The organism is Coprococcus sp. HPP0074, assembly GCF_964238105.1.
In the GTDB taxonomy this organism is placed as follows: domain Bacteria; phylum Bacillota; class Clostridia; order Lachnospirales; family Lachnospiraceae; genus Faecalimonas; species Faecalimonas umbilicata.
This window is the reverse complement of sequence record NZ_CAXSKS010000004.1, coordinates 170,716-257,776: the sequence shown is the minus strand read 5'-3', so window position 1 is coordinate 257,776 and position 87,061 is coordinate 170,716. Positions and strand designations below refer to the sequence as shown.

Genomic DNA, 87,061 nt, shown 5'->3' with positions numbered 1-87,061 from the left:
ACCGCCGTATACGGAACCGTATGTACGGTGGTGTGGGAGGACGGTAAATAAAATAATTATTTACCTCCTACCCGATTAAAAATTAACTTGCGATGAAAATTTATAATAAATATATGATGAAAAAAGCCCTTGACATTGACGTTGCGTTAACTGTTATGCTGAGTGTAATGAAAGGAGTGGGAAGATGGAATACAGCATCAGAGAACTGGCTGATTTGGCAGGAATCAGTACAAGAACATTACGGTATTACGATGAAATTGATTTGTTAAAGCCTTGCAAGGTAAATGAGAATGGCATGCGTTTTTATGGAAAACAAGAAGTTGATCTACTTCAGCAGATTATGTTTTATAGAGAACATGATGTGAAATTAGATGTGATACAGCAAATCATTCATCAGCCCGATTTTGATGTGGAAGAAGCTTTGAAAGAACATCTGTCAGTTCTTTTAAAGAAGAAAGAACGGATTCTTGCTCTGATCAGAACAGTAGAACTTACATTGGATGATTGGAAAGGAGCATATCATATGAGCGATCAGATGAAATTTGAAGCATTTAAGGAGAGTTTGGTAGAAAAACATGAACAGAAATATGGAAAAGAAGCACGAGAAAAATATGGAGATGAATCTGTGGATGCATCTCACAAAAAAATTTTTAATATGACGGAGCAGGATTATGAACGTTTTCAAAATCTTGAAAAGGAAGTACTTCGCCAGTTAGAAGAAGCGGTAAAAGAAGGAGCAAAACCTGATAGCGAAACAGGTAAAAGAATCGTGATGCTTCATAAGGAGTGGTTAGGTTTTACCTGGAAGGAATATACAGCGCAGGCGCATAATGGATTAGTGCAGATGTATTTGGCAGATGATCGATTTTTGCAATATTATAATCGAAATGTGAATGGCTGTGCAGAATTTTTAGTTGCTGCAGTACAGTGTTGGGCTAAATAAAAATTAAAGTGACGTATAATTCTTACCTTTTAAATTAATCAAAACGCATAAGAATTCCAGTTTTGGTGTGAGTTTCTTATTACAGAAAGGCTCATCATAAAGCTTCAATTTTTGTAATGGATATCAGTATAATCTCGGTATCATCAATGCGAATATACCGGTGCAGTGGGTCAATGTATTCTACTGTACCGGTTCGAGTAACAAGCTCTGTGTTAAAAGAAGCTATGCGAAAGTATCTTCAGAATCAGGAAAAGCACAAAGTAAAGAAAGTAGCAAAAAAGCAGAAAAAAGTGTTCCTCGTGGAAAACAGACGGTTGGGAAACTGATGAATCAGAGGCAAGGTCTGACCAACATTGAAATTACCAATCGGAATATCAAATCCTTCGAGCGTGTTGCCAACAAATATAAAATTGATTTCGCTCTTAAGAAGGACAAATCTGTCGATCCGCCTAGATATCTGGTGTTTTTCAAAGCAAAGGATATGGATGTTATGACAGCGGCCTTTAAGGAATTTTCTGCCAAGGAGCTGACGAAAATGAATAAGCCATCCATTCGTAAACGATTACTGAAATACCAGAGTCAGGCTAGAGAAAAAAATAAGCAGCGTGAAAGAACCAAACAGAAAGATTGAGGGCAGGAACGTTGAGAGAAGAAGTGATGTAACAGAGATTATTGCTGCAACAGATGCCGGAAGAGAAGAACCTTTTTTTAGTATCGGTAGCTTCTTGCAAAGCCAATTTCATTGCAATCCATGTTTTCCTGTTCCAACTTCCTTTGATATAAAACTGTCGCATATTACTCAAAAAGTAAATGTAACTATCCTGTACACGGTTTATTACTTGTAATTGAGTATCTTTATATTTAGCCAAAGCTCCCGCAGCCGCTGATATGGCAATTTTCTTCTTAACTAATTCAAGTAAGGATTTGCTCTATTTCTTACGTTAAGAGCGTATCAAGTAGAATGAGACAAAAAAGGGACATTTTATTGACTATGATAATTGCTTTGCTCCTTTTTACAACCAATAGATATTATGTCTATGTTTTGTTTTACTCTTCATCATACACATATTCCTCATCTTCGTCTAAATACAGATCATCATACTCTTAACAAATCGTGAAGCGGCAGCTTCCCTTTTGATGTTTTGGGCTATATATCTATCTTTTTTCTAGTGAAAAAGATTAGAGAATACAAAAAAGCCGTACTTTAATACAGCTCTAAAACAGTTTTATAAAAATATTTAGAGTTTTAAAATTTACGCACTCTTCAACGGAAATAAATGTCTTCCTGTTTTCTCGTTTTGGATTTTGTTATGAAGTTTGTTCACGTTTTTTGCCATTGCAAGCAATACACTTTCCGCAAGAACATTTGATGTACCACGACTTAAATATCTACGAAACTGCATATCCTGTTTCAGTTCACCAAAAGATCTTTCTGATTGGATCCTTCTGTTTAGTCTTAGGAGAATCCCTTCGTCAGAAAGAATCCGTTCCAAATCTTCTTTTCGATATTTCAGAAATCAAGTTTATAGAGGAGATCAGACATTTCAGCGAGAATTGTTTAATACTACATTTGCAGAGTGGTCATCAGATTATACATTCATTTAGAGTATCAATTTTGGACACTTCAATCGAAAAATATAAAAACATCTAAATTCAGTACATAAAAGTGTGCAGATGTACATAAAATAGTAATGGTTATTGAAATTCAACTTGCTTTGTGATAGAATATCATTACTAAAAAATGTGCAAATACACAGAAATGGGGAGCGTAATAATGGAAATTAAAAGAGACGCTTATCTACAGCAGCTGATTGAGCGAAAAGATAATGGAATGATAAAGGTGATTACCGGCATTCGTAGATGTGGTAAATCCTTCTTGCTGTTTACTATCTTCAAGAGATATTTACTGGAGAACGGAATTGATACTGACCATATTATTGAGATTGCATTGGATGGTATCGAAAATGAGGAATTAAGAGATCCCAAGGTGTGCTTCAAGTACATCAAAGATACTATGAAAGACGATGGGAAGTATTATCTCCTTCTGGATGAAGTACAGTTCATGCCAAGATTTGAGGAAGTGCTGAATAGCCTGCTTCGCATGAGCAATATTGATGTGTATGTTACCGGAAGTAACTCTAAGTTCCTGTCCAGCGACATTGTGACCGAGTTCCGTGGCAGAGGTGATGAGATCAGAATCTATCCCCTCTCCTTTGCAGAGTTTTATTCTGTCTATGACGGTGATTACGACGATGCTTGGGATGACTACATGATCTATGGAGGATTGCCGCAGGTTGTAGGCTTCCAGAGCGAGCGACAGAAAGCAGATTATCTGAAGAACATCTTTGCCAATGTCTATCTGAAAGATGTAATTGAAAGAAACAAGATTCAGAGCATAGATGAGATTGGCATTCTGGTTGATATACTTGCATCTGCAATCGGCGCACCGACCAATCCATCGAAGATTGCCAACACCTTCGCCAGTGAGCGCCAGATGACTTATGCCAATAAAACTATCTCCAACCATATTGACCATTTAGCGGATGCCTTTTTGATTTCCAAGGCAAGTCGTTACGATATTAAGGGAAGAAAGTATATTGGTGCGAATCTGAAATACTACTTTACTGATCTGGGACTGAGAAATGCCCGTCTAAATTTCAGACAGCAGGAGCCTACTCATATTATGGAGAACATTGTTTATAACGAGCTGCTGATCCGTGGCTACAATGTTGATGTGGGTGTTGTGGAGATCTTTGATAAGAATAAAGAAGGTAAGCGTGTCCGCAAGCAGCTGGAGGTTGACTTTGTGGTAAACCAAGGCAACCAGAGATATTACATCCAGGTTGCTTATGACATGACTTCAGAAGAAAAGCAGACTCAGGAGTTCAATTCTCTGCGTAATATCCCAGATTCTTTCAAGAAGATTGTCATTGTGAATGGTAGCAAGAAACCTTGGAGAAATGATGAGGGTTTTGTTATTATGGGTATGAAGTATTTCCTTTTGAATGCAGATAGTTTGGAATTTTAATTTTTTTACACTTTCATTCTGGATTAAAAATGAGTCATTTAGACTACGCAACACTCTTTTTGAAGATGTGTCAACGTCTACTGTAACAAACTAGGAATCATGCTTGCCGGTGGCTGAAAGTTTTTTCCACAAAGCATGAGAAATGGTGTATAATGATACCAATACGAGATTCTCGTGTTACTGAAATTTACAATTGAATATATTATCAATTCCGCAGCGAAAATGTGGAATTGATAGCCTGAATATAGTTGTTGGCTACAAGACGTTGCAAAAAGCTGCAATTCAGTACTATCACCTCGATTAGAAAAATCTAATTTTTTTCTAATAAATCATCCTCAACTTAAGGTGGCAGAGGTCGATTTTAGGCTAACAACGATAGCATTCCCATAGCTAATAAAGCTAGGAAATGCAGAGGATTTCGAACCACAAGCTGACAAAAGCGTGTATCAAAAAAACAAGGGTGACTGTCACTCCTAAGCACTAGTTGTGGGTTTGATTCCCGCAGGGAATATTAGAGAAAGAGTGAAAATGATGAAGAAAATAGACATCATTTTTGCTCTTTTTTATTATATTTTAGAAGGCAAACGAATTGGGGAACCTGACAAAAATATGGGAAGTAATATAAGAAAAAGAAATGACTTTAGCAAGCATCAGCAGATCCTAGATTTAGATCATAGGGAAGTGAAGTTTCATTTTTATATAAAATAGTTAAATATATAGAAAAAGACTATAATAACTACACTTATATAGAACGTATCAATTATACTTCTTAAAAAAATAATGCTATACTTTTAATAGGATGAGAAGAAAAAAAGGAGAAAATAAAACAATGAGAGAAAAAAGAGAAGTAAAGTATCAGATGAAAGTGTTAAGCTCCTTGGTGAAGGTATTTCCGGATGAAGAACCGGTATATCGGCCAGAATGTGTAAAATTAAGTGGACTTTGGGACGAGACCGTATCCTATCAGGTTGCATATACCGGAAATCATTTTCTGAGAGAACGCGTAGATGTAAAAGTCGTTTCACCAATCGCTGAGTATGTACGTGTTCGGACGGTAGAACAGGTTCCAGTGGGACGTGCTACAAATGGAATTGTAGATGACAATTATTTAAAAACGACATCAGGACTCTATCCCGATTTGTTGAAGGACATCAAAGATGGAAAAGTAATTATCCGCTCTCATCAGTGGAGTAGTTTGTGGATCGATGTGAAACTGACGGATGAAATTCCGGCAGGAGACTATGAGATTGAAATTCAGCTTGTGAAAGATGATGCTGTAATATGTTCTGCAAAAAGAAAAATTACAGTGATCGGCGTTCATCTTCCAAAACAGAAAATTATGCATACGGAATGGTTCCACGCAGATTGCCTTGCAGACTATTATCATGTGGATGTTTTTTCAGAAAAGCATTGGGAGATACTGGAAAATTACTTCCACGAGTATGTAGATCGAGGCTGTAATATGATGATGGTTCCATTGTTTACCTATCCGTTAGATATGGAAGTGGGCAATGATCGTACAACGACTCAGCTCATCGAGGTGGAAGTGAAGAATGGCGAATATCATTTTGGGTTTGATAAAATGAAACGCTGGGTAGACCTTTGTAAAAAGTGTGGGATCGAATACTATGAAATGTCTCATCTATTCTCACAATGGGGAGCAAAGTATGCGCCAAAAGTTATGGCTCTCGTAGATGGAAAAGAAGAGCGGATTTTTGGATGGCATACACCGGCAGTTGGGGAATATACAAGATTTTTACAGGCATTTCTTCCGAGACTGGTTGAGAAGTTAAAAGAGTGGGGAATTGCAGAAGTGACATACTTCCATATTTCAGATGAACCAAGAGAAGAACACTTGGAGACTTTTAAAGCTGCAAAAGAATCTCTTGGCAATATGTTAGATGGATTCCATACATTTGATGCACTTTCCAGCTATGAATTTTATAAGCACGGTTTGATCAGCAAACCAATTCCGGGAAATAACGAGATTGAAGAATTTTTAGAACATGGTCTTACAGACATGTGGACATATTATTGTACAGGACAGTTTTACGAAGTAAGTAACCGGTTTATGTCAATGCCATCTGCCAGAAACCGCATTTATGGAATTCAGCTGTATAAATATGACATTATTGGCATTTTACATTGGGGGTATAATTTCTACAATAGTCAGCATTCTTATGAACACATTAATCCATATCAGGTGACAGATGCATCTAATGGATTCCCGGCAGGTGATCCATTCCTTGTATATCCGGGAGCAGACGGGCATCCGGAAGAATCCATTCGCATGATGGTTCATTACGAAGCATTAACAGATTTGCGAGCATTGGAATTGTTAGAAAGCCTGACAAGTAAAGAATATGTAATGGAATTAATCGAAGAAGATTTGGATGAACCACTTACATTTAAGCGATATCCAAAATCAGATATGTATTTGATTGCATTACGAAATAAAGTAAATAAAGAAATAGCAAGATTAAGTTCTGCTTCCTAAAAAATTAAAAGAGGATGTGAAAAAACTCGATTGAGTTTTTCGCATCCCTCTTTTTGCTTTTATTGTGCATAAATTGCTGGAATCCTACGCTGAAAAGGCGTACTTCCCCTACCCCATAGAGATTCTCTTTTTGAATCTATGCGGCAGTTCTATTTCTCATCTTTTTGTTCTGATATTTGTATAGATTATGTCCTATTGCCACAAGTAAAACTTCTAGTTTAACCGAATTAATACCTCTTCGGACAATTCTCTTGTACCAACGGTCATTTTTCATGATTCCGAAAGTGCCTTCTGCTTGTATCGAACGGTTCATTCGTAACAGCGCACCATGAATACTTTCTAAGTTTTCGATTACTTCCTGATGCATTGCAGTGAGTTCCTGATTGATCCGAACAGTTCGATTTTTAGCTGTTTTCTTACATTTCTCTGCATATGGACATCCACTGCAATCTTCACATTCATACAGTTCTTCCTTGCGTCCGTATTGATTTCCCCTCACACTTCTTCTGTATAAAAGATGAAATGCTTTATCGTTAGGACATCTCATGACACCTTGTTCATCAATTCTAAAATTAACTGCACGAAATGGATCTTCATGATACTTTCGATCCTTGGTTTCCTTTTTAAACATTGGAAACTTCATATACTTTTCAATTCCGTTCTGTTCGCAAAAAATATAGTTGTTATATGATCCGTAGCCAGCATCTGCCACAGGATACTTGGGATAGAAGCCATACGTTTGTTTGAAGTGCTTCATCAAAGGAATGAAACAGTCCATATCTGAACGATAATGGTTCACGTCAACAACTGCGATATATTCATCTGCTACACCAATCTGTACATTGTATGCCGGCAGAAGCTGATCATTGCCCATGTAATCCGTTTTGATGCGCATAAAGGTAGCTGATTTATCTGTTTTAGAATAGCTGTTACGATCAGGACCACAAATGTCAATTTTTTCTATATATTCCTGAAGTTTCTGACAGAAACCAGTCAAATGTTCATAATGACGCTGCTCTTTGGATTTTCTCTTTCCGCTTCCGTAAACAAATGTACTGATATCTAGATCCCATAAAAGCATTAGCTGATCAATGATTTCATTCAGATAATCTGGTACATACTCAGAATTCGTTGAAATCTGTACTTCACTCCATGCGATTTCTTTGTTGATTTCCTCAATCTCCGCAGTGATTTTTTCATAAAGCTTGTAACGGAACTTTTCGGTAGCCTTCTTCCAAACCCAGGTATATTTGTTGGCGTTTGCTTCAAACTTGGAACCATCGATGTAGATATGTTGCAAATCCACATGCTCCTCGTTGAAGATAGCTTGATTGATGTCGTTAAAAATGTTTTCAATCTTATCCTGAAGTACTTCGTTGATGAAATATCCAAAGGTTCGGTATGATGGAGTCTGGTGATCCATGAGATACATGAATCTGATATTGACTTTGCAGTTGTCTTCCAGTTCTCTCAGGGAGCAGTAGCCGCTGGTCATAAATCCGAAAAGTACTGTTTTTAACATGTTGACCGGATTATATCTGAGTCGTCCAGTTGTGTACTCCGGAATATCTGTCAGATACTTATTTAAATCGATTCCTCCCATCAATCTGTCAAATGTTAAAACAGGATCCAGCAGATCCAAACAATCTGAAAGAAACAGTGGTAAATATCCTTGTTTTGGATTATTATAATTTATAGTTGAAATTTTCATCGCAAGTTAATTTTAACATAAAAGAGGACCTTTCGTTCATTTTGAACGAAAAGTCCTCTTTTTCCGTAGAGAGTGTTATTTCACAGCCCCTTTTTTTATCCTTTGAGTCCACTCATGGACATTCCTTCTTCAAATTTGGAGTGTAAGAACAAATAGAAAATAAATGGAGGAAGGAACGTACAGGTTGCACAAGCCATTGTAAGTCCGATATCCGTATCGTATTGTGTCTGCATTGCTTTTAAAGCAAGCGGAAGTGTACGATAAGCATCATCAGTAGTGATAATGAGTGGCCATGTAAAGTTATTCCAGGCGCCAATAAATGTGAAAATTGCGACTGTCAGCATAGAAGATTTTACCAAAGGCAAAATGACAGTCCGTAAAATTTTACTGGTAGTGGCTCCATCTATTTTGGCAGATTCAATGAGTTCTTCTGGAATAGCCATAATAGCATTTCTCATAACAAATACACCAAAAGCAGTTGGCAGAGGTAAAATAAGAGCGCGGAACGTATTGACCCAGCCAAGACCACGTACGACTAAGTAAAGTGGAACAAGTATGGCACCCGATGGAACTAACATCGATAAAATCAGCAGAAAGAAAAGTTTATCATTTCCACGGAATTTTAATTTCGCAAATGCAAAACCAGCAGTACAGCTTGTAAATAATGTAAGAAGCACACCGGATATTGCAACAAATACACTATTGAAAAAATAGCGTAGGAATGTTGAGTTTGTAAAAATATTTTTATAATGTTTTAAGGTGAGTTTTGATAAAGCAAAATCAAAATCATATGCATTCACAGTACTTTTTAATGACATGAGAATCATGTATAAAAAAGGAAGAATGCACAGTAAGATTGTGATGATTAGAAAAATATCAACTAGTAAACGAGATGTCTTTTTCATTTCATGTTCTCCTTTTTATATTTCTGAATTCTCGTGTTTAATAAAGCGTTGTTGGAATAATACGATGATTAAAACAATCAACATCAGTACATTGGAAACGGCCATAGCATATCCGGCTTTGTTTCCTTTGAAAGTGAGTTGATATGCGTACATACTTAATGTTGTAGTAGACATCGATGGACCGCCGCCGGTCATAGTATAGACCATATCAAACACTTGCATAGCACTTATCGTTGATAAAAAAATGTTCATGATAATAGTAGGTTTCAAAAGTGGTAATGTAATTTTGGTTAAACAATCCCATTTTGTAGCGCCGTCTACTTTGGCTGCCTCGTAAAAAGTATCCGAAATAGAGGTAAGAGAAGCAAGCGTGATTACCATATAATAGCCCATACCTTTCCATACAATGATAAAGGCGACGGCAATAAAAGCAGTTTTACTGCTGCCAAGAAGAAGTGTGGGATCAATTCCAAATACACCAAAGATCGCTTTTACTGCCGGATGTCCACCATTTAAAATTGTGTTCCAAACAGTACCGATAACAGCGCTGGAAGAAAGCACAGGAACGAAAAGGGCTGCCTTTGCAATTTTTCCAAGCACGGTATCTTTACGAGAAGAAATTAGTATTGCAAAAAGAGTAGAACTTACGATTTCAAATGGCACGATGATTGCAGCAATCTTTAAAGTATTGATAATGCAAAGATGTAATTTGGAGTCACGAAATAGTCTTTGATAATTAAATAATCCGTTAAATTGCGCCGGTGTGATGATATTATATTTTGTAAAACTAAAATATATTGTAAGAATCAATGACCCCGCTACAAAAGTAAGCAGGATCATTGCAATTGGTGCGATATAAAGATAAGGCGCAAGGACGGATAGTCCTTTCTTTTTTTTCATAAGTGCCTCGATTCTTTTTATTCGTTTTCCGCGTAGTACTCTTTTAACAAGTCGTTTGCATAGGATGCAGATTCATCTAATGCTGCCTTTACATCTTGTTTTCCTTCCATGACAGCCTGAATGTGAGCTGCGTAGTTTTCAAGAATTTCGCTTCCGCAAGGACCAGCCTGTAATGGACGCCATTTATCACGATCTTCTGTAACGATACGTTCCATTTTAGGATCTCCTACATATTCTTCGCTTGCTGTAAGAGGGGCACCTGGAGCTACTTTGTGATATTCTGTCATAAACTCAGGACCTGTAATGTATTTGATCAAATCAAGTGCAAGCTCAGGCTGTTTGGATGTAGACATTACAGAGAGACAGTCAGCAGCACCGAATGTACCATACTCTTTATGTTTCAAAGAAGTTACGTAGTCCCAGTTTTTAAGATTTGGGTAATCTTTTGCAAAGGTTGTTTCATTAGAAGCAGAGGAGCGAGTTACACCAAAAGCGGCTTTGCCTTCTGCAAATACTGTAGAGAATGCATCTTGACCAGAAAGTGACATTGCATTTTCTGGCATATATGGCTGTAAACTCTTGAAAAATTCTAAGGCTTCTACACCAGCTTTTCCATTGAAAGCTACTTCTTTCAGATCATCTGTGTAGATATCTCCGCCAGCCTGCCATAATAAGCTATACATATAAGAATTTAAAACATAAAGGTTACTCATACTTCCACTATTAAGACCTACAGCATATCCGTACTGATCAATCTTACCATCGCCATCTGTGTCTTTTGTAGCTTTTTCACAGATACGAGCAAAGTCTTCCCATGTCTCAGGAGCTTTTTCCCCGATAGAATCTAAAATATCCTGATTATAATAAAGGACGAATGGTACACCGGTTACGATAGGAACACCGTATAATCCACCCATCATTTCACCACGATCCAGGAAGAGATATTCTTTGTAATCTTCTTCTTCAACCATGTCGGATAAGTCTGTTACAAGTCCGGAAGAGATATAAGTAGGATACATTTCCACATACATATAACCGATATCAGGTGTTTCTCCACCTGCAACTCCTGTAGACCATCTTTCTTCATAAGAACCCCATGGAATGATTTCCATTTCTACAGTACAATTATTTTCTTTCTCCCATCCGGCAAGAAGCTTCTTAAAGTTTCCTTCTGTGTCTTCATCGAGAGGAGGCAGCCACATAGTAAGTGTAGTAGGCTCTCCTTCTTTTGGTTTGTCTGCTTCCTTGGCTTTGCTTCCACAGCCAGCTGCAAGTGTTGCAAGCATGGAAGTACAAAGCAACAAGCTTAAAAGTTTCTTTTTCATTAGTTTTTCCTCCTATAGAAATAAGTTTCATACTTTCTATTGTAGAAGTATTTTTAGACAAAGTAAAATTGATAAAAGCAATAAGAAGTTACTACATATAGAAAAAATCTATAAATGAAAATAGGAAACGATTGATACTGTTTGAAAATCATGATAATCTTTAAGAGAAAGGCAGGGGGTAATTATGAGATTGGAAAAACATAATGCGGATGAAATGACTCCATTGGAACGTATCTATGCATACGAGCATGGATTATCCTATGACAGAATACCGAGTGTACCATTTATAGGCAATGTCAGATGTAAAGTAGGGGGAATGACACCGGAAGAATATTGGGATTCTGCAGAAAATATGGTAAAAGCAGAACTGATGTCTTATCAGAGATTCGGCTTTGACAGATTAGGAATCGGACCGAATACAAGAGGGATATCAGATGCGTTAGCAGATCAGGTTCCGGATAAGAAACAAGGAAGTCTTGTTTTGGATGATTACAGTAAATTAGAATACTTAGAACCTGTAAATGCAAGAAATGATTTGGTAATTCAAAGATTTTTACAGGCAGCAGAGATGCTCCAAGAATCTGCAGGAGAGATTGTTCCTGTTGAGATAAGCATTGGAGGTCCCCTTACAATTGCATCATTTTTGCGAGAGATTGAGCTGCTTTTACGCGATTGTAGAAGAAATGGCGATAAAGTACAGAAATTACTTCGCATTATTGTGGATTCCCAAAAGAGCTGTATTGATGCATTTGCACAATATGGTGTAGGAATTGCGATGGCAGATCCTGTGGCAAATCCGGCGCTGATCGGACCAAAATTATATGAGAAATTCGTTTTTCCTTATACAAAAGAATTGACAGACTATGCACTGGAGAGAACTGGAAAGAAAGTATCTCTTCATATGTGTGGGGCTACCTATAGTATTTGGAAGTATATCGAACAATATCAGTTAAATGAAATTAGCTTAGACAATATTGTGGATTTGGACAGGGCTGCGCGAGAATTAGGAAAAAAAGTACCAATTGCCGGCAATGTAGATCCTGTACAGAGTATGCTGAATGGTACAAAAGAAGAGATTTTTGCAGATGTTCAAAAATGCATAGAACTTGGAAGTTCTGCTGAGAAGGGATTTCATCTTACGACCGGTTGTGATATTCCGGACGGAACTTCACCTGAAAAAGTAGATTGGTTTATGGAAGCAGCTAGATTATACGGGAAGAAAAGATAAGCTTATATTTTATGAAAAGGGAATGGAATTTGGAGGAAATGAAAATGGCAAAGTCAAAAGAAGAATTATTAGAAAAACTGTCGGAATGTGTATTGGAGATGGAAGAGGAAGAGGTAGTCGACGTTGCTGAAGAATATATTGCAGCAGGTTATCCGGCATTTGACGGGATTATGGATGGTCTTGTAGATGGCATGAATAAAGCTTCGGATCTTTATGATGAAGAAGAGTATTTTGTAACAGATATTCTTCTTTGTTCGGATGCTATGTATGCTGGGTTGGAAGTGCTGCGTCCACACCTTCCTGAAAGTGCACAAAGCGGAGAAAAACCGAAGGCGATAATTGGAGTTGTAGAGGGAGATACTCATGATATTGGGAAAAATCTGGTGAAGATCATGATGGATACAGCTGGATTTGAGATGTATGACTTAGGACGAGATGTTCCACCGGAAGCATTTGTAAAAAAAGCAATAGAAATCCAAGCACCGTTAATCTGTATTTCTACGCTAATGACAACTACAATGATTGGAATGAAAACGGTGATTGAGCAATTAAAGGAACAAGGGATTCGTGATCAAGTAAAAGTCATGGTTGGTGGAAGTCCGGTTTCACAGAAGTTTGCGAATGAAATAGGAGCGGACGGATATTCCGTGAATGCAGTGGAAGCTGTAAAACTGGCAAAAAGATTATTAGATCTTGCGTAAGTAATGGGAGGAAAATGTATGTTTACGGAAAAAGAACGTTTGGAACGCGCTTTGAGACAGGAAGAAGTGGATCGTCCGCCATGTATCTGTCCTGGGGGAATGATGAATATGATCACGACAGATCTCATGGATGCTTGTGGAGTTACATGGCCGGAAGCGCATACAGATGCACAGATGATGGCAGATTTGGCATTGGCAAGTTATCAACATGGTTGCTTTGAAAACGTAGGAGTTCCTTTTTGTATGACAATAGAAGCAGAAGAACTGGGTGCAAAAGTAACGTTAGGATCTAAGATTTTTGAACCACATGTAACGGAATATGCGGGAACATCTGTAACAGAATGGAAAAAATCATCTCCGATCAATTTGGAATGCGGGAGAGCAAAAGTAGTATTGGATGCAATCCGTATTTTAAAAGAAAAGAATTTAGATGTTCCGATCATTGGAAACTTAGTAGGACCGGTAAGTGTGGCAAGTTCTGTGATCGATCCAGTGGGGTTTTATAAAGATTTGAGAAGACACAAAGAAGAAGCACATCAGTTTATGACTTTTGTGACAGAACAATTGATTGCCTTTGCAAATGCGATGATTGAAAACGGCGCAGATGTGATCGCAATTTCTGATCCAAGCGGAACGGGAGAGATTCTCGGACCAAAATTTTTTGAGGAGTATGCGGTAAAATATCTGAATATGCTTTTGGATGGAATCAAAGATCAAGAAAAAGGTACGATTGTACATATTTGTGGGCAGATGAGAAGTGTATATGAGCAGATTGATAAAGTGCATTCAGATGCGTTGAGCTTTGATGCGATCGTTCCATTGAAAGAAGCCAGAAAGAATCTCCAAGATCGAGTATTGATGGGAAATGTAAGTACATTCGCATTAGAGTTTGGAGATGAAGAAAGAGTTCAAAAGCTGACAAAATTTTGTGTGCAAAGCGGTTCTGATATCATTTCTCCAGCATGTGGACTGGGGACAAAGTCACCTCTTGCAAATATTCAGGCGATTTTAAAAACGTTAAAGATGGACGAAGAAGCAGTTGAAAAAATGGAAACGATGGAAGAGTGGAAAGAAGAGGAGATGAAAAATGCCTAATATCAAAGTACAGCCTTCTGGTAACGTATATGAATATGAAGTAGGAAAAACTCTTTTAGAAGTTCTCTTAGAAGAAGGTATATTCGTAGATAATCCTTGTAATGGAAAAGGACTTTGTGGGAAGTGTAAAGTGCGAATTCTGGCAGGAGAATTATCAGAACCGGAAGATACCGAACGGAAGTTATTAAAGCAAGAGGAGATGGAAAATGGAGTCAGACTTTCCTGCCTTGTAAAACCGGAAACAGATTTGGAGATAGAGCTTATGCAGAAGGAAAGGAAGCATCAAGTGCTGACCGGAGGCTATATCCCTTCTTTTGCGTTCGATCAGGATATCCAAAAAATTGTGGTGAAAATTCAAAAACCAACTTTGGAAGATCAAACATCTTTTGAGGATCAGATTCTGAGTCAGATCCCGAAAGCAAGTCTAGAGATGGGATGCCTCCAGATGAGGGAGTTTGTTCCGGGACAGGTGACGGTTGTACTCCATGGAAATCAAGTGATTCAAATAGAAGAGGGCAATACGACGGAAAAAATGTATGGGGTTGCGGTTGATATTGGAACAACGACAGTTGTCTGCACGTTGATTGATATGCTTACCGGTAAGGAACTTGCACATGCATCCATGATCAACGCACAGAAGCATTTTGGACTGGATGTGTTGACCCGTATTACTTATGAGTTAGAACATCCTGAAGATGGCGTAGAAAAATTGCAAAAGGCATTGGTAAATTCTATTAATGAGATGATAGAGGATATTTGTTGCCAGTCAGAAGTATCCAAAGAGTGGATTTATGAAATTGCTGTTGGAGCAAACTGTACAATGATGCATATGTTACTCGGGGTTCCTGCAACATCACTTGGAAGATCTCCGTATGCGCCTGTATTTGTACGTGGAAAAGACATCAAGGCAAAAGAAATTGGATTATGTGCAGCAGAAGGTGCGCGACTGTATTGTTTGCCGTCGGTATCCGCTTATATTGGAGCCGACATTGTAGCAGGAGCTTATGTATGTCAGCTTCAAAAAGAATCTGGGAATGTGCTGTTTATAGATATAGGAACGAATGGGGAAATTGTATTATCCAGTCATGGCAGATTGCTTTGCTGTTCTTGTGCAGCAGGTCCGGCATTGGAAGGCATGAATATCAGTTCAGGGATGCGGGCAGCAGAAGGTGCTATTGAAGATGTGACGATCACAGAATCCGGAATAGAATGGAAAGTAATTGGAAATGAAAAGCCAATCGGCATTTGTGGAAGTGGGATTTTAGCAGTTGTAAAGGAATTGCTGAGAGTCGGTCTTGTTAGAAAAGAAGGAGCATTTATCAAGCGAAATAAATTAGAAGAATCGGATTATCGTTTTCACATGCTGCAGGAAAATGGGAAAAAAAGAGAATTTATTTTATCGGAAGAACAAAAACTCTTGATTACGCAAGGAGATATTCGGCAGGTACAACTTGCAAAAGGAGCCATTCTATCAGGATTTTTAGCGCTTCTTAAGAAAGCTGGAATCCAAATGGAAGATTTGGATAAAGTTATGATTGCGGGACAGTTTGGAGCACATCTTCCTGCGGATAGTTTGGTGGGAACCGGAATCATTCCAAAAGAAGTACAAGAAAAGCTTGTTTATGTAGGAAACTCTTCAAAGACAGGGGCTTATATGGCTCTGATGTCCGCAAAAGTAAAACGAGAAATGGAAGAACTGGCCGGACAGATGGATTATATGGAGCTAGGGGCAACAGAAAACTATGAACGCTTGTTTTCTGAATGTTTGATTTTCCCTAATGTGAAATAGAGTAGGAGTAAGAACTATGAGCAGCATTAAAGATTTTAAATGTACCTACGATAATGGTGTATTAGAGCATTCCAAAATCGTGGAAGAACTGGGGTTTACATTTCCTGATGTATATTTACATGCCGACAAGATGGCTGCGCTTTCCAAAAGGCAAAAAGAAAAACAAGGAAATTCGATCTGTGTTCTGCCTTTTTGCCATACCGTAGAAGGAGAAGCTATGGGAGGAATCATCACACTCGGCAATGAAGTTGCAGGACCCCGGGCAAAGGAATATCTTTATACAGATTATAAGGAGCTTGGGGAAATCAATGAAATTGATTTTACAAAAGGAAGAATTCAGGAAGTTCTTCAGGCCTGTCAGATTCTGCACGAACAAGGAGAACATGTGATGCTTGAAGTTTCAGGCCCCATTACAATTCTCAATGTGTTGATTGATATTAAACAAATTTTTAAAGGAATGCGTAAAGATTTCGAATTTATGAAATCTGTATTCCAAAAAGTTGGTACGCAAATTTTGAGATATATAAAAGAAGCAAAAAAATATGGGGTAGATTTCATCAGTTATGCAGACTCAGCTGGAGGAGTGAATATACTTGGCCCGAAGATGGCAGAGCAGATGGTAGAAGGCTTTACCTATGATTTTTTGAAAGAAGCACAGGAGTACTCAGATGAACATACACTTTTGATGCTTTGTCCGAAAACAACATTTGCGCTTCTTGGGACAGAGAAAGCAGAACTTGCAGATATAGATATACCAGCTGGAAGTACTTATGGGGAAGGGTGTATAGAAGTACTTGGAAAAGCGAAAATGGTTGGAATACAATGTGCAAAAAATATGGGATTTTTGCTGAAATCAGGGATAATGAAAGAAGTTGTATTGAAATAGTGAAAAGGGAGCATCAGAAATGAGATATGCTCCCTTAGAAAGTTTTTATTCAAACTGGCTAAAATACAGATTTGCATATTTCCCCTGTTTTTTTATTAATTCTTCATGAGTACCGACCTCTTTGATATCACCGTCCTCCATATAAAGGATCATATCTGCATCGCGGATAGTAGAAAGACGATGTGCAATTACAAAACTTGTTCTTCCTTTCATCAATTCTGCCATTGCTCGTTGAATTAACAGTTCCGTATGTGTATCAACATTACTTGTCGCCTCATCTAAAATCATAATTTCAGGATCAGAAGCCAGGGCTCTTGCAATCGTAAGCAATTGTCTCTCGCCCTGAGAAAGATTTTCTGCGCCTTTGCTTAGCATCATTTCATATCCGCTAGGCAATGTCTTGATAAAATTATGGGCACAGGCTGATTTTGCTGATGCAACAATCCTTTCCATAGGCATATCATCCTCGGCATATCCAATATTATCACGAATCGTGCCTTCGAAAAGCCAGGTGTCCTGTAATACCATTCCAAAACGATTTCTCAGTTCCTCGCGAGTCATGTCAGATGTTTTGACACCATCAACTAGGATGGAACCGGAATTTACCTCATAAAATCGCATTAACAGATTGATCAAGGTTGTTTTCCCTGCACCGGTTGGACCGACAATGGCAACTTTCTGTCCAGGAAGTACATTTAAATGAATACGCTTCATCAAAAGGTGATCTGGGGAATACCCAAAACTAACATTTTCAAAAGATACAGATCCTTTGTTGGATTTCGGAAAGATACAGTTTTCTTTATCTGCTATATCCTCCTCTGCATCTAATAATGCGAATATTCTATTTCCCGCAGCATTTGCAGCGCTAAAGCTACCAACCATTCCTGCAATAGTAGAAAATGGTTCTGCAAAACGCCAAGTATATTCTAACATTGCCTGAACGTTACCAACGGTAATTTTCCCTATAATTGCCCAAAGACAGCCGATTGCTGCACACAGTACATATCCTAAATCGTTGACCAATGTTGTGATTGGTGAGATCGCACCTGCAGTTGTTTCTGCTTTTTGGGAACTAATCTTTAATTTTTCATTTAATTTTGAGAAGTGATTTTTTGCTCGTTCTTGATAATTAAAAGTTTGTACGACATCTTGTCCATTATATATTTCTTCGATATATCCATTTAGTTCTCCTAATAGTCCTTGCTGTTGCTGATAATACTTTTCGCTTGCTTTCATAACTCCGGCTGCACTGAAAAGCGAAAGGGGAACCATTACAATCGGAATGATCGATAACGTAGGACTGATGGCAATCATCATTAGTAAAACACCGATGGCAGTAGTGACCTGAGTAACAATAGAAGTTAAATTCTGACTAAGTGTGTTGTTGATGGTATCTACGTCATTGGTAATGATGCTCAGAATATCACCATGGGTATGAGTATCGTAATAATTCAATTTGATTCTGTGCATTTTTTCGTCGATCTCCCGGCGAAGTGTTTGCATCACTTTAGCCGTAATTTTAGACATTATGAAACCTTGTAAAAAAGTAAATAGTTGTGATATGAAATATAAAGCAACTAAACTTACTAATAGGGAGAGAATGGTGTTCCAGTAAAATACACCATCTGTAACACTTGCAAATAAGGTGGTTGTCACTTTTCCGATCAAAAATGGAGCAAGAACCATAAATCCTGTGCTGATGATAGCTGATAGGATTACGAAAAGAAGTTTCAGGCGGTGCTCTTTTAGATAAGAGAATAATCTTTGAAAAGTTTTAAAGTTCCCCATATTATAAATTCTCCTTTCCTAATTGGATTTCGGCAATTTCTCTATATAAAGAACAGCTTTCTAATAATTCTTTGTGTGTGCCATTGCCTATAATCCTTCCATCATCAATCACTAGAATACGATCTGCGTTCAAGATCGAACTGATGCGTTGCGCTACAATAATCATAGAGGCATCGCCAATACTTTCTTTCAGGTTTTGACGTAATTGACGATCTGTTTTCATATCTAAAGCTGAAAAACTATCATCAAAAACATAAATTTCCGGTTTCTTCATAATTGCACGAGCGATCGCCATTCGCTGGCGCTGACCACCGGACAAATTCGTTCCGCCCTGAGCGATTGGATCGAAAAATCCGGATTGGCTACTAAAGAACCGACTTCCATGGCACCTAGTTCAACATAATAGGATCCGACTCCGAGCACTGCAGCAGTTGTGACACCGAAAATAACACTGATTGCCGGCATTAATATGCTTGTAATTCTTCCGGCGGTCATTGCGGTCATAGCATAATCTTCGTTAGAATTTTCAAATCGTTCGCATTCTGTTTTTTGTTTGTTAAAAGCTCTGATGACACGCACGCCTTCTAAAGTTTCTAAAAATAAATGATTGATATGGTCGAGCTTGCGGCGCAGGCGTATCGAATAACGAGATGCAAAGATCATAATGATCGTCAGTACAATCAATAAAACAGGAATCGCAAATAGAAGTACGAAACTAACTTTTCCTCCTGTAGATGCTGAGAAAATCAATCCTGCAATTGCCATCATAGGAGCGAGAAGTCCTACGCGGAGCAACAATGTCAAAAAGTTTTGAACATTTGTGATGTCGGATGTGCTTCGGGTGATTAAGCTGGCTGTGCCAAACTGATCCAAGTCAGCTGCGGAAAAGCTTTGAACAGTAGAAAAAACTTTGTCTCGCAGCTGTGCGGCAAAACTGGTGGAAATACCGGAGGCAATTTTTACGGATCCAAAGCTGATAAGACAAGAAAAGACGGCAACCCCGGCCATAATTGCAGCGAACATCCAAATGGTTCTGTTTTCTCTCGTGACCACTCCTAAGCTAATCATTTTTGATAGTAATGCGGGTAATAGCATTTGACCAAAAGCGGATAGTAGTATCAGAAAAAACAGCGCTACCAGTTGTTTGCTTTTGAATTTTACATGTTTTAAAATCGTTTTCATCTCAATTTCATTCTCCTTTCATAGTTCGATATTTTTTAAATCTGTATTTTTACTTTGTATCACACGAGGTAATATTCAACAGAATCTTTGTTGAATGGATTCTATGATCAACATGGCACATTGTAAAATGTACAGTAACTGTACAGTCAAGAGGGGAATTGTAAAAAATTAAAAATAGAAGTAGAATCAAAATAGTGTCTTGTATCAGGCAGGGAATAATGGCATAATACTAGCATAAATACGATATATAAACTGGATGACAAGGTTGTCTGTTTCTATACTGCGAGCGCAGTCAGAATTAATGAAAGGAAAAAGGATGAGCAGAGTAAGGATTATTAAGAAAAACGATGAATATACTTCGGAATATCAAGTTGGAGACATTTTTCAGATCACCGGGACATGGTATGGCGGGGTTCACATTGTAGGAAAATCAGGAATCCCGGTTTCGCTGGATCGGGAAGAATATATGGAACTCGATACAGAACCGGAGCCGGAAGAGGAGGAAACTGTGCGGAGGGATATCAGAGAGGGGGACCTTGTACAGCACTTTAAGCGGGAATGGGTATCAGAGCACACAGCAGAATATCTGTATAAGGTACTTGCGTTTGCCCAGCACACAGAGACGGGAGAGAAGCTGGTGATCTATCAGGCGATGTATCCGCCTTTTAAGATCTGCGCAAGACCCTATGGGATGTTTATGAGTGAGGTGGATCGGGAAAAATATCCCGAGGTGAAACAGAAGTATCGATTCGAAAAGGTAGAATTTAAGTAAAAAACAATGCAATAGAATGCGATATAAAAGGTTTTAATGATGGTAGGCATACAAGTCTTGCCTGAAACGATAAAATTGCTTATATCGCAAAATACGGCGTTTGACAGCGTGGTGAAAATATACTTGACAAAAAACATAGAAAATACGCCTTGGCAGAAAGAAACTCTTTGAAAAGAAAGTGGGAAAACTTTTTTGAAAGAAGAGAGAGTCTCTGCCGGGCGTTTTTTTGCGAAAATTTCGCACAGACATTATACAGGCATTATACAGATATTATTTTAAAGGCGCAGGCACTATCTGAAAGTCGATTTAAAAACCTGCCTGATCTGAAAGAAAACTCGTATTGCCGCTTTGCAAAATGGTCTGAAATTTGTTGTACAATGTTGCTGCTGAATTTGAAACGTCTATGAAGGTATAAAAGTAATCTGCTAAAAAGTATGTATGATACAAATAGCATGTGACAGGTTTCTTTAGCCTTAGACAGATGAGGTGAAGTGTGGTATGATAAGTGCGTAAGATGAGGTGCTTTTTTGCTTTCTTAAAAAGTTAATGAAAGTAATAGGTTAGATTTTCTCACCATTGAAAAGAAGTGGAAAAGATGGAAATACCAATAATTACAGCGGTTTACATAGATGAATGAAAAGTGTTTGAAACAAAATACAGGAATACGATACCTGCTATTTTTTGTGCTAAATCAACTTAAAACATGCAAGATAAATAGAAACAATAAGTAACATTACATCTATGTTTATGAGAAAAATCAGAATTAGAGAAACAGAAAAAGCGCATATTATATTACAAAAAGAAAACTTAAAAACATGTAAGATAATGTGTAAGAAAAGATGTAAGATAAAGGAGAGATTTTATGGGAAATTACAATCCGCCATATGAAATTACAGATAAAATAGTAATGCTGGTGGCATCGATTGCGGAGAAGTCCGGAAGGATTATGGAATATTATAAAGTAGGGATGTCGGGAACAAACCGGGAAAGAAGAATTCGTGCAATCCACGCTTCTTTAAGGATGGAAGGGAATCAGCTTTCGGTTCCGGAGATCAAGGAGATTGTAGAGGGTCGGCCGGTATCGGTGAGTGAAAGAGTGATCCGGGAAGTTCAGAACATGTACGCGGTTTATGAATACATGCAGGAAGTGGAGACTTATAGTATTGCGGACTTTAAGAAGGCTCACGGAATTCTGACGAAGGATATTGCAAGCGAATCCGGAGAATTTCGCCAGACGGAAAAAGGTGTGTTTAATCACAATCAGTTTTTTATGGCACCGCCGGCGAGGTTTATTGAGGGGCAGATGCAGGAGCTTTTTGCATGGATGGAAAGTCAGAGGAAAAAAATCCATCCGCTGATTCTGTCTTCCATCTTCCATTATGAAGTCCTGTTTCTTCACCCATTTACGGACGGTAACAGCAGACTGGCACAGTTGTGGCAGACAGCGATTTTGGCAAAGTGGAGACCTTTCTTTTCCTATCTTCCGTTGGAAACCCAGATGGAGAGGGTGCAGGGAGGATATTATGAGGCGATTTCTATCTGCCAGATGGAGAGAACCATTACGGGTTTTATTGAGTTTATGTTGGAACAGATTGAGATTGCACTGGATGAGATTAAAAAGGAACCGAAGGAACCGGTGGAAAGTCTTTCAAAATATGTAAAGAAACTCCTGGAAGCGATGGAAGAAGATATTCCTTATACAGCGAATGAAATTTTAGAGTTGCTTCACTTGAAATCCAAAGATGCTCTGAGAAAAAATTATCTGAATCCGGCGCTTGAGAGTGGGCAGATCCAAATGACGATCCCGAATGCGCCGAAGAGTAAAAATCAAAGATATGTAAAAAGTAGTTGTGAAAAGAAATAACCGTTGTCTGCCAACGGTTGAGGGTGAAATAAGGATATGCTATAATTTACGCAGAAGCATGCAAAAAACAGCAAAATAGATAGAAAAGGAAGAAAACATGGACAAGCAAGAATTGAAAAAATTGATTGATACAGCAGCAGGAAGGATTCCGGCGGATCTTGTGATCAAAAACTGTAAAGTGGTAAATGTATTTTCGGGAGAAATTATCAGCGGAGACATTGCAGTCAGTGGGTCTAAGATTGCGGGAATTGGAGAATATGAAGGGCGAGAGGTTGTGGATGCAAAAGGCTCTTATGCGGTTCCGGGTCTGATTGACAGTCATATTCACATTGAATCTTCTTATGTTACACCGGAGGAGATCGGGCGGCTTTTAGTACCTCATGGAACGACAACAATCATTGCGGACCCACATGAGATTGTAAACGTCTGTGGGATCCGAGGGCTGGATTATATGATGGAGGCAGCGGAGAGGACTGCATTGGATATTCAGTATGTGGTTCCGTCCTGTGTTCCGGCGACGCCATTTGAGCATGCAGGTGCTGTGATCGGTGCAGCTGAGATGGAAGAGCCAATTCAGAGAGAGGGGATCCTGGGGCTTGGAGAATTTATGAATTTTCCGGGAGTCATTGGGGCAGACGATAGTGTCCTTGAGAAACTGCTTGTAGCAAAGCGGGCCGGAAAGGTGATCGATGGACATGGACCAGGAATCAGTGGCAAGGAGCTGAATGCTTATGCGGCGGCAAGGATTCTTGCAGATCATGAATGCTCTACGGTGGAAGAGATGAATGACAGACTGGCAAGAGGGATGTACATTTTACTCAGACAGGGCTCTGCGTGTCATAATCTGAGGACGCTTCTTCGCGGGGTAACGGGACAGAACAGCAGACGATGTCTGCTATGCTCGGATGACCGCCAGCCAAAGACAATTCTGCAGGAGGGACATCTGGACAATCATTTGCGGATCTGTCGCGAAGAGGGAATAGATGCGATTACGGCAATCCGTATGGCAACATTAAATGCCGCAGAATGCTTTGGACTGCGTGAAAGGGGAGCGATTGCACCTGGATATCAGGCGGATATTGTTCTGATGAAGGATCTAGAACAATTTGAGACAGAAAAAGTGTGGATTGGCGGGAAACTGACCGCAGAAGATGGCAGATATCTTCCGGAAACATCGTATGCAGATATTGCGCCAGTCAGAGGAAGTGTGATCGTCAAAGATTTTTCGAAAGAGAAATTAAAAATGCACTTGAAGTCGAACCGGGTAAATGTCATTGAGATACAGCCAGGCGGTGTTGTCACAAAGAAGACAGTTGAGGAGATCAAAGTAGATGAAAACGGAGAATTTATCCGGGATCCTCAAAAAGATCTCGTGAAGATTGCGGTTGTGGAGAGACATCAGGGAACCGGAAACGTCGCATGTGGGTTCTTAAAAGGATACGGCATCAAAGAAGGAGCGGTGGCGCTTTCCGTGGCCCACGATTCCCATAACATTATTGCAGTCGGTGTCAGTGATGAGGAGATTACGTTTGCGGTAGAAAGTCTGATCAAACAGGAAGGCGGCATTGTCCTTGTAAAAGAAGGGAAAATCATCGAAGAAATGCCTATGCCGATCGCAGGTCTGATGAGTGACAGAAGTGGGGAATGGGTGGACCAGAAACTGACAGAGATTCATGAGAAAGCTTATACAGAACTTGGAATCTGTGGGGAAGTGGAGCCGGTCATGACACTTTGCTTTATGTCGCTTGCAGTGATCCCGGAGCTCAAACTGACAGATATGGGATTGTTTGATGTGACAACATTCCAGTTTATTTCGGTAGAGGCAGAATAGAGAAGTCTGAGAGTTTAAGACCGAAAAGAAGACCATTTTTTTGGAAAAATGAAAGGCAGGTACAAGGTCTGAGCTTTTTGGAAAGAATTTGAAGTTTACTATAGTTTATGCTATACTTGTTTGGATATGGGGTTAGATAGAAGTCCTCATAGGATAGCAATAGATTACATGATATTAGATATTTTAGAAGAAAACAGAGTGATGATGAAAAAAGGAAATTTGGAAGAAAGGATGGATTATGGGAAAGAGAGAAATGCCCGCAAAAGAGCATAGAACACAAAGAAGGCCTCAGGACAGCAGGAAATCTCAAGATAATAGAAGACCTCGGGACAGCAGGCGGACGCAAGATAGTAGAAAACCACAGGGAAATAGAAGACCGGAAAAAAGCCGGAGGGAGCTGGAGGAAGTTTACTATAATCCGGCAAAATCCATGGCAGGAGATAGAAGAGGATCAGGAACTAACAAAAAATCATCGGAAAACCGAAAAGAAACTGTAAGAAAAGGTAAGAAAAAGGATGTGCTTGGCTTGATTCTGGCAGGACTGCAGGGACTGGTCTCAGTAGTATTTATGGTCATGTTATTTATTCTAGATATGCTGCCGATAGAATATCTCGGAATCATTGCTGTGATATTACTGCTTCTTTTTGGAATTACGCTGGCAACCCAGCTCCGGAAGAAAGGAAGGCATATCGGAGGAAAGATCTTTAGCTTTTTCATTATGATTCTACTGTTATTTGCGACATATTATATAGGAAAGGCAAATGGAGCACTGGGTAAAATCTCAGGTGGTTCTTATAAAGTAGATAATATGGTAGTTGCAGTGCTGGCAGACGACGGAGCAGAGAAGATTGAAGATGCGGCATCGTATACCTTTGGTGTTCAGTATGCGATGAGTGGAGACGATGTCCGGTCAGCAGTTGCAGATATCAATGAAAAGCTGGGAACAGAGATCCAGACCGTGGAGTATGGAAGTTTAAGTGAGCAGGCGCAGGCACTGCACGATGGACAGGTACAGGCGATTATTTATAATGAAGGATATACCGGAATTCTGGAAGAAGCATTTGAAAATTATTCAAAGAACGTGAAGGTCATTTATCAGCACAGTATCAAAAAAGAACTGGACAATACAGCAGCTCAGGTAGAGGTGAAGAAAGATACTTTCAGTGTATTTATCAGTGGAATTGATGTGTTTGGACCAATTGAGACAAACAGTCGAAGCGATGTGAATATTGTTGCGACAATCAATCCGACGACACATCAGATCCTTTTGACGACAACACCGCGTGATTACTATGTGGAGATACCGGGAATCAGTGGTGGACAGAAAGATAAGCTTACACATGCAGGAATCTACGGAGTAGATGCTTCTATGAGAACGTTATCACAGCTTTATGATACAGAGATTCCGTTCTATGCGCGTGTAAACTTTACGTCCCTGATCGAGATCGTAGATCAGCTTGGCGGGGTTGACGTAGAGTCCGAGTTTGCATTTACAACCAGTGAAGATTCTGGACTTGTCATGGATGTTGCTCAGGGAACAAACCATTTTAACGGGCAGCAGGCGCTGGCATTTTCGCGGGAAAGACAGAATATCGAAGGCGGAGACAATCAGAGGGGAAAAAATCAGCAGGCAGTGATCACAGGTCTGATCAAAAAGATGATCTCACCGGCGATGCTGGTCAATGCCAACGGTATTATCAACAGTGTCAGTGGAAATGTAGAGACGAATATGTCTCAGGATCAGATTCAGGATTTGATCAAAGATCAGCTCGCCCAGGGAAAAGCATGGAATATTTATTCTGTGGCTGCTGCAGGAACAGGAGATGAGCAGGTCTGCTTCTCTTATGGCGGAGGAGCACTTTATGTGATGCAGCCGGATCAGGCATCGGTTGATACGATTCGATTACTGATCGACCGTGTAGAAAATGGGGAGACATTGGAAGGCTCCGAGATTGCACAATAGAGAAAAGAGTGAGATAAGGGCAAATGAGAGAGTTTTTAAAAAAATGGGATTTATCGGCAATCTACCAGATTGCATTAGTGATTTTAGATGTATGTTTTATTAACCTGTGTTCCGTTGCGGCATTGCTTGTCCGCTTCGAACTGTCAGCAGTTCCGGTGGAATATTGGGAGTCGGTTCGAAGTATGATGATTCCCAATACGATCGTGACAATCGGGATTTTTACCGTATGCAGGCTTTATCGAAGTCTTTGGAGATTTGCAAGTGCGAAAGAGCTCCTCTATATTGGAGAGGCATGTATAGGTTCCTTTCTTTTTAATGCGGCAGCCTATTTTCTGACTTACAGAGAAATCTACAGAAGTTACTTTGTGATTTACACTATTGGTCTGTTCTTATGCACTTGTATTGGCAGATTTTCCTATCGATTTGTCAGAATGATCTATCGAAGCAGTGTTCATAGTGAGAACGTGCGGCGCACGATGATCGTCGGTGCGGGAGAGGCGTGCAATGTTGTGATGAAGGAACTTGAAATGAGTAAACAGCTCGATGCAAAGATTTGCTGTATCATCGATGACGATCCGAGAAAAGCCGGAACTTATATCCACGGTGTAAAAGTAGTGGGTGGCAGAGATAAAATTCTGGAAAATGTAGAAAAATATAAGATTAATGAGATTATTTTGGCAATGCCAAGTGCCAAAAAGAAAGAGATCCAGGCGATCCTTGGAATTTGTAAGAATACCGATGCAGATCTGAAGATTCTTCCTGGGGTATATCAGCTTGTGAATGGGGATGTCAGCGTTCAGAAGCTTCGCAATGTGGAGATTGAAGACTTACTTGGCAGAGAACCGATCGATATCAAGACAGAGACCATAGGAAGATATGTGTATGATAAAGTTGTCCTTGTCACTGGAGGAGGCGGAAGCATCGGAAGTGAGCTGTGCCGTCAGATTGCAGCAAATAGAGTAAAGAGACTGATCATTTTTGATATCTATGAAAATAATGCATACGATATCCAACAGGAACTGAAGCATAAATATCCGGATCTGGATCTGGTTGTTCTGATTGGTTCTGTGCGAAACAGTAGAAAAATCAACAGTGTTTTTGCAAAATACAGACCGGATATTGTCTATCATGCAGCTGCGCATAAGCATGTACCGCTGATGGAAGACAGTCCGAACGAGGCGATTAAAAACAATGTATTTGGAACATATAAGACTGCACTTGCGGCAGATAGGTACGGAGTTGAGAAGTTTGTTCTGATCTCCACAGATAAGGCAGTCAATCCGACCAACATCATGGGAGCTTCCAAAAGGATGTGTGAGATGATCATACAGACCTTCAGCCACAGATGCAAGACGGAATATGTGGCAGTACGTTTTGGAAACGTGCTTGGAAGCAATGGAAGTGTCATCCCGCTTTTCAAAAAGCAGATTGCAGCAGGCGGACCGGTAACGATTACGCATCCGGATATTATCAGATATTTTATGACAATTCCGGAGGCGGTATCTCTTGTGCTCCAGGCTGGAGCAAGTGCAAAGGGAGGAGAGATCTTTGTACTGGATATGGGAGAGCCGGTGAAAATTCTGGATCTGGCCAAAAATCTGATTCGTTTATCCGGATACACGGTAGGAGAAGATATTGAGATTAAATTTACAGGACTTAGACCTGGAGAAAAGCTTTATGAAGAATTATTGATGAGCGAGGAAGGTCTGCAAAGTACTGCGAATGAGTTGATTCATATTGGAAAACCGATTGATTTTGATGAAGATCAATTTCTGAAAGACCTGGAAGACTTGTACCGGGCAGCTTACGCAGAAGAAGAGGGAATGAAAGAGATTGTCCACAAAATCGTTCCGACCTATCATATCAGACAGGAAGATGTGGAGAGAGACAGGAAGATTGCGAGTGAATTGATGAAAGATTTTTCAGATACGCGCTCAACACTTCCGAGTGAATTTTTAAACAGAGAACATGGAGAGAGGTAAGTATGAGAGTAGAATTTTCGCCCCCGGATATTACAGAGGAAGAAATTGCAGAGGTGATCGATACTTTAAAAAGTGGATGGATTACAACAGGACCGAAGACAAAAAAGTTTGAGCAGGAAATCGCACAATTTTGTGGAACGACTAAAGCGGCATGTTTAAGTTCTGCAACAACCTGTATGGAGATGACATTGCGGGCGATGGGAATCGGACCGGGAGATGAGGTAATCACCTCGGCATATACATTTACAGCGACGTGCAGCGTCATCTGCCATGTGGGGGCAACCCCTGTGCTGGTAGATACGATGCCGGATTCTATTGACATGGATCCGGAGAAAGTACGGGAAGCTATCACAGAGAAGACGAAGGCAATTCTTACGATTGATCTTGCAGGGATTATTTATCCGTATTATGACAGACTGTTTGAAATTGTAGAAGAGAAGAAAGGATTGTTTCAGCCGTCATCCGAAAGACAGGAGAAGCTGGGAAGGATCTTGATTCTTGCAGATGCAGCACATGCTTTCGGCGCAGAGCGTGAAGGGAAAAAGTGTGGACAGATTGCAGATATTACCTGTTTTTCGTTTCATGCAGTGAAAAACCTTACAACTGCGGAGGGAGGCGCTGTGACATGGAAGTCTTTGACGCCTGAAGAAGATGAAGCGTTATACAAAGAGTATATGTTGCTGACACTGCATGGGCAATCAAAAGATGCTTTGGCGAAGATGAAAGCAGGGGGATGGGAATACGACATTGTTGCACCGTACTATAAAGCGAATATGACAGATATTACGGCATCTATCGGACTTGCGCAGATGAAGCGTTATGCGAAAATATTACAGAGAAGAAGGCAGTTGATCGAGAGATACGATGAGGCTTTTCGTCCATATCAAGTGCAGGTGCTTAACCATTATGGAGAAGGAAGCCAGTCAAATGGACATCTGTATCTTGTGCGGCTGAATGGCAAACAGAGGGAAGAATGCAATCAGATCATCCAGGAACTGGCAAAAGCAGAAATTGCGGCAAACGTACATTACAAACCACTTCCGCTTTTGACCGCATACAAAAATATGGGATTTGCCATCGAGGATTTTCCAAATGCTTACAGAATGTACGAAAATGAAATTTCACTTCCGCTGCATTCTTGTCTGACAGATGAACAACAGCAATATGTAATAGATACTTTTCAGAGGTTATTGAGGGAACACGGATTATGCTAAAGAGTTGGTTGGAATTACCAGAACAGATGAGAAATGATGAGGTAAAGAAATATTATAAAATTTTGAGCAAGAAAAAGTCTGCCCTGCGCATCAAGCGCATAGCAGATGTGTTTCTTGCTTTTATTTTTATGATTTTATTGTCCCCAGTCATGATTTTTATTGCCTGTTGGATCAAAATAGACAGCAAAGGACCGGTATTCTACCGTCAGGAAAGAATCACCAGTTATGGCAAACCATATCGTATTTTTAAGTTTCGTACAATGGTGACAGGAGCCGATAAAAAAGGACCTCTTGTCACGGAAAAGAGTGACAGCAGAATCACAAAGGTCGGACAGAAACTGCGCAAACTGCGCTTGGATGAGCTTCCACAGTTGTTTAACATTTTGACAGGGGATATGACTTTTGTAGGGACAAGACCGGAAGTGAAAAAATATGTAGACTGCTATACGGATGAGATGCAGGCGACGCTTCTTCTTCCGGCAGGAATCACATCGAATACGAGTATTGAATATAAAGATGAAGATGAAATCATGGATGCCTATCGGGCAAAAGGAATCACAGATGTAGATGAGATTTATCTCAACTATATTCTTCCGGAAAAGATGAAATACAATTTGAAGTACATAGAGACATTTGGATTTTTCAGTGATATGAAGATTATGCTGCGGACAGCAATGGCAGTAATAAAATAAAGTTTATTGGAGCAGAAATATGAAGAAAATTGCAGTGATTACAATGGGAGTGAAGCTGAACAATGAGAAGGGATACACGAGGTTTAAGTTTTTATCAGAGTTCCTGGTGGATGCCGGATATGAGGTCGATCTGATTACGACAACGTTTCAGCATTGGGAAAAGGCACAGAGAAATATTTCCGAAATACAGAAAACAAAATATAAATTTCATTTAAAATTTATCTATGAACCGGGATATAAGAAAAACATTGATCTTAAAAGGGTGTACAGTCACAGAGTTGCGGCAAAGAATCTGACAGCACTTTTAGAGAAGGAAGGAGACTACGACCTGATCTACTGTGAGATTCCTCCAAACGATGTGGCGCTTGCTGCGGCATCTTATGCAAAGAAAAAAGGAATTCCATTTGTGCCGGATGTCAATGATCTTTGGCCGGAAGCGATGCGTATGGTATTGGATATTCCGGTTGTGAGCAGCATGATCTTTCATCCGCTACAGAGAGATGCGGAGAAAGTATATTCGCTTGTATCGGGAATCGTGGGAACTTCTGATGAATACCGGGATCGCCCGTTAAAAAACCAGAAGTTGGATGTTCCAAAAGTGACCGTTTATGTCGGGAATGAAATCAAAGAGTTTGATGCAGGTGTGGAAAAATACAGTCCGGAGATCGAAAAAGAAGAGGACGAATTCTGGGTGACTTATGCGGGAACGATCGGAACAAGTTATGATATCCGGACACTTGTTCTGACAGGAGAAGAACTGATCCGAAGAAGAAGGCTGAATATCAAGATCAAAATTCTAGGCGGAGGCCCGCTGAAAGAAGAACTGGAGCAGCTGGCTAAAGAGCATCACTGCAAAAATGTAGAGTTTGTCGGCTATATGCCATACGAAAAGATGGCGGCATATCTTGCAAAGTCAGATATTGTTGTCAATTCGTTTGTAAAGAAAGCGCCACAGAGTATCGTCACAAAAATCGGTGATTACCTTGCTTCCGGACATCCGATGATCAATACTTGCATGAGTCCGGAGTTCCGAAAGAAAGTAGAGACAGATGGATTTGGAGTCAATATTATGCCGGAAGATGAAGAAGTTCTGGCAGATGCGATCGAGAAGCTCTACGAGAATGAAGATGTGCGGAAAGAAATGGGAAAACAAGCGAGAAAGATTGCCGAAGAGCAGTTTGACAGACCAGAGTCTTATAAGAAGATTGTAGAGTTAATTAGGGAGTTGACAGAGAAGTAAGTATGAAACCATTTTTTAGTATTGTAATGCCGGCATATAAAGCCGAGAAATATATTGCAGACACGTTAGCATCCATTGGAAAGCAGACTTTTTCAGATTGGGAATGTATTGTGGTAGAAGATGGTTCTCCGGACCGTACAAAAGAGATTGTAAGAGAAGCCGCAACAAAAGATTCCAGAATCCGCTTAATTGAACAGCCAAAGAATTGTGGGGTCAGCGAGGCGAGAAACCGAGGGATCCGAGAGGCTACTGGAGAATATCTGTGGTTTGCAGATGCAGATGATACGGTCGATGAAGACCTGCTTGAGAAAGTATATCAATCGTTGCAGAAGAACCGGGCAAAGCTTGTACTGTTTGGAATTGTTGTGGAATATTATGACCGGCAGGGGAATTTTTCTTACAATGAAATCAGGGTTCCTGAAGAAATGTATCTAACAGATCCAGAACAGATTCATCAGCAGTTGATTTATATGGAGAGAGAGACACTGTATGGATATCCGTGGAATAAGGTATATGATCTTCAATACCTGAAGCAGCTGGGAATTACTTTTGACGATTATAGAAATGCAAAGTTTATAGAGGATATCTGTTTTAATATTGAATTTTGTATGGAGATAGACAGTATGAACTTGCTGGATTTTGCCCCTTATCACTATGCAAAGAGAGTGAACGGCAGCCTGACAAATGAATTTGTTCCAGATTACTATCATTTTTTGCGGAAGCGGATTCAGAAGTTGTATGAGCAATGCACTTACTGGAAAGCAGATACAGAAGAAAACAGACAGATTCTTGGGAGCCTGTATGGAAGGTATATTTTATCTGCCATGGAGAGAAACTGCGATCCACGTTCAGGGATGTCGCATCGGGATCGAAAAGACTGGTGTAGGAAGTTATTTGTAGATCCATTATTTTTGGACTTAGTGATGGATGCCAAGGCATCTGACAGCAGAATGTTAAAAATTGCGTTACGGATCCTGAGGACAAAAAGTAGATTTCTCTGTCTGAGTTTTGCAAGAGCAATTCATATTGCCAGAAATCAATTTCCGATTTTTTATTCCAAAGTGAAGGCAGGGCGTTAAGATGAGTGAAAAGCAAAGAGTATTGGTATATGGAATGTCAGATAATCCAGGAGGAATTGAGACTTATCTGCGGAATCTGACAAAAGAGCTTGCGCCGGAAATCGTCCTGGATTTTGTCACAGATTTTCCGGGAGTTGCATATGAAGAGGAGTTGAAAAGTTATGGCTCTAGGATTTATTATATTGGAGCCAAAAGTCAGGGATTGTTAAAACAGTGGAAGCAATTTAGAAAGTTGCTAAGGGAACATCCAGAGTATCAGACGGTATATGGAAATATTTTGAATGCAGGTGCTGTCTTTACTTTGATCATTCCATGGATCCACAGAAGAAAGATTGTGATTCACAGTCATAATGGGGCAGCAGATAATGAAAGACTTCATAAAATTTGCAGACCGTTTCTCAATGGTATTGCAAAACAATTTGTCGCCTGCTCAAAGCTTGCGGGAAGTTTTATGTTTGGACAAAGAATTATGGAGCACAAAGATGTATTGATCATGCCAAATGCGATTGAAGCAGAAACATATGCATATGATCCAATCGTTCGGGAAGAAGTCAGGCAAGAATTGGGGATCAAAGAGAACTTTGTAATCTGCCATGTGGGGAGAATTGCACATCAAAAAAATCCGAAAGGTGTGATCGATATTTTCAGCAGCTGTCTGGAGGAAGAAAAAGACTGTGTACTTTTATATGTCGGAACAGGAGAACTGGAACAAGAAATAAAAAATTATGCAGCACAAAAAAGGGTTGCCGACAAAGTAAAATTTCTGGGAGTCAGAAAAGATGTTCGAAGACTGATGCAGGCGGCAGATTGCTTTTTGTTGCCGTCCTTTTATGAAGGTCTGCCGATTGTTGCAGTCGAAGCTCAGGCAGCAGGTCTTCCGTGTTTTCTCTCAGATCAGATCAGTGAGGAGACAAAGCTTTCAGATCTTGTGGAATTTTTGAAACTTGGCGATACTAGATTGTGGAGAAATGCAATATTGGAAAGCCGGGGAAAAGAAAGAAAATCTCGTCTGCAGGAGATCATCTGTGCGGGATATGACTTGAATCATCAGGAGAAAAAAATAGAGCAATTAAAAAAGAAATTTTAAGATATGGGGAGTATCAGTGTGAAAAAATATTGTATTGTAGAAAAGGGATTAAACGAACAGCATGCAGGTTCTAAAGCAAGAAATGACGTGGCAGATACACTGATCAAAGAAGGATGGAATCCTCTGCGTGTCAGCCCTCCGGTCGTAAAGGAGAATGTAAGTTATGCAGAGCGGATCCGGATGGGATTGGTTCTGATGAAAGACTGGAGGAAGGTTACAAAAACAGTTAAGGAAGAAGATCAGATTTTGATCCAGTATCCATTGGAGATGTATCCAAAGGTTGCAATGTTGGCGCTTAGATATATCAAACAGTTAAAAAGAAAAAAAGTAAAGATTATTATCTTGATTCATGATATAGAAAGTCTTAGGACACAAGATAAAAAGCAAAAAGAATGGTATCAGCATGCAGAAAAGACATTTCTGTGTCTGGCAGATGATGTCATCGCTCATAACAAAAAGATGATCGGATATCTCAAAAAAATAGGGTTGGATACGAGAATACATGCTCTTGAGATATTTGATTATCTGGTGGAAGCGGAAAGTATCCAAAAAGCCGAAACAAAAGAGAATCAAAATGCAGTTATTATTGCAGGGAACTTGTCGGAAGAAAAAGCGGGATATGTGTATCAGCTGGATCAGGTGAATGCAGACTTTCGCTTATATGGCCCAAATCTGAACACAGAGGCGATTGGAACAGGCAATATTACTTACAAAGGTTCTTTCCCTCCAGATGACCTTCCGCGTGTATTGCACGGGAAATTTGGACTTGTGTGGGATGGAAAAAGTATTGACGAGTGTGGCGGAGAATTTGGGCAATATATGCAGTACAATAATCCGCATAAAACATCACTATATTTGGCAAGTAAGCTTCCGGTTATTGTATGGGAGAAAGCAGCGATAGCAGAATTTATCAGAGAGAATCAGCTGGGAATACAGGTGGGGTCTTTAAGAGAGATTCCAGAGAAACTGGCTGCGCTTACTGGGGAAACATATGACGAGATGCTTCAGAACGTGTCTGCTATGGGAGAAAAATTGCGAAAAGGAGAGATGTTGAGAAAAGTTCTGAGAGAGATAGAGAACTTAGAATAGGAGGAAATAAGAACCTATGTTGATTTATTTATTATTTGGACTCTTAGTAGTCTTATATGGAATACTCTATGTAAAAGTGAATAAAGACATATTTACTCCGGCGCTGCTATTTTTGTTGGCGTACATAGTGAGTGTGGGATGTGCATTATTTAATGTAGAACGATGGGGAATTTCTATGATTCCAATGACATTTTTTGTGCTTTTAATCGGAGCAGCGGAATTTGTTGTGATTGGTGTTGCGATTGACAGGAAATATAAGAAAAGATACGAGGGTACCAGAAAAAAAATCGCAGTAAAAGAAATTGATCTTCCATGGTGGAAAATTATAGCTGCAAGTGCATTTTGTGCGGTTTATATTGCATTGTTGTATTTTAACATGATTGAAATTGCAAGCAGAAATGGAAAATTCAACACACTTTCGCAAGCACTTAATATTTTTAAAGAAGTAACTTCAGTTACTTTAAAAGAATCATTGCCATGGTGGCTTGGACAGGTAGAGCGAATCGCTATGTTATGCGCGTATATTTTCTTGTATATTTTTGTCAATAATCTTGTTGCAACAGGGAGAAGAATGACAAAAGAAAAAGCTTTAAAGTTAGGGGCGTGTCTTCTTCCGGTTTTGCTGCATCTCTGTAATGGATTTTTAGTCTCAGACAGATTACAGATGCTTCAAATTCTAGTTGGAGGAATTGTTATTTACTTTTTGATTTGGTCATACCATACCGGGAAAGCATATATCTCTATCAAAACAATAGGAATATTAGCAATTGCCGCTTGTGGAGGATTGGTTCTTTTCTATTTAAGTGCCAGCCTCGTAGGAAGAATTAACACAAAAGGATTGCTGGAGTATATTACCTTTTACTGTGGCTGTTCTATTGAGTGTTTGAATCAGTTTTTCAAACATCCACCCGCAGCTTCAGAAATCTTTGGAAAAGAAACTTTTTATAACTTAAATTTAAAATTGTATAATTTAGGCTTATTGAACTTAGATAAATTTTATCCGATTCACTTGGAATTTAGATATTATGGGGATGTCATGGTTGGAAATATTTATACAGCATACCGCAGGTGGATCTATGATTTCGGGTATATTGGAGCGATGATCCTGCAGGGAGTGATGGCAGGAACAATGAGTGTTTTTTACAACAAATTAAAATATAGAACTTTTAAGAATACGGGATTTTGGTTAGTATTGTATTCTTACATAGTTTATACGATTGTATTTCATCCAATCGATGGATACTTCTATTTGCAGGGAGTTAGCCAGACTTTTGTGACAACACTGATTTTGCTTGCACTTATGTATTGGTTTTTTGTTACAATGAAGGTGAAATTCAGAGGTGGATTCACTGTATATATTAATGAAAAATGGAAGTTTGAGAAATTTCGTTTTTCAAAGAGTAAGGAGAAAAAGAACAATAAATGAGAATCAGAACAGTAAAATTTAATTTCATTATGAATGCTATTTTGACGGTCTCGTCCATTTTATTTCCGCTGATTACATTTCCGTACATATCAAGAGTTCTTCTTGTAGAGGGAAGTGGAAAAGTGGCATTTGCGACATCCGTTGTTTCTTATTTTACAATGTTTGCAACATTGGGAATTCCGACTTATGGAATTCGGGCTTGTGCACGAGTGAGAGATGATAAGGAAAAACTCTCGCAAACTGTGCAGGAGTTATTAATCATTAGTGGGATTACAACAGCAATCACATATGCTATATTTTTTATTCTTTTATTTATTATACCACAATTTGCAGGACAAAAAGAACTTCTCATTGTCATGGGAGTAAGCATAGGGTTAACAACAATAGGGGTGCAGTGGTTTTATAGTGCTCTGGAACAATATTCTTATATTACGGTCTGTGCGGTTCTGTTTAAAATCATAGGTCTTATTCTAATGTTTTTATTAGTGAAAGAGCCCAAAGACTATATTATTTATGGATCAATTCATGTAGTCGGAAGCTTTGGATCTTATATACTTAATTTTTTGCGCTTGAGAAAGTTTATTACATTAAAAAAGCAGAATAAGTATAATTTAAGACAACATGGAAAAGGGATTTTGACATTCTTTTTACTTTCTGTTGCAACAAGCGTATATTTGAATTTAGATCTGGTGATGCTTGGGTTCATGAAGGGGGATGTGGAAGTAGGTTATTACAATGCAGGGATAAAAGTAAAAACAGTCCTTGTAACATGTGTAACATCATTGGGAACAGTTCTTCTTCCGAGACTTTCTTATTATATTCAACAAAAGAAGAAAGAAGAATTTCAAAGAATGGTTACAAAAGCATTTCAGTTCGTACTGGTTGTTTCAATTCCTATGACAGTATATTTTATTATTTATGTAAAAGAATCTATACTGTTTCTTGCGGGAGAATCATTTTTGCCAGCGACAGCAGCCATGATTATTTTAATGCCTACATTGATTTTGATTGGATTGTCTAATATAACGGGAATTCAGATATTAACACCGCTAGGAAGAGAAAGTAACGTTGTATGTTCAGTTGCAGCGGGAGCAGTATTAGATTTCGTTTTAAATCTAGTATTAATTCCGAAGTTTGGTTCAACAGGAGCTGCATTTTCAACAACTATGGCAGAATTACTTGTATTGATTGTGCAGTGTATATATTTGAGAAAGCAGTTGTGGGAAATGGTAAGACATGTTCAAGTGTGGAAAATAGTTGTGGCAATTATGTTCGCATCTATAGTTGGAGTAATATTCCAGAATAAAATAACAATGAATGTGTTTGGAACATTATGTGTATCAGCCATTTTATTTTTTGGAGTATATGGGGTCATTTTGCTGATATTAAAAGAAGACTTTGTATCTGATACTGTAGAGTCATTATTTAAAAAAATATGGAGAAAATAGGGGATGAGGAAGAATGAGGATAAATTGTAAAGATTATTGGAATGAGGTATAATGGTTTCAATAAGTAACCACTTGTTTGAGGGAGTAGATTATTGTTGATAGTTCAATTGTACAGCATTCAGAAAGAATGGGGTGCTTTTCTTGTGCGAAATATTTAGAGTTGATTCCCTTATAGGAGTAAAATATTCGACTTGAAGTATCCGTTTTACCAGACTTAATATATTAAATTATGGAGGAAGTTAAGAGCATAAAGTAAATACAAAAGATGGAGGGAAAAATGGCTATTTATGTGACTCAATCTTCTATGCCTGACTTAGAAGATTATATTAAAGAAATTAAACCAATATTTGAAAGTAAAATTTTAACAAACATGGGACCAATCTATAAAAGGTTTCAACATCAATTAATTGAGTATTTAAAGGTTCCGTATTTATCTTTATTTGTGAATGGGCACATGGCATTAGAGATGGGAATGCAAGCTATGGGATTAAATATTCCGGAGGGAGAAGTGATTACAACACCCTTTACATTTGTTTCCACAACACATGCAATTTCAAGAAATGGGTTAACACCTGTATTCTGTGATATTAAGCCGGATGATTATACAATGGATCCAGATAAAATTGAAGAATTGATTACAGATAAAACTGTGGCAATTATGCCAGTGCATGTGTATGGAAATGTTTGTGATGTAGAGAGGATAGAACAAATTGCAAAAAAATATAATCTAAAGGTTATTTATGATGCGGCACATGCTTTTGGATGTACTTATAAGGGGATAGGAATTGGGAATTTTGGTGATGCATCAATGTTCTCTTTCCATGCGACAAAATGTTTTCATTCGATAGAAGGTGGTGCGGTAGCATTTAAAGATTCTTCCTACAGAATCAATTTACATGATTTGAAAAATTTTGGGATCCATGGACCAGATGATGTAGTCAGTATTGGAGGAAATGCAAAACTGGATGAGTTTCGTGCTGCAATGGGTATTTGTAATCTAAATAGAATTGCTATTTGTATTGAAAAGAGAAAGCAAGTTTATCAAAGATATATAGAAAGACTATCAGGAATAGATGGAATTAAATTATGTTCACTTCAAGAAGATGTAGAACCCAATTACGCTTACTTTCCGGTATATTTTTCGAAAGAACAATTTGGGAAAAATAGAGATGAAGTAGATGAATTGCTTAAAAAGAATGAAATATATGCAAGAAAATATTTTTATCCGGCTGTAAATGATATGACTTGTTATAAAGATCAATATAGTAAATATGAGACACCTATTGCAAGGGATGTTTCTTTAAATATTTTGACATTACCGTTATATGAAAACTTAGAATTGACAGATGTGGATAAAATTTGTGATGTGATTTTGTCTAAAAAATAATATTACATATATGAAGTAGGAGAAATTAGATGACGTTTAGTAAACATAAATTGAATTTCAAGAAAATAATTACCGTTTTTGGCGCGTACATGATTGCTTTTTTTCTGCTTGTAAGTACTGGAGGGGCATGGGCATGTGATGTTTCATTATCATTAGAACAAGAACAACTTTATTGGTGGCTGTTAGCTGCTACGATTATTGTAAGTTTAGGATTGTTCTTGCTAAATACAAATAAAGTAAATCATTTGTCAATTAATAATAAGAAAAAGATTTTTTTATTTTTTATATGTTGTATTACATATATATATCAGTTTCAAGGAAACTTTAATTGGTATTTTTCTTTTTTCTTTTTATTAATTGTTTGGTTTATGTTTTTTTTATATCAAGCAGAGGATTCCAATATTGTTTGGAAAGCGTTCATAAATATTGCTGTGATATATGCTATAATTTCATTGATTTTTTATTTAGGAGGGACATGTCTAACACTTATTCCGGAAAGTGGACGAACTTCTTTGATATGGGGAACTTGGACTGAGGATATACGCACGTTTCACAATATATATTATGAGTCTCAAAAGCTTTATCTAAATGAAACACTTTATATACCAAGAAACTGCGGTATTTTTCCGGAAGGACCAATGTATAATTTTGTTTTATGTGTTGCTTTGGCAGGTGAAATGTTTCTTTTACAAAAAACACATTGGTGGAAAGTGATTTTATTGGGAATTACAGCATTAACTACTTTTTCAACTACAACTTATGTATTTCTCATCGCGGTATTTGTTTTATATTTAGCAAAAATAGTTTTTTCTCAAAAGGAAAAATCTATTCATAAACTTGCATTTTTGCTTTTAGTTTTGTTGGGAGTTGTTTTGGTAGTAGGTATCTTATTGAATAAGTTGACGACTCCATCAGGGGCGGGATCAATGAATGTTCGAACGGATCATATAATGGCATGCTTCAAAGCATGGTTGGATTCCCCTATTATTGGTGTGGGGTTTGAAAATCAAGAAGCAGTGTTGGCTTTTGCTGAATATAAGCAAGGAATGAGCATGGGACTGGTATATTTTATTGCCTGTGGTGGTATTTTGATGACAAGTCTGATAGTGATTCCATATATCATGAGCGGAATCCATGCATTTAAAACAAGAGAATATAATGAATTTATTTTTGAAACATTGTATTTATTGTTATATTTTATTACTGCTGTTACGACATATCCAATTCTTAGATTTTTTATAGCATATATTTTAATTTGTGATTATGAAGAAAGTCCTTATACAAAAAAGGAAGATTGGTTACAGAAAAAATTATATATATTTTTTACGGCGAGAGATTGTGGTATAGAAACGTATAAAGAAATGATTAAAAGAAATAGAAGGATGGTTTGTGTGACATCCATTGTAATTTGCCTAGCAATAGGCATTCTTCTAGTACTTAAAGAAAAAGCCTTTTCTGCGATGATTATAGTTTACAGTTTTATCGGATTTATGAGTAGTGCTTTATTTATTTTATTGTTGTTGTATCTTAGATTAATTATTAAAAAGAGTTAGAAAATGGGGGAAATATGAAACTTTTTGATTACGATAAACTTTCTGAAGAAAAAAAACTTGAGATTGCAAATTTAATTAAACAGGATAATCTTCAAAAATCCAATGAAAAATATCCGAATCTTAATGTGAAAAACACATTTTATACCTGTTTTGGAAAAAGACTAATAGATCTTTTTATTTCAGGGATTGCATTACTTGTGTTTTTCCCTATAAATCTTTTCATTGGCATTGTTACAATGTTTGATGTTGGATTTCCAATTTTCTTTAAACAAAAAAGAATAGGAAAAAATGGAAAACCATTTACCATGATAAAATTTCGTAATATGACAAACAAAACAGATGAAAATGGTAATCTGTTGAGAGCTGATTTACGAGTAACAAAGTGGGGACGTTTTGTACGTTCTACTTCTTTGGATGAGTTGTTGAATTTCGTAAATATTTTTAAAGGTGATATGTCAATTATTGGCCCACGCCCTTTGCCTTTGGTATATGAGGGAAGATTTAATCGTTATCATGAGGCACGGCATATGGTAAAACCTGGATTAGATTGTCCATTACGTGATCCATCTAAGATTATGACATGGGAGAATCGTTTGGAAAATGATGCGTGGTATGCAGAACATATTAGCTTTATGACAGATATGAAGTTGTTATGGTTACTTTTTAGAGAAACCCTTTTTGGAAAGGATAAGACTACTAGAGCAGATGGATTTAGTGAGGGAACATTTATGGGATATTTTGAAGATGGGACAGTTATGGACTCTAATCATATTCCAGAGAAATATTATAGAGAAGTACTAGGAGAAAAATAATGAGAATATCAGACATGGCGAATCGGATTCAGCCTTCGCTTACAAGAAAACTATTTGATATGGCAAAGCAATATGATGATGTAATTGATTTTACTTTGGGTGACCCTGATTACGAGACACCGGATTATATAAAGAAAGCAGGATGTGAGGCTATTCTAGGTGGAAAAACAAAATATTCTGCGAATGCTGGGCTGCAAGAATTAAGAAATGTGATTTCAGATAGAATAAAAAAAGAAACAAATATAGTATATAATCCAGAGAAAGAGATTCAGATTACAGTAGGGGCAATGGAAGGAATATATCTTTCCCTATGTTGTCTGATTAATCCAGGAGAAGAAGTCATCATTCCGACACCGTATTGGGTGAATTATAAACATATGACAGAAATATTAAATGGGGTACCAGTGTTTGTAGCTGCGGATGAAGAACATGACTTTATTGTAACGGCTGATGCTGTCAGAGCTGCTATAACAGATAAAACTCGTGTAATTATCATTAATTCGCCTAATAATCCGACGGGAACGGTTTATGATTATGACACCCTTTTAGCAATCAGCCAGATAGCTATTGAAAACGATATTACGATAATATTTGATGAATGTTATAAAAGCATTTTATATGATGGAGCAAAATTTGTATCTATTTTGGATTGTCCGGGAATGAAAGAACATGCGGTAATTGTAAATAGTTGTTCCAAAAGATATTCTATGACTGGGTGGAGATTAGGATATCTTGCAGGACCTGAAGAACTGATTACAAATTTACCTAAATTGCAAGAGAACATAGCGGCATGTGCGCCTCTTCCATCACAGTACGCTGCAATTACAGCGCTTTCAGGAGATGATAAAGCTTCTGATGATATGCGTAATGGCTATGAGTTACGCCGTAATGTTCTTGTAGAGGGAATTAATTCGATTGATAAACTTAGTTGTAAATATCCAAAGGGAACTTTCTATGCAATGGTGAATATCCAAAAGACGGGATTGAAAAGTGAAGAGTTTGCTTATGAGCTTTTACAATCTGTTCAAGTAGCTGTTGTTCCGGGAATTACATATGGAGAGGCGAGTGAAGGGTATGTGCGCATTGCTTATACCATGCATGAAGATAAAATCAAAGAGGGTCTTCGAAGAATAAAACAATTTGTAGACAGTTTATAGTGAAAATAAAAAATATACGAGAAATGGAGAAATATAATGAAGAGATTACTAATGCTAGGTGGGTCCATGCAACAAATTCCAGCAATTAAACAGGCAAAAAAAATGGGTCATTATGTAATTACATGTGATTATCTTCCAGATAATCCGGGACATCAATATTCTGATGAATTTTATAATGTAAGTACCACAGATCTAGAGGGAGTGCTTGCATTGGCAAAGCGATTAAAAATAGATGGTATCGTAGCATATGCATCTGATCCGGCGGCACCGACGGCAGCTTATGTTTCTGAAAAACTTGGACTACCGGGAAATCCATATAAGTCTGTAAAATCACTGACAGAAAAGGATTTATTTAGAGAGTTTTTAAAAGAAAATGGGTTTAATACACCTGAAGCATGTGGGTACTGTACTTATGAAGAAGCCATTTCTGATATTCAACGTTTTCATTTTCCAATCATGGTAAAACCTGTTGATTCTTCTGGAAGTAAAGGTGTTGTTAAAGTATATGAGAAAGATGGTGTTAAGGCTGCTGTAGAAGAAGCGTTATCCTATTCGCGAGGGAAACGTTTTATCATTGAGGAGTTTATTGAGAAAAAGGGGTACCAAATTTCAGGAGATGGATTTTCTGTTGATGGGAAATTAGTATTTACCAGTTATGGAAATGAACTTTACAGCGGAAAAGGCACAAGAGAATATGTAGCTCTCGGTGAATTTTGGCCTTCTTTATTGACGGTAGAACAAAAACGAAAAGTAGATGATGAATTGCAACGTTTAATTACAGCTCTTGGCATGAAAACAAGCGCTTACAATATAGAGGTCATTTTAGATAAAGATGATGTTCCATATATTTTAGAACTTGGGCCGAGAAATGGTGGAAGTTATATTCCGCAGTTAATTCAATATGCTACAGGTGTAGATTTGATTGATTATACCATTAAAGGTGCACTGGGAGAATCGTGTGAAGAACTCAAAATGACTCCAACAACAGGAGTATGGAGCAATTACATGATTCTAAGTAAACAGACAGGTATTTTTAAGGAACTTCATTTTGATGAGAACTTTAAAAAGAGTAATCTGTTAGATGTGTACTGCACAGCAAATACAGGAGAAAAGGTATTTGCATATCAAAATACGACTCATTCTTTGGGTACAATTTTGTTTAAAGCAAATACGGTGCAAGAAATGATTGAGATTACAGATAATATTGAAAATTATTATCAAGTGATAGTGGAGTAGAAAAGGAATTTAAGAATGGATAACTTTCAAAAGGAAGAAAAGAAGAATCTTTTTAGTGGAGAGACATGTAAGTTTTGTATAAAACAAGTTTATGAGAAGACAGAAAAATTAGAATACATTTCTGAATGTGATAGTGCGTATACAATTAGTGTGTTAAAAAGAAAAAATTTTTCTGAACTTTTCGAAAAGATTGATGGAAAAGCTGTTTTTTTAGGTCTGAAATATGAATCAAAATTGGCGGGATATGCAGCTATGTATGTAAATGACACAGAAACTTATATAGCATATATTACCTTAATTTGTATTTCAAATGAGTATCAGGGATTACATTTGGGATCACAAATGATGGAAGAATGTATTAAAATAGCTAAAAAAGCAGGAATGAAACAAATTCGACTTCAAGTTCTTAAGCAGGACAAAGGTGCAATTCAGTTTTATAGAAAATGTGGTTTTAGAGAGGAAAAGAAAGAAATGCAGCAAAGTATTTTTATGAAAAAAATATTGTAAAATATGATCATAAAAGCACATGATATTTTCTAAGCAGAAAAAAGGTAAGAGGATGTAAAATGGTTAAAACTTTTGAGAATTGTATATATTTTTTGTTCTAAAGGGAAATATTATGTTTGATAGTTCTTTGAGAAAAGTTATTCAGATAACGCAAAGTACATTTATGAATATATTAATACAGACTATTCTGGAAAGTATAAAATGGTTTGAGGATTTAGGAATCTAAAATAATATGAAGGATTTCACAGATTGACTTCGATAAAACATCAATCTTTTATAGTGGTTTTGTCAACACATAGTGTTGAGAACGGTTATGTATTTTTATCATATATGTAATTATGAAAAAATTAAATTAGTATCATGAAATGATATGTGGAAAGAACATACAAAAGAAGAGGAGAGGTAGTGGAATCTAACACTAAAATGAATCAAGCTCTACATCGTTTTAGAACTGGACATATTTGTGCATCAATAGTATTTCAAATGGGCAATACCGATTATGTTTGAGATTACTCAAAACAGAAGAGAATATGGGTTTGCAAAAAAGGTAGAAATGAAGGTGTAATTCAGTTTTATAGAAAATATAATTTTAGAGAGGAAATTAATGTGAAAAGATTGAAGTGGGTTATTAAAGAAATTATTAAATATATAGGGATTCGTTGCATGAGTATGGTAGTAAGTTTATTATACGTTTTTCCTATTAAACAAAATAGAATTATTTTACATAGTTTTAACGGAAAACAATATTCATGTAATCCGAGATCAATTTCAGAATATATTGTCAAACACTATCCAAACCAATATGAAATCATTTGGGCATTTAATGAACCTAACAAGTTTTTATTTTTAGAAAAAGATGGAATAAAGATTGTTAAATATCGTTCTATAAAAAGAATCTTTTATGAAGCAACTGCCCAAATAAGTATAAATAATTGTGGTTCTTATAGTTGGATTCCATTGCGAAAAAAGCAAATGCATATTAATACCTGGCATGCAGGAGGGGCATATAAAAAATTACAAAATGATATTTTTGTAGATGCAAACCGAAAAAAAACAGCGAAGGAAACGTCACATATGTTGACAAGTGGAACTCTATTTACAAAGTATATGATACAACAGACTTTTAATTTTGAAGGAGAAATATTAAAAATTGGAATGCCAAGAAATGATGTGTTATTTTCTGAAAAAGATATGAATGAGCGGGCTGAAAAAGTAAAAGCATTTTATAAAATCCCATCAGATAAATTTATTGTCTTATATGCACCAACATGGCGTTTTGATGGAAATATTCCGCAACCAGATTTCAATATAATTACAGATGCAATTAAGAAACGATTTGATAGAGAGGTGGTTATATTTGTGAGGAATCATAATTATTCAAATAATAAGTACTCCGGTGCTGTTGATGTATCTGAGTATATGGATATGCAAGATCTGTTATGTACATCGGATATGCTAATTACAGACTATTCCTCTTCGATTTGGGATTATTCGTTTACAAATAGACCCTGCTTTTTATTTGTTAATGATTTAGAAAAATATGGAGCGGATCCCGGATTTTGCACGGATATTCACAACTGGGGATTTCCGATTTGTTTGAATAATTCTGAATTGTGTGATGCAATTAGTTCATTTGACGAAAGAGTTTTTAAACAAAAAATGAAAGAAAAGCATGAATATTATGGTTCATATGAAACAGGAACTGCAACTGAAAAGTTTTGCCAGTTGATATTAAGAAAGTAGAGGATTAAATTATGAATGTAGCAATCATTATAGCAGGAGGCTCTGGTCATCGGATGGGTCAGGATATTCCAAAACAGTTTATTAATGTATATGATAAGCCAGTTTTGATATATACATTGGAAAGTTTCCAAAAACATCCTCAAATTGATGCGATAGAAGTTGTTTGTATTGATGGGTGGCATGATATTTTATGGGCGTATGCAAAACAATTTAATATTGATAAACTAAAATGGGTTGTTTCTGGAGGAAATACTGGGCAAGAGTCCATAAGAAATGGTGTTTACAATCTTGAAGGAAAATTGTCAGATGATGATATTATTATTATTCATGATGGTATTCGTCCTTTAGTAGATTCTTCTGTCCTTTCCGATGTAATCGGAAAATGTGAGCAATATGGAAATGCAGTAACATCATTACCATATAATGAACAAATTTTTGTTGTAGATGACGAAATTTCTACAACAAAATACATACCGCGAGAAACATTACGTAGAGTATCTACACCGCAGGCATATAAATTTGGAAAATTAGATCATGCGTATCATGAAGCATTTGAAAAAGAAATAGGTATCTATGGATCTTCGTATACCAATACAATGATGGTTGAATTAGGAGAACGTTTGTATTTCGCTGCGGGATCGGATAAAAATATAAAATTAACGACAAAAGATGATTTGGAAATGTTTAAAGCATATTTAAAATCTGATAAAGATGCATGGCTGAAGTAGGAAGGGACAAAGGCGCTATTATGAAGTTATATGAAAATGAATTATATCGGGAAGATATTGCATATGTAGCACAACTTGCATTACCATGGGAAAAATTGAAAGATAAATCTATTATGATTTCCGGTGCGACAGGTTTGATAGGTAGCTTTCTTATAGATGTTCTTATGTATAAGAATAAAGTAAATGATTTGAATTGTATGATTTATGCATTAGGAAGAAATGAAAAACGGGCCAAGGAACGATTTGAAGTTTATTATTTGGATGAATTATTTTGTTTTATTCCTTATGATATAAATCAGCCATTAAATAGAAATGATTTAGGAACTGTTAATTATATCTTACATTTGGCAAGCAACACTCATCCAATGGCATATTCTATGGATCCTATTGGTACAGTTATGACAAATATCATTGGAACTCAAAATATGCTTGAGTTCGCAGTGGCACATCACACTACAAGATGTGCTTTTGCATCGTCAAATGAAATTTATGGAGAAAATCGTGGAGATACAGAAAAATTTGATGAAGAATATTGCGGTTACATTAATTCTAATACTATGAGAGCAGGGTATCCAGAAAGTAAACGTTGTGGAGAAGCGTTGTGTCAAGCTTATATCAGACAAAAGGAATTGGATGTTGTCATTCCACGTTTAACTCGATCATATGGTCCTACATTATTGGAATCTGATACGAAGGCTCTTTCACAGTTCCTAAAGAAAGGTATTCAAGGGGAAGATATTGTATTAAAGAGTCAAGGAACACAATATTATTCATACACCTATATGGTAGATGCTGTGTCTGGACTTTTAACTGTTTTATTGAAGGGAAAATGTGGTGAAGCCTATAATATTGCCGATGATGCATCAGATATTATGTTGAAAGATTTAGCAACAATAATTGCTGAATATGCAGGTACAAAAGTTGTGTTTGAAATTCCAGATGAAGTTGAAGCAGTTGGATACAGTAAAGCGACAAAGGCAAGGTTAGAAAGTAAAAAGTTACAAAATTTGGGTTGGAAAGCAAAGTATGATATAGATACTGGTATAAAAAGAACAATGCAGATTTTAAGGAAGAGGAGTAATTATGGAAAAATTATTAACAATATCAATAGCGGCATATAATGTTGAAGGATATATTAGAAATACATTGGACTCTCTCATTGTGCCTGAAATTTTGGATAAATTAGAAGTATTTATTGTAGACGATGGCGGAAATGATAATACTCTTCAAATAGCACGAGAATATGAATCAAAATATCCCGAAACATTTCATGCCGTACACAAAGAAAATGGTGGATATGGTTCAACTGTAAATTATAGTATTGCTCATGCTACAGGAAAATATTTTAAATTATTAGATGGCGATGATTGGTATCTTTCTAGAAATTTAAAAAGATTAATTAGTGATTTGGAAAGAATAAATTCAGATGTTGTTGTTACTAATTATGAGATATGTAAAGAGGGAATAGATGAGTACAAAACAAGTTTAGGATGCAATTTTTTGCCTAATAAAGAAATTTTATTGTCTTCATGCAATGTTGAGGGTGGATTTGGTATGTGGGCATTGATCTTTAAGACAGATATTTTAAGAAAATCAGGTGTGCGTCTTCCCGAACATCGTCTGTATACTGATCAATTGTATTGTACAATTCCATTTAGGTTAGTAAATAGTATTATATATTTTGATTATTCGATTTATTGTTATAGAATAGGACGCGACGGACAGAGTGTAAGCCGTGAATCTAGAATGAAACATGTAGATGATGCACTGGCAAATTGTTATGAGTTGTGTGAATTTTATAACGAGATGAAAAAATCTAATAATCAAAACCTAAAATATTTTCATAAAAGAATATCGAAATATGTATGGTTGGGATTTCATACAATATTACTTTTTCCGATTGAAAATAGAATACAGGAAAAACTTAAAGAATTTGATTCTAAAATAATTGCTGAGTGCTCAGATATTGCGCGGGAAATTGGTCATATGCATGGCATATGGGGATTGCATATACGTTTGTGTCGAAAAACTAATTATTGGGCATATTGGTTAATTGGTTTAATACCCGGTGGAGTTAAAAATTGGCAGTAAAATTAGAACATTCACTAAAGAGTATTTGTTTTATCAGAGAGTAAATTATTTTTGAGAATGATTTTATTTGAAGTAAGTAGTGTAGAAAAATGATTGAAATTGAAAAGGATATTGAAAACTGTTATAAAATAACAGAAGAAGGAGAACGAATATGAAATACGATTATCTTGTAGTAGGAGCGGGATTATATGGAGCAGTGTTTGCTCACGAGGCAAAGAAAAGGGGCAAAAAATGTCTTGTAATTGACAAGCGTGATCACATTGCGGGAAATATTTATTGTGAGGAAATCGAAGGAATCAATGTGCACAAGTATGGTGCACATATTTTCCACACATCCAATAAGAAAATATGGGAATACATCAATCAGTTTGCAGAGTTCAATAATTACATTAACTCTCCGATTGCTGTATATAAGGATGAACTTTATAATTTGCCATTCAATATGAATACTTTCAGTAAGATGTGGAATATCCGCACGCCACAGGAAGCGAAGGAAAAGATTGCTGAGCAGGTGGCAGAGACAGGTATTACTGAGCCAAAGAATCTGGAAGAGCAAGGATTATCTTTGGTTGGTAAGGATGTATTTGAGAAGTTAGTAAAGGGCTACACCGAGAAACAGTGGGGAAGAGACTGTAAGGATCTTCCGGCATTTATCATCAAGCGTCTTCCGGTTCGATTTACTTACGACAATAATTACTTCAATGATCGCTTTCAGGGAATCCCTATGGGTGGTTATACGAAGATTGTAGAAAAGATGCTGGATGGTATTGACGTAAAGACAAATACAGATTATTTTGCGTTTATCAAGGAAAATCCGGATATTGCAGAGAAGACAGTATTTACGGGAATGATTGACGAGTATTTTGATTATAAACTGGGTGCGCTGGAATATCGTTCTGTACGTTTTGAAACAGAAGTTTTAAATACTGATAATTATCAAGGAAATGCAGTTGTGAATTATACAGAGAGAGAAGTGCCATATACACGTATCATCGAGCACAAGCATTTTGAGTTCGGTACACAGGAGAAGACGGTTATTTCCAGAGAGTATTCTTCTGAGTGGAGCGTAGGAATGGAGCCATATTATCCAGTCAACAACGAGCAGAACAATACATTGTTTGAGAAATACCGCGAGTTGGCAGAGAAAGAGTCGAATGTGATCTTTGGCGGACGTCTTGGAAATTATAAGTACTACGATATGGATAAGGTTATTGAGGCGGCGCTTGAAATGTGCGAAAAGGAATTGGGATAATTTTATCTAATGTGTTGTAAAACCCACTGCTTTAGATATGGAAAAGTAGCAGGACATAGCAGTGCTAAAAGCCCGGATGCAGGTTTCCTTTCAGTCAAAAACAATGGAAGAATTTATACAGAAGATATAATAAAAATCTATTTCAGATCAATGATTAGATCAAATCTCTGGAGATTTCACTGTTCTTGTGAAATTTCCAGGGATCAATAACAAGTCGATGCCGTTTCGGGCAATGCTCCAAAGAGAGACAGAGGAATTCTATTTTGTTTCCGATAAAAGCAGAAAACATATTTGTAAGGGAAATGTATTTTTTGTTGGAAGAAGAACAAGAATATGTTATAATACCGCTTATGATGTTTTGGAGGAAATACAGATGAAATTGAGATATAGATTAGCCACGTTCCTGCTGGCAGCGGGACTTGTTTTTTCAAATACGGCAGTGCATGAGGTATGTGCAGCAGAGGTAGAAGGAGCAGCGGCAGCAGTTACAGACGAAGAGAAGGCAGTGTATGAGATGCCTGTGGAATCAAATGCGTTGAAGAACTGGCCAGAGGGACCGGGAATCTTTGCGGAGGCGGGAATCATCATGGATATGAACAGTGGAGCAATCCTCTATGCAAAGAATATTGATGAGAAGGAATTTCCGGCGAGTATTACGAAAATCATGACGGCGCTCGTAGCATTGGAAAACAGTGAGCTGACAGATAAGGTTCATTTTACCGAAGAGTCGGTGGCATTTCTTGAATATGGAGATGCAAGTATTGGTATGCAGCCGGGAGAAGAGATCACAATGGAGGATGCTTTGTATGGGATGCTGTTGGCATCTGCGAATGAAGTTTCCTATGCGATTGCAGACACAGTGGGAAATGGGTATGATAATTTTATCCGTATGATGAACGAGAAGGCAGAGGAGCTGGGATGTACGAATACACATTTTACAAACCCACATGGACTTCACGACGAAGAGCATTATGTTTCTGCCAGAGATATGGCGCTCATTGCATCGGCAGCATTTCAGCATGAGGAATTCCGGAAGATCACGAACACATACGAACATCGGATTCCACCTACAAACCTTGTTAATGAGGAACGAGTATTTCAGCAGTACCACCAGATGCTTTATGATGGAACAGATACCTTTTATGAGCCATGTGTTGGGGGAAAGACAGGATATACAGACCAGGCACTGTCTACTCTTGTTTCTTATTTAGACAATGGAGAACTTCAGCTTGTCTCTGTGAATTTGAAAACACATGGGGTTCATGTATATCCGGACACGAAAAATATGGCAGAATATGTTTTCAATAATTTTAAAAAGATTCCTTTAGAGGGAAAGGATCTTCCAAAAGGTGTGAAAGAGACAGAGGAAGATGCTTACATTGTTGTACCGAAGAATGTGGAATTTCAAGATGTAAAAGCGGAGATTGTCCCGGAAGATAAAAGCGGGAAATCAAAGAAAGGTACGTTGACTTACACTTACGATGGCCAGACGGTCGGAGTCTCAGAAGTTGTTTTGAAAGATTCATATTTTCAGACAAACACAGCAGGAACGAAGACAGAAAAAAACGAGACAGATCAGAAGGAACAAAAGCCTCTTTTTACTGTTTCACCGAAAGTTAAGATGATTATTGGCATAGTTGTGTCAGTTATTATTGCAATGGGCTTGATTTTTTGTGCGCTTGTCTATAGAAAACGACAGCGGAGAAGGCAGCGAAGGCTGATGGAGCAGAAACGCCGCCGCCAGATAAAAGAAAAGCAGGTAAGACAGCAGCAGGTTCAGGCAAGAAGAAGACAGCAGTATCAAAAGCAGAAAGATCATACGAATAAAAGAAGTGAGGATCATAGACTTCCGCGGAGATAGGAAAGAGCTGTGGGACAAAATGTAAAGGGAAATTGTGCAGAATAAGCCACAATTTCCCTTTGATATTTTTCGTATAAAGATTTACTGATCGAAGTTTTCCATACCAAGTTTTTTCTGCTTTTTATAATAGTAAATGATAAACAGTACGGCTGTAATTCCCCAGGAGATTGGATAACTCAATGTGATTGTTTCGATCGTAGGTGATTTTGGGACAAGCAGGAATACCCAAAGTGTACGGAATACGCAAACACCGCAGCATGTCATGATTGTCGGGATGATGACATCGCCGATTCCACGCAATGCTCCGGAGTAGATTTCGATAAAGACAAACAGAGCATAAGCCGGTGCCATGTAGTTCAGGATCTGGATTCCGATGCGGATGACTTCCGGATCACTCGTAAACAGATGGAACAGATATTTTCCTGCAGTCATTAGAAATATACTCATTGTGATGGATGAAGCAAGTGTCATTCCAAGGCAGACACGCACACTTTTTCTTACGCGGTCATATTTCCCGGCGCCATAATTTTGTCCGACAAAAGTTGTGGCAGAAATACCAAAGGCGGAAATGACCATCCAGCAGAAGGCATCCATTTTTCCGAAAGAAGTCCATGCTGCTACGGTATCAGTTCCAAGTGCATTTAGAGCAGTCTGGATAATAATATTTGATAAGCTGTACATGGCTGCTTGAAGTCCTGCAGGAATTCCGATACGAAGGATCGAGGATAGAGAGCCTTCGAAGAATCGGACTTTTCTCAGATGTAGTTTGTAAATATCGGATGTCCGTATCAGGGCGAGCAGTACAAGGATGGCACTGACTGCCTGAGACAGTACTGTTGCAATGGCAGCACCGGCAATTCCCATATGGAACACGAGTACAAATAGAAGATCCAGTCCGATGTTAAAAAAGCAGCAGACGATCAGGTAGTACAGTGGTCGCTTGGAATCTCCGACAGAGCGGAGGATACTGGAGCCGATATTGTAGATGAATGTAAACAAAATTCCGAGGAAGAAAATCCGGAGATAAGTTACGGAATCTGCCATCATGCTTTCCGGAGTATTCATCATGCTAAGAAGCGCGGGTGCCAGGAAATAGCCAGCGCCCATGAGAAAAATACTGGATACGGTCGAGAAAGCAATCGCAGTGTGCAGTGCATGGGACAGTTCGGTTTCTTTTCTCGAACCATAGTGCTGGGCGATGATCACAGTTGCTCCTGATGAAACACCGACAAAGAATCCGATGATCAGGTTGATGATCTGATTAGAAGAACCTCCTACAGCGGCGAGTGCCTCCTTTCCAACGAACCGTCCGACGATCATCGCGTCTGCAGTATTGTAAAGCTGCTGGAAGAATGTACCGAGAACAATAGGAAAAAAGAAAATCAAAAGCTGTCTCCAGATAATTCCTTCCGTAATTGCGTTTGTTGCCGCAGCTGCGGCTTTTTTCTGATTGTTCATAATGTTACCCCTCATAAAGTAAGATGTTGTTTGTTTCCCATGTATCATACCATAGAGATGAAAAGGGGGAAATAGGAGATGAAAAAAATTTTGACTTGCACAGGAGAAAGCTTCGTACTATAATCAGTTAGGATTTTGAGGAAAAAAGAAAAGAGGAACGAAGGAGGAAAAGAATGTTTGGAAAAGTAAAAGAATCAGAGCAACATTTGAATATAAACTGGAAGCATTTTTATCTCAGTGTGTTAGCGCTTGTCATTCCGATGGCGCTTCAGAATCTGATCAATGTAGGTGTGACGGCAGCCGATGTTGTGATGCTTGGGAAGGTTGGGGAGCATGCGCTTTCTGGTGCTTCTCTGGCAGGGCAGGTACAGTATATTATGACACTGTTTTTATTTGGGCTGACTTCCGGGGCGACCGTTTTGACTGCTCAGTATTGGGGGAAGAAGGATATCTGCACAATTGAGAAGATATTAGGACTTGGAATGCGTTCAGCCGTAATTGTGACAGCTGTATTTTTTGTGGCAGCCCAGTGTATTCCCCATACATTGATGAAGATCTTTACTTCAGATCCAGAGGTGATAGAACAAGGAGTGGTCTATCTTCGGATTGTCAGCTGGTCTTATATTTTTATGGGGATTACGCAGACCTATCTTTATATTATGAGAAGTGTAGAGCGGGTTGTTGTGGCGACAGTTGTATACTTATGCTCTCTGATCTGTAATGTGGGCATCAATGCGGTGTTGATCTTTGGATTGTTTGGAATGCCGGCATTGGGAGTCAAAGGTGCCGCAATCGGTACACTGACTGCGAGATTGTTGGAGATGGCCTTAGTCTGTCTATACTCTCACTTTTGGAATAAGGATATTAAGTTTCATACGAAATACTTTCTTCATACAGAGAAAGTGCTTAACAGGGATTTCTTGAAATATGCATTTCCGGTTATTTTGAATGAAGTACTATGGGGGCTTGGAACTGCGGCAAACACAGCGGTGCTTGGGCATATGGGAAGTGCAGCGGTTGCGGCAAACTCTGTGGCGCAAGTGGCAAGACAGCTTGCAACAGTGGTTGCATTCGGTCTGGCAAGTGCGACGGCAATTTATCTTGGAAAGACAATCGGGGAGAAAAAATACGAACATGCAAAAGCCTATGCGCGCAGGTTCGTATGGCTCAGTGTACTGATGGGAGTGCTCGGTGGAATCTTAATCCTTGCGATTGCTCCGTTTATGGCGGAGGCGATGACATTGTCAGAGACTGCCAGATGGTACATGCGGTTTATGTTTTTTGTTATGTCTTATTTTGTAGTAGGACAGGCATATAATACGACATTGGTTGTTGGGACGTTCCGTTCCGGTGGTGACACACAGTTTGGATTGATACTGGATATGTCCACCATGTGGGGCTGTTCGATCTTGTTTGGAGCACTTGCTGCATTTGTATTTCACTGTAATGTGCCGGTGGTCTATATGATCCTGATGAGTGATGAGATTATTAAGATTCCGATCACGTGGTATCGTTATAAGAGTTACAAATGGCTGAAAAATGTGACGAGGGAAGAATTGTAAATTTTAACGGATATTTTTGATAGAAAAAATTTAAAAGATATTTTTGACAGTTTCACAAAAAGGTGATGGAAAATGAAACCGGATTTAAGAGAAAATTAGAATCAATCGAATGATAACCGGTATTTCATTTGGCATCACCTTTTTTGTTATAGTTCTATAAGGAATTTTTTATAGAGATCTATTTCTGTTTCAATTTCTTTGTATATTGTTCCTGCTCTGTTTTTGGAATTTTCAGGGCATTCATTGCTTCTTCCATTGTAAAATTCATAGTTTCCATGAGAGATTGAATAGAAAACAGAATTCCTTCTTTCTTACCTTCTCTCAGTCCAATTTCTTCAATTCCTTTGCTCAAATTACACATAGTGGAAACCTCCTTTTCTAATTTCCTGGTCATTTTAATATGAAAATCATCTTGCAAAATTTGCTTTTTTTCTGCTGCCTCCCGGGTAGGGGAGAGCAGTACTTCTAATAATTTTAACACGCCGCTGTCAGCCTCCTGCTCAGAATCACTCAAGCAGATTATGATTGCAGAGAGAAGATCATAGTTTTGGGGAATCTCGTGTACATTGCCGACTATATTTTCCTCATGGATGGAGTAGCGGGTGATTGTATTTCTCCGGTTTTCCGGAGGATTCATACAGATCCAGATGGAGTAAACTTTTTTGCTCTGATCATATTGGGAAGATGAGAATTCTGTACCGTATTGGGAGGAAATCATCCGGCTGCAATAATATAATCCTCTTTTGATAATAGGATATCCCGGATAGAAATCATTTTGAGCTTCCAGGTTGATAAAAAGACGAATCTGATGTGTGGAAGACAGGATTGTGGCAAAGAAACGGATATCATAAGTAATTGTTCCTTCTGTAATCGTAGCGTCTTGTGTTGCCATTCCGGTAATCTGTTCTGTGTTGGAAGATTCATCTGGATTGACAGTTATGCTGGAAATCTGAGGTTCTCCTTCGATGTAACATTCTGCAATTTCCTTTACATCACAGTCTTTATATTCAACCAGACAACTTTTCATAATCCATGCCAGAATAATCTTATTGGCAAGAAGGCGCTTACAGGCAGCATCGTAAGAGGACTTCCTGCCTGCTGCCGAAATATTTTTAGCGAGTATATTTTCTGCTTGCATTGTGAGCCACCTTTCAAATATTCTTTTGGGATTCTGATTGCTGCAGCAAAGAATGTGATTGTGGGGAGTTAACTTCCGCAAGTTTTTAAGTTATTCTGATTCTACCATGAAAACGTCACACAATCCATAAATAGAGTATGAAAAAATGGTAAAGAAAAGTTGAGAAAAACATCACAAACAACTCTTGACGGCGGCGTGAAATGTTTCTATAATGGAATTTGTATAGGTAAAGACGTTGATGAAGACAGTAGAATATACCGGAAAATCAAAGCGAGCCGGGGATGGTGGAAGCCTGGTAGGAGTAAAGTATATTTGAATATCACTTCTGAGTTGCAGGGGCTGAACATTTTTTGGAAAAATAAGTAAGCACTGACGGGATTCCGCCGTTATTGGGAGCGCATATGCTGGTATGTTGTAACAGGTGGTAAAACGAAAGATTATGCTTCCGTCCTTTTACAGGGCGGGAGTTTTTTTATTACATAGGAAAATCTTATGTTCCATTTTTAAGATTACTTTGCAACCGGGCCGGCAGGACCGCATTTATGAAATATAGAAAGTAAAGGAGAATCAGTATGTATCAGAAAGTATCTACGGACTTAAAATTTGTTGACCGTGAGAAGAAAACAGAAAAATTCTGGGAAGAGAATGATATCTTCCGGAAAAGTATGGAAAATAGAAAAGAAGGGGAGACATATACATTTTACGATGGACCTCCGACTGCCAATGGAAAACCGCACATCGGACATGTGCTGACTCGTGTCATCAAGGATATGATTCCAAGATACCGTACCATGAAAGGATATATGGTACCAAGAAAAGCCGGGTGGGATACACACGGACTTCCGGTGGAACTGGAAGTGGAAAAATTGCTTGGACTGGATGGAAAAGAGCAGATTGAGGAATATGGATTAGAGCCATTTATCAAACATTGTAAAGACAGTGTATGGAAATATAAAGGAATGTGGGAAGATTTCTCTGCGACAGTTGGTTTCTGGGCAGACATGGATAACCCATATGTTACTTACGACAATAACTTTATTGAGTCTGAGTGGTGGGCATTAAAACAGATCTGGGAGAAAGGACTGTTATACAAAGGATATAAGATTGTACCTTACTGCCCTCGTTGTGGAACTCCGCTTTCCAGCCACGAAGTCGCACAGGGATACAAGGATGTCAAAGAGCGTTCCGCAATCGTAAGATTTAAAGTAAAGGGAGAAGATGCTTACTTCCTTGCATGGACAACAACGCCATGGACACTTCCTTCTAACGTTGCACTTTGTGTCAACCCGAATGAAACTTATGTAAAAGTAAAAAATGACGGTTACACATACTATATGGCACAGGCACTTGTGGATACCGTGCTGGAAGGTGATGTGGAAGTCGTAGAGACTTATGTCGGAAAAGATTTGGAAAATAAAGAGTATGAGCCGTTATTCCCGTTTGTAGAGTTAAATAAGCGGGCATACTATGTGACATGTGCTGATTACGTTACACTTACAGATGGTACTGGTGTCGTTCATATTGCACCTGCATTTGGTGAGGATGATGCGCAGGTTGGACGCAGATATGACCTTCCATTCCTTCAGTTAGTAGATGAAAAGGGTGAGATGACAGAGGAAACTCCATGGGCAGGAACATTCTGTAAGAAAGCAGATCCGATGGTATTAGAAGATCTGGAGAAGAGAGGACTTCTCTTTGCTGCTCCGAATTTTGAACACAGCTATCCACACTGCTGGAGATGTGATACTCCATTGATCTATTATGCGCGTGAGTCATGGTTCATCAAGATGACAGAAGTCAAAGAAGATCTGATCAGAAACAACAATACGATCAACTGGATTCCGGAAAGCATCGGAAAAGGACGTTTCGGAGACTGGCTTGAGAATGTACAGGACTGGGGAATCAGCCGTAACAGATACTGGGGAACTCCTCTTAATGTTTGGGAATGTGAATGTGGGCATATGCATTCCATCGGAAGCATTGAAGAACTGAAATCAATGTCAGACAACTGTCCGGATGATATCGAACTGCACCGCCCATTTATCGATGCAGTAACGATCAAGTGTCCGCACTGTGGAAAAGAGATGCACCGTGTGCCGGAAGTTATCGACTGCTGGTTTGACAGTGGGGCAATGCCGTTTGCACAGCACCATTATCCATTTGAAAATAAAGATTTATTTGAGCAGCAGTTCCCGGCAGACTTTATTTCCGAGGCGGTAGACCAGACAAGAGGATGGTTCTATTCTCTGCTTGCAATCTCGACACTTGTATTTAACAAAGCGCCATATAAGAATGTTATCGTGCTTGGACATGTGCAGGATGAAAAAGGACAGAAGATGAGTAAATCCAAAGGAAATGCAGTCGATCCGTTTGAAGCATTAGAGCAGTACGGAGCAGATGCGATCCGCTGGTATTTCTATATCAACAGTGCACCGTGGCTTCCAAACCGTTTCCATGGTAAGATCGTGACAGAAGGACAGCGTAAATTCATGGGAACACTTTGGAACACTTACGCATTCTTCGTATTATATGCGGAGATCGATCAGTTTGACGCGACAAAATATCAGCTGGAATACGAGAAACTTCCGGTTATGGATAAATGGCTGTTGTCCAAATTGAATACATTGATCAAGACTGTAGATACAAATCTGGAAAATTATCGGATTCCGGAAAGTGCAAGAGCACTGCAGGAATTTGTGGATGATATGAGTAACTGGTATGTCAGAAGAAGCCGTGAGCGTTTCTGGGCAAAAGGAATGCCGCAGGATAAGATCAATGCGTATATGACACTTTACACAGCACTTGTGACTGTGGCAAAAGTAGCTGCGCCAATGATTCCGTTTATGACAGAAGATATCTATCAGAATCTTGTCAGAAGCATCGACAAAGAAGCTCCGGAAAGTATCCACTTATGTGACTTCCCGGTTGCAGATGAAGCGTTGATCGACCGTGAGTTAGAAGAGAACATGGATGAAGTTCTGAAATTAGTTGTGATGGGACGTGCATGCAGAAATACTGCAAACATTAAGAACCGTCAGCCAATCGGAAAAATGTTCGTGAAGTCTTCTGTAACTTTACCAGAATTTTACCAGGAGATTGTGGAAGAAGAGTTAAATGTAAAAGAAATGGAATTTACAGATGATGTTCGCGCATTTACTTCATATACATTTAAACCGCAGTTGAAGACTGTTGGACCAAAATATGGTAAAATGTTAGGTGGAATCAAAGCTGCCCTTGAAAATCTGGATGGAAACAAGGCAATGGATGAGCTGAATGAGACAGGATCCCTGAAACTGGATGTGAATGGACAGGAAGTGACATTATTTAAAGAGGACTTGCTGATCGATATGGCACAGATGGAAGGATATGTTTCTGAGAGCGACAACGGTGTGACAGTTGTGTTGGATACAAACCTGACAGAAGAGCTTTTGGAAGAAGGATTTGTCAGAGAGATCATCAGTAAGATCCAGACAATGAGAAAAGAAGCAGACTTCGAAGTGACAGACAAGATCACAGTATATTACGAAGGAACAGAGAAGGCCAATGAAGTGTTCGCAAAATATCAGACAGAGATCATGGGCGAAGTGCTTGCGACAGAGATGAAGCAGGAGACTCCGGCAGGATATGTCAAAGAGTGGAACATCAATGGTGAAAAAGTAAATATGGGTGTACAGCGTTAATTTAAGAGAGAGTTACACAGATTAAAGAGACGGTACACGAGCATGATCCCCGCACGTCAGAAAGAGGTGCGGGGATAAAAGAGAGAGGAGAGAGAAAGTGTCGGATTTTAAGTTTGATAAAGAAGCGTTTAAAAAAGAAGTCAAGAACAATGTGAAGACTTTGTATAGAAGAACGATAGATGAGGCAACACCGCAGCAGACATTTCAGGCGGTGTCTTATGCTGTAAAAGAATATATTATTGACAACTGGCTTGCGACTCAGGAAGTATACGAAAAAGAATCACCAAAGACAGTGTATTATCTGTCGATGGAATTTTTGATGGGAAGGGCACTCGGAAATAACCTGATCAATTTAACTGCTTATCAGGATGTGAAAGAGGCTCTGGAAGAAATGGGAATCGATTTGAATGCAGTGGAAGATCAGGAGCCGGATGCGGCCCTTGGAAATGGTGGATTGGGACGTCTTGCAGCCTGCTTTCTGGACTCTCTTACTTCTCTTGGCTATCCTGCATATGGATGTGGGATCCGTTATCATTACGGAATGTTCAAACAAAAAATTAAAAATGGGTATCAGGTAGAGACACCGGATAATTGGTTGCAAAACGGGAACCCATTTGAAATTCGCAGGGACGAATATGCAAAGGAAGTCCGCTTCGGCGGTACGATCCGTATGCAGCACAATTACGAGACTGGAAGAGATGAATTTATCCAGGAGAATTTTGAGTCCGTGCTTGCAATTCCATACGACATGCCAATCGTCGGTTATGGAAATAATGTAGTAAATACACTGCGGATCTGGGATGCGAAAGCAATCACCTCTTTCCGTTTAGACTCTTTTGATCGTGGGGAATACCACAAAGCTGTGGAGCAGGAAAATCTTGCAAAAACAATTGTAGAGGTGCTTTATCCAAACGATAATCATTATGCGGGAAAAGAATTACGTTTGAAACAGCAGTATTTCTTCATCTCTGCAAGTCTTCAGGAAGCCATTGATAAATACAAACGCTCCAATGATGATATTCGCCGTCTGCATGAGAAAGTGATCTTCCAGATGAACGACACTCACCCGACTGTAGCGGTTGCAGAGTTGATGCGTCTTCTGATGGATGAGGAAGGATTAAGCTGGGATGATGCATGGAATGTTACAACAAAATGTTGTGCATACACAAACCATACGATCATGTCTGAGGCGCTTGAGAAATGGCCGATCGATCTGTTCTCCAGATTGCTTCCGCGAGTATATCAGATTGTAGAAGAGATCAACCGCCGTTTCGTAGAAAAAGTGCGCCAGATGTATCCGGGAAATGAAGAGAAAGTCAGAAAAATGGCAATTCTCTATGATGGACAGGTAAAAATGGCACACCTTGCAATTGTTGCAGGATTTTCTGTCAATGGTGTTGCAAAGCTTCATACAGAGATCTTAAAACACGAAGAGCTGAAAGATTTCTATGAGATGATGCCTGAGAAATTTAATAATAAAACAAACGGAATCACACAGAGACGATTCTTACTGCATGGAAACCCACTGCTTGCAGACTGGGTGACAGAACATATCGGAGATAAGTGGATCACAGATCTCTCCGAGATGGCAAAATTAAAACCGCTGGCAGATGATCCGAAAGCAAGAAAAGAATTTATGGAGATCAAATATCAAAATAAAATCCGTCTTGCAAAATATATCAAAGAGCATAACGGGATTGAAGTGGACCCAGAATCAATCTTTGATGTACAGGTTAAGAGACTTCATGAGTATAAACGTCAGCTGTTAAATATTCTTCATGTAATGTATCTGTACAATCAGATGAAAGAGCATCCGGAGATTACCTTCTATCCAAGAACTTTTATTTTTGGGGCAAAGGCGGCAGCCGGATATAAGCGTGCAAAACAGACGATCAAACTGATCAACTCTGTGGCGGATGTGATCAATAATGACAGAAGTATCAATGGAAAGATTAAAGTTGTCTTTATCGAAGATTACCGTGTCTCAAATGCGGAACTGATCTTTGCAGCTGCGGATGTCAGCGAGCAGATTTCTACCGCTTCGAAAGAAGCATCGGGAACCGGAAATATGAAATTTATGTTAAATGGTGCCCCGACACTTGGAACCATGGACGGTGCCAATGTAGAGATCGTGGATGAAGTTGGAATGGAAAATGCATTTATCTTTGGTCTCAGTTCAGACGAAGTCATTAATTACGAGAACAATGGCGGTTATCAGCCAATGGATATTTACAACAGTGACTGGGAGTTAAAAAGAGTTGTTGACCAGCTTGTGGACGGAACTTATGCAAATGGAGATCATGAACTGTACCGTGATCTGTACAACTCATTGTTAAATACAAAGAGCAGTGACAGAGCAGATACCTATTTTATCCTCAAAGACTTCCGTTCTTATGCAGAAGCCCAGAAGCGTGTGGAAGCGGCATACCGCGATCAGGACAGGTGGGCAAAGATGGCATTGTTAAACACAGCGTCCTGCGGAAAGTTTACGTCTGACAGAACGATCGAAGAGTACGTTGCAGATATATGGAAATTGAAAAAAGTGACAGTGAAGCCGGATCCAAGGCTGTAAAAATGGATTGGAAATCAGAATAGAGTAATTTTTTGGTGCTGCCGCTTTGGCGATTAATAAATCGTGAAGCGGCAGCTTCCTTTTTTCCATATTTCATAAAAGATGACGGTATAGTTTCCATAATCTCTCCATACATTGTAGAGGAGGGACGAAGAGATGCGAAGAAAAGCCAGAGAATTATTTTCACTGTTGGTCATTATATTTTTGTTGCCATATGTGGTGACACTTTTTATGAATGGCGCCCACATCAAAACAAGCAGCCGCGTAAAGGAAGACTATGTAAAGGTGCAGGTAGGGACGAGAGTCGAGGAAATTGTGTGGGAGAAATATCTCGCAGGAGTTCTTGCAAAAGAGATGGCAGCCGATTCGGAACTGGAAGCGCTGAAGGCGCAGGCGGTGATTCTTCGATCTGGTTTTTATGAGAAATTAGACCATGACAGAAAGACCATTTTCACCGATGATTTTTATAGTATGGAAGAGCTGGAGCAGGAGTGGGGGGAAGAGACAGAAACCTGCAAGGAGAATTTGAAAAGGGCAGTGCAGGAAACGGATCAAATGATTTTGCAGTATCAGGATCAATATGTAATGCTGCCATATCACAAACTGAGTGCAGGAAAGACGAGAAGCGGGCAGGAAGCATTTGGAAGCGAGTCGTATCCATATCTTCCGGCAAGAGATTGTCCAAAGGATCTGGAGGCGAAAGAACAGCTTCAGGAGTGTGTGCTGCCATATCATAAAGTAAAAGAAAAATGCCGCAAGTTTTTAACCGCAGTAGAAAATCCCGAAGAGACAAAAGAAGACAAAAAAGCAACATTTGATGATTTTGAAATACAGGGAACGGATGCGGCGGGATATGTGACAACTGTGCGGATTGGTCAGGCAACCTGCACCGGAGAAGAATTTCGGGAAGCATTGGAATTACCTTCCAGTCATTTTTCTTTTCAGGAGCAGAAAGGAAAACTGCAAATTACTTCCGGTGGAATCGGGCACGGAGTCGGTATGAGTCAGTATACAGCAAATCAGATGGCAAAAGAAGGAAAAGGATACGAAGAAATCCTTCAATATTTTTATGAAGGTGCGCAGTTAAAAGATGGCGGGGAAATATTTTTAAAATTGGAATAAGCACATCGCTTTCTGGCAAAAATAAAGTCAGAGGTGATGAAGATGAAGAAAAATGAAGAGCCATTCCAAATGAAGGGAAAAGGCATGGCAGCAGCAATCGCAATATGTTTTATCGCAGTTGTCGCACTGGTAGGGGCTTATACATTCAGCAGCTACAAACGTGAGATGAAAGAGCAGCTTGCCAAGGCCGAAGAAGAACAGAAAGAAAAAGAGCGAGAGGCAGAAGAAAAAGAGCAGTCGGAAGCCGCCAACACAGATAGAATCGTACTTCCAGAGCAGGAAGAAGCAGCGCAAAATTCCGACGGAGAAGAACAACAGGAAGAAGGAGAAGCTACGGAACATGCGAAGGAAACTCCGGCACAGACGGATGCAGGGGCAGAGCAGACGGCAGCTGCGGGAACAGCAGCTTATTTCAGTGAGGAAGACACCCTTCTGTGGCCGGTAGACGGAAATGTGATTATGAATTACAGCATGGATCAGAGCATTTATTTTGCCACACTTGATCAGTATAAGTATAATCCAGCCGTAGTGATCAGTGGTCAAGTCGGTGCAGAAGTAAAAGCGGCAGCCGCAGGAACAGTCTCAGCGGTCGATACAAATGCACAGACCGGAACAACCGTAAGTATTGATATGGGGAATGGTTATGCAGCCATTTACGGACAACTCAAAGAAGTACCGGTACAGCCAGGAGAGTATGTGACAGAAAACAGTGTGATCGGCTATGTGAGCGAACCGACAAAGTATTACAGCGTAGAAGGTCCAAACTTATATTTCCAACTGTTAAAAGATGGACAGCCAGTCAACCCAATGGACCATATCGCATACGAATAGAAAACAGAAAAAGAAAAGATCCTGAAGAGAAAGTTTTGCAAAACTGCTTTGGGATCTTTTATGTGATAATATTGATAAAGGAAATGAAATTACGAAGGGGAGAAAAAAGCTATGAATTATACATACATTGTAAAATGCAGTGACGGAACCTTTTATACCGGCTGGACAAACGATCTTACCCGACGCATGGAGGCACATAATCAGGGCAGGGGTGCGAAGTATACAAAGGCGAGACGACCGGTCACACTTATCTATTATGAGGCATTTGAAACAAAAGAAGAGGCGATGAAAAGGGAATATGCGATAAAGCGGCTGAGCCGGAAGGAAAAAGAAGAACTGATCCGATGAGAGGGTTGGTTCTTTCTTATTTTCCAATGGAAAAAGACAAAAGATGCTGAAAGATGTCGGAGCTTTTCACAGAATGAACACATAACTGTCACAGAATCAACGAGTTTCTTTTATAGAATAAAAAAATCAGAGCGTGTTTTTGGCAGCAGTGTAAAAAGTATTCCGTAATGGATGCGGAAATCATTCAGGAAAGTCGAAAGCATGATCCAGAGAAACACATTTTGTCGGGAGGGTAAAAAGTTGATAGAAGTTAAAAATCTGGTAAAACGCTATGGCAGTCATCTGGCGGTAGACCATCTCAACTTTACAGTGGAGAGTGGTCAGATCTATGGATTTCTCGGACCAAATGGTGCAGGAAAATCTACAACCATGAATATTATGACGGGATATCTAGGCGCCACGGAAGGAGAAGTGCTCATCAACGGGCATAATATTCTTGAGGAGCCGGAAGCAGCAAAGAAAAGCATCGGGTATCTCCCTGAGATTCCGCCGCTGTATCTGGATATGACTGTAAAAGAATATCTTGATTTTGCTGCAGAATTGAAAAAGGTAAAGAAAAAAGATAGAAAATCAGAAGTGGATCACGTCTTGAAGCTTGTTAAGCTGGAGGAGGTAGAAGGACGTCTGATTAAAAATCTGTCAAAAGGATACAAGCAGAGAGTCGGGCTTGCACAGGCAGTTCTTGGCTTCCCGGAAGTGATCATCTTAGACGAACCTACGGTCGGACTGGATCCAAAACAGATCATCGAGATACGGGAGCTGATCAAGGAACTTTCCAAAAATCATACAATCATTTTGAGTTCCCACATTCTGGCGGAAGTACAGGCGGTCTGTGATTATGTCATGATCATTGCGCATGGAAAGCTGGTAGCAAGTGATACTCCTGAGAATCTGGAGCGGCTTTTAAATGGTTCTGAAACGATTGAACTGACAGCCAAAGCAGAAGAGACAAGAGTAAGAGAGATTCTTAGCAAAATAGAGGAGATTGAAACGGTAGACTATAAGGAACAACAGGATGGAACGACGGATATTTTTATCAAGACCGTAGATCAGACGGATATTAGGGAGAAACTCTTTCACACATTTGCAGAGGAACATTGTGCACTACTGAAGTTGAATCTGTCAAGAATCACATTGGAAGATGTCTTCTTAAAACTGACGCAGGAGAAAACAGGAGACTCCGAGCAGAAGAAATTGGGCTTTCATACCGGGAAGTTTGACAGCGAGCCCGACACGGAATCTGATATAGAGATTCCGGAAGAGCCGAGCGTTTCTACGAATGAGGAAGGAGGAGAAGAAGATGAAAGCGATTTATAAGAGAGAATTAAAATCCTATTTCGATTCTATGATCGGGTATGTATTTATAGCGTTTCTTGTAGCGATCACCGGAATTTATTTCATGGTGTATAATCTGAATATGGGATATCCATATTTTTCTTATGCGCTAAACTCTATACTTTTTATTATGCTGGTGGCAGTCCCAGTACTTACGATGAAATGCTTTGCGGAGGAGAAAAAAAGCAGAACAGATCAACTTCTTTTGACAGCTCCGGTAAGTCTTAGTCAGATCGTGCTTGGAAAATATTTTGCAATGGTTACAGTTTTTGCGGTTCCATGTGCAATCTATGCGGTATTTCCACTGATCATCGAAAGCCAGGGAGAAGCACATATCGGCATTGATTACATGGCAATTCTGGCATTTTTCCTTCTTGGATGTGTTTATATTGCAATTGGAATGTTTTTATCTGCGCTGACAGAGAGCCAGATCATTGCTGCAATCAGCACATTTGGGGTACTTCTCATTCTGTATTTGTGGGAAGGACTTGTTGACTTCCTGCCGACGTCGGCGATGGGAGGTCTGATCGGGATTCTCGTGATTCTGACAGTTCTGGTCATCGGTATTTATCAGATGACGAAAAACTGGGTGATTGCAGCAGGCGTGGAAGTGTTAGGTGCTGCCGCAGCAATTGGAACATATTTTGCAAAATCCAGTCTGTTTGATAACCTGCTTCCAGATCTGTTTGGAAAATTTATTCTGACAGAGCCATTTACAAACATTGCATTTACCCATATTGTTGACATCAGCGGAATGATACTCTATTTTTCTTTGATTTTCCTATGTGTCTTTCTGACCGTGCAGACAATTCAGAAAAGGCGTTGGAGTTAGGAGGGCAGTATTGTGGAAAAATTGAAAAAACTATTTGGAACGATTCATACGAAACGAGGTGCGTACAGTTTGGGGCTGACAGCGGTTGCAGTTGCCGTGGTAATCGTGATCAATCTCATCGCAGGAAGGCTCCCGGAGTCTGTGAGAAATATTGACATCAGCGATAATCAAATCTATGAAATCACAGATACATCGAAAAAGATGCTGAAAAAACTGGATAAAAAAGTAGAAATAAAAGTATTGGCGGAGAAATCTTCGACAGATGAAAGAATCAAAACATTTTTAAGCAAATATGCCGCATTGTCGGGGAAAATTTCTGTTGAGTGGATCGATCCGGTGCTTCATCCTGCGGCACTGACTGAGTATGATACATCTTCAAATACAATCGTGGTATCCTGTCCAGATACAGAAAAGACAACAACGATTTCATTTACAGACATTATCGTCTATGATCAGTCTTCTTACTATATGACTGGACAGATGCAGGAGTCACAATTTGATGCGGAGGGACAGCTCACAAGCGCAGTTAATTATGTGACAAGTGAAGAGACAAAGAAAATTTACCGGACGAGTGGACATGGAGAAAGTACAGTATCTACCAGCCTGTCAGAGCTGTTTGAGAAGGCAAATTTATCGATGGAAGAGCTAAATCTGCTGATGAATAGTGAGATTCCGGAAGACTGTGATCTTTTGTTTATGTATGCACCGACCACGGATATTACAGAAGATGAAAAAAATACACTTTCTGAGTATTTGAAAAACGGTGGAAAAATGATGTTGATCTCTGGTGCAGAAGATCAGGAGACACCAAATCTTGATACATTTATGGAAGAATACGGACTTCAGATGGCAGATGGGTATATTGCAGATACGGACCGTGCGTACCAGGGAAATCCATATTCATTCTTCCCGGAAATCAATGCTTCTGGAGAACTTGGGGAAGGAATGTCAAGCAATATGGTGCTGCTTTTGAATGCACGTGGAATGGTTGAGACAGATCCGGCAAGAGATACGATCAGTGTTACTCCATTTATGACAACTTCTGAGAATGGATTTGCAGTAACGGAGGATAAACAGGAGCAGGGAGAATATATTCTTGGTGCAGTGGCGACAGAGGATGAGGGAAGACTGACGGTGATCTCAGCGCCGATGATGATCGATAGCCAGCTGACAGATGCTTTTACAACGGTAGAAAACCTCAAATTGTTTATGAATGCAGTGACAAGTAATTTTGATGATGTAGAAAATACAGCGGTTGAGCCAAAGAGTCTTGCAGTGACCTATAATACCGTACAGTATGCCGGAGGATTCAGCCTGCTGATGATCTTTGGAGTGCCGGCGATCATTCTGATCTCTGGACTTGCAAGATGGATGAAACGAAGAAAGGCATAGCAGGAGGGCGTATATGAAGAAACATAGATCACTATTGATTTTGACTGGCGCCCTGGCAGTGCTTGTCATTGTTTATCTGGGACTTGGAAGTTACAATCGAAAACAGGAACAGAAGGAAGCAGAGACCGCTGAGGCGAATACCGTTACCGTGACAGATATTTCGGATCTCCAGGAGATTTCTTATCAGTATGAGGGAAATGATTTTGCATTTGCAAAGAATGAAGATGTGTGGTATTACACAAAAGACAAGGAGTTTCCAGTTGCACAAAGCTATATTGATGCGATGGCAACAGCCTTTGGAAATCTTACAGCAGTGAGGGAACTAAAAGAGACAGATCAGCTTTCCGATTACGGTCTGGAAAACCCGAAATACACAATCCATTTGAAAGATAGTGAAGGGACAGAGACTACACTTTACTTTGGAAATGCAGTGGAGGAAAATTATTATATGACTCTGAATGATAAAGAAAAAGTGTACACCGTCTCTGGGACGAGTTTGGACACAATTTCTTATGAATGGAATGACTTCCTTCAGAAAGAAACACTGCCAAGTATTGGAAGTGCAAACTTGAAGCAAGTGACGATCACAGAAAATGGCAATCAGACCGTATACGATTCCAAAGAGGAGAGCCAGAAAGAAGATTTGGCAGCGATTGCCGGAGGATTCGGAGCAGCATCATTTGGAACTTGTGTGGAATATGCGGTGAAAGATGAAAAATTGGCATCGTATGGATTAGAGGAAAATGAAAAGATCAAAATCGAGGCAGTGTATGAAGACGATGATAAGAAAGAGCAGACACTTACATTGAATATTGGTAAGTTGGATGAGAGCGGGTCATATTATTATGTGCAGCTAGATGGATCTAAGATGGTTTACCAGATGGGAAAAGAAGTCGTAGAGAATATGCTGAACAAAGGAGAATAAAAGATGAAAAGAAGACTGAAAGCTTGGAAGAAAGTTTCCGGTCTTCTTTTTTATGGATTATCTTAATAGGAACACATACATCACGATAAAGTGGCAGACACTTCCGCCCATCACAAATAGATGAAAGATCTCATGACTTCCGAAGTTCCTATGCTTGGTGTTGAAGATTGGAAGTTTCAGTGCGTAAATAATTCCTCCGATGGTATAGACGATTCCGCCGGCTAAAAGCCATCCAAATCCACCTGGGGACATTGTGTCAAGAAGTTTTGTGAATGCCAAAACGCAGGTCCATCCCATTCCGATATACAGAACCGAGGAGAACCATTTCGGACAGTTTACCCAAAACGCTTTCACAAGGATTCCGAGAATTGCAATGCCCCACACGATTGTAAGCATGGTATAGCCGACAGGTCCTTTTAAGGTGATCAGGCAGATGGGTGTGTAGCTTCCTGCAATCAGCACAGAGATCATCATATGGTCAAATTTTTTCAGACGCTTATTCACTTTCTCGGAAATATCAAGGGAGTGATATAAGGTGCTTGCGGTGTATAATAAGATCATACTTCCAATGAAGATTGCGAGGGAAATCACATAGATGGGATCTCCTTTGTGAGCTGCTTTTATCAACAATGGTGTTGCGGAAAAGATAGCCATCAGCATTGCGATAAAATGAGTAATCGCGCTTCCGGGATCTTTTAAATGTCTTTGTTTCATAAGAATGCCTCCTGATCAATGATGAATAAAACGATAAGTAGTTTTAAATACTACATTAAGTATATGTTGATATTACTACTTCTATTACAAAAATGCAAGAGGAAAAGAAAAAGATAGACAAAATTCAGAGCATCTGTTATGATGGAAGACGTGTACTTTATGAGTGGGGTTGCTGCAAAGTTCATTTTGCACCAGCCTCATTTTTATGGACAGAAATAGCATGTAGGAAATATTAGTCATAAATTACTTTTCAATAAAGTATGAATGACAGGATAGATAAATACAGAAAGAACGGAAAGGAAACAAATAATGGAAACATTAAGATTTGAAGAGCTTGGAATCTGCCCGGAGATTCAAAAAGCAGTAAAACATATGGGATTTGAGGAGGCTTCTCCGATTCAGAGTAAAGCCATCCCGGTTATGATGACAGGAAAAGATATCATCGGACAGGCACAGACAGGAACAGGAAAGACAGCCGCATTTGGAATTCCGATGCTGGAAAAAATTGATCCGAAGAACAAGAAATTACAGGGAATCGTTCTCTGCCCGACAAGAGAACTTGCAATTCAGGTGGCGGAGGAAATCCGGAATCTGGCAAAGTATATGCATGGAATCAAAGTACTTCCAATTTATGGAGGGCAGGAAATTGTAAAACAGATTCGTTCCTTGAAGAGTGGAACACAGCTGATCATCGGAACACCGGGACGTGTGATGGACCACATGAGAAGAAAGACAATTAAAATGGAGCAGGTGCATACGGTTATCTTAGATGAGGCGGATGAGATGCTGAATATGGGATTCCGTGAGGATATCGAGACGATTCTGGAAGGAGTTCCAGAGGAGCGGCAGACCGTATTATTTTCCGCAACGATGCCGAAGGCAATTATGGAGATTACGAAGAAATTCCAGAAGAATGCGGAAGTGATCAAAGTGACGAAAAAGGAACTGACTGTGCCGAATATTGAACAGTTCTACTATGAGGTAAAACCGAAGAATAAGGAAGAAGTGCTGACACGTCTGCTTGACATTTATACACCGAAACTTTCTGTGATCTTCTGTAATACGAAGAAGCAGGTAGATCTGCTTGTAACTGCACTTTTAGGGCGCGGATACTTTGCAGCAGGACTTCACGGAGATATGAAGCAGGCACAGAGAGACCGTGTAATGCAGGGATTTAGAAGTGGAAAGACAGATATCCTTGTAGCGACAGATGTGGCTGCAAGAGGAATTGATGTCGATGAAGTGGAGGCAGTATTTAACTATGATCTGCCACAGGATGAAGAGTATTATGTACACCGGATCGGAAGAACCGGACGAGCAGGAAGAGTTGGACGTTCTTTTTCTTTTGTCTCCGGGAAAGAAGTATATAAATTGAAAGAAATCCAGCGTTACTGCAAGACAAAGATTTGCGCGCAGAAAGTACCATCATTGAACGATGTCGCAAATACAAAGATTGACAATGTATTGGAAGAGATTGAGAAGATGATCGAAAAAGAAGATCTGACCATGATGATCAATGCAATCGAGGAGAAAGTCAATGATTCTGACTATACAGCAATGGATATGGCGGCCGCATTTTTAAAATTGTACACCGGAATGAAAGATGAAAATGAATCGGAAGATGAATTTGACTTCGGAGATACCGGAGCGGAAGAGCCGGGAATGGTCCGACTGTTCATTAATATTGGGAAGAAGCAGAAAGCAAGACCGGGAGACATTCTCGGAGCGCTTGCAGGAGAAAGTGGAATGCCTGGAAAACTGATCGGAACGATCGATATGTTTGATAAATATACATTTGTAGAAGTGCCGAGAGAGTATGCAAGAGATGTTCTTCACGCAATGCAGAATGTGAAGATTAAAGGAAAATCCATTGCGATCGAGCCGGCAAATCAAAAGTAAAAAATAAGAACAAAAAGTAATAGGAAAAAATTAAGAAGAATGCGGAAATCTAATGATTCAGAATTAATGAATTCATATCCCGGTAATCTTTCGGGGAGATTCCGTATTCTTTTTTAAATGCCCGGTAAAAACTGGAGTAATCCCGAAATCCGAACAGCTGGTAGATTTCAGTAATGCTCATATTTCCAAGAATTGCCTCCCGGCACTGGTCTAACCGTTTTTTGGTGATGTACTGGTGCACGGAGATTCCGATACTGTCTTTAAAGATATGGGCGATATGATACTTACTCACATAAAATTCTCTCGCAAGGCGATCCAGCGACAGGTCTTCATTGAGATGCTCTTCAATATACTGCGAGATGTTCTGGTACAGGGCAAGTCCTTCGTGTTGTCTTGCAGGATGCAGACGTTCGTAGATCATTCGGTTCAGATGAAGGATCAAATCGTTGACGGAGAGCGGAATCTGGGCTTCTTTTCCGAATTTATCCGACTGCATTTCCTCAATGAGGCGAAGTGCTTTGGACTGCACTGCATTGAAGGATACCCGGTCATTGTGGTACAGATAAGTGTGTGTTGCCTGCACATGGTGCATAAGATATACATAATCCGGCGAAATCTGGGCAAGATAATTACAATATTCCTGACTGATCCAGAAGATAAATCTCCGGTAAGGAACTTTAGAACTGTGGATGATCGAGTGGTGGTAAATGTGCGGGGGAATCAGCATAATGTCACCAAATTGAACTGGATAAATATCAGAACCAATCTGGATACTGACATCACCTTCCAGAAAAAAATAGAATTCATAGTAATTGTGAGCATGATTTTCTACTTTTAAGAGAGTTGTGTCACTGTAATAGTAAATCTCAAAATCTTTTGATACCATATGCTGGCGTGTAAGAAACTGTGTGCGGAGTTCTTTCTTCATAGGGCGTCCTTTCTGCTTTTTGGTGAGATTTTTTGGTTTTATTTTGCTATAATACTATAAAACAACAAGAAATGCAATGTATACAACAAATACGCCAATGGTGCTTTTTGTTGTTTTTTTGTAAGATGAAGAGAAGAAACGCAAATAAAAGAGGTAATGAAAGGAAACAAGAAAATCATGGAAATGACATTAAGATGGTATGGTTCAAAATTTGATACAGTAACATTACAGCAGATCCGCCAGATTCCGGGTGTGACAGGAGTTATCACAACATTATATGACACAACACCGGGAGAAGTGTGGAGCAGAGAGAGAATCCGCGAGATGAAGGCAGAAGTAGAAGCAGCAGGTCTTCATGTAGCAGGTATTGAAAGTGTCAACGTACACGATGCAATCAAGACAGGTGCGGCAGACAGAGATAAATACATCGATAATTACATTGAGACACTGGAAAATCTCGGACAGGAAGATATTCATCTTGTATGTTATAACTTCATGCCGGTATTTGACTGGACAAGAACAGAGCTTGCAAGAATGAGACCAGATGGATCTACAGTACTTGCATATACACAGGAAGCAGTAGATGCAATCAATCCGGAAAACATGTTTGAGTCAATTGCCGGGGATATGAACGGAACAGTGATGCCGGGATGGGAACCGGAACGTATGGAGAAAGTAAAAGAACTGTTTGAGATGTACAAAGATATTGATGATGAAAAATTATTTGAAAATCTCAAATATTTCCTGGAGAGAATTATGCCGGTATGTGACAAATACGACATTAACATGGCAATTCATCCGGACGATCCTGCATGGAGCGTATTTGGACTTCCTAGAATTATCATCAATAAGACAAATATCTTAAGATTGATGAGTATGGTAGACAACCCGCACAATGGTGTGACATTCTGCTCAGGATCTTATGGAACAAACTTAAAAAATGATCTTCCGGATATGATCCGCTCTCTGAAAGGAAGAATCCATTTTGCACATGTGCGTAACTTAAAATTCAACTCTCCGACAGATTTTGAGGAGGCTGCACACCTTTCTTCTGACGGAACATTTGATATGTATGAAATTATGAAAGCACTCTATGAAATCGGATTTACAGGACCGATCAGACCAGATCACGGTCGTATGATCTGGGGAGAAGTGGCAATGCCTGGATACGGACTGTATGACAGAGCACTTGGAGCAACTTACTTAAACGGACTTTGGGAAGCAATTGAGAAAGGGGCAAAATAGGATGCAGTTAAGCAAAGATGGATTGGCAGATAGAAAACAGTGGGAGGAAAAAGGATATAGACTTCCGCAGTTTGACCGCGAGCAAATGGTGGCTGCCACAAAAGAAGCACCATATTGGGTACACTTTGGAGCAGGGAATCTTTTCCGTGCATTTCAGGCAAATGTGGCACAGAATCTCTTAAATGAAGGAGTGCTTGACAGAGGAATTGTTGTGGCGGAAGGATATGATTATGAAATCGTAGAAAAAATGAACCGCCCACACGATGATTACAGCATTCTTGTGACATTAAAAGCAGACGGCAGTGTAGAGAAAACTGTGGTAGGAAGTGTTGCAGAATCTCTTGCACTGGATTCTGAGAATGAGACAGATTTTGGAAGACTCAAAGAAATCTTCACGACAGATTCTCTTCAGATGGCAAGTTTTACAATTACAGAGAAGGGATACAGCCTTGTAAATGGAAAAGGGGAAACACTTGTAGATGTCGCAGAGGATTTTGTGGCAGGACCTGAGAAGGCAAGAAGTTATATCGGAAAAGTATCTGCACTTCTGTATGCAAGATACCAGGCAGGAGAAAAGCCGGTGGCAATGGTAAGTATGGACAACTGTTCCCACAACGGAACAAAGTTATACGATGCAGTACACACATTTGCAGAGACATGGGTAAAAAATGGAGTTGCTGAGGCGGGATTTGTAGCTTACATCGAAAATCCTGACAAAGTTTCCTTCCCGTGGACTATGATTGATAAGATTACTCCTCGTCCGGACAGTTCTGTGGAAGAAATCTTAAAAAATGATGGGGTGGAAGAACTCGAGCCGGTGATCACTTCAAAGAATTCTTATGTGGCGCCGTTTGTCAATGCAGAAGAGTGTGAGTACCTTGTCATTGAAGACAGATTCCCGAACGGAAGACCGGAACTGGAAAAAGGCGGACTGATGTTTACAACACGCGAGACTGTAGACAAGGTAGAAAAGATGAAAGTCTGCACTTGCTTAAATCCGCTTCACACAACACTGGCAGTGTTTGGATGTCTGCTCGGATATGACTTGATTTCTAAAGAAATGAAAGATGAAGTATTAAAGAAACTTGTAGAGGGAATCGGATATGTGGAAGGACTTCCGGTTGTAGTAAATCCGGGGATCCTTGACCCGAAAGAATTTATTGATACGGTTTTAAATGTGCGTATTCCAAATCCGTTTATGCCGGATACTCCACAGAGAATCGCAACAGATACTTCTCAGAAGCTTGCGATCCGTTTCGGTGAGACGATCAAAGCATATGAGGCAGGTGAGAGCTTAAATACAGCAGATCTGAAACTGATTCCACTTGTATTTGCAGGATGGCTCCGTTATCTGATGGGTGTGGATGACAATGGAAAAACATTTGACTTAAGCCCAGATCCGCTTCTTGAGACAGTTTGTCCATACGTAGCAGGATTTAAACTCGGAGAAGAGACAGATGTGGAAGCTTCTGTAAGACCGATCTTAGAAAACAAAGCAATTTTTGGTGTGAACTTGTACGAAGTAAACATGGCAGAAACTGTATGTGGTTACTTGAAAGAAATGCTTGCAGGAACCGGTGCAGTGAGAAACACATTGGAAAAATATGTAAGATAAAAGAAAGAGGACTTGGAAGGGGCTTACCCTTTCAAGTCCTTTGTTAAGAGGTAAGGAATACGATTGTAAATATTTTTTAAATGTGGTAGTGTATAAAAGAAGATAGAACAGATTCAGGAGGATAAAAGAATGAAAGATCAGAATTGTGCATACTGCGTAGAAGGCGAATTATTAGATGCATTTGGAATTAAGATTTGTGAATTGGAAAGCTCAAAAGTTTACTTATTTAAAGAACAGAGCCACTTAGGACGTGTGATCGTTGCTCATAAGAAACATGTAAGTGAACTGGTAGAATTATCTCAGGAAGAACTTCATTTATATTTTGATGAAGTGGCTAAAGTTGCCAATGTGCTTCACAAATTATTTCAGCCGGAGAAAGTGAACTATGGAGCATATGGAGATACTGGACATCATCTGCACTTCCATCTGGTTCCGAAATATAAAGATGGATATGAGTGGGGCGGTGTATTCGCAATGAATCCGGGAGAAAAGTATCTCACAGAACAAGAATACGCAGAATTAGTAGAAAAGATTAAGAACGAATTATAAAATAGCGGTATCAACTTGCAGAAGATCTGCAAAAGATATGCTCCCTTCGAGGAAGACAAGTGTAATAATAAATACTTATTCCTTGGGAGGGAGCATATTTTATTTAGTTTTTTGGTTGGGATACAAGAAGTCCACTGCGAAGTAGTATTGGTCTGACCGCGTTGTAGATAAATACTACAAGGATGACAGATACAACAGCATTGACAAATGTAGTTGCTGCGCTCCACTTTGCAAGAACTTCTGCCATTTTCTGAGGCTGTCCGAGGATATATTGCTTATAAAAATATCCAACGATCGGATCGGCGATGACATTGAAGCTAAGACCGGCAATCGAGGCGATCAGACTCCACTTAAAGACGTATTTCTTGTCAGTGCTGTCGCTGATCTTTGCAATATGGTGAGCTACAAGACCAACGATAAGCCCAATACATAATTTCAGGAAAAAGGTCTTTGGTGCACCAGTGATATAGATTGGATCCATTAAATCGGCGATGGTCATACCAATCGCGCCAGCCAGCCCGCCATACCAGCCTCCGAGTAACAGTGCACCAAGCACACAGAATGCATTTCCGATGTGAAGGGATGTTGCATCACCGCCAGGCATTGGAATCTTAATCTGTAAAAAAGTAAATGATACGAAGCAGAGAGCCGCCAGTAATGCGGTTTGTGCTAATTTCATAACAGTTTGATTTTTTGTTTTCATATGTCTCATCCTCTCATGTATTTGCCATATTCGATATCGATATGGCGTTTTTATTTCTTTGTAAATCTATCCTAGCACAAGAGTGGTCATGTAAAAATAGCCAGTTTTGCAAAAAACGACCAGTCCAGATGAAAACAAAAGAAAAAGACCAGAAACTTTCTGGCCTCTTTCTATATTATATAAGATAGGGATGATTATGCGAAGTATCTCTTTAATAATCCTTCGAATGCTTTTCCGTGACGAGCTTCGTCTCTTGCCATTTCATGAACTGTATCATGAATAGCATCAAGGTTAGCAGCTTTTGCACGTTTTGCAAGATCAAATTTTCCAGCAGTAGCTCCGTTTTCAGCTTCTACTCTCATTTCAAGGTTTTTCTTTGTGCTGTCTGTAACAACTTCACCTAATAATTCAGCGAATTTAGCAGCGTGTTCTGCTTCTTCCCATGCAGCTTTTTCCCAGTATAAACCGATCTCTGGGTATCCTTCTCTGTGAGCTACTCTTGACATAGCAAGGTACATACCAACTTCTGAACATTCTCCTTCAAAGTTTGCTCTTAAATCTGCAAGAATGTCTTCGCTTACACCCTGAGCAACACCTACAACGTGCTCAGCAGCCCATTCTCTTTCTCCTGTCATTTCTTTGAATTTATCAGCTCCTACATGGCACTGTGGACATTCAGCTGGTGCAGCTTCTCCTTCATAAACATATCCGCATACTGTACATACAAATTTTTTCATAGTTAAGATCTCCTTTTCTTTTACTTTTTATTTTTCAATATCAGTAATAGTTACTGATATTAATTTAGCATAATTAGTTTCTTTTGTCAATGGATATTTGAAAAATTCTTTTGCTAAGACTTTAAAATACAATCTTCACATTTTCCATAAAACATTGTCGTATGAGACTCAATCTGCCCGGCAAAGTTTTTACCGGCAATCTCATTGATATGATCAATGCTTTCCATATCCAGATCCATTACTTTTCCACAACAAGTACATATAAAATGATAGTGTGGAGTCGTTTTACCATCAAATCTGTCACCACCGGAAGGGGTGGGAATCTTCAGAGCATCTCCGGTCTCTGCAAGTAAGTTCAGATTTCTATATACTGTCCCAAGACTGATGTTCGGGAATTCTTCCCGCACATGCATATAGACGGTGTCAGCGGTGGGATGTTCTTCTGTGTGTAACAGATAATTTTTGATGGATTCTCGTTGTCTACTATATTTTAGTGTTGCCAATGGGAATCCCCCTTTCAATAATAGTAATAGTTATTATGATTATAATATAAATTATTCAAAGGGGATTTGTCAAGTAAAAATTTTAGGTAAGCAAAGATATATTATCTAATTTTAATTATAAAAATAATAAAACTCACTTACTCTTGGAGTATAACACGATAAAATGTCTGACACAATATGTTTGGAAGGAATCATAAAAATTTTATATTTAGAATTTTGAAAGGGAGATTTAACAAGTTGGTAACAAAAGCATGATTTCAGGGAAAGTGGGAATACTAAAAAGCGAAAAGAGGAGGAAACTATGAGGGATAGAAGTAGAAAGAAAATAATGGCAGGTCTGATCGCAGTAGAGATTTTGTCGCAAAGTATTCCCTGTATATCTATGGCGGCAGAACACTTACCAAGTGTGGGGGCTGGATTATTAAAGGAGCAGTATTATGAGAAAGAGTTAAAAGAAACAGAGAAAACTGCCATACAGATTGCTGAAGTTACAGCAGATTGTCTCAACGTGCGGAAAGGTCAGGGGACAGACACACAGATTATCGGACAGTTGGAACAAGGTGCCAAAAAGAAAATAGAAGAGAAGCCTCAAAATGGGTGGATTCCAATCGAATATTATGGGGGAAGAGCATATATATCCGATGATTATGTTACGATAAAAGAAAAATATGATACTGTAGAATCAGAAGAAAAGAAAGGGACAGTAGAAGAAAGAGGAAAAAGGGTAGTCGCCTATGCAAAGCAGTTTCTTGGGAATCCATATGTCTGGGGAGGCACAAGTCTGACCGAGGGAGCAGATTGTTCGGGGTTTGTTCAGTCCGTGTATAGAAAATTTGGAGTGAAACTTCCGCGGACAACGTGGGATATGGAAAATGCGGGAATAGAAGTTACTTATGATGAAATTCTTCCGGGAGATTTAATTTTATATGAGGGACATGTTGGTATTTATATAGAAGAGAATCAGATTATTAATGCAATTGATGAGGAGAACGGGATTGGGATCAGTCCGGCATTTTTCACAGATATTATTACAATACGAAGAGTGCTGGAATAAGGAAAATGATGATGAAATGAGGAAAAATGGGTGCAGTATGTGTGAAGCGATTCAGCATACTGTGCCCTATTTTCCTATGCAAAACTTTAAATTGTATAGACATAGGAAAATAGTGGAAAAATAATCATATGCAAAGTGCACAAAGTTGTCGAGGACAAGAGAATTATGAAAAATACTATCAAAATACTGTCCACAAGTTTTCCACACAGGAAACTGGCTAAAATGGTTAAAAATAAAAGTTTTACACCAAGTTATCCACATTATCCACATGAATGAATGTGAATTGTGTGGATTATTATTGTTAAGAAAAGAACGAATGTTTTGGTCAGTTATAATAAAAATCTTCATTTGTCGAAAAAAAATAAAAAACTTGTTGACTTTTGAAAATTCTAAAATTGTATTAAAATGTATAAACAATTAAGTAAGAGTTGATAATTTCAAGGAGTAGTATTATAATCGAAGAGAGAGTATGACATATTTGAAAAAAGGAAGGATAAACGTTCAAATATGTTTCGCGATTAGAGAAATAAAGGAGGAAATAAATATGGCAGCGAAAGTGACAAAAGATATGACAATCGGTGAACTGATCAGAACAAATCCAGAAGTAGCACCAATCCTTATGGAAGTAGGAATGCACTGTCTTGGATGTCCTGCTTCACAGGCTGAAACTCTTGCAGAGGCAGCTATGGTACATGGACTGGATGCAGATCTGTTAGAAGAAAAGATTAATGCTTTCTTAGCAGCAAACAACTAATCAAAGATTTTGCAAATAGAAAAAGCGTCTTGAGCAAGCAGACAGTATACTTGAGAAAGTCTGGCTCAGGACGCTTTTTATTTTTTATCCAATCTGCGGCCGATGATCAACGATGCCATTCCATGATGAAAGGGGATGAGATATCACCTTAAATCTCTGCAAGATGTCTGACTGCATCTGCAGAAATAACAGTCTGACAGTGCTCTTCCAAGTAAGCAAGAACAGCACCGGAGGCTTTTTCAAAAGAACCGTATTCGGATAACATATTACAGATTTTACTAAACTCACTGTTGGTGTGAGCAGATTGTGCTAAGGCTAAAATGAAAATACCGTTTGTTTCATTTTTGTAGAGTGTATTCGCTCCGTGGTACATTGGGTGCAGCAATCTGGCTGCATGGATCACACTGTCTAAATTTGAAAAAGAAAACAGACGGATCGCTGGTTTTGCAGGGACGTCTTTTTTTGTATCTTCTTTTCCCGCAGTTTCTTTTTCAGGAGCTGGTTCTGCAACTGCAGATTTTACTTTATCAAGTAAATCGAGAAACTCGTCAGCGCCTTCTAATTTCTCAAGCATAGCCTGTTTTGTATCGGAATCTTCCAGTGGTGCAAATTTGGAGAAGCGCGTGTCGAGCTCTTCCGGATTATCCACCTTTGTAATGATCAGAACGATAGAATCTGGAGAAGCAGGAATTGCTTCAATCATGAGTGGAATATCATCTGCTTCAAATCCAAATTCACTGGAAGCTTGTTGCATCATGTCATGAAACAGCATCTTTGCTTTCTCGGTACCATAGGCAAGTTCGCTTAATTTCAAATGTCTGGCAGCAAGATCTGCACGTGTCAGAGTACACCGAATCTGGTTGTCATTTATTTTTTCGATCTTCATACATAATCACTTCCTTTTCGTAAACCTGAATACTTACTTTATAATAGTATAAACAAAAAAAAAAAATATGTAAAGAAAATACTTGCAAAGTCAGGAGAAATTATTTATAATGCGGGTATGAGAAGACAGTGTCCCGGTAATTATGTATAAGAGAAAAGGAGGGATACAAAAGCAATATCTTGTGTTGGTGAAAACATTCTCAGGAAAATCTTTCAACAATTCTATTTATTCTAAATTAATTCGATTTTCTAAGTGATTCAGCTAAATTTCAAAACTAAAGCAGTTACAATTACAAATAATCATTTTATAAAATGCACATAATAATTAAAATGTCCATTTGCTGTCTTCTTTTTTCAGCAGAAATCTGTTTTGCGAAGAATATATCACATGCACCCAGGTCTTAGCAAAAAGCGGAGGAAGCCATAATTACCGTTTGGACGGGAAGGAACGAAGTGAATAGTACAGAAGAAAAATACAGACAATTTTTCATAGAGCTGGAAGCATATGAAAAATGCGGGATTCCAATGTCTATGGATGGAGAACCGGCAAGTCCGTTACAGATTGTCAATGCACATATGGCAAAAGAAAGTAATGCATATATGCGGGACTATGTGATGGATGATGAGACTGGAAGCCTAAAAGAACTTCATTTTCAAAAAATAGCAGCAAAATAATACGAATCCCCTCAATGCAGAGTATTAAGAAATTCTTATTATTTTTTGAAAACGAGGAAAGTATGTAGTAATCTGTCGAAAAAAGAAAATGCATATGGTATAATAGGTCAGGTAGGAGGTAGGCTATGGATAGAAGAGAAAATGATCGAAGATATAGAAGCCGGGCGGAAATGCTGCGTGACCGAAGACGAAGAAGAAAGCGGACATGCCTGATTGAGCTTTTGATCGTATTATTTTTTATCATTGTAGTTGTCGCTGTGGCAGGTATATTTGTATGGAAAAAATATGGTCCATCGAAGGTGAAAGCTGATTTGAATGAATATTATGGTGTAGATGCCGCAGAGCAAGCTGCAGTTATTGTGAACAATACGATTCTGGAACAGAAAGGGATTGTGTCTGACGGACAGTTTTATTTACCATATGAGGCGGTACGTCAAGAGATTGACGGTGGATTTTACTGGAACGCAGCCGAAGGCACACTGCGCTATACGTTGCCGTTAGATCTTGTGGAAGTACCGGCAGAAAGCAAGGAATATACGAACGCAGGTCAGAGGGAATCCAAGGACTATGTAATCGTAAAAAATATCGGGGACCAGACTTATATCGCAGTGGATTTTATTCTGGAGTTTGGGAATGTCACTGCAAAGACTTATAAGAGTCCGAACAGAGTAGTTCTCTTTGATGATTGGGGCAAGGTGAAGACGACAACTGCAAAGAAGGATACGCAGATGCGCTGGCTTGCAGGTGTTAAGAGTGATATTCTGACGGAAGTTAAGAAGGGTGACCGTGTATATTTTATAGAAGAGGAAGGTGACTGGAAGAAAGTCCGCACAGAGGATGGGATCATCGGATATATAAAGAGTAGTGCATTAAAGTCTGTGAAGACAGAAACAATCACCTCTTCTTCCAAAGCACCGGAATATACAAGTATGACAAAAGATTATAAGATCAATCTTGCCTGGCATCAGGTTACGAATGAAATAGCAAATGAAACGTTAAGCGAAACGATTGCATCGACACAAGGATTGACAACAATTTCACCTACATGGTTTACAGTTGCCGATACAGAGGGAAATCTGAATTCTATCGCAAGTTCAGCTTATGTGGATACGGCTCATGCAGCGAATCTGGAGGTATGGGCACTTGTGAGGGATTTTGACGGTGGCATCGACTCGCCGGAAGAGACATACCAGTTGTTAAGTTCTTCTTTGGCCAGAAAGACTCTGATCGATAATCTGATGATGCAGGTACAGCAGTATAATATTGATGGAATCAACGTGGATTTTGAGAAAGTTTCTGAGGAATGTGGAGAACATTTTATTGAGTTTATCCGCGAACTTTCTATAGAATGTCGAAGAAATCAAAAAGTTCTGTCGGTAGATAACTATGTGCCGATGGGATTTAATAGTCATTATGAACTGGAGGAACAGGGGAAGGTTGCAGATTATGTCATCATTATGGGATATGATGAACATTATGCCGGCTCGTGGGAGAGCGGTTCAGTGGCTTCTATTGACTATGTGGAAAATGGAATCCGGCAGGCGACAAAGGATGTGTCAGCAGAGAAAGTAATCAATGCAGTCCCATTTTATACAAGATTGTGGGAAGAAGTGCCAAAGACAGAGCAGGAACTTGCCGCGCAGGCTGGAACAGAGCAGGCGCAGTATAAGATGAATGTTACAAGTGAGGCTCTTGGAATGCAGGAAGCCGAAGCGTGTGTGGCACAGGCTGGAGCAGCCGTCACATGGGATGAAGAGACACAGCAGAATTATGCGCAATGGGAGTCGGACGGTGCCACATATAAAATATGGCTGGAAGATAGTTCTTCTATTGAGGCAAAATTAAAATTGATGGAGAAGTATCAGCTTGGTGGTGTTGCTGCATGGAAGCTGGGATTTGAAAAGCCTGAAATCTGGTCCGTGATTGAAAAATATATAAAATAGCGTCAGATTACAGAAAATTTCATAGAGAAAGAGAAATGATATTTTATTTCCCCCTCTCATATATTGTAATGATATAGGAAGAGGGGGGATTTTTTTGCAGAAAAAGATAGAGCTGATGATGGGAATTCTGCTGATCATGGCAGCCTTGATCGGGGGGAAGACATTGACGAACGCAGTTTCCGGGAAAATTTCAGAACAAAAAGAACAGGCGATTGTGATGATCGATCCAGGGCACGGAGGTTTTGATCCTGGAAAAGTCGGGGTAGATGGTTTGGCTGAAAAGGATTTGAATCTGGCGGTTGCCAAGAAGCTTCAGAAGATTTTGACAAAGAATGGTGTGCATGTTGTGATGAGCCGTGAAGAAGACACTGCACTTTGTGAGGAAACAGCTCCGAATAAAAAGATTCGCGATATGAAAAAAAGAACAGAATTGATTAATCATAGCAAAGCGTCTATCGCTGTCAGTATTCACCAGAACAGTTACCAGACAAGTGATGTGAAAGGGGCGCAGGTATTTTATTTTACACATTCCGTAGAGGGAAAGAAGGCAGCAGAAATTTTGCAGAAGCATTTAAAAACGGTAGATGAGACAAACAGGAGAGAGGCAAAACCTAATGATACTTATTACATATTGAAAAAGACAGAAATACCAACTGTGATTGTAGAAGCGGGATTTTTGACAAATCCAGAGGAAGCTGCAAAACTTCAAGATGAGGCATATCAGGAGAAAATCGCACAGGCAGTCTGGGAAGGCTTGAAGGAATATTTAAACTTGTAAAGAGGTTTATTTTTTAACAAAAGAATGCTATAATAGGGGGCATGGAAACGATAATAAAAGAAATACAAAGAACAAATATTGACGAAAATGTGATCGGAATGGCAGGGGTCATCCTGAAGGAGGGAGGGCTGGTAGCTTTCCCGACAGAGACTGTATATGGACTCGGAGCACATGCGCTGAAGGAAGAGGCGGCAAAAAAAACATATGCGGCGAAGGGAAGACCTTCTGATAATCCATTGATCGTTCACATTGCAGAATACCGGGCATTGGAAGAGATTGCGGTGAATATACCAGATAAGACTGCACTGCTGGCGAATCATTTCTGGCCAGGACCGCTTACGATGATTTTTGAAAAAAGTGCATTGGTACCATATGGAACTACCGGAGGACTGGATACTGTAGCAGTCAGAATGCCGGCGGATGAGGTTGCGCGTGCGATCATTTTGGCAGGCGGGGGATATGTGTCTGCTCCGAGTGCAAATACATCCGGGCGCCCGAGTCCGACAACTGCGATGCATGTGAAGGAAGATCTGGATGGCAAGATTGATATGATCATCGATGGAGGAAGTGTGGAGATCGGAGTGGAATCGACGATCCTTGATATGACTGTGACACCTCCGATGATCCTTCGGCCGGGAGCGATCACAAAGGAGATGCTTGAGGAGGTGATCGGTGAGGTCACAGAAGATCAGGCAATTGTCAGTGATAAGAGCAAGGAAGCTCCGAAGGCACCGGGCATGAAGTATCGACATTATGCACCGAAGGCAAAGTTGATGATTATTGAAGGAGAGACAAAAGAGGCGGTCAAGGCAATCCGGCAGGTTGCGTTTGAGCAGGAAAGACTTGGTTATAAAGTCGGAATCATTGCTACAGATGAGACGGCAGAAAAGTATAAAAGAGGTATTGTAAAAAATATCGGGACACGGGAAAATGAATATACGATCGCTCAGAATCTGTATCGTGTCCTCAGAGAGTTTGACGAGGAAGATGTCGATTATATTTACAGTGAAGCTTTTGCGATGGATGGGATTGGCTCGGCGGTTATGAACCGTCTCAAAAAAGCTGCGGGGCATCATATGCTTCGGGCAGAAGAGATCACAAGACTACAAAAATACAGACGGATCCTTTTCCTGAGCAATACAGACAGCAGCAGAGGACCGATGGCAGCAGAGCTTCTAAGAAATCAGGAACTTTTGCAGGAGTATGATATTGAGTCAAGAGGACTTGTCGTACCACTTCCGGAGCCGGTCAATCAGAAGGCAGAAGCGATCATGAAGAGTCAGGGCATGTCGATCGCAGATTATAAGTCAAGGCAGTTTACGGAGGAAGATCTTGACGAGGAGACACTGGTGCTTGCCATTGATGACAGGCATAAATGGAGTGCAGTGGCAGATTATGAGAATATCAAAAATGTATATACACTGGGAGAATATATAGATGATGACAGGAAAATCCCATCTGCATATGGACAGCCATTGACGGAGTATGGTAGTGTATACGAGATGATGAAAGAATTTATCGAGAAACTGGCACAAAAGCTGAACGAGGAGGTAACAAAAGCATGATAGCAATCGGATGTGATCACGGTGGATATGAATTGAAACTGGAGATTATCAAATATTTAGAGGAAAAAGGTCTGGAGTACAAAGATTTTGGATGTGACGGGGAATCTGTGGATTATCCAATTTATGCCAAAAAAGTAGGACAGGCAATTATAGACGGAGAATGTGAGAAGGGGATTCTGATCTGCGGAACAGGAATTGGGATTTCCATCGCAGCAAACAAAATGAAAGGAATCCGCTGTGCGCTCTGTTCAGACTGCTTTTCAGCAGAGGCGACAAGATTACACAATGATACGAATATTGTCGCTTTAGGAGGACGTGTGGTAGGACCAGGACTTGGTGTGAAGATTGTCGATACATTTTTAAACACACCGTTTTCCGAAGATGAAAGACATAAGAGACGTATTGCATTAATTGAAGAATAGGAGAAAAACAATGGGAAAAGTACTGGTAATGGAACATCCGCTGATCCAGCATAAAGTAGGAATTATCCGAAGAAAAGAAGTCGGATCAAAAGATTTTAGAGAGATCATCAGCGAGATTGCAATGTATATGTGCTATGAGGCGACAAGAGATCTGAAATTACAGGATGTCGAGATTGAGACACCAATCTGTAGGACAACTGTTAAGGAACTGGCAGGAAAGAAACTGGCTGTTGTGCCAATCTTAAGAGCTGGTCTTGGAATGGTAGAAGGTATGCTTACGATGATTCCGGCGGCAAAGGTAGGTCATATCGGACTTTACCGTGATCCGGACACATTGGAACCGGTAGAATATTACTGTAAGCTTCCGGCAGACTGCGGGGAGAGAGAAGTATTTGTCGTAGATCCGATGCTTGCGACAGGAGGATCCTGCGTTGCAGCGATTCAGATGCTGAAGGATAAAGGTGTGAAAAATATTCGTTTTATGTGTATCATTGCGGCACCGGAAGGTGTGAAGAAGCTTCAGGAAGCACATCCGGACGTGGATGTCTATATTGGGGCTTTAGATGAGAAATTAAATGATCATGGATATATCGTTCCGGGACTCGGGGATGCGGGAGATCGTATTTTCGGAACAAAATAGGAACAAGAGCCAAAAAATAAAGAGAGCATAAACTCCCAGACAAGTCCATATATATGAGATAAGAACAACTGGAGAAGGAAAAGATGGATGAAAATCGTTCAAGCATCGTTGTAAATTTTATTGTCCGGGCAGTCGTTGGTCTGGGAGTTATTTTCTTTACAAATGAAATCCTCGCATCCAAAGGAATTTCAGTGGCGGTGGGGCTGAATGGCCTTTCCCTTTTGACATCGGGAACCCTTGGATTGCCGGGGGTCTGCTTACTTTA

General features: G+C 39.2%; 73 protein-coding genes and 1 pseudogene (1 of these 74 cut by a window edge). 58 read left to right on the top strand and 16 right to left on the bottom strand.

The window, feature by feature from the left end:
* Positions 1–184 precede the first annotated feature (184 nt).
* Both ACESPO_RS07345 and ACESPO_RS07340 read left to right on the top strand, forming a co-directional pair.
* Positions 185–943, top strand: a complete 759-nt coding sequence (locus ACESPO_RS07345) for a MerR family transcriptional regulator (protein WP_147611884.1) — start codon at positions 185–187, stop codon at positions 941–943.
* A 160-nt stretch (positions 944–1,103) separates the two neighbouring features.
* Entirely contained in the window at positions 1,104–1,574 is a 471-nt protein-coding gene (locus ACESPO_RS07340) for a PcfB family protein (RefSeq protein WP_336305008.1), read from the top strand.
* Between the two features lie 622 nt (positions 1,575–2,196).
* On the opposite strand, the pseudogene ACESPO_RS07335 reads toward ACESPO_RS07340, so the two are convergent.
* A pseudogene (locus ACESPO_RS07335) lies at positions 2,197–2,460 on the bottom strand (transposase); the annotation flags it as partial.
* 257 nt (positions 2,461–2,717) lie between these two features.
* On the opposite strand from ACESPO_RS07335, the gene ACESPO_RS07330 reads away from it, so the two are divergent.
* The 3 genes from ACESPO_RS07330 to ACESPO_RS07320 all read left to right on the top strand — a co-directional run bounded on the left by ACESPO_RS07330 (position 2,718) and on the right by ACESPO_RS07320 (position 6,468).
* Positions 2,718–3,971: an AAA family ATPase gene (locus ACESPO_RS07330; RefSeq protein ID WP_147611882.1), complete on the top strand. Its 1,254-nt coding sequence runs from the start codon at positions 2,718–2,720 to the stop codon at positions 3,969–3,971.
* A 531-nt stretch (positions 3,972–4,502) separates the two neighbouring features.
* Positions 4,503–4,679: a hypothetical protein gene (locus tag ACESPO_RS07325; protein WP_499788646.1), complete on the top strand. Its 177-nt coding sequence runs from the start codon at positions 4,503–4,505 to the stop codon at positions 4,677–4,679.
* A 121-nt stretch (positions 4,680–4,800) separates the two neighbouring features.
* A complete protein-coding gene (locus ACESPO_RS07320; RefSeq protein WP_016439446.1) occupies positions 4,801–6,468 on the top strand; it encodes a DUF4091 domain-containing protein in 1,668 nt (555 codons plus the stop codon).
* A gap of 136 nt (positions 6,469–6,604) precedes the next feature.
* On the opposite strand, the gene ACESPO_RS07315 is transcribed toward ACESPO_RS07320, so the two are convergent.
* The 4 genes from ACESPO_RS07315 to ACESPO_RS07300 all read right to left on the bottom strand — a co-directional run bounded on the left by ACESPO_RS07315 (position 6,605) and on the right by ACESPO_RS07300 (position 11,309).
* Positions 6,605–8,179, bottom strand: coding sequence for an IS1182 family transposase (locus ACESPO_RS07315; RefSeq protein WP_054705918.1), 1,575 nt, complete (start codon positions 8,177–8,179; stop codon positions 6,605–6,607).
* Between the two features lie 95 nt (positions 8,180–8,274).
* On the bottom strand, positions 8,275–9,084 hold the full coding sequence (locus ACESPO_RS07310) for a carbohydrate ABC transporter permease (RefSeq protein WP_499788645.1): 810 nt from the start codon (positions 9,082–9,084) through the stop codon (positions 8,275–8,277).
* Between the two features lie 15 nt (positions 9,085–9,099).
* Entirely contained in the window at positions 9,100–9,984 is an 885-nt protein-coding gene (locus ACESPO_RS07305) for a carbohydrate ABC transporter permease (protein ID WP_499788644.1), read from the bottom strand.
* 17 nt (positions 9,985–10,001) lie between these two features.
* The gene (locus ACESPO_RS07300) at positions 10,002–11,309 is read right to left on the bottom strand and encodes an ABC transporter substrate-binding protein (protein ID WP_009263493.1); all 1,308 of its coding nucleotides are present in this window, start codon (positions 11,307–11,309) and stop codon (positions 10,002–10,004) included.
* Between the two features lie 184 nt (positions 11,310–11,493).
* Here ACESPO_RS07300 and ACESPO_RS07295 point away from each other — a divergent pair, with 184 nt between their 5' ends.
* From ACESPO_RS07295 to ACESPO_RS07275, 5 genes are read left to right on the top strand one after another with little or no spacing between them, the layout of a single operon-like run.
* On the top strand, positions 11,494–12,537 hold the full coding sequence (locus ACESPO_RS07295; protein ID WP_008977263.1) for a uroporphyrinogen decarboxylase family protein: 1,044 nt from the start codon (positions 11,494–11,496) through the stop codon (positions 12,535–12,537).
* Between the two features lie 44 nt (positions 12,538–12,581).
* On the top strand, positions 12,582–13,238 hold the full coding sequence (locus ACESPO_RS07290; RefSeq protein ID WP_336305011.1) for a corrinoid protein: 657 nt from the start codon (positions 12,582–12,584) through the stop codon (positions 13,236–13,238).
* 18 nt (positions 13,239–13,256) lie between these two features.
* Entirely contained in the window at positions 13,257–14,333 is a 1,077-nt protein-coding gene (locus ACESPO_RS07285) for a methylcobamide:CoM methyltransferase MtbA (protein WP_336305012.1), read from the top strand.
* Positions 14,326–16,122 (top strand): ASKHA domain-containing protein, encoded by a 1,797-nt coding sequence (locus ACESPO_RS07280; RefSeq protein WP_499788643.1) that lies wholly within the window; start codon positions 14,326–14,328, stop codon positions 16,120–16,122. Before ACESPO_RS07285 ends, ACESPO_RS07280 begins: the two co-directional genes overlap by 8 nt.
* Before the next feature lie 16 nt (positions 16,123–16,138).
* A complete protein-coding gene (locus tag ACESPO_RS07275) occupies positions 16,139–17,008 on the top strand; it encodes a uroporphyrinogen decarboxylase family protein (protein ID WP_499788642.1) in 870 nt (289 codons plus the stop codon).
* A 45-nt stretch (positions 17,009–17,053) separates the two neighbouring features.
* On the opposite strand, the gene ACESPO_RS07270 is transcribed toward ACESPO_RS07275, so the two are convergent.
* From ACESPO_RS07270 to ACESPO_RS07260, 3 genes are read right to left on the bottom strand one after another with little or no spacing between them, the layout of a single operon-like run.
* The gene (locus ACESPO_RS07270) at positions 17,054–18,796 is read right to left on the bottom strand and encodes an ABC transporter ATP-binding protein (protein ID WP_499788641.1); all 1,743 of its coding nucleotides are present in this window, start codon (positions 18,794–18,796) and stop codon (positions 17,054–17,056) included.
* A 1-nt stretch (position 18,797) separates the two neighbouring features.
* The gene (locus tag ACESPO_RS07265; protein ID WP_336305017.1) at positions 18,798–19,091 is read right to left on the bottom strand and encodes a hypothetical protein; all 294 of its coding nucleotides are present in this window, start codon (positions 19,089–19,091) and stop codon (positions 18,798–18,800) included.
* Positions 19,067–19,978 carry an ABC transporter permease gene (locus ACESPO_RS07260; RefSeq protein WP_499788640.1) on the bottom strand — a complete coding sequence of 304 codons (912 nt, stop codon included), beginning with the start codon at positions 19,976–19,978 and terminating at the stop codon, positions 19,067–19,069. The genes ACESPO_RS07265 and ACESPO_RS07260 overlap by 25 nt, the downstream gene beginning before the upstream one ends.
* A gap of 316 nt (positions 19,979–20,294) precedes the next feature.
* Between ACESPO_RS07260 and ACESPO_RS07255 the strand changes: the two genes are divergently transcribed.
* From ACESPO_RS07255 to ACESPO_RS07135, 25 genes are all read left to right on the top strand, one after another.
* Complete coding sequence (locus ACESPO_RS07255) at positions 20,295–20,750, top strand: DUF1653 domain-containing protein (protein ID WP_009263488.1); 456 nt, start codon at positions 20,295–20,297, stop codon at positions 20,748–20,750.
* 862 nt (positions 20,751–21,612) lie between these two features.
* Complete coding sequence (locus ACESPO_RS07250) at positions 21,613–22,614, top strand: Fic family protein (protein ID WP_499788639.1); 1,002 nt, start codon at positions 21,613–21,615, stop codon at positions 22,612–22,614.
* Positions 22,615–22,711: 97 nt separating this feature from the next.
* On the top strand, positions 22,712–24,445 hold the full coding sequence (ade, locus tag ACESPO_RS07245) for an adenine deaminase (RefSeq protein ID WP_336305020.1): 1,734 nt from the start codon (positions 22,712–22,714) through the stop codon (positions 24,443–24,445).
* A gap of 238 nt (positions 24,446–24,683) precedes the next feature.
* Positions 24,684–26,408: an LCP family protein gene (locus ACESPO_RS07240; RefSeq protein ID WP_499788638.1), complete on the top strand. Its 1,725-nt coding sequence runs from the start codon at positions 24,684–24,686 to the stop codon at positions 26,406–26,408.
* A 23-nt stretch (positions 26,409–26,431) separates the two neighbouring features.
* The gene (locus tag ACESPO_RS07235; RefSeq protein ID WP_499788637.1) at positions 26,432–28,390 is read left to right on the top strand and encodes a polysaccharide biosynthesis protein; all 1,959 of its coding nucleotides are present in this window, start codon (positions 26,432–26,434) and stop codon (positions 28,388–28,390) included.
* A gap of 2 nt (positions 28,391–28,392) precedes the next feature.
* Positions 28,393–29,604 carry a DegT/DnrJ/EryC1/StrS family aminotransferase gene (locus ACESPO_RS07230; RefSeq protein WP_016441269.1) on the top strand — a complete coding sequence of 404 codons (1,212 nt, stop codon included), beginning with the start codon at positions 28,393–28,395 and terminating at the stop codon, positions 29,602–29,604.
* Positions 29,598–30,296: a sugar transferase gene (locus ACESPO_RS07225; protein ID WP_117577511.1), complete on the top strand. Its 699-nt coding sequence runs from the start codon at positions 29,598–29,600 to the stop codon at positions 30,294–30,296. Before ACESPO_RS07230 ends, ACESPO_RS07225 begins: the two co-directional genes overlap by 7 nt.
* A 19-nt stretch (positions 30,297–30,315) precedes the next feature.
* Positions 30,316–31,536 carry a glycosyltransferase family 4 protein gene (locus ACESPO_RS07220; RefSeq protein WP_117577509.1) on the top strand — a complete coding sequence of 407 codons (1,221 nt, stop codon included), beginning with the start codon at positions 30,316–30,318 and terminating at the stop codon, positions 31,534–31,536.
* A 2-nt stretch (positions 31,537–31,538) separates the two neighbouring features.
* The gene (locus ACESPO_RS07215) at positions 31,539–32,615 is read left to right on the top strand and encodes a glycosyltransferase family 2 protein (RefSeq protein WP_390108802.1); all 1,077 of its coding nucleotides are present in this window, start codon (positions 31,539–31,541) and stop codon (positions 32,613–32,615) included.
* A gap of 1 nt (position 32,616) precedes the next feature.
* Positions 32,617–33,702: a glycosyltransferase gene (locus ACESPO_RS07210; RefSeq protein WP_390108800.1), complete on the top strand. Its 1,086-nt coding sequence runs from the start codon at positions 32,617–32,619 to the stop codon at positions 33,700–33,702.
* Between the two features lie 18 nt (positions 33,703–33,720).
* Positions 33,721–34,791, top strand: a complete 1,071-nt coding sequence (locus tag ACESPO_RS07205) for a glycosyltransferase (protein ID WP_270457429.1) — start codon at positions 33,721–33,723, stop codon at positions 34,789–34,791.
* 16 nt (positions 34,792–34,807) lie between these two features.
* Positions 34,808–36,217 carry an O-antigen polymerase gene (locus ACESPO_RS07200; protein WP_008977244.1) on the top strand — a complete coding sequence of 470 codons (1,410 nt, stop codon included), beginning with the start codon at positions 34,808–34,810 and terminating at the stop codon, positions 36,215–36,217.
* Complete coding sequence (locus tag ACESPO_RS07195) at positions 36,214–37,665, top strand: flippase (RefSeq protein ID WP_499788636.1); 1,452 nt, start codon at positions 36,214–36,216, stop codon at positions 37,663–37,665. The genes ACESPO_RS07200 and ACESPO_RS07195 overlap by 4 nt, the downstream gene beginning before the upstream one ends.
* Positions 37,666–37,942: 277 nt before the next feature.
* Positions 37,943–39,052 (top strand): DegT/DnrJ/EryC1/StrS family aminotransferase, encoded by a 1,110-nt coding sequence (locus ACESPO_RS07190; protein ID WP_116441386.1) that lies wholly within the window; start codon positions 37,943–37,945, stop codon positions 39,050–39,052.
* 29 nt (positions 39,053–39,081) lie between these two features.
* Positions 39,082–40,605, top strand: a complete 1,524-nt coding sequence (locus ACESPO_RS07185) for an O-antigen ligase family protein (protein WP_390108794.1) — start codon at positions 39,082–39,084, stop codon at positions 40,603–40,605.
* A gap of 14 nt (positions 40,606–40,619) precedes the next feature.
* Complete coding sequence (locus tag ACESPO_RS07180; protein ID WP_390108793.1) at positions 40,620–41,417, top strand: sugar transferase; 798 nt, start codon at positions 40,620–40,622, stop codon at positions 41,415–41,417.
* Positions 41,417–42,574: a pyridoxal phosphate-dependent aminotransferase gene (locus ACESPO_RS07175; RefSeq protein ID WP_390108790.1), complete on the top strand. Its 1,158-nt coding sequence runs from the start codon at positions 41,417–41,419 to the stop codon at positions 42,572–42,574. Before ACESPO_RS07180 ends, ACESPO_RS07175 begins: the two co-directional genes overlap by 1 nt.
* A 36-nt stretch (positions 42,575–42,610) precedes the next feature.
* Positions 42,611–43,810 carry an ATP-grasp domain-containing protein gene (locus tag ACESPO_RS07170; RefSeq protein WP_499788635.1) on the top strand — a complete coding sequence of 400 codons (1,200 nt, stop codon included), beginning with the start codon at positions 42,611–42,613 and terminating at the stop codon, positions 43,808–43,810.
* A gap of 15 nt (positions 43,811–43,825) precedes the next feature.
* Positions 43,826–44,317 (top strand): GNAT family N-acetyltransferase, encoded by a 492-nt coding sequence (locus ACESPO_RS07165; protein WP_390108785.1) that lies wholly within the window; start codon positions 43,826–43,828, stop codon positions 44,315–44,317.
* Positions 44,318–44,923: 606 nt separating this feature from the next.
* Complete coding sequence (locus tag ACESPO_RS07160) at positions 44,924–46,060, top strand: CDP-glycerol glycerophosphotransferase family protein (RefSeq protein WP_390108782.1); 1,137 nt, start codon at positions 44,924–44,926, stop codon at positions 46,058–46,060.
* 11 nt (positions 46,061–46,071) lie between these two features.
* Positions 46,072–46,788 (top strand): IspD/TarI family cytidylyltransferase, encoded by a 717-nt coding sequence (locus tag ACESPO_RS07155; RefSeq protein WP_390108776.1) that lies wholly within the window; start codon positions 46,072–46,074, stop codon positions 46,786–46,788.
* Positions 46,776–47,909 (top strand): NAD-dependent epimerase/dehydratase family protein, encoded by a 1,134-nt coding sequence (locus ACESPO_RS07150; RefSeq protein ID WP_390108773.1) that lies wholly within the window; start codon positions 46,776–46,778, stop codon positions 47,907–47,909. The genes ACESPO_RS07155 and ACESPO_RS07150 overlap by 13 nt, the downstream gene beginning before the upstream one ends.
* Entirely contained in the window at positions 47,872–48,879 is a 1,008-nt protein-coding gene (locus tag ACESPO_RS07145) for a glycosyltransferase family 2 protein (RefSeq protein WP_278887790.1), read from the top strand. The genes ACESPO_RS07150 and ACESPO_RS07145 overlap by 38 nt, the downstream gene beginning before the upstream one ends.
* Positions 48,880–49,030: 151 nt before the next feature.
* Complete coding sequence (gene glf, locus ACESPO_RS07140) at positions 49,031–50,131, top strand: UDP-galactopyranose mutase (protein WP_499788634.1); 1,101 nt, start codon at positions 49,031–49,033, stop codon at positions 50,129–50,131.
* A gap of 373 nt (positions 50,132–50,504) precedes the next feature.
* Entirely contained in the window at positions 50,505–51,992 is a 1,488-nt protein-coding gene (locus ACESPO_RS07135; protein WP_039930837.1) for a D-alanyl-D-alanine carboxypeptidase family protein, read from the top strand.
* A gap of 81 nt (positions 51,993–52,073) precedes the next feature.
* On the opposite strand, the gene ACESPO_RS07130 is transcribed toward ACESPO_RS07135, so the two are convergent.
* A complete protein-coding gene (locus ACESPO_RS07130; protein WP_499788633.1) occupies positions 52,074–53,450 on the bottom strand; it encodes an MATE family efflux transporter in 1,377 nt (458 codons plus the stop codon).
* A 173-nt stretch (positions 53,451–53,623) separates the two neighbouring features.
* On the opposite strand from ACESPO_RS07130, the gene ACESPO_RS07125 reads away from it, so the two are divergent.
* On the top strand, positions 53,624–55,012 hold the full coding sequence (locus tag ACESPO_RS07125) for an MATE family efflux transporter (protein WP_008977216.1): 1,389 nt from the start codon (positions 53,624–53,626) through the stop codon (positions 55,010–55,012).
* Positions 55,013–55,190: 178 nt separating this feature from the next.
* On the opposite strand, the gene ACESPO_RS07120 is transcribed toward ACESPO_RS07125, so the two are convergent.
* Positions 55,191–56,150, bottom strand: a complete 960-nt coding sequence (locus ACESPO_RS07120) for a hypothetical protein (protein ID WP_008977215.1) — start codon at positions 56,148–56,150, stop codon at positions 55,191–55,193.
* Between the two features lie 572 nt (positions 56,151–56,722).
* On the opposite strand from ACESPO_RS07120, the gene ileS reads away from it, so the two are divergent.
* The 9 genes from ileS (at position 56,723) to ACESPO_RS07075 (ending at position 69,187) form a co-directional block, all read left to right on the top strand.
* Positions 56,723–59,830 carry an isoleucine--tRNA ligase gene (ileS, locus tag ACESPO_RS07115; RefSeq protein WP_008977214.1) on the top strand — a complete coding sequence of 1,036 codons (3,108 nt, stop codon included), beginning with the start codon at positions 56,723–56,725 and terminating at the stop codon, positions 59,828–59,830.
* Positions 59,831–59,927: 97 nt separating this feature from the next.
* Positions 59,928–62,402, top strand: a complete 2,475-nt coding sequence (locus ACESPO_RS07110) for a glycogen/starch/alpha-glucan phosphorylase (protein ID WP_120105773.1) — start codon at positions 59,928–59,930, stop codon at positions 62,400–62,402.
* A gap of 156 nt (positions 62,403–62,558) precedes the next feature.
* The gene (locus ACESPO_RS07105) at positions 62,559–63,524 is read left to right on the top strand and encodes a SpoIID/LytB domain-containing protein (protein WP_008977211.1); all 966 of its coding nucleotides are present in this window, start codon (positions 62,559–62,561) and stop codon (positions 63,522–63,524) included.
* A 42-nt stretch (positions 63,525–63,566) separates the two neighbouring features.
* Complete coding sequence (locus ACESPO_RS07100) at positions 63,567–64,355, top strand: M23 family metallopeptidase (protein WP_270602152.1); 789 nt, start codon at positions 63,567–63,569, stop codon at positions 64,353–64,355.
* 111 nt (positions 64,356–64,466) lie between these two features.
* Positions 64,467–64,703, top strand: a complete 237-nt coding sequence (locus ACESPO_RS07095) for a GIY-YIG nuclease family protein (protein WP_499788632.1) — start codon at positions 64,467–64,469, stop codon at positions 64,701–64,703.
* Between the two features lie 201 nt (positions 64,704–64,904).
* Entirely contained in the window at positions 64,905–66,020 is a 1,116-nt protein-coding gene (locus ACESPO_RS07090; protein ID WP_499788631.1) for an ABC transporter ATP-binding protein, read from the top strand.
* Positions 66,004–66,870, top strand: coding sequence for an ABC transporter permease (locus ACESPO_RS07085; protein ID WP_009263442.1), 867 nt, complete (start codon positions 66,004–66,006; stop codon positions 66,868–66,870). Before ACESPO_RS07090 ends, ACESPO_RS07085 begins: the two co-directional genes overlap by 17 nt.
* A 12-nt stretch (positions 66,871–66,882) precedes the next feature.
* Positions 66,883–68,262, top strand: coding sequence for a Gldg family protein (locus tag ACESPO_RS07080; RefSeq protein ID WP_499788630.1), 1,380 nt, complete (start codon positions 66,883–66,885; stop codon positions 68,260–68,262).
* A 13-nt stretch (positions 68,263–68,275) separates the two neighbouring features.
* Positions 68,276–69,187 carry a DUF4340 domain-containing protein gene (locus ACESPO_RS07075; RefSeq protein WP_009263440.1) on the top strand — a complete coding sequence of 304 codons (912 nt, stop codon included), beginning with the start codon at positions 68,276–68,278 and terminating at the stop codon, positions 69,185–69,187.
* Between the two features lie 57 nt (positions 69,188–69,244).
* Here ACESPO_RS07075 and trhA read toward each other — a convergent pair whose 3' ends face one another.
* Positions 69,245–69,901 carry a PAQR family membrane homeostasis protein TrhA gene (gene trhA / locus ACESPO_RS07070; protein WP_009263431.1) on the bottom strand — a complete coding sequence of 219 codons (657 nt, stop codon included), beginning with the start codon at positions 69,899–69,901 and terminating at the stop codon, positions 69,245–69,247.
* 309 nt (positions 69,902–70,210) lie between these two features.
* Between trhA and ACESPO_RS07065 the strand changes: the two genes are divergently transcribed.
* Entirely contained in the window at positions 70,211–71,800 is a 1,590-nt protein-coding gene (locus tag ACESPO_RS07065) for a DEAD/DEAH box helicase (RefSeq protein WP_499788629.1), read from the top strand.
* A gap of 49 nt (positions 71,801–71,849) precedes the next feature.
* On the opposite strand, the gene ACESPO_RS07060 is transcribed toward ACESPO_RS07065, so the two are convergent.
* A complete protein-coding gene (locus ACESPO_RS07060) occupies positions 71,850–72,728 on the bottom strand; it encodes a helix-turn-helix transcriptional regulator (RefSeq protein ID WP_008977200.1) in 879 nt (292 codons plus the stop codon).
* A gap of 177 nt (positions 72,729–72,905) precedes the next feature.
* Between ACESPO_RS07060 and uxuA the strand changes: the two genes are divergently transcribed.
* From uxuA to ACESPO_RS07045, 3 genes are all read left to right on the top strand, one after another.
* Entirely contained in the window at positions 72,906–73,973 is a 1,068-nt protein-coding gene (gene uxuA / locus ACESPO_RS07055; RefSeq protein WP_009263429.1) for a mannonate dehydratase, read from the top strand.
* 1 nt (position 73,974) lies between these two features.
* A complete protein-coding gene (locus ACESPO_RS07050; protein WP_499788628.1) occupies positions 73,975–75,588 on the top strand; it encodes a mannitol dehydrogenase family protein in 1,614 nt (537 codons plus the stop codon).
* Between the two features lie 129 nt (positions 75,589–75,717).
* Positions 75,718–76,137, top strand: a complete 420-nt coding sequence (locus ACESPO_RS07045; protein WP_008977197.1) for an HIT family protein — start codon at positions 75,718–75,720, stop codon at positions 76,135–76,137.
* A gap of 103 nt (positions 76,138–76,240) precedes the next feature.
* Here the strand turns inward: ACESPO_RS07045 and ACESPO_RS07040 are convergent, their stop codons facing one another.
* The 3 genes from ACESPO_RS07040 to ACESPO_RS07030 all read right to left on the bottom strand — a co-directional run bounded on the left by ACESPO_RS07040 (position 76,241) and on the right by ACESPO_RS07030 (position 78,080).
* Positions 76,241–76,840 (bottom strand): ECF transporter S component, encoded by a 600-nt coding sequence (locus ACESPO_RS07040; RefSeq protein ID WP_499788627.1) that lies wholly within the window; start codon positions 76,838–76,840, stop codon positions 76,241–76,243.
* A 194-nt stretch (positions 76,841–77,034) separates the two neighbouring features.
* Entirely contained in the window at positions 77,035–77,577 is a 543-nt protein-coding gene (locus ACESPO_RS07035) for a rubredoxin-like domain-containing protein (protein ID WP_008977195.1), read from the bottom strand.
* 113 nt (positions 77,578–77,690) lie between these two features.
* Positions 77,691–78,080 carry a Fur family transcriptional regulator gene (locus ACESPO_RS07030; RefSeq protein ID WP_009263424.1) on the bottom strand — a complete coding sequence of 130 codons (390 nt, stop codon included), beginning with the start codon at positions 78,078–78,080 and terminating at the stop codon, positions 77,691–77,693.
* A 301-nt stretch (positions 78,081–78,381) separates the two neighbouring features.
* Between ACESPO_RS07030 and ACESPO_RS07025 the strand changes: the two genes are divergently transcribed.
* Both ACESPO_RS07025 and ACESPO_RS07020 read left to right on the top strand, forming a co-directional pair.
* A complete protein-coding gene (locus ACESPO_RS07025; protein WP_009263423.1) occupies positions 78,382–79,134 on the top strand; it encodes a C40 family peptidase in 753 nt (250 codons plus the stop codon).
* A 544-nt stretch (positions 79,135–79,678) separates the two neighbouring features.
* Positions 79,679–79,888 (top strand): DUF1858 domain-containing protein, encoded by a 210-nt coding sequence (locus ACESPO_RS07020; protein ID WP_008977192.1) that lies wholly within the window; start codon positions 79,679–79,681, stop codon positions 79,886–79,888.
* A gap of 148 nt (positions 79,889–80,036) precedes the next feature.
* Here the strand turns inward: ACESPO_RS07020 and ACESPO_RS07015 are convergent, their stop codons facing one another.
* Positions 80,037–80,774: an adaptor protein MecA gene (locus ACESPO_RS07015; protein ID WP_009263422.1), complete on the bottom strand. Its 738-nt coding sequence runs from the start codon at positions 80,772–80,774 to the stop codon at positions 80,037–80,039.
* Positions 80,775–81,226: 452 nt separating this feature from the next.
* Between ACESPO_RS07015 and ACESPO_RS07010 the strand changes: the two genes are divergently transcribed.
* The 7 genes from ACESPO_RS07010 to ACESPO_RS06980 all read left to right on the top strand — a co-directional run.
* Positions 81,227–81,448, top strand: a complete 222-nt coding sequence (locus tag ACESPO_RS07010; RefSeq protein ID WP_008977190.1) for a hypothetical protein — start codon at positions 81,227–81,229, stop codon at positions 81,446–81,448.
* Positions 81,449–81,573: 125 nt separating this feature from the next.
* The gene (locus ACESPO_RS07005) at positions 81,574–83,391 is read left to right on the top strand and encodes a glycosyl hydrolase family 18 protein (RefSeq protein WP_009263421.1); all 1,818 of its coding nucleotides are present in this window, start codon (positions 81,574–81,576) and stop codon (positions 83,389–83,391) included.
* Positions 83,392–83,485: 94 nt separating this feature from the next.
* Positions 83,486–84,169 (top strand): N-acetylmuramoyl-L-alanine amidase, encoded by a 684-nt coding sequence (locus ACESPO_RS07000; RefSeq protein ID WP_016441301.1) that lies wholly within the window; start codon positions 83,486–83,488, stop codon positions 84,167–84,169.
* 41 nt (positions 84,170–84,210) lie between these two features.
* The gene (locus ACESPO_RS06995; protein WP_009263419.1) at positions 84,211–85,734 is read left to right on the top strand and encodes an L-threonylcarbamoyladenylate synthase; all 1,524 of its coding nucleotides are present in this window, start codon (positions 84,211–84,213) and stop codon (positions 85,732–85,734) included.
* A complete protein-coding gene (gene rpiB, locus ACESPO_RS06990; protein ID WP_008977163.1) occupies positions 85,731–86,156 on the top strand; it encodes a ribose 5-phosphate isomerase B in 426 nt (141 codons plus the stop codon). Before ACESPO_RS06995 ends, rpiB begins: the two co-directional genes overlap by 4 nt.
* A 10-nt stretch (positions 86,157–86,166) precedes the next feature.
* Entirely contained in the window at positions 86,167–86,796 is a 630-nt protein-coding gene (upp, locus tag ACESPO_RS06985) for a uracil phosphoribosyltransferase (protein WP_009263418.1), read from the top strand.
* 83 nt (positions 86,797–86,879) lie between these two features.
* A protein-coding gene (locus tag ACESPO_RS06980; protein WP_117577444.1) for a pro-sigmaK processing inhibitor BofA family protein crosses the window boundary here: on the top strand, positions 86,880–87,061 show its 5' portion. Its footprint extends 28 nt past the window's final position; only the first 182 of its 210 coding nucleotides appear in the window; its start codon is at positions 86,880–86,882; its stop codon lies off the right edge, out of view.

Coding starts and splice junctions, on each gene's coding strand:
- ACESPO_RS07345 (WP_147611884.1), top strand. CDS start 185: ATGGAATACAGCATCAGAGAACTGGCTGATTTGGCAGGAATCAGTACA.
- ACESPO_RS07330 (WP_147611882.1), top strand. CDS start 2,718: ATGGAAATTAAAAGAGACGCTTATCTACAGCAGCTGATTGAGCGAAAA.
- ACESPO_RS07325 (WP_499788646.1), top strand. CDS start 4,503: ATGAAGAAAATAGACATCATTTTTGCTCTTTTTTATTATATTTTAGAA.
- ACESPO_RS07320 (WP_016439446.1), top strand. CDS start 4,801: ATGAGAGAAAAAAGAGAAGTAAAGTATCAGATGAAAGTGTTAAGCTCC.
- ACESPO_RS07315 (WP_054705918.1), bottom strand. CDS start 8,179: ATGAAAATTTCAACTATAAATTATAATAATCCAAAACAAGGATATTTA.
- ACESPO_RS07310 (WP_499788645.1), bottom strand. CDS start 9,084: ATGAAAAAGACATCTCGTTTACTAGTTGATATTTTTCTAATCATCACA.
- ACESPO_RS07305 (WP_499788644.1), bottom strand. CDS start 9,984: ATGAAAAAAAAGAAAGGACTATCCGTCCTTGCGCCTTATCTTTATATC.
- ACESPO_RS07300 (WP_009263493.1), bottom strand. CDS start 11,309: ATGAAAAAGAAACTTTTAAGCTTGTTGCTTTGTACTTCCATGCTTGCA.
- ACESPO_RS07295 (WP_008977263.1), top strand. CDS start 11,494: ATGAGATTGGAAAAACATAATGCGGATGAAATGACTCCATTGGAACGT.
- ACESPO_RS07290 (WP_336305011.1), top strand. CDS start 12,582: ATGGCAAAGTCAAAAGAAGAATTATTAGAAAAACTGTCGGAATGTGTA.
- ACESPO_RS07285 (WP_336305012.1), top strand. CDS start 13,257: ATGTTTACGGAAAAAGAACGTTTGGAACGCGCTTTGAGACAGGAAGAA.
- ACESPO_RS07280 (WP_499788643.1), top strand. CDS start 14,326: ATGCCTAATATCAAAGTACAGCCTTCTGGTAACGTATATGAATATGAA.
- ACESPO_RS07275 (WP_499788642.1), top strand. CDS start 16,139: ATGAGCAGCATTAAAGATTTTAAATGTACCTACGATAATGGTGTATTA.
- ACESPO_RS07270 (WP_499788641.1), bottom strand. CDS start 18,796: ATGGGGAACTTTAAAACTTTTCAAAGATTATTCTCTTATCTAAAAGAG.
- ACESPO_RS07265 (WP_336305017.1), bottom strand. CDS start 19,091: ATGGCGATCGCTCGTGCAATTATGAAGAAACCGGAAATTTATGTTTTT.
- ACESPO_RS07260 (WP_499788640.1), bottom strand. CDS start 19,978: ATGAAAACGATTTTAAAACATGTAAAATTCAAAAGCAAACAACTGGTA.
- ACESPO_RS07255 (WP_009263488.1), top strand. CDS start 20,295: ATGAGCAGAGTAAGGATTATTAAGAAAAACGATGAATATACTTCGGAA.
- ACESPO_RS07250 (WP_499788639.1), top strand. CDS start 21,613: ATGGGAAATTACAATCCGCCATATGAAATTACAGATAAAATAGTAATG.
- ade (WP_336305020.1), top strand. CDS start 22,712: ATGGACAAGCAAGAATTGAAAAAATTGATTGATACAGCAGCAGGAAGG.
- ACESPO_RS07240 (WP_499788638.1), top strand. CDS start 24,684: ATGGGAAAGAGAGAAATGCCCGCAAAAGAGCATAGAACACAAAGAAGG.
- ACESPO_RS07235 (WP_499788637.1), top strand. CDS start 26,432: ATGAGAGAGTTTTTAAAAAAATGGGATTTATCGGCAATCTACCAGATT.
- ACESPO_RS07230 (WP_016441269.1), top strand. CDS start 28,393: ATGAGAGTAGAATTTTCGCCCCCGGATATTACAGAGGAAGAAATTGCA.
- ACESPO_RS07225 (WP_117577511.1), top strand. CDS start 29,598: ATGCTAAAGAGTTGGTTGGAATTACCAGAACAGATGAGAAATGATGAG.
- ACESPO_RS07220 (WP_117577509.1), top strand. CDS start 30,316: ATGAAGAAAATTGCAGTGATTACAATGGGAGTGAAGCTGAACAATGAG.
- ACESPO_RS07215 (WP_390108802.1), top strand. CDS start 31,539: ATGAAACCATTTTTTAGTATTGTAATGCCGGCATATAAAGCCGAGAAA.
- ACESPO_RS07210 (WP_390108800.1), top strand. CDS start 32,617: ATGAGTGAAAAGCAAAGAGTATTGGTATATGGAATGTCAGATAATCCA.
- ACESPO_RS07200 (WP_008977244.1), top strand. CDS start 34,808: ATGTTGATTTATTTATTATTTGGACTCTTAGTAGTCTTATATGGAATA.
- ACESPO_RS07195 (WP_499788636.1), top strand. CDS start 36,214: ATGAGAATCAGAACAGTAAAATTTAATTTCATTATGAATGCTATTTTG.
- ACESPO_RS07190 (WP_116441386.1), top strand. CDS start 37,943: ATGGCTATTTATGTGACTCAATCTTCTATGCCTGACTTAGAAGATTAT.
- ACESPO_RS07185 (WP_390108794.1), top strand. CDS start 39,082: ATGACGTTTAGTAAACATAAATTGAATTTCAAGAAAATAATTACCGTT.
- ACESPO_RS07180 (WP_390108793.1), top strand. CDS start 40,620: ATGAAACTTTTTGATTACGATAAACTTTCTGAAGAAAAAAAACTTGAG.
- ACESPO_RS07175 (WP_390108790.1), top strand. CDS start 41,417: ATGAGAATATCAGACATGGCGAATCGGATTCAGCCTTCGCTTACAAGA.
- ACESPO_RS07170 (WP_499788635.1), top strand. CDS start 42,611: ATGAAGAGATTACTAATGCTAGGTGGGTCCATGCAACAAATTCCAGCA.
- ACESPO_RS07165 (WP_390108785.1), top strand. CDS start 43,826: ATGGATAACTTTCAAAAGGAAGAAAAGAAGAATCTTTTTAGTGGAGAG.
- ACESPO_RS07155 (WP_390108776.1), top strand. CDS start 46,072: ATGAATGTAGCAATCATTATAGCAGGAGGCTCTGGTCATCGGATGGGT.
- ACESPO_RS07150 (WP_390108773.1), top strand. CDS start 46,776: ATGGCTGAAGTAGGAAGGGACAAAGGCGCTATTATGAAGTTATATGAA.
- ACESPO_RS07145 (WP_278887790.1), top strand. CDS start 47,872: ATGGAAAAATTATTAACAATATCAATAGCGGCATATAATGTTGAAGGA.
- glf (WP_499788634.1), top strand. CDS start 49,031: ATGAAATACGATTATCTTGTAGTAGGAGCGGGATTATATGGAGCAGTG.
- ACESPO_RS07135 (WP_039930837.1), top strand. CDS start 50,505: ATGAAATTGAGATATAGATTAGCCACGTTCCTGCTGGCAGCGGGACTT.
- ACESPO_RS07130 (WP_499788633.1), bottom strand. CDS start 53,450: ATGAACAATCAGAAAAAAGCCGCAGCTGCGGCAACAAACGCAATTACG.
- ACESPO_RS07125 (WP_008977216.1), top strand. CDS start 53,624: ATGTTTGGAAAAGTAAAAGAATCAGAGCAACATTTGAATATAAACTGG.
- ACESPO_RS07120 (WP_008977215.1), bottom strand. CDS start 56,150: ATGCAAGCAGAAAATATACTCGCTAAAAATATTTCGGCAGCAGGCAGG.
- ileS (WP_008977214.1), top strand. CDS start 56,723: ATGTATCAGAAAGTATCTACGGACTTAAAATTTGTTGACCGTGAGAAG.
- ACESPO_RS07105 (WP_008977211.1), top strand. CDS start 62,559: ATGCGAAGAAAAGCCAGAGAATTATTTTCACTGTTGGTCATTATATTT.
- ACESPO_RS07100 (WP_270602152.1), top strand. CDS start 63,567: ATGAAGAAAAATGAAGAGCCATTCCAAATGAAGGGAAAAGGCATGGCA.
- ACESPO_RS07095 (WP_499788632.1), top strand. CDS start 64,467: ATGAATTATACATACATTGTAAAATGCAGTGACGGAACCTTTTATACC.
- ACESPO_RS07090 (WP_499788631.1), top strand. CDS start 64,905: ATGATCCAGAGAAACACATTTTGTCGGGAGGGTAAAAAGTTGATAGAA.
- ACESPO_RS07085 (WP_009263442.1), top strand. CDS start 66,004: ATGAAAGCGATTTATAAGAGAGAATTAAAATCCTATTTCGATTCTATG.
- ACESPO_RS07075 (WP_009263440.1), top strand. CDS start 68,276: ATGAAGAAACATAGATCACTATTGATTTTGACTGGCGCCCTGGCAGTG.
- trhA (WP_009263431.1), bottom strand. CDS start 69,901: ATGAAACAAAGACATTTAAAAGATCCCGGAAGCGCGATTACTCATTTT.
- ACESPO_RS07065 (WP_499788629.1), top strand. CDS start 70,211: ATGGAAACATTAAGATTTGAAGAGCTTGGAATCTGCCCGGAGATTCAA.
- ACESPO_RS07060 (WP_008977200.1), bottom strand. CDS start 72,728: ATGAAGAAAGAACTCCGCACACAGTTTCTTACACGCCAGCATATGGTA.
- uxuA (WP_009263429.1), top strand. CDS start 72,906: ATGGAAATGACATTAAGATGGTATGGTTCAAAATTTGATACAGTAACA.
- ACESPO_RS07050 (WP_499788628.1), top strand. CDS start 73,975: ATGCAGTTAAGCAAAGATGGATTGGCAGATAGAAAACAGTGGGAGGAA.
- ACESPO_RS07045 (WP_008977197.1), top strand. CDS start 75,718: ATGAAAGATCAGAATTGTGCATACTGCGTAGAAGGCGAATTATTAGAT.
- ACESPO_RS07040 (WP_499788627.1), bottom strand. CDS start 76,840: ATGAAAACAAAAAATCAAACTGTTATGAAATTAGCACAAACCGCATTA.
- ACESPO_RS07035 (WP_008977195.1), bottom strand. CDS start 77,577: ATGAAAAAATTTGTATGTACAGTATGCGGATATGTTTATGAAGGAGAA.
- ACESPO_RS07025 (WP_009263423.1), top strand. CDS start 78,382: ATGAGGGATAGAAGTAGAAAGAAAATAATGGCAGGTCTGATCGCAGTA.
- ACESPO_RS07020 (WP_008977192.1), top strand. CDS start 79,679: ATGGCAGCGAAAGTGACAAAAGATATGACAATCGGTGAACTGATCAGA.
- ACESPO_RS07015 (WP_009263422.1), bottom strand. CDS start 80,774: ATGAAGATCGAAAAAATAAATGACAACCAGATTCGGTGTACTCTGACA.
- ACESPO_RS07005 (WP_009263421.1), top strand. CDS start 81,574: ATGGATAGAAGAGAAAATGATCGAAGATATAGAAGCCGGGCGGAAATG.
- ACESPO_RS06995 (WP_009263419.1), top strand. CDS start 84,211: ATGGAAACGATAATAAAAGAAATACAAAGAACAAATATTGACGAAAAT.
- rpiB (WP_008977163.1), top strand. CDS start 85,731: ATGATAGCAATCGGATGTGATCACGGTGGATATGAATTGAAACTGGAG.
- upp (WP_009263418.1), top strand. CDS start 86,167: ATGGGAAAAGTACTGGTAATGGAACATCCGCTGATCCAGCATAAAGTA.